General features: G+C 67.0%; 99 protein-coding genes and 1 pseudogene (2 of these 100 cut by a window edge). 68 read left to right on the forward strand and 32 right to left on the reverse strand.

Features of this window, described 5'->3' with window-relative positions; translation table 11 throughout:
- Window positions 1–3,178: the 5' portion of an indolepyruvate ferredoxin oxidoreductase family protein gene (locus IM738_RS20070; protein WP_236962801.1), read on the reverse strand. The gene continues 407 nt to the left of window position 1, outside the view; the window shows 3,178 of its 3,585 coding nt (coding positions 1–3,178); it begins with the start codon at window positions 3,176–3,178; the stop codon falls past the left edge of the window.
- A 177-nt stretch (window positions 3,179–3,355) separates the two neighbouring features.
- Between IM738_RS20070 and IM738_RS20075 the strand changes: the two genes are divergently transcribed.
- The 27 genes from IM738_RS20075 to IM738_RS20205 all read left to right on the forward strand — a co-directional run bounded on the left by IM738_RS20075 (window position 3,356) and on the right by IM738_RS20205 (window position 35,048).
- Window positions 3,356–3,865, forward strand: coding sequence for an Lrp/AsnC family transcriptional regulator (locus IM738_RS20075; RefSeq protein ID WP_236962802.1), 510 nt, complete (start codon window positions 3,356–3,358; stop codon window positions 3,863–3,865).
- 199 nt (window positions 3,866–4,064) lie between these two features.
- The gene (locus IM738_RS20080) at window positions 4,065–4,667 is read left to right on the forward strand and encodes a hypothetical protein (protein WP_236962803.1); all 603 of its coding nucleotides are present in this window, start codon (window positions 4,065–4,067) and stop codon (window positions 4,665–4,667) included.
- A gap of 141 nt (window positions 4,668–4,808) precedes the next feature.
- A complete protein-coding gene (locus IM738_RS20085) occupies window positions 4,809–5,468 on the forward strand; it encodes a hypothetical protein (protein ID WP_236962804.1) in 660 nt (219 codons plus the stop codon).
- Window positions 5,465–5,923 (forward strand): hypothetical protein, encoded by a 459-nt coding sequence (locus tag IM738_RS20090; RefSeq protein ID WP_236962805.1) that lies wholly within the window; start codon window positions 5,465–5,467, stop codon window positions 5,921–5,923. Before IM738_RS20085 ends, IM738_RS20090 begins: the two co-directional genes overlap by 4 nt.
- Before the next feature lie 7 nt (window positions 5,924–5,930).
- Window positions 5,931–6,761: a hypothetical protein gene (locus IM738_RS20095; RefSeq protein WP_236962806.1), complete on the forward strand. Its 831-nt coding sequence runs from the start codon at window positions 5,931–5,933 to the stop codon at window positions 6,759–6,761.
- Window positions 6,758–8,731 (forward strand): SdrD B-like domain-containing protein, encoded by a 1,974-nt coding sequence (locus tag IM738_RS20100; RefSeq protein ID WP_236962807.1) that lies wholly within the window; start codon window positions 6,758–6,760, stop codon window positions 8,729–8,731. The genes IM738_RS20095 and IM738_RS20100 overlap by 4 nt, the downstream gene beginning before the upstream one ends.
- A gap of 75 nt (window positions 8,732–8,806) precedes the next feature.
- Window positions 8,807–9,289: a hypothetical protein gene (locus IM738_RS20105; RefSeq protein ID WP_236962808.1), complete on the forward strand. Its 483-nt coding sequence runs from the start codon at window positions 8,807–8,809 to the stop codon at window positions 9,287–9,289.
- A 333-nt stretch (window positions 9,290–9,622) separates the two neighbouring features.
- Entirely contained in the window at window positions 9,623–10,471 is an 849-nt protein-coding gene (locus IM738_RS20110) for a polysaccharide biosynthesis/export family protein (protein WP_236962809.1), read from the forward strand.
- A gap of 25 nt (window positions 10,472–10,496) precedes the next feature.
- Window positions 10,497–11,321, forward strand: coding sequence for a tyrosine-protein phosphatase (locus IM738_RS20115; RefSeq protein WP_236962810.1), 825 nt, complete (start codon window positions 10,497–10,499; stop codon window positions 11,319–11,321).
- Window positions 11,322–11,602: 281 nt separating this feature from the next.
- A complete protein-coding gene (gene wbaP, locus IM738_RS20120; protein WP_236962811.1) occupies window positions 11,603–13,231 on the forward strand; it encodes an undecaprenyl-phosphate galactose phosphotransferase WbaP in 1,629 nt (542 codons plus the stop codon).
- A 78-nt stretch (window positions 13,232–13,309) separates the two neighbouring features.
- Window positions 13,310–14,794 (forward strand): mannose-1-phosphate guanylyltransferase/mannose-6-phosphate isomerase, encoded by a 1,485-nt coding sequence (locus tag IM738_RS20125; RefSeq protein WP_236962812.1) that lies wholly within the window; start codon window positions 13,310–13,312, stop codon window positions 14,792–14,794.
- Window positions 14,791–15,927 (forward strand): glycosyltransferase, encoded by a 1,137-nt coding sequence (locus IM738_RS20130; RefSeq protein ID WP_236962813.1) that lies wholly within the window; start codon window positions 14,791–14,793, stop codon window positions 15,925–15,927. Before IM738_RS20125 ends, IM738_RS20130 begins: the two co-directional genes overlap by 4 nt.
- A gap of 3 nt (window positions 15,928–15,930) precedes the next feature.
- A complete protein-coding gene (locus IM738_RS20135; protein ID WP_236962814.1) occupies window positions 15,931–17,349 on the forward strand; it encodes a hypothetical protein in 1,419 nt (472 codons plus the stop codon).
- 127 nt (window positions 17,350–17,476) lie between these two features.
- Entirely contained in the window at window positions 17,477–18,733 is a 1,257-nt protein-coding gene (locus tag IM738_RS20140; protein WP_236962815.1) for an oligosaccharide flippase family protein, read from the forward strand.
- A 52-nt stretch (window positions 18,734–18,785) separates the two neighbouring features.
- The gene (locus tag IM738_RS20145) at window positions 18,786–19,700 is read left to right on the forward strand and encodes a glycosyltransferase family 2 protein (RefSeq protein ID WP_236962816.1); all 915 of its coding nucleotides are present in this window, start codon (window positions 18,786–18,788) and stop codon (window positions 19,698–19,700) included.
- Between the two features lie 26 nt (window positions 19,701–19,726).
- Entirely contained in the window at window positions 19,727–20,989 is a 1,263-nt protein-coding gene (locus tag IM738_RS20150; RefSeq protein ID WP_236962817.1) for a glycosyltransferase family 4 protein, read from the forward strand.
- Window positions 20,990–22,228 (forward strand): polysaccharide pyruvyl transferase family protein, encoded by a 1,239-nt coding sequence (locus IM738_RS20155; protein WP_236962818.1) that lies wholly within the window; start codon window positions 20,990–20,992, stop codon window positions 22,226–22,228.
- 7 nt (window positions 22,229–22,235) lie between these two features.
- Window positions 22,236–22,565, forward strand: a complete 330-nt coding sequence (locus IM738_RS20160; protein WP_236962819.1) for a hypothetical protein — start codon at window positions 22,236–22,238, stop codon at window positions 22,563–22,565.
- On the forward strand, window positions 22,562–24,229 hold the full coding sequence (locus IM738_RS20165) for a hypothetical protein (RefSeq protein ID WP_236962820.1): 1,668 nt from the start codon (window positions 22,562–22,564) through the stop codon (window positions 24,227–24,229). The genes IM738_RS20160 and IM738_RS20165 overlap by 4 nt, the downstream gene beginning before the upstream one ends.
- A 168-nt stretch (window positions 24,230–24,397) precedes the next feature.
- Window positions 24,398–26,746, forward strand: coding sequence for a GumC family protein (locus tag IM738_RS20170; protein ID WP_236962821.1), 2,349 nt, complete (start codon window positions 24,398–24,400; stop codon window positions 26,744–26,746).
- Between the two features lie 31 nt (window positions 26,747–26,777).
- The gene (locus tag IM738_RS20175) at window positions 26,778–27,911 is read left to right on the forward strand and encodes a J domain-containing protein (protein ID WP_236962822.1); all 1,134 of its coding nucleotides are present in this window, start codon (window positions 26,778–26,780) and stop codon (window positions 27,909–27,911) included.
- Between the two features lie 35 nt (window positions 27,912–27,946).
- The gene (locus IM738_RS20180) at window positions 27,947–29,152 is read left to right on the forward strand and encodes an acyltransferase family protein (protein WP_236962823.1); all 1,206 of its coding nucleotides are present in this window, start codon (window positions 27,947–27,949) and stop codon (window positions 29,150–29,152) included.
- On the forward strand, window positions 29,149–30,138 hold the full coding sequence (galE, locus tag IM738_RS20185; protein WP_236962824.1) for a UDP-glucose 4-epimerase GalE: 990 nt from the start codon (window positions 29,149–29,151) through the stop codon (window positions 30,136–30,138). Before IM738_RS20180 ends, galE begins: the two co-directional genes overlap by 4 nt.
- A gap of 12 nt (window positions 30,139–30,150) precedes the next feature.
- Entirely contained in the window at window positions 30,151–31,329 is a 1,179-nt protein-coding gene (locus tag IM738_RS20190; RefSeq protein ID WP_236962825.1) for an aminotransferase class V-fold PLP-dependent enzyme, read from the forward strand.
- Between the two features lies 1 nt (window position 31,330).
- On the forward strand, window positions 31,331–33,094 hold the full coding sequence (locus tag IM738_RS20195) for a GMC oxidoreductase (RefSeq protein WP_236962826.1): 1,764 nt from the start codon (window positions 31,331–31,333) through the stop codon (window positions 33,092–33,094).
- The gene (locus IM738_RS20200; protein ID WP_236962827.1) at window positions 33,091–33,966 is read left to right on the forward strand and encodes a glycosyltransferase family 2 protein; all 876 of its coding nucleotides are present in this window, start codon (window positions 33,091–33,093) and stop codon (window positions 33,964–33,966) included. The genes IM738_RS20195 and IM738_RS20200 overlap by 4 nt, the downstream gene beginning before the upstream one ends.
- On the forward strand, window positions 33,963–35,048 hold the full coding sequence (locus IM738_RS20205; RefSeq protein ID WP_236962828.1) for a glycosyltransferase family 4 protein: 1,086 nt from the start codon (window positions 33,963–33,965) through the stop codon (window positions 35,046–35,048). Before IM738_RS20200 ends, IM738_RS20205 begins: the two co-directional genes overlap by 4 nt.
- Before the next feature lie 58 nt (window positions 35,049–35,106).
- Here the strand turns inward: IM738_RS20205 and mltA are convergent, their stop codons facing one another.
- The gene (mltA, locus tag IM738_RS20210) at window positions 35,107–36,303 is read right to left on the reverse strand and encodes a murein transglycosylase A (RefSeq protein WP_236962829.1); all 1,197 of its coding nucleotides are present in this window, start codon (window positions 36,301–36,303) and stop codon (window positions 35,107–35,109) included.
- Here mltA and IM738_RS20215 point away from each other — a divergent pair.
- Window positions 36,251–36,388, forward strand: a complete 138-nt coding sequence (locus IM738_RS20215) for a hypothetical protein (protein WP_171984857.1) — start codon at window positions 36,251–36,253, stop codon at window positions 36,386–36,388. The genes mltA and IM738_RS20215 overlap by 53 nt on opposite strands.
- 3 nt (window positions 36,389–36,391) lie before the next feature.
- On the opposite strand, the gene IM738_RS20220 is transcribed toward IM738_RS20215, so the two are convergent.
- Window positions 36,392–37,030: a response regulator transcription factor gene (locus IM738_RS20220; RefSeq protein ID WP_236962830.1), complete on the reverse strand. Its 639-nt coding sequence runs from the start codon at window positions 37,028–37,030 to the stop codon at window positions 36,392–36,394.
- A 110-nt stretch (window positions 37,031–37,140) separates the two neighbouring features.
- Here IM738_RS20220 and IM738_RS20225 point away from each other — a divergent pair, with 110 nt between their 5' ends.
- The gene (locus IM738_RS20225; protein WP_236962831.1) at window positions 37,141–37,830 is read left to right on the forward strand and encodes a hypothetical protein; all 690 of its coding nucleotides are present in this window, start codon (window positions 37,141–37,143) and stop codon (window positions 37,828–37,830) included.
- 54 nt (window positions 37,831–37,884) lie between these two features.
- Here the strand turns inward: IM738_RS20225 and IM738_RS20230 are convergent, their stop codons facing one another.
- The 3 genes from IM738_RS20230 to IM738_RS20240 all read right to left on the reverse strand — a co-directional run bounded on the left by IM738_RS20230 (window position 37,885) and on the right by IM738_RS20240 (window position 45,234).
- Complete coding sequence (locus IM738_RS20230) at window positions 37,885–39,954, reverse strand: two-component system sensor histidine kinase NtrB (RefSeq protein ID WP_236962832.1); 2,070 nt, start codon at window positions 39,952–39,954, stop codon at window positions 37,885–37,887.
- Window positions 39,955–40,181: 227 nt separating this feature from the next.
- The gene (locus tag IM738_RS20235) at window positions 40,182–40,988 is read right to left on the reverse strand and encodes a carbon-nitrogen hydrolase family protein (protein WP_236962833.1); all 807 of its coding nucleotides are present in this window, start codon (window positions 40,986–40,988) and stop codon (window positions 40,182–40,184) included.
- A 151-nt stretch (window positions 40,989–41,139) separates the two neighbouring features.
- Window positions 41,140–45,234, reverse strand: a complete 4,095-nt coding sequence (locus IM738_RS20240) for a YhdP family protein (RefSeq protein WP_236962834.1) — start codon at window positions 45,232–45,234, stop codon at window positions 41,140–41,142.
- A gap of 71 nt (window positions 45,235–45,305) precedes the next feature.
- On the opposite strand from IM738_RS20240, the gene glnE reads away from it, so the two are divergent.
- The 10 genes from glnE (at window position 45,306) to IM738_RS20290 (ending at window position 56,747) form a co-directional block, all read left to right on the forward strand.
- A complete protein-coding gene (gene glnE / locus IM738_RS20245; protein ID WP_442908450.1) occupies window positions 45,306–48,212 on the forward strand; it encodes a bifunctional [glutamate--ammonia ligase]-adenylyl-L-tyrosine phosphorylase/[glutamate--ammonia-ligase] adenylyltransferase in 2,907 nt (968 codons plus the stop codon).
- The gene (locus IM738_RS20250; RefSeq protein ID WP_236962836.1) at window positions 48,209–49,036 is read left to right on the forward strand and encodes a hypothetical protein; all 828 of its coding nucleotides are present in this window, start codon (window positions 48,209–48,211) and stop codon (window positions 49,034–49,036) included. Before glnE ends, IM738_RS20250 begins: the two co-directional genes overlap by 4 nt.
- A gap of 301 nt (window positions 49,037–49,337) precedes the next feature.
- Window positions 49,338–50,729 carry an NAD(P)/FAD-dependent oxidoreductase gene (locus IM738_RS20255; RefSeq protein ID WP_236962837.1) on the forward strand — a complete coding sequence of 464 codons (1,392 nt, stop codon included), beginning with the start codon at window positions 49,338–49,340 and terminating at the stop codon, window positions 50,727–50,729.
- Window positions 50,726–51,514, forward strand: a complete 789-nt coding sequence (locus tag IM738_RS20260; RefSeq protein WP_236962838.1) for a DUF1365 domain-containing protein — start codon at window positions 50,726–50,728, stop codon at window positions 51,512–51,514. The genes IM738_RS20255 and IM738_RS20260 overlap by 4 nt, the downstream gene beginning before the upstream one ends.
- A 17-nt stretch (window positions 51,515–51,531) precedes the next feature.
- Complete coding sequence (locus IM738_RS20265; protein WP_236962839.1) at window positions 51,532–52,761, forward strand: SAM-dependent methyltransferase; 1,230 nt, start codon at window positions 51,532–51,534, stop codon at window positions 52,759–52,761.
- Between the two features lie 10 nt (window positions 52,762–52,771).
- Window positions 52,772–53,323: a chalcone isomerase family protein gene (locus tag IM738_RS20270; RefSeq protein ID WP_236962840.1), complete on the forward strand. Its 552-nt coding sequence runs from the start codon at window positions 52,772–52,774 to the stop codon at window positions 53,321–53,323.
- Window positions 53,320–54,708, forward strand: a complete 1,389-nt coding sequence (locus IM738_RS20275; protein WP_236962841.1) for an MFS transporter — start codon at window positions 53,320–53,322, stop codon at window positions 54,706–54,708. Before IM738_RS20270 ends, IM738_RS20275 begins: the two co-directional genes overlap by 4 nt.
- Window positions 54,705–55,241 carry a DUF3833 domain-containing protein gene (locus tag IM738_RS20280; RefSeq protein WP_236962842.1) on the forward strand — a complete coding sequence of 179 codons (537 nt, stop codon included), beginning with the start codon at window positions 54,705–54,707 and terminating at the stop codon, window positions 55,239–55,241. Before IM738_RS20275 ends, IM738_RS20280 begins: the two co-directional genes overlap by 4 nt.
- Before the next feature lie 183 nt (window positions 55,242–55,424).
- Window positions 55,425–56,297, forward strand: coding sequence for an SDR family NAD(P)-dependent oxidoreductase (locus tag IM738_RS20285; RefSeq protein WP_236962843.1), 873 nt, complete (start codon window positions 55,425–55,427; stop codon window positions 56,295–56,297).
- Between the two features lie 6 nt (window positions 56,298–56,303).
- Window positions 56,304–56,747, forward strand: a complete 444-nt coding sequence (locus IM738_RS20290; protein WP_236962844.1) for a nuclear transport factor 2 family protein — start codon at window positions 56,304–56,306, stop codon at window positions 56,745–56,747.
- 93 nt (window positions 56,748–56,840) lie between these two features.
- Here IM738_RS20290 and argC read toward each other — a convergent pair whose 3' ends face one another.
- Window positions 56,841–57,764 (reverse strand): N-acetyl-gamma-glutamyl-phosphate reductase, encoded by a 924-nt coding sequence (gene argC / locus IM738_RS20295; protein ID WP_236962845.1) that lies wholly within the window; start codon window positions 57,762–57,764, stop codon window positions 56,841–56,843.
- 184 nt (window positions 57,765–57,948) lie between these two features.
- Between argC and sucC the strand changes: the two genes are divergently transcribed.
- From sucC to IM738_RS20390, 18 genes are all read left to right on the forward strand, one after another.
- The gene (gene sucC, locus IM738_RS20300) at window positions 57,949–59,109 is read left to right on the forward strand and encodes an ADP-forming succinate--CoA ligase subunit beta (protein ID WP_236962846.1); all 1,161 of its coding nucleotides are present in this window, start codon (window positions 57,949–57,951) and stop codon (window positions 59,107–59,109) included.
- A gap of 18 nt (window positions 59,110–59,127) precedes the next feature.
- A complete protein-coding gene (gene sucD, locus IM738_RS20305) occupies window positions 59,128–60,021 on the forward strand; it encodes a succinate--CoA ligase subunit alpha (protein WP_236962847.1) in 894 nt (297 codons plus the stop codon).
- A 258-nt stretch (window positions 60,022–60,279) separates the two neighbouring features.
- A complete protein-coding gene (locus IM738_RS20310; RefSeq protein WP_236962848.1) occupies window positions 60,280–62,886 on the forward strand; it encodes a CHASE2 domain-containing serine/threonine-protein kinase in 2,607 nt (868 codons plus the stop codon).
- 91 nt (window positions 62,887–62,977) lie between these two features.
- Window positions 62,978–63,766 (forward strand): Stp1/IreP family PP2C-type Ser/Thr phosphatase, encoded by a 789-nt coding sequence (locus tag IM738_RS20315; RefSeq protein WP_236962849.1) that lies wholly within the window; start codon window positions 62,978–62,980, stop codon window positions 63,764–63,766.
- A 40-nt stretch (window positions 63,767–63,806) separates the two neighbouring features.
- A complete protein-coding gene (locus tag IM738_RS20320) occupies window positions 63,807–64,430 on the forward strand; it encodes an FHA domain-containing protein (RefSeq protein ID WP_236962850.1) in 624 nt (207 codons plus the stop codon).
- A gap of 58 nt (window positions 64,431–64,488) precedes the next feature.
- The gene (locus tag IM738_RS20325) at window positions 64,489–66,741 is read left to right on the forward strand and encodes a CHASE2 domain-containing protein (RefSeq protein ID WP_236962851.1); all 2,253 of its coding nucleotides are present in this window, start codon (window positions 64,489–64,491) and stop codon (window positions 66,739–66,741) included.
- Between the two features lie 34 nt (window positions 66,742–66,775).
- Entirely contained in the window at window positions 66,776–67,579 is an 804-nt protein-coding gene (locus IM738_RS20330; RefSeq protein WP_236962852.1) for a 3',5'-cyclic-nucleotide phosphodiesterase, read from the forward strand.
- 188 nt (window positions 67,580–67,767) lie between these two features.
- Entirely contained in the window at window positions 67,768–68,319 is a 552-nt protein-coding gene (locus IM738_RS20335) for a pilin (protein WP_236962853.1), read from the forward strand.
- Window positions 68,320–68,466: 147 nt separating this feature from the next.
- The gene (locus IM738_RS25945; protein ID WP_272907695.1) at window positions 68,467–69,141 is read left to right on the forward strand and encodes a pilin; all 675 of its coding nucleotides are present in this window, start codon (window positions 68,467–68,469) and stop codon (window positions 69,139–69,141) included.
- A gap of 79 nt (window positions 69,142–69,220) precedes the next feature.
- The gene (tfpZ, locus tag IM738_RS20350; protein WP_236962854.1) at window positions 69,221–70,012 is read left to right on the forward strand and encodes a TfpX/TfpZ family type IV pilin accessory protein; all 792 of its coding nucleotides are present in this window, start codon (window positions 69,221–69,223) and stop codon (window positions 70,010–70,012) included.
- Window positions 70,012–71,430: a sulfatase-like hydrolase/transferase gene (locus tag IM738_RS20355; RefSeq protein ID WP_236962855.1), complete on the forward strand. Its 1,419-nt coding sequence runs from the start codon at window positions 70,012–70,014 to the stop codon at window positions 71,428–71,430. The genes tfpZ and IM738_RS20355 overlap by 1 nt, the downstream gene beginning before the upstream one ends.
- Window positions 71,427–72,836: a sulfatase-like hydrolase/transferase gene (locus IM738_RS20360; RefSeq protein WP_236962856.1), complete on the forward strand. Its 1,410-nt coding sequence runs from the start codon at window positions 71,427–71,429 to the stop codon at window positions 72,834–72,836. The genes IM738_RS20355 and IM738_RS20360 overlap by 4 nt, the downstream gene beginning before the upstream one ends.
- A 37-nt stretch (window positions 72,837–72,873) precedes the next feature.
- Window positions 72,874–73,647, forward strand: coding sequence for an NTP transferase domain-containing protein (locus tag IM738_RS20365; RefSeq protein ID WP_236966373.1), 774 nt, complete (start codon window positions 72,874–72,876; stop codon window positions 73,645–73,647).
- On the forward strand, window positions 73,648–74,034 hold the full coding sequence (locus IM738_RS20370; protein ID WP_236962857.1) for a hypothetical protein: 387 nt from the start codon (window positions 73,648–73,650) through the stop codon (window positions 74,032–74,034).
- Window positions 74,031–74,705 (forward strand): NTP transferase domain-containing protein, encoded by a 675-nt coding sequence (locus IM738_RS20375; protein WP_236962858.1) that lies wholly within the window; start codon window positions 74,031–74,033, stop codon window positions 74,703–74,705. The genes IM738_RS20370 and IM738_RS20375 overlap by 4 nt, the downstream gene beginning before the upstream one ends.
- Entirely contained in the window at window positions 74,702–75,964 is a 1,263-nt protein-coding gene (locus tag IM738_RS20380; RefSeq protein ID WP_236962859.1) for a DUF711 family protein, read from the forward strand. Before IM738_RS20375 ends, IM738_RS20380 begins: the two co-directional genes overlap by 4 nt.
- Window positions 75,961–76,674 carry a class I SAM-dependent methyltransferase gene (locus IM738_RS20385; protein WP_236962860.1) on the forward strand — a complete coding sequence of 238 codons (714 nt, stop codon included), beginning with the start codon at window positions 75,961–75,963 and terminating at the stop codon, window positions 76,672–76,674. The genes IM738_RS20380 and IM738_RS20385 overlap by 4 nt, the downstream gene beginning before the upstream one ends.
- Window positions 76,662–77,405 carry an aspartate/glutamate racemase family protein gene (locus IM738_RS20390; RefSeq protein ID WP_272907696.1) on the forward strand — a complete coding sequence of 248 codons (744 nt, stop codon included), beginning with the start codon at window positions 76,662–76,664 and terminating at the stop codon, window positions 77,403–77,405. Before IM738_RS20385 ends, IM738_RS20390 begins: the two co-directional genes overlap by 13 nt.
- 9 nt (window positions 77,406–77,414) lie before the next feature.
- On the opposite strand, the gene IM738_RS20395 is transcribed toward IM738_RS20390, so the two are convergent.
- The 4 genes from IM738_RS20395 to moaC are packed head-to-tail and all read right to left on the reverse strand — an operon-like array spanning window position 77,415 to window position 82,009.
- Window positions 77,415–79,481, reverse strand: coding sequence for a hypothetical protein (locus IM738_RS20395; protein ID WP_236962862.1), 2,067 nt, complete (start codon window positions 79,479–79,481; stop codon window positions 77,415–77,417).
- Between the two features lie 16 nt (window positions 79,482–79,497).
- Window positions 79,498–80,139: a YidC/Oxa1 family membrane protein insertase gene (locus IM738_RS20400; protein ID WP_236962863.1), complete on the reverse strand. Its 642-nt coding sequence runs from the start codon at window positions 80,137–80,139 to the stop codon at window positions 79,498–79,500.
- Between the two features lie 2 nt (window positions 80,140–80,141).
- Window positions 80,142–81,401: a CDP-glycerol glycerophosphotransferase family protein gene (locus IM738_RS20405; protein ID WP_236962864.1), complete on the reverse strand. Its 1,260-nt coding sequence runs from the start codon at window positions 81,399–81,401 to the stop codon at window positions 80,142–80,144.
- 56 nt (window positions 81,402–81,457) lie between these two features.
- Window positions 81,458–82,009 (reverse strand): cyclic pyranopterin monophosphate synthase MoaC, encoded by a 552-nt coding sequence (gene moaC, locus IM738_RS20410; protein WP_236962865.1) that lies wholly within the window; start codon window positions 82,007–82,009, stop codon window positions 81,458–81,460.
- Between the two features lie 61 nt (window positions 82,010–82,070).
- On the opposite strand from moaC, the gene IM738_RS20415 reads away from it, so the two are divergent.
- Entirely contained in the window at window positions 82,071–83,633 is a 1,563-nt protein-coding gene (locus tag IM738_RS20415; protein WP_236962866.1) for a M48 family metalloprotease, read from the forward strand.
- Here IM738_RS20415 and IM738_RS20420 read toward each other — a convergent pair.
- Window positions 83,616–83,966, reverse strand: a complete 351-nt coding sequence (locus IM738_RS20420; protein WP_236962867.1) for a phage holin family protein — start codon at window positions 83,964–83,966, stop codon at window positions 83,616–83,618. The genes IM738_RS20415 and IM738_RS20420 overlap by 18 nt on opposite strands.
- A 111-nt stretch (window positions 83,967–84,077) precedes the next feature.
- Window positions 84,078–84,836: a TerC family protein gene (locus IM738_RS20425; protein WP_236962868.1), complete on the reverse strand. Its 759-nt coding sequence runs from the start codon at window positions 84,834–84,836 to the stop codon at window positions 84,078–84,080.
- A 418-nt stretch (window positions 84,837–85,254) separates the two neighbouring features.
- On the opposite strand from IM738_RS20425, the gene IM738_RS20430 reads away from it, so the two are divergent.
- Window positions 85,255–85,656, forward strand: a complete 402-nt coding sequence (locus tag IM738_RS20430; protein WP_236962869.1) for a DUF3717 domain-containing protein — start codon at window positions 85,255–85,257, stop codon at window positions 85,654–85,656.
- A gap of 205 nt (window positions 85,657–85,861) precedes the next feature.
- On the opposite strand, the gene IM738_RS20435 is transcribed toward IM738_RS20430, so the two are convergent.
- On the reverse strand, window positions 85,862–86,629 hold the full coding sequence (locus tag IM738_RS20435; protein WP_236966374.1) for an MBL fold metallo-hydrolase: 768 nt from the start codon (window positions 86,627–86,629) through the stop codon (window positions 85,862–85,864).
- A gap of 225 nt (window positions 86,630–86,854) precedes the next feature.
- Window positions 86,855–88,276: an adenylosuccinate lyase gene (gene purB / locus IM738_RS20440; protein ID WP_236962870.1), complete on the reverse strand. Its 1,422-nt coding sequence runs from the start codon at window positions 88,274–88,276 to the stop codon at window positions 86,855–86,857.
- Window positions 88,277–88,390: 114 nt separating this feature from the next.
- Between purB and IM738_RS20445 the strand changes: the two genes are divergently transcribed.
- Window positions 88,391–89,005 (forward strand): glutathione S-transferase N-terminal domain-containing protein, encoded by a 615-nt coding sequence (locus tag IM738_RS20445; RefSeq protein WP_236962871.1) that lies wholly within the window; start codon window positions 88,391–88,393, stop codon window positions 89,003–89,005.
- A gap of 86 nt (window positions 89,006–89,091) precedes the next feature.
- On the opposite strand, the gene IM738_RS20450 is transcribed toward IM738_RS20445, so the two are convergent.
- Together IM738_RS20450 and IM738_RS20455 are read right to left on the reverse strand one after the other, a co-directional pair.
- Entirely contained in the window at window positions 89,092–89,811 is a 720-nt protein-coding gene (locus tag IM738_RS20450; RefSeq protein ID WP_236962872.1) for a 16S rRNA (uracil(1498)-N(3))-methyltransferase, read from the reverse strand.
- 10 nt (window positions 89,812–89,821) lie between these two features.
- Complete coding sequence (locus IM738_RS20455) at window positions 89,822–90,913, reverse strand: aminoglycoside phosphotransferase family protein (RefSeq protein WP_236962873.1); 1,092 nt, start codon at window positions 90,911–90,913, stop codon at window positions 89,822–89,824.
- A 190-nt stretch (window positions 90,914–91,103) separates the two neighbouring features.
- On the opposite strand from IM738_RS20455, the gene IM738_RS20460 reads away from it, so the two are divergent.
- Genes IM738_RS20460 through rsmA form a run of 3 tightly spaced genes read left to right on the forward strand, consistent with a single transcriptional unit; the run spans window position 91,104 to window position 95,734 of the window.
- On the forward strand, window positions 91,104–93,575 hold the full coding sequence (locus tag IM738_RS20460; RefSeq protein ID WP_236962874.1) for an LPS-assembly protein LptD: 2,472 nt from the start codon (window positions 91,104–91,106) through the stop codon (window positions 93,573–93,575).
- 7 nt (window positions 93,576–93,582) lie between these two features.
- Entirely contained in the window at window positions 93,583–94,950 is a 1,368-nt protein-coding gene (locus IM738_RS20465) for a peptidylprolyl isomerase (protein ID WP_236962875.1), read from the forward strand.
- Window positions 94,951–94,972: 22 nt separating this feature from the next.
- Window positions 94,973–95,734, forward strand: a complete 762-nt coding sequence (gene rsmA / locus IM738_RS20470) for a 16S rRNA (adenine(1518)-N(6)/adenine(1519)-N(6))-dimethyltransferase RsmA (protein WP_236962876.1) — start codon at window positions 94,973–94,975, stop codon at window positions 95,732–95,734.
- Window positions 95,735–96,004: 270 nt separating this feature from the next.
- Here the strand turns inward: rsmA and IM738_RS20475 are convergent.
- The 5 genes and pseudogenes from IM738_RS20475 to bfr form a co-directional block, all read right to left on the reverse strand.
- Window positions 96,005–96,400: pseudogene (locus IM738_RS20475) on the reverse strand (barstar family protein); the annotation flags it as partial.
- Between the two features lie 53 nt (window positions 96,401–96,453).
- The gene (locus IM738_RS20480) at window positions 96,454–96,888 is read right to left on the reverse strand and encodes a ribonuclease (RefSeq protein WP_236962877.1); all 435 of its coding nucleotides are present in this window, start codon (window positions 96,886–96,888) and stop codon (window positions 96,454–96,456) included.
- Window positions 96,889–97,097: 209 nt separating this feature from the next.
- Entirely contained in the window at window positions 97,098–99,401 is a 2,304-nt protein-coding gene (locus IM738_RS20485; RefSeq protein WP_236962878.1) for an NADP-dependent malic enzyme, read from the reverse strand.
- A 204-nt stretch (window positions 99,402–99,605) separates the two neighbouring features.
- Entirely contained in the window at window positions 99,606–99,878 is a 273-nt protein-coding gene (locus IM738_RS20490) for a (2Fe-2S)-binding protein (protein WP_442908451.1), read from the reverse strand.
- Window positions 99,879–99,929: 51 nt separating this feature from the next.
- Entirely contained in the window at window positions 99,930–100,406 is a 477-nt protein-coding gene (gene bfr / locus IM738_RS20495) for a bacterioferritin (protein ID WP_236962879.1), read from the reverse strand.
- A 150-nt stretch (window positions 100,407–100,556) separates the two neighbouring features.
- Between bfr and IM738_RS20500 the strand changes: the two genes are divergently transcribed.
- The 5 genes from IM738_RS20500 (at window position 100,557) to IM738_RS20520 (ending at window position 102,626) form a co-directional block, all read left to right on the forward strand.
- Window positions 100,557–100,883 (forward strand): hypothetical protein, encoded by a 327-nt coding sequence (locus IM738_RS20500; RefSeq protein WP_236962880.1) that lies wholly within the window; start codon window positions 100,557–100,559, stop codon window positions 100,881–100,883.
- A gap of 50 nt (window positions 100,884–100,933) precedes the next feature.
- A complete protein-coding gene (locus IM738_RS20505) occupies window positions 100,934–101,350 on the forward strand; it encodes a VOC family protein (RefSeq protein ID WP_236962881.1) in 417 nt (138 codons plus the stop codon).
- A complete protein-coding gene (locus IM738_RS20510; RefSeq protein WP_236962882.1) occupies window positions 101,347–101,556 on the forward strand; it encodes a hypothetical protein in 210 nt (69 codons plus the stop codon). Before IM738_RS20505 ends, IM738_RS20510 begins: the two co-directional genes overlap by 4 nt.
- Before the next feature lie 48 nt (window positions 101,557–101,604).
- Window positions 101,605–102,084: a hypothetical protein gene (locus tag IM738_RS20515; RefSeq protein WP_236962883.1), complete on the forward strand. Its 480-nt coding sequence runs from the start codon at window positions 101,605–101,607 to the stop codon at window positions 102,082–102,084.
- Between the two features lie 62 nt (window positions 102,085–102,146).
- Entirely contained in the window at window positions 102,147–102,626 is a 480-nt protein-coding gene (locus IM738_RS20520) for a hypothetical protein (RefSeq protein ID WP_236962884.1), read from the forward strand.
- Between the two features lie 30 nt (window positions 102,627–102,656).
- Here IM738_RS20520 and IM738_RS20525 read toward each other — a convergent pair whose 3' ends face one another.
- From IM738_RS20525 to IM738_RS20570, 10 genes are all read right to left on the reverse strand, one after another.
- Entirely contained in the window at window positions 102,657–103,727 is a 1,071-nt protein-coding gene (locus tag IM738_RS20525; RefSeq protein ID WP_236962885.1) for a DUF1513 domain-containing protein, read from the reverse strand.
- Window positions 103,728–103,986: 259 nt separating this feature from the next.
- Window positions 103,987–105,090, reverse strand: a complete 1,104-nt coding sequence (locus tag IM738_RS20530) for an imelysin family protein (RefSeq protein ID WP_236962886.1) — start codon at window positions 105,088–105,090, stop codon at window positions 103,987–103,989.
- Window positions 105,090–106,595 carry a di-heme oxidoreductase family protein gene (locus tag IM738_RS20535; protein WP_442908453.1) on the reverse strand — a complete coding sequence of 502 codons (1,506 nt, stop codon included), beginning with the start codon at window positions 106,593–106,595 and terminating at the stop codon, window positions 105,090–105,092. The genes IM738_RS20530 and IM738_RS20535 overlap by 1 nt, the downstream gene beginning before the upstream one ends.
- Window positions 106,596–106,729: 134 nt before the next feature.
- A complete protein-coding gene (locus IM738_RS20540; protein WP_236962887.1) occupies window positions 106,730–107,923 on the reverse strand; it encodes an imelysin family protein in 1,194 nt (397 codons plus the stop codon).
- Between the two features lie 68 nt (window positions 107,924–107,991).
- Entirely contained in the window at window positions 107,992–108,288 is a 297-nt protein-coding gene (locus IM738_RS20545; RefSeq protein WP_236962888.1) for a transcriptional repressor, read from the reverse strand.
- 5 nt (window positions 108,289–108,293) lie between these two features.
- A complete protein-coding gene (locus IM738_RS20550) occupies window positions 108,294–110,816 on the reverse strand; it encodes a TonB-dependent siderophore receptor (RefSeq protein WP_236962889.1) in 2,523 nt (840 codons plus the stop codon).
- A 131-nt stretch (window positions 110,817–110,947) separates the two neighbouring features.
- Window positions 110,948–111,946, reverse strand: coding sequence for a FecR domain-containing protein (locus IM738_RS20555; RefSeq protein WP_236962890.1), 999 nt, complete (start codon window positions 111,944–111,946; stop codon window positions 110,948–110,950).
- Between the two features lie 3 nt (window positions 111,947–111,949).
- On the reverse strand, window positions 111,950–112,492 hold the full coding sequence (locus IM738_RS20560) for a sigma-70 family RNA polymerase sigma factor (RefSeq protein WP_272907876.1): 543 nt from the start codon (window positions 112,490–112,492) through the stop codon (window positions 111,950–111,952).
- A 26-nt stretch (window positions 112,493–112,518) separates the two neighbouring features.
- Window positions 112,519–112,854, reverse strand: a complete 336-nt coding sequence (locus IM738_RS20565) for a DUF3325 domain-containing protein (protein ID WP_236962891.1) — start codon at window positions 112,852–112,854, stop codon at window positions 112,519–112,521.
- Window positions 112,847–114,455, reverse strand: partial view of a PepSY-associated TM helix domain-containing protein gene (locus tag IM738_RS20570; protein WP_236962892.1) — the 3' portion only. The gene runs 107 nt beyond the window's last position; 1,609 of the gene's 1,716 nt are visible here — the last part of the coding sequence; its start codon lies off the right edge, out of view — the gene reads right to left on this strand; the stop codon is at window positions 112,847–112,849. The genes IM738_RS20565 and IM738_RS20570 overlap by 8 nt, the downstream gene beginning before the upstream one ends.

The following is a 114,455-nucleotide window of genomic DNA, read 5'->3' on the forward strand; positions in this document are numbered from 1 at the left end:
CGAACTGCGCGGCCAGCTTCGCGTGGAAGGCCGGGTCGCTGTGCAGGCGGGCCACCTCGTACTCGTCCTTGTAGGCCATGAGCTTGAACAGGTTCCGCGCCACGGCTTCGGTCAGCGTGGTCTTGCCGAGCTTCGCCTCGGCGTCCTGCACACGGCGCACCAGCACCTCGTACTCGCCAGCGTATGCGGCGTTCTGGTAAGCCGTCAGGAACTCGACGCGGCGCGCCACCAGGCTGTCCACCGTCTCGCGCTTCTTGAACTGGATCACCTGCTGGCCCAGCGGGCTGACCACAGCGGCCATGGCCTTGGGGTCGTGCGCGGCGCGGCGGCCCCACTCGAAGGCCTGCTTGTTTTTGTCGACCTGCACCGCGTTCAGCTCGATCGCGCGCATCAGCGCCGTCAGACCCAGCGGCACCCAACCGCGCTGCCAGGCGTAGCCCAGCATCATGGGGTTGGTGTAGATCGAATCGCCCATCAGCTTCGACGAGGCGGCCTCGGCATCGAAGGTGCCCACCGCGTTGACACCCAGGCTGGCGGTCAGCGCGTCCACGCAGGCCTGCGCGGGGTTCTGCCAGTCGGGGTTCTTCACGAAGGCGGCCGTGGGCGTGGCGCTGGCGTTGAGCGCCACGTGGCTGCGGCCGGCGCGCAGGCGCTGCCAGCTTTCCTTGTGCGCCGCCACGATCGGGTCACAACCGATGATCAGGTCGGCCGACGCGGCCGACACGCGGGTGGTGCGTATGACATCCTGGTGCGAGCCGATCAGCACGTGGCTCCAGGTGGCGCCGCCCTTCTGCGCCAGGCCCGCCGCGTCCTGCGTGACGATGCCCTTGCCTTCGATGTGCGCCGCCATGCCCAGCAGCTGGCCGATGGTGATGACGCCGGTGCCGCCGACGCCCGCGACGATGATGCCCCAGGCCTCGTGGGCCAGCGTGGGCAGCGTCGGCTCGGGCAACGCGCCGCCGGTCCATTCGGCCTTGGCGCCGCCCTTGTCCTTTTTGCGCAGCTGGCCGCCGTCCACCGTGACGAAGCTCGGGCAGAAGCCTTTGACGCAGGAGAAGTCCTTGTTGCAGCTGCTCTGGTTGATGGTGCGCTTGCGGCCGAACTCGGTCTCCAGCGGCTCCACGCTCAGGCAGTTGCTCTGCACGCTGCAGTCACCACAACCTTCACACACCAGCTCGTTGATCACCACGCGCTCAGTCGGCTCGACCATCGTGCCGCGCTTGCGGCGGCGGCGCTTTTCGGTGGCGCAGGTCTGGTCGTAGATGATGACCGTGGTGCCCTTGATCTCGCGGAACTCGCGCTGCACCGCGTCCAGCGTGTCGCGGTGCTGGATGGCGATGCCACTCGGCAGCCCACCCACGCTGGCGTACTTCTCGGGCTCGTCGGTCACGATGGTGATCTTCACCGCGCCCTCGGCGCGCATGCTCTGCGCGATCTGCACGACCGAATGGCCCTCGGGCCGCTCACCGACCTGCTGGCCGCCCGTCATGGCCACGGCGTCGTTGTACAGAATCTTGTAGGTGATGTTCACGCCGGCGGCGATGCTCTGGCGCACCGCCAGGATGCCGCTGTGGAAGTAGGTGCCGTCGCCCAGGTTGGCGAACATGTGCTGGTCATTCACGAACGGTTGCTGACCGACCCAGGGCACACCCTCGCCGCCCATCTGGGTGAAGCCCACGGTGGCGCGGTCCATCCAGATGGTCATGAAGTGGCAGCCGATGCCGGCCATGGCACGCGAGCCCTCGGGCACCTTGGTGCTGGTATTGTGCGGGCAGCCCGAGCAGAACCAAGGCTGGCGCTCGGCGCCTTCCACGCCCTTGGTCAGCAGGGTCTGCATGGACTGCTCCTGCGCCGTGAGGATGGCGAGCTGCGCGTCGATGCGCGCCTGCACGTCCTCGGGCAGGCCCATCTTGCGCAGGCGCTTGGCGACGGCGCGGGCGATGATGCTCGGCGTCAGGTCGGCGTTGGCGCGCAGCAGGGTATGGGCGCTCGGGTTGGGCATGGACCACTCGCCGCCGGTGAAGTCGCCTTCGACCTCGTCGAACTTGCCCAGCACGTGCGGGCGCACGTCCGAGCGCCAGTTGTAGAGCTCTTCCTTCAGCTGGTATTCGATGACCTGGCGCTTCTCTTCGACCACCAGGATCTCGCGCAGGCCGGTGGCGAACTCGCGCGTGGTCTGCGCTTCCAGCGGCCACACCACGTTGACCTTGTGCAGGCGCAGGCCGATGCGGCGGCAGGTGTCGTCGTCCAGGCCCAGGTCCAGCAGGGCCTGGCGCGTGTCGTTGAAGGCCTTGCCGCTGGCGATGATGCCGAAGCGGTCGTTCGGGCCGGCGACCACGTTGTGGTTGAGCTTGTTGGCGCGGATGTAGGACAGCGCGGCGTACCACTTGAAGTCAAAGAGGCGCGCCTCCTGCTCCAGCGCCGCGTCGGGCCAGCGGATGTGCAGGCCGCCGGGTGGCATGTCGAACTCGGGGATCACGATGTTGACCCGCTCCGGGTCGATCATCGCCGTCGCGCTCGATTCCACGATCTCCTGGATCGTCTTCATGCCGGCCCAGACGCCGCTGAAACGGCTCATGGCGATGGCGTGGATGCCCAGGTCCAGGATGTCCTGCACCGTGGACGGAAAGAACACCGGCAGGCCGCAGGCCTTGAAGATGTGGTCGCTCTGGTGCGCGGCGGTGCTGCTCTTGGCCACGTGGTCGTCGCCGGCCACCGCGATCACGCCGCCCCAGGGCGTGGTGCCGGCCATGTTGGCGTGTTTGAACACGTCGCTGCAGCGGTCCACGCCCGGGCCCTTGCCGTACCAGATGCCGAACACACCATCAAATTTGTTGGAGCCTTGAGGCGCAAAGCCCAGCTGCTGCGTGCCCCAGAGCGCGGTGGCCGCCAGCTCCTCGTTCACGCCGGGCTGGAACACGATGTTCTGCGCCTTCAGGTAGGGCGCGGCCTTCTGCAGCGCCTGGTCGTAGCCGCCCAGCGGCGAGCCGCGGTAACCGCTGATGAAGCCCGCCGTGTTCTTGCCCTGCAGGGCGTCGCGCTGGCGCTGCAGCATGGGCAGCTTGACCAGCGCCTGCACGCCGCTCATGAAGGCGCGGCCGTGGTCCAGCGAATATTTGTCGTCGAGCGTGACGGTCTCTAGGGCCTTGCGGATGTGCTCGGGCAATGGGGCGTTCATCTTGTTGTCTCCTGCGTGGGTGGGAACGCCTCGTGGGCGTCTTTTTGAACCGCCATCCGGCCGGATCGGCCAGCGTCGGTGTGACGCACAGTGTAGGGCGCGACGGTGGACAGGTGTTTGCTTTTCATGCCCGGTTTCGCGACACTTGAGAAAGCTTCTTTCTATAAACAGCCGATCATGGAAACACTCGACAAGTTTGACCTCGCCATCCTGAACGAACTGCAAAACGACGGCCGGCTGACCAACGCCGAGCTGGCCAGCCGCGTGGGCCTGTCGGCCGCGCCGTGCTGGCGCCGCGTGCGTGCGCTGGAAGAGGCCGGCTTCATCACCGGCTACCGCGCCGAGCTCAACCGCGACAAGATCGGCCTGGGCGTGCTGGCCTTCGTGCGGCTGGACGCCGAGCGCAACAGCGGCGACGTGCTGCGCCAGATGGAGGCCGCGATCCAGAAGATCCCCGAAATCGTGTCCTGCCACTACATCAGTGGCTCGGGCACCTTCGAGCTGCAGGTGGTCTGCCCCGACCTGGGTGAGTTCAGCCGTTTTGCGCGCGAGGTGCTGATCAACCTGCCCAACGTGAAAGACCTGCACACCAGCTTTTCGCTGGGCGAGGTGAAGGCGGCGAGTGCCCTGCCGCTGGGGCACCTGTTGTCCAAAAGCGTTAACACGGCAGCCGCTCGCAAAACTTGAGGTTTTTTGCCAATACCGGCCCCAAAAGCTCGACCGCCTGGGTAGAAAAACGCTGCAAGTGCTTGAAAGTGTGCGTTTTTACCGCTTTCATGGCTTGCAGCCTTTGGCCGCTCACCGTAACATTCCGACACCAAAAACACATCTTGAGTACCTCGAAGGTCTTCAGTTGTCCGAAAAATCCCATCCTGAAAGAATCGTTGTGAACAAGTCCCTGATCCTGAAATCTGCCGTCGCTCTGGCCCTTGCCGCTCCCCTTCTGGCCTCAGCCGAAGCCAACCTGGTCGCCACCGGCAACGCCGTGGCCCGCCTGGACTTCCGGGTCATCATCCCGCGCGTGCTCTTCCTGGGTGTGGGTTCCGGTGCCACGACCGTCCCGATGGCCAACAACACGAACGTTGACATGGTGACCTTCGACTACACCACCAACCCGGCCGCCGTGGGCGCCGGCACAGCCGCTGGCAACATCACCGGCGCCGTGGTGCCGGTGCGGGTGGTGGGCAACAACGGGCAGATCGTGCTCACGGCCGCCACCACCGGCGCCCTGTCCAACGGCTCCGGCGACAGCATTGCCTGGACCGAGATCTCGGCCACCTCCAGCCTGGCCGCCCTGCCCAGCCCTGCCATTCCCCTGACCGGCACGGGCGCAGGCAGCAACGTGACGCTGTCCTCCGGCACCAAGGTCACCGACCGCTCGGCCAACTGGACCTTCGGCTACGCCAACTCGACCGTGGTGCCAGCCGGCACCTACGGCGCCACCGTCGCCAACAACGGCCGGGTGACCTACACCGCCGCCATGCCCTGAGCATGTGCCGAGGTGGCGGCAACGCCGCCACCATCGAGGTCGCGGAGGGCTTGACCCTCCGCCGTCATTTGAGGCCCTGCAAAGCCGTGTGATGCAATGCCCCGCAGCAACCCTTCCTGACCGTCCCGTCACCACGACCCCATGAAACGCATGAACCACCGCACCACTGCCCGCAAAGCGGCCGGCGCCTGTCTGGCCCTGCTGTGCGTGGCAGAGATGGCCGCGGCCCATGCCTGGTCGTTGAGCGTCACGGCGGGCCCCCGCCGGCTGTTTCTGCACGTGGGCAATGGCGCGCTCAGCGGCAGCAGCGCGGGCACCCTCAACGGGACCTTGGGGACCAGCGGCATCGTCAACACGGTGCGGGTCGACGTGCCCTTTGCCCAGCTGGGCAACGGCACGGCGCTGCCCATGACCAGCGACAGCACCCAGAACGTCAGCCTGTACGACGACGGCTACAACACCTGCCCCAACCCCGCCAGCCAGGTCATGGTCGGCGCCGGGTTCCGCCGCAACAGTGGCAACGCCAACGCCACACTGACCGTGGCATCGCCGGCCAACCTGTCCAACGCCAGCAGCGACACCATCCCGTTCAACCAGATCAGCTGGACCGTTTCAGCCCCTGGCAGCGGTGTGCCCAACGTGATTTCCGCCGGCACGTTCAACGGTGGCTCCCTGACCCTGGCCACCGTGCCGGGCAACACCTACCTCGAAAACTGCCACACCTTCCGGTTCGCCAATGGCGCGGTTCGGGCGGCCGGCACGTACACCGGCCGGGTGACCTACACCCTGGCGGCCCCATGAGGGTCTTCAAACGCCTTCTCCAGGTTGCCCTGGGCGTGCTGGTGGCTGGCTCCGCGCTGGCCAACCCGCACCGGCTGGACGATTCGCAGAGCCACACCGTGCCGCCCAACGTGCAGATGCAATGGCTGCCCATGGTGCGGGGACAGTCGGCGAGCGGCATGGAGGCCTGGGTGCGCGTCAACATCCGCATCGACACCCGCGAGTGGGTCGGCCGCAGCGGCCGCATCTACATGGTGCTGCCGCGTGACCAGACATCCAACATCGAAGCCGTCTGGACCACCCAGGGGCGCCTGCTGGCCGGCAGCCTGGTGTCGGGCGAACGCAGCCTGGTCTTCGCTGGCACGATCCCCGGCGCCACGCTGGAAGACCAGCTGCAGGTGCGGCTGCGATCCAACGCCGACTGGTCCTCCAACAGCCGGCGCCTGAATTTCCACTTCGAACTTGATGTCGACTGAATCCGCCATGCCGATTGCACGCCCTGAATCGATGCCCCGCCCCTCGCACCTGCTGCTGGGTTGGGCCTGTGCCGTCGGCCTGTTGTCGGCGCCCCTGCCCGGGCAGGCCCAGGGCTTCGCCGCCTACATCACACCCCCGCGGTTCGAGGTGAAGGTCTCACCCGGACAGTCGCTGCGCCAGGTGCTGGAAATCCAGCACGCCGGGCAACAAAAAGGCAACTACCGCATCTACACCAGCGACTGGACACTCAATGCCGACAACTCGGTGAACTTCACCGACGAACTGGCCGCCGACAGCTGCCGGCCCTGGGTCGCCATCGAGCGGCGCGAACTGGTGATCGAGCCGGCCGCGCGTTACCGCTACCGGTTCGAGATCACACCGCCCCCCGGCACGCCAGCGCGTGAATGCCGCTTTGCGCTGATGGTGGAAGGCCTGGAGCCGGCCCTGGTGCAAGGCAGTTTGAACTTCCCGGTGGGGGGCCGCATCGGCGTGATCGTCTACGTCGCCATCGGCGACGCAGCGCCGCAACTGGAGATCGCCAGCACCCGGGTCGTGACGGCGGGGGGCAAGGCGACCGCCGTGGTCGATGTGCGCAACCTTGGCAACGCACACGGTCGGCTGGAGGGCTTCGTCAACGGCACCGACGCCACCGGCGCCCGCTTCGAGATGGCACCTTCTGACCTGCCGATCCTGCCGGGCGAGACACGCGCCGTGACCCTCATCCCGGTGGTCGAAGATGGCCAACCTGCGCCCGAGGTGCGATTCCCGCTGGTGGTCAAGGGCAAGCTTGAATGGGGCAAGAACAGCGTGCCGCTGGATACGCGCTTCGCTCCATGATCAAACGGGTGACCCGCCAGACACGTTGTGTGCTGGCCATTGTGGGCGCGTCTGCCCCCCTGCTGGCGGCCTGGTCACAGACAGCGCCACCCCCACCCGCTGCGCCGGCCTATGTGGACCGGGTGATCGACAACCTGCCGCCCGAAGCGCCCTCCGACAACGAAGGCTACGACTACAACCGGGAAGGCTGGCCACGTTTCCTGCGGCTGGAAACCCGGCTGGGCACGCAGCCCTTCGATCAGACCCGCAGCACGCGCCTGGGCTTTGGCGTCTATGGTCTGCTGGAAACACCCAACCACGGCACGCTGTCGGTGGACGGCACCTACGCGCCACGCGACAGCAACGGCACGCTCACGCTGCGCCAGCGGGGCATGCCGCTCGATGGCGGCTGGCTCACCAGCAACGAGCTCGGCCTCATCAACGCGGCAGCACCCGACATCATGCGTCTGCCCGCGCGAATCTACCTGCCTTCGGCCATCCTTCAGGGACTGAGCAGCGAGTGGGAAAACGCCGGGCACGGCCTGCAGCTGCAGGCCACCGCGGGTGAGCCCGGGCGGCTGGACTTCCTGCCCGCGAGCGGATTTCGGCAACTGCCGGGGCGGCGCACCACGCTCGGCGGCCAATGGCGCATCACCTCCCCGGATGACGACCCCCTCTCACGCCAGGGCTGGACGGCGGCCCTGGCGCACGAAGACGCGCGCGGCGTCACCGAGCTGGACCAGCCACAGCAGCCCAGCGACTACGTCAATGCCAGTTCCACCGTGCTGGCCCTGCGGCAAGAGGGCGCAGAGCACCACGTCCAGGCGCAAGTGGTCAGCACGCAGAACAGCCACCTGAGCGACGCTCGCCACGGGTTCTGGATCGACGGCGAGTGGAAAGAGGGTCCACGCCGGCACGGCGTGGGCGCCTACCGGCTGGAGCCCGGCCTCACCTGGGCCAACCTGCCCTTGGCCAACGACATCCTGGGTGCCTACGTGCGGTCGAACTGGCGCACCCGCCAGTGGTCGGCCGAAGGTTCGGTGGACGTGCTGGATTCGATCAGCGGACGCAGCGCCAGCGGCTTCTTCGCCACCGGGTCCGGCCGCTGGCGCATCAACCGCGACCACACCCTGGGCGCCGGCGCCTCGGTGCGCCGCTTCAGCGGCGACGCATGGAGCACCTATGGTGACTGGCGCTTCCAGAACATCTGGGGCACCAGCGGCCTGCGGCTGGAACTCGCCGGAGGGGAGGCCCAGTCCAGCTCCCGCGCCCTGATCTGGGATCAGGAGTGGGTGGTACCGCAGGGCTTTGCCTTCTCCACCAGCCTGGGCACCACCGCCTACAGCGCCACCGAGAGCCTGCCGGCCGAAAACACCTGGAACGGGGCGCTGAGCGTGACGGCCCCGCTCACCAGCAAGGCGAGCCTGCGCGCCAACCTCAACACCGAGCGCAGCGACAGCGGACAGACACGGGTGGGCCTGACCCTGGGCGCCAACTGGCGCATCGATGCACGCTGGAGCCTGGAAGGCAACTACAACCGCTCCAGTGGCCGCAGCCGCTTCACGCCATCGCTCGACCCGCTGGCGCCGGTGGGGCAGACGACGGCAGAGAGCGACCGCTCGTTCTACGCCGTGCTGCGCTACGAGTTCGACGCGGGCAGTCGCAACGTGCCTTTGGGCGGCAAGGCGACCGACGGCGGCGGCCGCATCGAAGGCACCGTCTTCTTCGACGCCAACCGCAGCGGCACCCAGGACGCCAGCGAAACCGGCGCGCCCGGCGTCACCGTCTCCCTCGACAACCGATACGCCGTGCGCACCGACGCGCAAGGCCGCTTCAGTTTCCCCTTCGTCGCCAGCGGCCCGCGCACCGTCACCGTGCGCAACGAAACCCTGCCCCTGCCCTGGGGCGTGGTCGACGAAGGTCAGACCAAGGTCGACGTGCGCCTGCGCGAAACCACCCGGCTCAGCCTGCCGGTGCAGCGCCCCGATTGAAGGGCCCCGCCCGGACGCGGCCGGGCCTCGTGAAAATTACCTTCAAGTTGACGCCGGGAGTGCCGAAGATGGAGCATGACCCCGTTGTGTCGTCACCTTCCCGCCCTGATCGCCAGCCTGGCCCTGGTGGCCGTGCCGACGCCCAGCCTGGCGGAAAGCATGCTGATCACGGGCGGAGAAACGGCCGGCGCCAGCGCTTCGCTGAACTTCCGCATCATCATTCCGCCGATGATGAAGGTCATGGAAAACAGCCACCCGGTGCAGCTCACCGCAGGCGCCAATGGCGACCTGAGCGCCGAGCAGCGGCTGGTGGTGCTGTCCACCATGAAGCGGGGTTTCTGCGTGACCCTGCGGCTGGCCACCCCCGGCGTGGACCGCTGGCAACTCCACAGCCCACCGGCCCACGGCGTCAGCCTCACCCCCGTGGAAGATGGCTACCGAATCTGCAGCGCCCGCGCCGGGCGCTACAACCTCGTGCTGCAACACCGGTTCGGCGTCAACGCGCCAGCCCAGCAGGCCATGCACTGGCCGGTGCAGACCGACATCTCGGCGATCTGACGCGGCCAACGGCGCGCTGCACCCTCCTGCCGACCCCACCACGGCAGGCGTGCCGGGGTGATGCGCCCCACCGTCAAACGCCTGTCGCAACGCCCCTTCAAGATGCAGGGCCACGGGCCGAAGCCGCGGGTTTCTTGTTTTGAATGGAAACAGCGCGCCCCACACGGTGACGCCGTGTGCCATGATGCATGTAGCCAAAAGACCACAGGTCGCCACCGTGGCCTTGGTCTTGCTTCTCCTGCCGTGGTCGCTTTCACCCGGGTCCCGGCACACGGGAACACCCGCACATTCACCCACCGGCTTGCGCGCAGGAGTTCAGGGAAACAGGAACACATGGACATCAAACCAACGCACCTCCGTGGGCTCGGCCCCCGTGCCAGCCGCCCGCACCCGCGGACCTCCAGGCTGTGGGCGCTGCTGGGCCCGTTTGTCGTGGGCGCGGCGTTCGCCCAGGCGCCCCTGCAGCCGCTGCTGCAGGAGCCGCTGCAGACCTCCGTGGACAGCAGCCGCCAGCCGACCCACCCCGTGAACGCCGACAGCCCGCCGGCCGCCGGCACCACCGCGGGGGCGAGGCCAGCGCCGGCCCCGGGCGAAGCCGCCCCCCTGAACTCGCTCGCCGTGGTCAGCCCGGACTACCGCATCGGCGCCAACGACCTGCTGGAGTTCGACGTGTTCGGCGTGCCCGACATGCGGCGCTCGGTGCGGGTGAACGCCACCGGCGCCGTGTCGCTTCCACTGATCGGCACGGTGCAGCTGGCCGGGCTCACGGCCCAGCAGGCCGAAGCCCACCTGGCCAAGAAGTACAGCGAAAACTACCTGCAGAATCCGCAGGTCTCGCTCTTCATCAAAGAGTTCACCACGCAGCGCATCACCATCGAGGGCGCGGTCGCCAAGCCGGGCATCTACCCCGTGACGGGGCAGCTCACGCTGCTGCGCGCGCTGGCGCTGGCTGGCGGGGGCGCCCAGTACGCCCAGCTGAACGAGATCATGCTGTTCCGCAACACCCAGGGCCAGCCTTCCGAACCCAAGGTGTTCGACCTCGACAAGATCCGCGCGGGCGAGGTGACCGACCCTACCATCCAGTCCGACGACGTGATCGTGGTCAAGCGCAATCCGCAGCGCACCGCGCTGCGGGACTCGCTGTTCCGCGACATCCTCGACACGCTCAACCCCTTCAAGTGAGACGGCCCGGGCCCGACCGGCGGCCATGATCGACCTGCACAGCCACATCCTCCCGGGCATCGATGACGGTGCCGGGACCCTCGATGTCTCGCTGGAGATGGCGCGCATGGCGGTGGCCGACGGTGTGCACACCATGGCGTGCACACCGCACATCTACCCGGGCATGTACCTGAACGACGGCCCCGGCATCGCGCGCCGCCGCGATGCGCTGCAGGCCGAGCTCGACCACGCGGGCATTCCCCTGCAGCTGGTGGTCGGCGCTGACGTGCACCTCGTGCCGGGCCTGCTGGAGGGCCTGCGAAGCGGCCGCGTGCCCACGCTGAACGGCTCGCGCTACCTGCTGCTCGAACCGTCCCACACCACGCCGCCGCCCCGGTTCGAAGCGGTCGTCGGCGAGCTGATCGCCGCGGGCTACACGCCCCTCATCACCCACCCCGAACGCCTGACCTGGATCGCCCAGCACCACGCCGTGTTCCTGCGCCTCGTGCAGCAAGGCGCCTGGATGCAGATCACCGCCGGCGCGCTCACGGGTGTCTTTGGCCCCCGCGCCCGGTACTGGGGTGAACGCCTGATCGGCGAGGGCCACGCCCATGTGCTCGCCAGCGACGCCCACTCCACCGGGCGCCGTTGCCCCGGCCTCAGCGAGGCGCTGCACATCGCCCAGCGGTTGCTGGGCCCGGCCGAGGCCCGGCGCCTCGTGCTCGACCGCCCGCTAGCGGTGATCCAGGACGCGCCGCCGCAGCGCTTCCCGCTGCCCGACATCTTCACCCCACCCGAAGGCACCGTGGGTCGCTGGCTCGCCCGGTTTGGGCTGGGGCGGCACAAGCTGCCCGACGCCAGCCCCCGCTGACGCACCAATTGACGGACCGGCGCCCGCAATCGGGGCCCGAACGTGCAATTTTTCACGACCTTTTGGTGCAGCAGGCCGGCAGCGCGCCCGCTGGCCGAGGGTCTTTTTGACCGTCTGTCGGCCCGCAGGCCGTTTCAAGCACGGCCACAGAAGTGTCACAGTCGGTAAATACCCTGTCAGAACGATGTGTTACTTAAGTTTGGTGCTGCAACGCAACAAATGCACCCTTTCGGACTAATACTCGCCCCTCCCTTGCAGCACTCTGGCCTGAAGTTTGCTGAATGCTGGTTCAAATCCCACCGTCCACCGGACCGTTGGTCAACGAGGTGCCCATGAACGCCCTTCCCTCGCCTTTGTCGCAGGTACCGTCGCCCCAGCCCTCCCCGGAGGGCAGCGGTGACACCGTCGTCTCGATGTACAACGAACACGACCTGGCCCGCAGCCTCGCCCCCTGGGCGAAACACAGCTCACGCCAGCGGTGGGTCATGGCCCGGCTCATGCTCACCGACCTCAGCGTGCTGTGGTGCTGTTTCGTCGCGGGCCGCCTGCCGGTCTGGCTGCGTGGCGAGGCGACCTTGCCGAAAGCCATGAACATCTGGTGGGCCGACAACGGCCAGCTCCGCCTCACGCTCTTCATGGCCATCGCGTTGGGCATGATCGGCTGGATGGGGGCCGTGCAGGGCCACTACACCGCGTACCGCCGCAAGCCCTGGTGGGACGAAGCGCGCCAGATCATCCAGGTGGTGCTGGCCGCCGCGCTCATCGACGCGATGATCATGTACAGCGCCCAGTGGTCGCTGTCGCGCCTCTGGACCGGTGCCACCTGGGCACTCGTCCTGGTGAGCCTGCCGCTGGCGCGCCTGGCCATCCGCAAACGCCTGCTGGCCCAGGGCATGCTGACCCAGCCCTATGTGCTGATCGGTCACCCCGATGACGTCGAGAAGGCCGCCACCGCCCTCGCCAGCGAGCCCTTGCTGGGCTACAAGCCCGTCGCGGTGGTCTGCCCCCATCCGGGCGAGCGCCTGGTGGCGTTCAAGGGCGGGCCGGTGGTGGCGCCCACCGCGCTCACGCCGGCCGTGAGGGAGTTTCTGGCCCAGCCCGGCGCCTACCACCTGGTGGGGGTGCTCGGCATCCGGGACAACAACTGGCTGCGCGAACTCTCGCAGGAACTCATGCTCACCCGCGACGACTTCGTGATGGTGCCCGCCCTGGGCGACCTGCCGATGTATGGCATGGAGGCGTCCCACCTCTTCAGCCACGACGTGCTGTTTCTGCGCGCCCGCAACAACCTCAACCGCGTGGGCCCCCAGATCCTCAAGCGGGCGCTGGACATCGTCGGTTCGGCCGCGGCCCTGCTCGTGCTGTCGCCCCTGTTCGCCTACTTTGCCTGGAAGATCTCCCGCGATGGCGGCAGCCCCTTCTTTGGCCATGTGCGCGTCGGGCAGAAGGGCCGGCCCTTCAAGTGCTACAAGTTCAGGTCCATGGTGGTCAACGCCCAGGAAGAGCTGAAAAAGCTGCTGGCCAACGACCCCGAAGCCCGAACCGAGTGGGAGCGGGACTTCAAACTCAGGAACGACCCCCGCATCAGCAAGATCGGCGGCTTCCTCCGCCGCACCAGCTTGGACGAACTGCCCCAACTCTGGAACGTGCTGACCGGCGAAATGAGCCTGGTCGGCCCCCGCCCCCTGATCCAGGACGAGCTGGCGCGCTACGGCAAGAACGTCACTTACTACCTGATGTCCCGGCCCGGGATGACCGGGCTCTGGCAGGTGAGCGGGCGCAGCGACGCCACCTACGTTTCCCGCATCCGTTTCGACGCCTGGTACGTGCGCAACTGGTCGCTCTGGTACGACCTCGTGATCATGCTGCGCACGGTGCGGGTGGTGCTCAAGCAAGAAGGCGCCGTCTAAGCCCGATGCCACCGCCCGCCCGGCCGCGAGGCCCTGCGGGCGACATCGTTTTCAATCCACCCTATGCTGCACTGCAACATGATCACTCCCGTCATCCTCTGCGGCGGCTCCGGCACCCGCCTGTGGCCGCTGAGCCGCAAAAGCTTTCCCAAGCAGTTCGTGCCGCTGATCGAGGGCAAGAGCCTGCTGCAGCTGACCCTGCAGCGGGTGGCTTCGCTCGGGCCCCAGCTCATGGTGGTCGCGTCCGAGGGCCACCGCTTCATGGTCGCCGACGCGCTGCAGGGGGTGCCTGCGGGCACCCAGGCCATCCTGGAGCCGGCCAGCCGCAACACGGCCGCGGCCATGGCCCTGGCCGCGCTGCAGGCCACCGACAACGGCCAGCCCGACGCGCTGCTGCTGTTCTGCCCGGCCGACCAGCACATCCCCGACACCGCCGCCTTCGCCCGCGCGGTGAAGGAAGGCGTGCCCTCGGCCGAGGGCGGCGCCATCGTCACCTTCGGCATCGTGCCGAGCTTCCCCAGCACCGCCTACGGCTACATCCAGCAAGGCCCGCTGCGCCCGGACGGCACGCTGCAGGTGCAGCGCTTCATCGAGAAGCCGCAAGCCGAGGCCGCGCAGGCGCTGCTGCTGGGCGGTGGTGTGCTCTGGAACGCCGGCATCTTCCTCTGCCGCGCCAGCGTGCTGCTGCAGGCGCTGGAGCGCCACGCCCCCGACATCGTGGCCAGCTGCCGCAAGGCCCTGCCCGCGCCCCCGGCGGCGATGTCGCCACCGGCCCCGGGCGCCGCGCCGCAGTGGATCACCCCCACCGCCCCCGAGTTCGCCGCCTGCCGTTCGCAGAGCATCGACTACGCCGTCATGGAGCACCACGACAACGTGGCCGTGGTGCCCTTTCCGGGCGCCTGGAGCGACGTGGGCAGCTGGAACGCCGTGGCCGACCTGACCCACGCCGACGCCGACGGCAACCGCGTGCAGGGCCAGGGGATGACCCACCTGGCGCGCAACACCTTCATCCACGCGCCCCACCGCCCCGTGGTCGCGCTCGGCACGCACGACCTGCTGATCATCGACACACCCGACGCGCTGCTCGTGGCCCACAAGGACTGTGTCGAGCAGGTCAAGGACATCGTGACGCGGCTGCAGGACCAGCAGTGCGCCGAGGCCCTCACCCACCGCAAGGTGGCGCGTCCCTGGGGCTGGTACGACAGCATCGACCTGGGCGAGCGTTTCCAGGTCAAGCGCATCGGCGTGAAGCCCGGCGCGAGCCTCAGCCTGCAGATGCACCACCACCGCGCCGAACACTGGATCGTCGTCAAGGGCACGGCCGAGGTCACGCGCGGCAAGGACACGTTCCTGCTTTCGGAAAACCAGTCCACCTACATCCCGGTGGGCGAACTGCACCGCCTGCACAACCCCGGCAAGATGGAGCTCGAAATGATCGAGGTGCAGTCGGGCAGCTACCTGGGCGAAGACGACATCGTGCGCTTCGAAGACACCTACGGGCGCGCCACCGCGACCCGGGCCACACCGCCCGACACCCCGGTGCGGGCCGCCCTCAGCCGATGAAAGTCGCCATCGTTCACTACTGGTGGCTCAGCAACCGCGGCGGCGAAGCCGTGGTGGCCGCCATCGCCGAGCTCTACCCCGAGGCCGATCTGTATGTGCACGTCTGCGACGAGCCGCTGGTGCGCAAGACCCTGGGGGCGGGCTTCAAGGGCCGGGTCATCACCACCTTCATCGCCCGCCTGCCGGGTGCGGCGAAGCACTACCAGAAGTACCTGCCGCTGATGCCGGTGGCGCTGGAGCAGCTGGACCTGTCCGCCTACGACCTGGTGATCAGCAGCGAGTCGGGGCCGGCCAAGGGCGTCATCACCCGGCCGGACGCGCTGCACGTCTGCTACTGCCACTCGCCCATGCGCTACGTGTGGGACATGTACCCCGCCTACCTCCAGGGCGCGGGCCGGGTCGTGCGCGCGCTGTTCCCGTGGGTGGCGCACTGGCTGCGCGTGTGGGACCGGGCCTCGGCCGACCGCGTGGACCATTTCGTCGCCAACTCCAGCTTCGTGGCCTCGCGCATCCGCAAGTTCTACCGGCGCGACGCCGAGGTGGTCTACCCGCCGGTGAACGTGACGGCCTTCGACCACCGCCGCGAGCGCGGCGACTTCTACCTCTGCCTGGGACAGCTCGTGCCGTACAAGCGGGCCGACATGGTGGTGGAGGTGTTCAACCGGCTCGGGCTGCCCCTGGTGGTGATCGGCGAGGGCGAGCTGCTCGACCGCCTCAAGGCCATCGCCGCGCCCAACGTGCAGCTGATGGGGCGCCAGGCCTTCAGCGTGGTCAAAGAAAAGCTCGAAACCTGCAAGGCGCTGGTGTTCCCGGGCCTGGAGGATTTCGGCATCGTGCCCGTGGAGGCCATGGCCAGCGGCGCCCCCGTGATCGCCTACGGCAAGGGCGGTGCGCTCGACACCATCGTGCACGGCAAGACCGGCATCCTGTTCGACGAGCAGAGCAACAGCGCCCTGGAAGCCGCGATCCGCGCCTGTGAAGCCGGCCAGCACCGGTTCGACGTGGAGGCGCTGCGCGAACACGCGGCGGGCTTCGACAAGGCCATCTTCCAGCGCCGGTTCCTCCAGGCCGTGGAGCGTGCGATGGCGGCCCAGAAGGCCCCTCCACCGCAGCACGCCGAGGGATGGAGCTAGGCCATGGAGACCCTGGTCATCGGTCTGTTCTGGGTGCTGGCGGCGCAAGTGCTGATCGGCAAACCCCGCACGGGCCTCTGCATCTTCTTCGGGTCGCTCCCGTTCGGCGCGCTGGCGGTCATCCCCACCGCCCTGACCGGCGGCCTCACCCTGACGCCGACCCCGATCATCGCCCTGCTCATCGGCGCCCGGCTGCTGCTGAACCGGCAGGACCGCAGCTCGCTGGCGGGCATCGCCCTGTCGAAAAACGGCACCGTGTACCTCACGGTCTTCTGGATGATCGCCTGCGCGGCCACGCTGCTGATGCCCCGGATCTTCGAAAGCGAAGTGACGATCTTCCCCATCCGGTCGTCGGACATGATCGTCGAGGAGCTGCTGCACCCGACCACCCAGAATTTCTCCCAGCTGACCTACCTCTCGATCTCGGTGTTCGCGGTGTTCTGCTTCGTCCGGCTGACGCACAAGAATTTCAACGTCGCCGACCTGCTCGGGCCGATCCGGCTGGGCGCGCTCATCACCGTGGCCACGGGGGCCATCGACTACGCCAGCAACTTCGTCAACCTGAGCGCCCTCCTCGATCCGTTCAGGACCGCCTCGTACGCGCTGCTCACCTCCAACGAGGTGTTCGGCAACAAGCGCACCGTCGGGCTGATGCCGGAGGCCTCGTCCTACGGTTCGGTGTGCGTGTTCTTCCTGTCCCTGCTCTATTTCCTGCGCCTGACCGTTCACAAGGACCCGCTGGGCTACGCCAAGAACATCGGCCTGGTGTTCGCGCTGGTGCTGATGGCGCTGCTCTCCACGTCGTCGGCCGCCATCGTCTGCGTGGGCGTCTTCCTGGTGCTGGTGGTCGTGGACTGGCTCTGGACCGACGTGAGCATCCGCAAGACCCCGCTCACGAAAACCGCGCTGCTGTGGTGCTGCGTGCTGTCGTTCGTGGCGCTGTTCCTGTCGTTCCAGCCCAGGCTGCTGAGTGAGCTGTCCGACATCTTCAGCCACATGATTCTCTACAAGAAAGAGTCCCACTCGTACGAAGAACGGACGCTGTGGACCACCGTCAGCCTGCAGGCCCTGCAAGACACCTACGGGCTGGGCGTGGGCGTGGGGGGCACCCGCACCTCCAGCTTCCTGGCGGCCCTGTTCAGCAACACTGGCGTGCTGGGCGGACTCTTTTTCATGGCCTTCCTGCTGAAGGCCCTGCTGGGCCGCTGGAGCTACTACCGTTCGCCGAGGTTCAGGTCGGTTCAGCGCGGGCTGTTCTTCGCCTTCATCCCGCCCTTTGTCAACCTGCTGCTGGTGGGCACGACGGCCGACTTCGGGCTGGCCCTGGCCTACCTGCTCGGGATCAAGCTGGGCCTGGTCTCCCGGTACCCGGCGCGCTCCAGCGAGCTGAAGCTGGAACCCCAGCCGCAGGGGGCGAGATGAGCGCCGCGCCGGGCCGTTCCCAAGCAAGCTCGCACCGCAGCCCGCAGGGCGAAGGTACCCCAGTGAGCGCCGCCCGGCCGTTCCGAAGGCGCTCAGCCCCGCAGTGCGCAGCACGGAGGGTAGTCCAGTGAGCGCCAACCCGGTCGCCACCCGGTCGTCGCTGGACTTCGCGTTCGTCTACGCGGCCTACTCCCTGCGCTACGTCTACCTGCTGGTGCTGATCCCCTTCTACGGGCGGGTCCTGGGCATGGAGGGGTACGCCGTGATGCTGTCGGCGCTGTCCCTGATGAACCTCGCCTGGATCTTCAACAGCTGGGGGCTGCCGCCGGCCGGCACCCGCGCCATCGCGTCGTCGTCCGGCCACGCCGACATCTTTGGCGCGCAGTTCACCGCCCGGCTGTGGCTCGCCCTGCTGGTGATCCCGGGGGCCCTGATCGCCATCCACCTATCGCCGATCCTGCTGGCCAACCGCTGGGCCGCCTACGCGGCCCTGGCCATGGGCGTGGTCTCGGCGTTCAACCTGGGCTGGTACTACACCGGCACCCACCGCCCCCGCACCACCGTCCGCCTGGAGGTGATCGGGTTCGTGTTCAACCTGTCGCTCATCCTGACGCTGGTGCGCTCGCCGACGGACGCCGATCTGGCGATCTTCCTGATGCTGCTGTCCGCGCTCATGGTGACGGCCATCGCCTACGGGTCGTGCCGGGGTGAGTTCAGCCTGGACCGGCTCATTCAATGGCGCGCGGGCCTGCAGCTGATCCGGTCCTCGGGTTACCTGTTCCTGTACATCAGCAACGCGATTTTTGTCGGGGCGGCCCTGACCTATCTGCTGGGCCTGTACGCCAGCGCGGACATGGTGGGGGCCTACGGCGCGGCGGACCGGCTGGTGGCGGCGGGCATCAGCATCATGACGCCCATGGGCCACATCTTCATCCCGAAGATCACCGCCCTGTTCAAGACCAGCCCCGAGGGTGCGTACCGCCTGTCCCGAAAGATCGGTGCCCTGCTGCTGCTGGTGGCCACCCTGGGCGCCGCCATCAGCCACGGGTTCGCCGCGCCCATCGTGTCTCTGATCTTCGGCCCCGGGTTCGGGGAAACCGCTGAACTGCTGAAGCTGCTGTCGGTGGTGTTCCCGATCAACGCCGCCATCATCGTGCTGGGCGCCTACCTGTTCATCCCCCAGCACCAGGAGCGCACGCTGGCCGCCGTCGTCATTGCCGGCTCGGCGATCGGCATCGGCTCGCTGGTGTTCATGGGCAACAGCCACCAGGCCATGGGAGCCGCCTACGCCCGGATCCTCGGGGACTCGATCACCCTGGCGCTGCTGCTGGTGTTGGCATGGAAGAACGGCATCCTGCAGCGGTTCCTGTCTTTCCGCCGATGAGCCCCTCCACCGGCACCGTTTTCATTTGATACACAGACCTTCAGGAACCACCATGAATGCCTATGTCGTCATTGCCACCAAGGGGCGCGCTGCCATTGCCCGGGGGGTGCTGAACTCGCTCCAGGAGCAGACCTGCCCGATCGAACACATCCTCTTTGTCGGCAGCGAACCCGCCGACGTGGCCGGGCTGGACACCCACCCGCGGTACAGCGCCGCCACGGTGTCGGTGCTGCTGTCGGAGGCGGGCCTGACCAAACAGCGCAACGCCGGGCTGGAGCGGCTCGCCACCCTGACCCGGGGCGACGACCCGGGCAACTGGTTCGTGGCGTTTTTCGACGACGACTTCCGCCTCGCCCCCGACTGGCTGGCCCACTGCAGGGACGCGTTCCTGAACGACCCGCAACTGGTCGGCGTGGGCGGCACGGTGGTCGCCGATGGCATCACGGGCGAGCCGATCACCGAATCACAGGCCCAGGACTTCATCGGGTCCCGCCTGCCGCCCATGAAACACACCTGGTCCGGCCCCCGCCGGGACGTGCCCGACCTCTACGGCTGCAACATGGCGTACCGCGGCACCGTGGCCGGCACCGACCGGTTCGACCCCGACCTCCCTTACTACGGCTGGCTCGAAGACGTCGACTACTCGGTCAAGGCCAGCCAGAAGGGGGCCCTGCGGCTCATCCCCGAATGCCGGGGGGTGCACATGGGCACCTCGTCGGGCCGCACCAGCGGCGTGCGCTTCGGCTACTCCCAGATCGCCAACCCGCTGTACCTGATCAAGAAAAAGACCATCCCCCTCCAGAAGGGCTGCCGGACCCTGCTGCGCAACCTGCTGTCCAACGGCAAGAACTCGCTGTTCCGCAACCAGTCCCGCGACTACACCGGGCGGCTGAGGGGCAACTTCATGGCCATCAAGGACCTGTTGCAGGGCCATTGCCACCCGACCCGGGTCAAGGGCATCCAGTGACCCACCCGCCCGCAACCCCGGACACCATGAGCGCCCCCGCCATGCCGCCCCCGCTCCGCCTGGTCGTGCTCAACGACTTTTCGTCGGCCAAGGGCGGTGCGTCGTCGCTGGCCATCGCGAACGCCAACCTCATGGCGTCGATGGGCGTGCCCGTCACCTTCCTCTGCGGGGACCACCGCCCCGACGACGGCGCGCTGAATGCGGACGTCTCGCGCCTGGGCCTCGATGGCGCGGCCATCGATCCGGCCCGGCCGCTGAACAACGCCATCAACGGCCTGTACAACGCCGCCGCCCAGCGCTTCCTGGCGGACTGGATCAGCGCCCACGACACGCCCCACACCGTCTACCACCTGCACGGCTGGAGCAAGATCTTTTCGCCCTCGATCTTCAAGGCGCTCTCCGGGGTCTCCAGCCGCACCCTGGTGCACGCCCACGACTATTTCCCGGCCTGCCCCAATGGCGCCTTCATCAACTACCCGCAGATGAAGGAGTGCGAACTCCTGCCCACCCAGGTGGGCTGCCTGCTGTCCCAATGCGACCAGCGCAGCTACCCCCAGAAGCTGTGGCGCGTGGCGCGGCACCAGGTCAAGAACCGCTGGTTCAACCTGAAGGACTCGAGCTTCAGGATCGCGCTGCCGCACGAGGCCATGCGCCCGTATTTCCTGCGCAGCGGCAGCCTGGACCACACGGTGTACACCATCCCCAACCCGGTGGTGCCGTTCACCACCGACCGCATCCCGGCCGAAGCCAACGCCGAGTTCCTGTTCATCGGCCGGCTGGTGCCCGAGAAGGGCGTCGACACCTTCCTCGCGGCCGCCCAGCGCGCCCGGGTGAAGGCCAAGGTCATTGGCGCCGGCCCCCTGCTCGAACCCCTGAAGGCGCAGTACCCCGACGTCGAATTCACCGGCTGGCAGGACCGGGACACCATCGGCGCGCACCTGCGCCACGCGCGCGCGGTCATCATGCCGTCGCGGCTGCGGGAAACCTTCGGGCTGGTGGCGATCGAGTCCATCGCCAGCGGCATCCCGGTGGTGGTCTCGACCAGTTCGGCGGTGGCGGCTGACCTGGTCCGGATGAACGCCGGCATGACGGTTTCGCCAGACCATGTGGAACAGCTGGCCCAGCTCATGGGCCAGCTCAACACCGCCGACGCGCTCGTGCGGACCATGAGCGACAACGGCCATGCCCACTGGCGGCAGGTGGCCAACACCACGGACAGCTGGGCCGGCGCCCTGCGGTCCCTCTATGGCGCGATGGCGGGTGAACCCAGCCACATCCGGACGCACTGAATGAACCAGCTCAAGGTCGGCATCCTGAACGTGGCGTACAGCCCCAACCTGGGCGACGGACTGATCGCGGAGTGCCTGCGCCACGGTCTGGCGTCGTCACCGGCCCAGCTCGATCCGCACTTCATCGACCTGGCGGGGCGGGAGAGTTTTTCGCAGGGCCTGCAATCGAAGAAGCGCCTCAACGCCGTGCGGTCGATGCTGCCGGCGTTCGCCCTGGGCGTGGCCTCGCGGCTGTACCTGGCGCTGCTGGTGCGCTTTCGCCTGCGGCCGTTCTACCGCCGCAAGATGGCCGGGCTGGACGCCGTCATCCTGGGTGGCGGCAACCTGCTGGCGGACCAGGACCTGAATTTCCCGAAGAAGATCCACGGCGCGCTCATGGAGGCGGCCCGGCTGCGGCTGCCGGTGTACCTCTACGGCGTGGGGGTCTCCGACGACTGGTCACCCACCGGCCGCCAGCTGTTTCTGGAGGCCCTCGGCGCCTGCGACCTGCGCTTCATTTCCGTGCGGGACGCCCGCTCCGCCACGCTGCTGGCGCGCGCGCTCGGCCCGGCGCAGCGCGACATCGTCACCGTGCTCGACCCCGGGGTGTTCGCCGCGCTCGCCCTGCCGCCGGTCGCCCAGGAGCCCCCCCCGCCCGACGGGGTGGCGCGCATCGGTGTGGGCGTGATGAGCCCGGGCGAGCTGCAGTACCACGGGCTCTCGTCGCTGGAAGACCATGTGCTCTTCACCTTCTACCTCGACCTGCTGGCCGACCTGGGCGCCCGCGGGGCCCAGGTCCGGGTCTTCACCAACGGCAGCCCCGAAGACCGCGCGTTCGCGCAGCGGCTGAGCAGCGCGTTCAGCGAGGTCGGCCCGGCCCGCGCGTGGCTGGCCGATGTGTCCGAGCGCATCCAGACGCCCACCGACCTCGTCAACGTCATCGCCGGCTGCACCGGCATCGTGGCCTTCCGCCTGCACGCCATCATCGCCGCGCTGGCCTGTGACAAGCCGTTCGTGGCGCTCGCCTGGGACAAGAAGGTCGGCGCCTTCCTGGACGAGGTGCAGCGCCCGGGGGCCCTGGCCGACGTGTCCCGATCGTCCGCTGCGTCGATCGTCGACCGGCTGCTGGCGACCCCGGCCGCGCCGCCTCCCCTGTCGTCAGCGGCGTGCGCCCAGCGGTCTTTGCGCTCGGTGCACCGGCTGGCCGCCCTGATCGCCCCACCAAGGGAACCCCATGACCCCCAAGAAGCCGCCGTCTAAAGCCTGGATGGGCCCCCCCCTGCTGGCCGCCGGCGTGTCGGTGCTGGTGTTCGTCGTGGCCCAGGTGGACCTCATCCGGCCCGCCTACGCGCAATGGGACAAGGCCGCCCACTTCCTCTGCTTCCTGGCCACCTGGTGGGTGTTCCACCGGGTGCTGGGCATGGGCCGGGTGGCGGCGCTCCTGCTCGCGGCCGCGCTGGGCGCGTTCATCGAGGTGCACCAGATCGGGCAGCCCTCGTTCGATCCGTCGTGGTCCGATTTTTTCGCCGATCTGGCGGGCATCGCGGGCGCCTGGGCCCTGGCGCTGGCGTTCCCGGCGCGGAAGGGCCCACCATGAAACCCCTGATGACGGCACTCGCGGTCGGCGCCCTGGCGCTGATGTCCATGGCGGCGCTTCACGCGGCCGGGCCATCCCTCGGCGTGGGCGCGGCCTTGCAGCAGCAAAACCCGCCCCCCACCGCGGAGCAGGCCGCCGCCAACCCCTTCGGCGTCGCGTCCTCCGCCTCGTCCTCCCGGCGCCTGGCCAGCTGGATCGGGCCGGTGGCCGAGGCGGGCGTGGGCTGGGTGCGGGGCTTCAGCCCCACGCTGAACCCGTCCCAGGTGGCCCAGAGCGTGCCCGCGTCCATCCGCTTCAGCGGCATCCTGGAGTACCGGGACCCGGCCGACCCGGCGGCGTGGCAGCAGTACGTCCGGGACCGGGTCCAGACCTTCAAGCCCGTGACCCGCCACTGGGAAATCTGGAACGAGCCGCCCAACTTCACCCCGAACACCCCGCCCGAGGTCTACGGGCAGATGGTGGCCCTGGCCCACGACGCGGCCAAGGGCGTGGACCCGACGGTGCAGGTGGGCCTGGCGGCCCAGAGCGTCAACCTCAACTACCTGGACCGCGCGCTGCTCTCCGGCGCCAAGGACAAGTTCGACTTCATCACCGTGCACCCCTACGAGACGGCCGGCCTGATTCCCCGGGGTTTCGAGGCCCAGTACATGGCCATCGTGCCGACCATCCGCAAGATGCTGCGGGCGCGCAACCCCGAGCGCGCCCAGGTGCCGGTGTACTTCACCGAGGTGGGCCAGCCCATCGACGCCCGGAACGACGAGACGGCGCAGGCGAGCCAGCTGCTGAAGGTCTACACCATGGGCCTGGCCCAGGGTGCGGCCCGGGTCCACTGGTTCGAGCCCCTGGACGGCGACTCCGGCCCCTTCGGCCTGATCGGCCCACAGGGCCGGCCGCGCCCCGCCCACACGGCGCTGCGCGCGCTGATCACCCACCTCGGCCCGCAGCCGCGGTATGTCGGCTGGCTGCTGCTCGCCGACCGGCACCACGGGTTTCTCTTCGACGGCCCGCAGGGCCCGGTGCTGGTGGCCTGGAGCCAGCCCGGCACCACCGCGGCGGTGGCGCTCCCGGCCGGCAGCCGCGTGGTCGAGCCGCTGTCGGGCGGGGTGCAGCCCGCCCCCTCGCTGGCGCTGAACAACGTGCCCAGCCTGGCCCTGCTGCCCAGGGGCGCGGTCGGGTGGACCCAGCTGGCGAGCGCCAACCAGGCCAGGCCCTTCCCCTGGAACGGCGACCACAGCGGCGCGAAGCGCATCGAATTCACCGCCCCCGGCGGCCCGGCCGGCGAGCGCGGCCTGCACCTGGTGCAGGCGCCGGTGTGGCGCGACGTGGGCACCGAGCGGGTGCTCGACGCGGCGCCACGGGCGATCACCGCGTTCACGGTGGACCCCAACTTCCTGTCCTACAGCCCGCAGCCGCTGCGCATCACCGCCGTGGTGCGGCGCAACTCGGCGACCGCGGCCGGCTTCAACCTGAAGTACGAAAGCCGCAGCGGCACCCGAAGCCTGGGCTGGAACGCGGTGCCGGCGCAAGGCGAATGGAGCACCCTGAGCTGGCCCATCACCGACGCCCAGTTCGTGGGCAAGTTCGGGTACCACTTTTCTTTCGACTCGGACAGCACCCGGCACAGCAACTACAGCATCCGCAGCGTGTCGGTGAGCAAGGAGTGACGGCCATGCACCCACGACACACCACCGCTTTCCCACCCCCAGGCCTCCGGTCGGCTCCCGCCTGGCCCGGTGCATCCAGCCCGGTCCGGGGCCAACATCGTCCAGCCCGGCAGCCCACCCGCTGCCGCCCTGATCCTTCCTGCTGCCGCTCTTAGAGCCCCCACCGCCATGCTGCCCAACACCCTCCCTCCCCACGGTCCGCCGCACTCCACGGCACTGGCCTTGCAGCAGGCGCGCATGCTGCAATCCGCCCAGCGCGCGCGCGAAGAGACCGATGCCGCGCCCAACGACGACATCGACCTCAAGGAAATTTTCCGGGCCATCGCCAGACACAAATGGATGATCGCTGGCATCACCCTGCTGTGCCTCGCGGCTGCGGCGGTCTACACCCTGCGCATCACGCCGCTGTACCGCGCCACCACGCTGATCCAGATCGACCGCAGCGCCCAGAAGGTCGTGGGGTTCAACACCGAGGTGGAGCTCGACCAGGGCACCGCGTCCGACCAGCTGCAGCTGCGCACGCAGATCGAGCTGCTCAAGAGCCGTTCCCTGGCCCTGCGCGTGATCGACGAGATGGGCCTGTACAAACCCGGTGAGGGCGAGGTGCCGGCGGACCCGGCGGCGCCCGCCGCGCCGGTGGCCACGCCCGCCCCGCCGCCCGCCAACGACACCGGCTTCGTCGCGACGCTGACCCGGAACTTCCGCCAGCTGTTCACCCCGGCCGTGAAGGACGGGGAACGCCTCAGCCGCAACGAGACCATCAGCGCCTTCAACGACTCGGTCAACATCGAACCCCTGCGCAGCTCGCGGCTGGTGGAGGTGCAGGTCATGAACAAGGACGGCGAGCTGGCGGCGCGCATCGCCAACCAGATCGCCCAGACCTTCATCGCGATGAACCTGGAGCGCAAGCTGGAGACCTCGGTCTATGCCCGGCAGTTTCTCGAAGAACAGATCCAGCAGACCAAGGCCAAGCTGGAACAGAGCGAGCGGGTGATCAACCAGTACGCCAAACGCAACGAGATCCTGAACCTGGGCGACAAGACCAGCGCCACGACGCAGAACTACGTCGATTTCTCCGCCGCGCTGGCCAAGGCCGAGCAGGACCGGATGAAGGCCGAGGCGCAGTACGAAGAGGTGCGCGCAAGGCCCGAGAGCGCCCCCCGCGTGCTGGACAACCTGGCGGTCCAGGCCTACAAGGAGCAGCGCGCCCGGCTGGAGGCCGAGTACGCGAAAAACCTGGCGGTGTTCAAGCCGAACTTCCCGGCGATGCTGCAGGCCAAGTCGCAGATCGACGAGCTGCAAAAGCGCATCGACACCGAGGTGGAGGTCATCCTGGCCTCGATCAAGGGCCAGTACGACGCCGCCAGAAAGCAGGAAGCGCTGTTGCGCACGCGCGTCGGCGCCTCGCGCGACGAGGTGCTGATGGTGCAGGACCGCAGCGTGGACCTGAACCTGCTCAAGCGCGAGCTCGACACCAACCGGCAGGTCTACGACAGCCTGTTGCAGCGCCTCAAGGAGGTCAGCGTCACGGGCGGCCTGAACACCAACAACATCTCGGTGGTGGACGCGGCGGAGTCCGCGCTGTTCCCCTTCCGGCCGCGCCCGACGATCAACCTGGCCGTGGGGCTGATGCTGGGCCTGCTGGCCGGCGTGCTGGCGGCCATCCTGCGCGAGCAGATGGACGACTCCATCAAACACGAAGACGAGGTGGAGCGCCTGTTTGCCCTGCCGCTGCTGGGCTGGATTCCGGCGACCCGCAAGCCCCGGGGCATGTCCATCGAGTCGCTGGGCCTGCTGGCCCACTCGGAGCCCCGCAGCGGGTTCTCGGAGGCCTACCGCTCCATGCGGACCGCGCTGCAGTTCTCCACCGCCGACGGCGCGCCGCGGCACCTCATGGTCACGAGCTGCGGCAAGAACGAAGGCAAGACCACCTCCGCCCTGGCGCTGGCCATCAACTTCGCGCAACTGGGCCAGCGGGTCCTGCTGATCGACGCCGACATGCGCCTGGCGTCGGTGCACAAGGCGCTGGGCCTGCCCAACGAGCGCGGTCTGTCCAACCTGCTCGCGGGCGAAGCGCCCGCCGAAGAACTGATCCTCAAGACCATGGTGCCGAACCTGGGCGTGCTGCTGGCCGGGCCCACGCCCCCCGACCCGGTGGAGCTGCTGATGGGCCCGGGGCTGCGCATGCTGCTCGACCGCGCCCAGGCGCTCGGCTTCACCCAGCTGATCATCGACGGGCCACCGCTGCTGGGCATCGCGGACGCCATCGTGCTGGGCAACCAGATCCAGCACATCGTGTTCGCCGTGAAGGCCTCCAGCACCAAGAAGAAAAGCATCAAGGACGCGCTGCGCCGCCTGCGCAACGCCGGGCTGGCGCCGATGGGCATGGTGCTGACCCACGCCCGCACCGAGCACACCAACGACGACGCCTTCGAGTCGTACTACGGCTACGGCCATCCGCCCAAGACGGCGCCCGGCCTGCTGGGCACCGCGAACGGCGCGCGTGCGCCGTCCTGAGCACCACGTCCTGACACCCGCAGCACACCCCATGGCACACGCCCCGGCCCCCTTCGCGGCGAACCCGCGCCCCGGCGGCGTGCTGGCGCTCCTGCTCGATTACGAGCGGGCACCGGGCCGCTACCCGGTGGCGCGGCGCGAGCCCGCCCTGCTGTTCGACCGGGTGGGCACGGTGCTGCGGCTGGCCACCGACCGGGCGGTCGACGGGTTGCCACCAGGGGAGACTGTCCCGGCGCCGCGCGCGCGGCAGGCGGCGCGGTTTTTCGTGCGCACCGTGATGCTGCGCCCCGGCGCGGACCACTACACCCTGCTGGGGCTGACACCGGACTCGGCCCCCGAGCTGCAGCGCGATCACTACCGGATGATGATCCGGCTGGCCCACCCGGACTTCGCTTCGGCGGACGAAGCCTGGCCGGCCGACGCGGCCTCCCGCATCAACTTCGCAAACGACGTGCTGTCCTCGCCGGTGCGGCGTGAGCGGTACAACGCCACCCTGGCGCCGGCACCGGCGGCGCCGGCGCCCGTCAAGGCCCTCCCGGCCCCCCAGGGCACGCCCCGGGAACGTGGCGGGGAGGTCCGCCTGTCCCGCCTGCTGAACCGGCGCGGCACGCACGCGATGTTCACGGTGCTGCTGCTGGCGGGCGCCGGGTGGTTGTTCAGCGGCACCGAACACCCGGGCGCGTCGCTGACGGTCAAACGGGCGGCACTGCCCACGCCGGCGTTGTCCCCGGCCGAAGTCCACACCCCCCAGGGCATGAAGCTGCTGCTCGACGCCGCCATCCATCCAGCCCAGCGGGGCATCGCGCCCACGGTGATGCGCCTGGAAGATGTGCAGCCCACGATGGACCAGGTGCTGGGTGCCCTGCGCTCGGGTCGGGGCGAAACGGTGCTGCAGGTGCTGCACCCCGAATGGCGCAACCACCCGGCGGCCACGCGGTTTGTGGGCGACTTCAACCAGCGGCTGGCGGGACGCACGGTGAGGGGCCTGGACGAAGTGACAAGCAGCGCCTCCAGCGCGGCCGGCCTGTTCGTGGTGGACAGCGCCATCGACGTCCGATTGCAGAACGCCTCGCAGCAGAACGAGACCCTGAGGCTGAACCTCAAAGCGGTCTTCCTGGCGCAAGCGGGCGCACCGGTGCTGACCCGGCTGGTGGCACAGCCATGACGGCGCATCACCCTGGTGCCCGTGGGCCCACCCGTTTGAACGCGCCTTCAGCGGCGCCATCCACCGCCATGGGCCATGTCTACGGCATCGACCTGCTGCGTTTCCTGGCCTCCATCGCGGTGGTGCTGTTTCATTTCAAGTATTTTGGTCTGGGGGCACCGGAGCACCGGGCCACCGGACCCGATGTCGCCTTTGATTTTTTGCCCGACTGGGCGTCCAGCGGCTGGATCGGTGTGCAGATCTTTTTCGTGCTGTCGGGCTATGTGATCGCCCAGTCCGCGATCGGGGCCTCCTGGCACGGCTTCTTCATGAAGCGGGCCATTCGCATTCTCCCGGCGCTCTGGATCTACGCCACCATCGCCTTGCTCGTCCGGATTGCCTCGGGCGAGTCCACCTGGGAAAGGCTGCTGGACTGGTTTCGCAGCATGGTGCTCTCACCCAAAGGTCCCTACATCGATGGCGTGGTCTGGACCCTGGTGATCGAGGCCGTTTTCTACGCGGTCATCTGCGTGTGGATGGTGGTGCAACAGCGCCGTGGTGGCCAACAGCTTGTCTCGCTAGACCGCCTGGCTGGGCTGCTGGGTTTGGCCAGCGGGCTGTTCCTGGTGTTCGCCAGTGTGGCGGCCGCCATGGGCCTGGCGTTTGCCACGCCGCTGGACTGGTTCGGGTACAAGCTGCTGTTGCTCCATCACGGCGTCTACTTTGCCCTGGGCATGACCCTCTTTTCCGTGACGCAACGCCCCCCAACGGTGGCAACGCGGGCCGCCATCGTTCTCCTGATCCTGCTGTGTCTGCTGGAAATACGGCTCAAGACGAACACCGGCGGTGACGTGGTGATCGCCTCGGCCCTCTGGCTGTTCATGCTGGCCTGGCTGATCCTGTCCATCGCCCTCCGCCCGCCGATCACACAGGCCCGCCTCCGGGGCGTTTTCACCATCCTGGGCAAACTCTCGTACCCCATCTATCTCGGGCACTTTGTGCTGGGGATGTACCTGGTCCCCCATCTGGCCCTGGTCATCGAGGATCGAACGCTGCTGTTTGCGGCCAGCATGCTGTTCATCACCACGCTGGCCCTGCTGATTGCCCACGGCCCGGAGCCCTGGGGACAACAGAAGTTGAGATCCCTGTTTCAACGCATGGTGCCGGCCCAGGCATCGACCCCCCGGCCAACCGGCCCGGTTTCAACAACGCCGCCCATTGAACGCAATGGGCAACTGATCCACCCATGGGAGAACACATGAACATCCTGGTCGTCGGCGGCGCCGGCTACATCGGCTCGCACATGGTCAAGCACCTGGCCCTGGCGGGCTGCGAGGTGACCACCCTCGACAACCTGGTCGGGGGCTTTCGCGACGCGGTGCTGCACGGCGCGTTCGTCGAAGGGGACCTCGCCGACCGGGCGCTGCTGGACCGGCTGTTGCAGGCCCGGCGTTTCGACGCCGTGATGCACTTTGCCTCGCACATCCAGGTCGGCGAGTCGGTGCAGGACCCCGGCAAGTACTACCAGAACAACGTGGTGAACACGCTGAACCTGCTCGACGCCATGCGGCACGCGGGGGTGATGCATTTCATCTTTTCCTCGACCGCGGCGATCTTCGGCGAGCCGCAGAGCGAACGCATCGGCGAAGACCACCGCCAGCAGCCGATCAACCCCTACGGCCGCAGCAAGCTGATGGTGGAGCAGGCGCTGGCCGACTACGACCGCGCGTACGGATTGCGATCGGTGTGCCTGCGCTACTTCAACGCCGCGGGCGCGGACCCCGAAGGCCAGCTGGGCGAGCGGCACGAGCCCGAGACGCACCTGATCCCGCTGGTGCTGCAGGCCGCCTCGGGCCGCCGCACCCACATCTCGGTGTTCGGGCAGGACTACGACACGCCGGACGGCACCTGCATCCGCGACTACGTGCACATCCACGACCTGTGCCAGGCGCACGGCCTGGCCTTGCAGAGCCTGATGGCCGGCGACCCCAGCCAGGCCTACAACCTGGGCAACGGCCACGGCTTCTCGGTGAACGAGGTCATCGAGGCCGCGCGGCGGGTGACCGGGCGCGACATCGCGGTGCAGTACGCGCCGCGCCGCCCGGGCGATCCGGCCCGCCTCGTGGCCGACTCGACGCTGGCCCAGCGGCGCCTGGACTGGCGGCCCCAGTACGCGGCGCTGGACACGCTGGTGGAGCACGCCTGGCAATGGGAGCTCCAGCGCCTGCCCATCGACAACCTGTCCTGAAATGTGACCTGAATGCCTGCTGTTGGAATCCGGGAACTGGCGAACCTGAGCATGGTCATCGCCCGCGGTGAGTTGCTGCGTTATGCGCGCGGCAAGGACGGCTACACCGCGCGCTTTGAAGACAGGCTGGCCCGCCTGATCGGCGTGCGGCACGTGCTCACGGTCAACAGCGGCTCCAACGCGCTGATCGCCGCCATGGCGGCCGCGGGCATCGGACCCGGCGACGAGGTGCTGGTGCCCGCCTACACCTGGGTGGCCACGGCGCTGGCCCCGCTGGCCGTCGGCGCCGTGCCGGTGCTGGTCAACATCGACGCGTCGCTGACCATCGACCCGCAGGACATCGAACGCCAGATCACGCCGTTCACCAAGGCCATCGTTCCGGTCCACATGCAGAACGTGGTGTGCGACATGGACGCGATCATGGCGATCGCCCGGCGGCACCAGCTGCTGGTGATCGAAGACGCCTGTCAGGCCGTCGGCCTGCAGTACAAGGGGCGCCGGGTCGGGGGCATCGGTGATCTGGGGGCCTTCAGCTTCAACCACCACAAGAACATCACGGCCGGCGAGGGCGGCGCCGTGCTGACGAACGACGACCGCTACTTTGAGCGCGCCCGGATGTTCCACGATCCCGGCGCCTTCATCCGCCAGCACGCGCCGACCAGCGAGCCCCTGTTCTCAGGCTTGAACTGCCGCGTGTCCGAGCTGACCGGCGCGGTGCTGCACGCGCAGCTGGGCCGGCTGGAGCCGCTGCTGAAGACCTTGCAAGCCCGGTACCCCGGCGTCGCGGACATCTTCTCCGGTCGTCCCCGTTGCCGGCCGTCGCCGCACCACAGCCCTGAAGACGCCGTGGCGCTGAGCGTGCTCTTCGACGACCCGGAGGAGGCGCGGATCTTCGGCCAGACCCGGGGCGCCGGGCGGCTGATCGACACCGGCCGGCATGTGTTCACGAACTGGGAAGCGGTGCTGTGCAAACGGTCGTTTCACCCGCGGATGAACCCGCACCAGTGGGCCCACCGGGAGATCACCTACAACGTCGACGACTATCAGGCCACGTTGGACATTCTCAGCCGGACCTGCAGGGTGTCGCTGGGCGCGCAGTACCCGGCGCCGGTGATGCTGCTGCAGAAGCGGACGCTGCGGGCGGCGATCGACCGGTTGTCCGCCCAGAGCAGGCCGAACGGCGGTGGCTGACATGCCGAGTCCATTGCCCGTCGAAGACCTCGCCAGCCTCGGCGACGCCCGGATCGAGCGCTGCGACGTCCTGATCGTCGGCGGCGGCCCGGCGGGCCTGGCCGTCGCGCGCGGGCTGGCGGAGGCCGGCCGCAGGGCCCTGATCCTGGAAAGCGGCGGGCTGGCGGAGCAGGACAGCACGGAAGCGCTCAACGAGACGCTGAGCGAAGCCGGCCTCTGGTCGCCGCGCCAGGCGGCCAAGCGGCAACTGTTCCACGCCCACCAGACCCGGATGTGGGCGCACGACCGGCAAGGCTTCGGCGTGCGTTGCCGCGCGCTGGGCGGCTCGACGGTCGCCTGGGCGGGCAAATCGGCCGCGTTCAGCGACCAGGACTACGCGGTGCGCCCCTGGGTGCCGGACAGCGGCTGGCCCGTGACGGCGGCCGAGCTGGTACCCCACCTGGACAGGGCCGCGCGTGCGCTCAACCTCGGCCTCAACTGTTACGACGGCCGGCTCTGGGCACACCTCCGCCGGTCGCCCCCCCAGCCGCGCCCGGACCCGGCCGTGCTGGACTCCTTTTTCTGGCAGTTCGCCCGCTCGTCCATCGACCCGACGGACGTCCTGCGGGCCGGCGCCGAGTTCCTCCAGGCCGCCCCGAGGGGGTGCCGTGTCCTCACCGGCGCCACCGTGCTGGAGGTCCTGACCGATGCGTCGGGCGAACGCGCCTGCGCGGTGCTGGTCGCGGACGCCTCGGGCGCGCGAAGGACGATCGAGGCGCAGACCATCGTGCTGGCGGCCAGTGCGATCGAGAATGCGCGGCTGCTGCTGAATTCGCGCTCCCGACACGCCGCCGGACTGGGCAATGACCGGGACCTGGTCGGCCGTTACCTGCTGGACCACCCCAGCGCGAGGCTCGCCAGCTTCAGCCCGGGCGCGATCCCGGCCATGTCCCGGCTCTACGGCTTCTACGGCCTGCGGGGCCCCAGGGGCGTCAGCATGTACATGCACGGCCTGGCCCCGACGGCCCGCGTGCAGGAAGCGGAGGGGCTGCTGAACTGCGCGGCCTACACCATGGGCGAACGCGCGCCGGACGACCCGTGGAGCGCGGTCAGGCGGATCGCCAAACGCCAGAGCGGGGACTACCTGTCGGACGCCCGCGCCATCCTCAAATCCCCCGGGATCATGGCCAAGGGGCTGGCGCGCCTGGCCTTTCAGAGCAACCGGTTTCCGAAGGCCTGGTCGCGCTTCGCGGTCCACCAGGTGCTGCGGTTCCGGCCGGGTCTGGCCGTCGAGGAATACCTGACGCGGGGCGTGCCGCACAAGCTGGTGGGCCTGTCCATCGACGCCATCTGCGAGCAGGCGCCGGACCGGGACAACCGCATCCAGCTGTCGCCCAAGCAAGACCGTTTCGGCATGCCGCTGCCGGTGGCACGCTGGCGCATCGGCGAGCTGGAGATCCGCACCCTGACCCGGCTCGCCGACATCCTGCTGCGCGAGTTCGGCAAGGCGGGCCTGCCATTGCCGGTGATCGCGGACTGGGTGTCGGCTCGCGACGCCCGCGGTGCCGACATCATCGACATGGGCCATTCGGCCGGGACCACGCGCATGGCGTCCGATCCCGGCCGGGGCGTGGTGGACGCCGATGGCAAGGTGCATGGCGTCGAAGGCCTGTACATCGCGGGAGCGTCCATCTTCCCGACCTGCGGGCACGCCAATCCGACGCTCATGATCATGGCGTTTGCCTACCGGCTGGCCGACCACCTGACGCAACGGCGATCACCATGAACGTGGGCGTCATCATTGCTTCCCTGGGCCGCCCCGACAGCGTCGGTGTGCTGCTGGACCGGCTGGCCGGGCAGACGCAACGGCCCTCGCAGGTGATCCTGTCGATGGAAAGCCCGGCCGATGCGCCGCCGGCGAAGGACTACCCGTTTGAGGTCGAGTGCATCTTCGGGCCGCGCGGCTCCTGCGTGCAACGCAACCGGGGCCTCGACCGGCTGCGCCCGGACCATGGGGCCGTGGTCTTCTACGACGACGACTTCATCCCCTCCCGCTTCGCCATCGCCGGCATCGCGCGGTTCTTTGCGCGCCATCCCGACGTGGCCGGCGCGCACGGCCTGCTGCTGGCCGACGGGATCAACGGCCCCGGGATTGCTCCCGAGGAGGCGGGGCGCCTGGTGGACGCCGCCGACGCGGCGGGCGACACCGAAGCGGCCACCATCCTCGCGCGCACCCACGGGCTCTACGGCTGCAACATGGCCTACCGGGTGTCGGCGATCGCGGGGGTGCGGTTTGACGAAAACCTGCCGCTCTACGCCTGGCTGGAGGACCTGGATTTTGGCGGCCGCGTCGCGGGCCCGCTGGTGCACACGGACGCCTTTCGGGGCGTGCATTGCGGGGAGAAACGGGGGCGCGAAAAGAGCGGGCGGCGGCTGGGCTACAGCCAGGTCTGCAACCCGGTGTACCTGCTGCGCAAGGCCACGCTGCCGCGACGGATCGCCGTCCGCATGATCCTGCGCAACCTGCTCGCCAACCACGCCAGGCTGTTCCGCCCGGAGCCCTGGATCGACCGCCAGGGGCGCGCCGCCGGGAACTGGCTGGCCATCCGGGACGTCCTGCGGGGGCGCGTCGATCCCCGCCGGATCCTTGAGCTGTGAACACGGGCGCCCCGTGCGGGGTCGTGATCAACGGCAAGTTCCTGTCGGCCGCGCCGACCGCCGTGCACCGCGTGGCCTACGAACTGACGCGGGCCCTGGGCGAGCTGCCGCACCACCCGGACATCTCGATCGCCGTGCCCCCGCGGACGCGGCTGGCGTGGCCGGCCCCGAACCTGCCGATCAGGGCGGTGGGCCACCTGCACGGCATCGCCTGGGAACAGCTGTGCCTGCCCGGGGCCGCGCGCGGGCAGCTCCTGGTCAGCTTCTGCAACATGACCCCGTTCAGGGTGCGCTCGGGCCTGACCATGGTGCACGACGCACAGGTGTTCACCACGCCGCGCTCGTACGGGCAGGTGCGCAGCGCCTGGGCAAGGCTGCACATCCGTCTGGCGGGCTCCGCTCAGCTGGGCCTGCTCACGGTGTCCGAGTTCGCGAAGCGTGAACTGGTGTCGCTGGGCATCGCCCCGGCCGAGCGCATCCATGTCATCCACAACGGGGTCGATCACGTGCTGCGCATTCCCCGCGACGACGCGGTCCTGACCCGTCTCGGCCTGACCCCGCGGCGTTATGCGCTGTCGCTGGCCAACCTGCAGCCGCACAAGAACATCGGCCTGCTGCTGCAGGCCTTTGCCCGCCCGGGGCTGGCGGGATTGCCGCTGGTGCTGACCGGCCGCGCCACGGCCGCGGATTTTGCGGCGGCGGGGTATCCCCTGCCCGCCAACACCGTGTTCGCCGGCTACGTGAGCGAGGGCGAGATGGGCAGCCTGCAGGCCCATGCGCTGGCCGTCTGCACGCCCTCGCTGACCGAGGGTTTCGGCCTGCCGCCGGTCGAGGGCTTGCGGCTGGGCACGCCCGCCCTGATCGCGCCCTGCGGCGCGCTGCCCGAGGTCTGCGGGCCGGGCGCGCTGAAGGTCGATCCGCACAACCCGGCGGCCTGGGAAGCCGCGCTGCTGCGCTTGCAGAACGACCCGGCGCTGTGGCAGGGGCTGTCGGACGCGGGGCGCGCCTTTGCCGAGCGCTTCACCTGGGACGCGGCCGCCCGCAAACTGCTCAGCGTGATCGCGCAGGTGACGGCCGGATGAACATGAGCATGCAACCGGCCAGGTTCACGGGGGCGGGTGGCCCGGCCCGGCCACCGCTTCAGCGCGGCCAGAGCACCCACATCTGCAGCGGCTGCTTGAGCCGCGAGGCGAGCTGGTAGGGCGCGTCGCCCCAGCCGCCCCAGCCGGTGAACAGGTCGGCCCGCACCGCGCCGACGATGGCGCCCCCGGTGTCCTGCGCCATCACCAGCCGCTGCTGGTTGTAGACCACACCGCGCGAGGCGATCCAGACCGGCGTGCCGTAGGGAATGCTCAGCGGATCGACCGCGATGGAGCGCCCGGGCGTGAGCGGCACACCTTGGGCACCGCGCGGGCCGAAGCGCGCGTCCAGCTCGGTGAGCTGCACTTCCTTGAAAAAGACGGTGCGCGGGTTGCTCCAGAGCATCTCGTTGAGCCGGCCCGGGTTGTTGGCGGCCCAGGCCTTGATGCCGTCCCAGCTGGCTTCGCGGATGGCGCGCTGGTCGAGCAACCACTTGCCCACGCTCTGGTAAGGGTGGCCGTTGTGCGCTGCGAAGGCCACGCGCACGGTGCGGATGCTGCCGTCCGGTTCTCTGAACTGCAGGCGCCCCGAGCCCTGGATCTGCAGGATCAGCGCGTCGATCGGATCGGCGAGCCAGGCAATCACGCGACCCCTGAGCGCGGCCTGCGCGGCGGGCAGGGTGTCGATCTCCTGGCGGCTGTACCAGGGCTGCCCGGCCGGCAGGCCGGGCGGCGGCGCGTACAGCGGCGTGCGGTGGATGAAGGTGGGCTGACGGCTCGCGGCCATGATGGGCTCGTAATACCCTGTGATCAGGCCCTGGGCTGTGGTGCCGTCGGGCTCGACCACGCGGTAGGGCTGAAAGCGGCTTTCGATCCAGGCCTGCTGTTCGGCGGTGCCGGCCATGGTGAGCGGGCGCATCTCGGCGCACAGCGCCGCGTGCATGGGCGCAGGGCGTTCGCAGCCGCGCGCCCAGGCGCCCCAGACCTCGTGCAGGCTGTCCAGCCCCCAGCCCGGCAGCGCGGCCCAGCGCACCGGCAACCAGCGGCTGCCTTGGCGCTGGATGGGCGGCAGCGGCACCTCGTCGGCCGAAGAAGCCACTGGCGCGGGTGTGGAACCGGTGGGTGGCACGCTGGAGCACGCGGCCAGGCTGCCTACAATCAGGGCCGCCATCCACCGCCAAACCACCCCACGGCCGAAACCACCCATGACCTTGTTGCTGCTCGAAGCGCTGGCTGCGCTGGTGTTGTTGATCTTCATCGTGTGGTGGACCATGTTTTCAGGCCGGAAAAACGGGGAACTGCCCGAGGAAAAAAAGGCCGAACGGCCCGAGCGCAAGGACTGATGCTCAACGCCCGCCCACCTCGCGCAGCGCGTTCGCCAGCTCCACCGCCGACTTCACACCCATCTTGTCGAACACGCGCGAGCGGTGCACCTCGACCGTGCGCACGCTGATGTTGAGCCGGTCGGCGACCAGCTTGTTGGGCAGGCCTTCGATCACCAGGTGCATCACGTCGCGCTCGCGCTCGGTGAGCCCGTCGAGCCGCTGCTGGACCCCGAGCCGCTGCCTGCGGCTGGCCAGCACCTGCGCCGACAACTGCAGCGCCTGCTCGACCCGATCGACCAGCGCGTTGTCGGAGAACGGCTTCTCGCAAAAATCAAAGGCACCGCGCTTGACGGCATCGACCGCGGTCGGCACGTCGGCGTGGCCGGAGAGAAAGATGACCGGCAGCGCCGATTGCCAGGGCAGCGTGAGCAGGTGCTCGAACAGCGCGAGGCCGCTGGTGCCGGGCATGCGCACGTCGAGCAGCAGGCAGCAGGGCACGCCGGGCTCGGCGCTCCAGCGCGAGATCTCGGTGAGGAAGTCGTCGGCGCTCTCGTAGCCTTCGCTGAGCAGGCGGCGCGTGCGCAGCAACCAGGCCAGCGCCTCGCGCACGCCCTTGTCGTCGTCCACGATGAACACCTTGGCGTCGGGGTGTTGGGTCATGGGCGGGATGATAGTTCAGGCCTTAGAATCCCGACGGCTCAGCGGGCAGCCTTTGGCGAACCGCGCGGGTTTGACCCTCGTTCGCCAACAAAAATCCTCAGGGAAGTCCCATGAAACATCGCATTTTTCTCTGGCTGACGGCAGCCATCACCGCAGCGCTGACCGGCTGCGCGACCCAACTGCCCATGGCCTTGTCCGACACCAGCGCGCCCAAGGCCGACAAGGTCACGCTGCTGATGAGCGCCACCATCGACAACCGCTACAAGGCCTCGTACCAACCCGAACTGCTGGTGGTCAACGTCGAAAAAGGCGGCGCCAAAGAGAAGGCGGATCGCTTCAACTTCCAGCCGGACGACAAGGCCCGGCGGCCCTCCGAGGGGAAAAATGCGCCCAACAGCTACCTCCTGAGCTACGAACTGGCGCCAGGCGACTACGTGATGCCCGCCATGTTGTCGATGGCCCGGTCCTTCCCGTTCATCGGGAGTTTCCAAACCGTGCTGATGCAGGACCTGTCCTTCCCCAAGGCGGGCGTTTATTACATCGGACATGTCCAAGCCGTGGTGCGCGAGCGCAAGGACGATGAGGAGCGTGCCGGTCCCGTCATTCCACTGATCGATCAAGCCGTGGTCGGCGCCAGCGGAGGCACCTTTGACGTCACCATCTCCGATCAATGGGCCGGCGACGAAGCACTGTTCAAAACGGCCTACCCTTCACTGGCCAAGGTCGGCATCGAAAAGAAGCTGCTCGCGCCGCACGACCAGGCCAAAGTGAAGTCCCGCTGGGAAGCGCTCAAACAATAGACGCCGCCGGAGCGCGGGTTCCCTGCGCAGCGCAGCTGCGCAACGATGGCTTCTCTAGGCTCCCGGCAGCGTGAACCGGAACACCGTGCCGCGCGGCTGCGCCGGCTCGTGGGTCAGTGCGCCGCCGTGCTGCTCGATCACCGTGCGGCACAGCGAGAGGCCCAGGCCCATGCCCTCGGCCTTGGTGGTGAAGAAGGGGGTGAAGAGCTTGTCGCGCACCTCGTCGCTCAGGCCACGGCCGTGGTCGGTGACGGCGAACTCGACCCAGACCTTGCGCGGCGGGTCTTCCTCGCCCGAGTGCAGGCGCGACTGCCCGACCGACAGCGTGAGCACGCGCCGCCCCGAGGCGGTCGGCGGGTCGCCCTCGGGCATGGCCTGCATGCCGTTGCGCGCCAGGTTGAGCAGCACCTGCTCGACCATGGTGCGGTCGCACAGCACGGGCGGGCAGCCCGGGGACACCGAGGTCTGCACCCGGATGCCGAGCTTCTTGGACTGCAGCGTGAGCAGCGGCATGATGGCCTCGATCAGGCTCTCGGGCGCCACCGCCTCGCGCACCTGCTCGCGCCGGCGCACGAAGTCGGCCACGCTCTTGATCACGCGACCGGCGCGATCGGCCTGTTCGCTGATGCGCTGCATGGCCTGGCGCAGGTCGCTGGTGGGCAGGCCTTGACCCATGTCGGCGGGCTCGTCGAGCAGGTTGAGCGTGCCGCTGGCGTAGCTGGCGATGGCCGCGAGCGGCTGGTTGAGTTCGTGGCTGAGCAGCGAGGCCATCTCGCCCACCGTGGCCAGGCGCGCCGTGGCCTGCAGGCGCTCCTGAGAAGCGCGGTTGAGCTCTTCGACGCGGCGCTGCTCGCTCAGGTCGAGGATGGCGCTCATGAAACCGGTCTGGGTGCCCTGGGCGTCGATCAGCGGCGCCTCGATGATGAGCACCGGGAAACGCGTGCCGTCCTTGCGCTGGAACACCGACTCGTAGCCCTCGCGCGGCAGCGTCTGCCCCGCCAGGCGGATGGCCAGGCGCTGCTGGTACTCGTCGATCAGTTCGGGCGGCCACCACGGTGCGGGCAGGCCGGTGCCGATCAGCTCATCGGCCTCGAAGCCCACCATCTGGCAGAAGGCCGGGTTGACGTAGGACACGCGCCCGTCCATGCCGCGAGCGCGCAGGCCGGTGACCAGCGAGTTCTCCATCGCCTTGCGGAACGCCAGCGCCTCGGCCACCTCGGTCTCGGCGCGCTGGCGCCGGCGCATGTCGCGGCCGAACAGGGCCATCACAGCGAGCAGCGCCAGCGAAAGCGCACCGACCACGGCGGTGAGCACGTTGGGGAACAGCCCGGCCACCCGGCGCGGGCTCTCCAGCCGCAGCATCAGCGTGTGGCCGGGCAGGTCGAGCAGGGTGTTGGCGACCTGGGTGCGGCGGCTGCCGGGCGCGCTGCTGTGCAGCGCCAGGCGCGTGCCATCGACCTCGGTGAAGGCCAGGCCGCGGCCGCGCAGCAGCTCCTTGTTGCTGAATTCGGAGAGCAGGCCCGGCAGCGAGTAGGTGGCGATGAGGAACCCGTCGTTGACCCCGGCCCGCACCACCGGCAGGCACATCTCGATGATCTCCATGCCCAGCCCGCTGGCCATCGGCCAGAAGAAGCTGGGCGAAAACGAGGGCCCCGAGACCCGCTGCGCACTCTCGCAGGCCTGGCGCACATCGGGCAGGGCCTGCTCGCGCGGGAGGTAGCTGAACAGGTCGGCCACGTAGACCGAGTCGCGGTGTGCCAGCAGGCGCAGGGCGCTGTCGCGCCACTCCAGGCGCACGAGTTCACGCTGCGCCGACAGCACCTCCGCCGCAGGGTCGAGCCACGAGTCGGGGGTGGGCGCCACGCTGTGCAGCGACTGCAGGGTCTGCACATTGCGCACCAGCCCGCTGCGGATGTCGCTGGCCACGGTGGCGGCGTCGCGATCCAGCGCCGCCTGATCGCGCCCCTCTTCGTACTCCCCCGCCAGGAACACCAGCACCCCCAGCAGCGCCGCCACCAGCAGCAGCAGCGCGCCCCACAGCAGCCAGCGTCGCGAGCGCAGGCCGGAGCGGACGGGCGGCGTGGCGTGAGCGGGTGTTGGCGTTCCGTCTGGATGCGCGGGCATGTGTGAAAGAACCTCAGCCTCTCAGGACTTGGACGGAGCGCGATGTCCCACCCAGCAAACACCGTGGAACCGGCTTCGCCGGGCCACTGGTGTTGCCCCCCAGTGGGGGGCTGAGGACCGCGGCTCCGAGCCTGCCTGCGCAGGCTGGGACGGGACGAAGAGGCATCGACTCTGTCGATGACGCGGCCTGCAAGGCACGCGCCCCTGGGCGCGGCGCGGGGGGCGTCTCATAATCTGCGGTGCTGGAGCGAAGGCAGCTGCTCTCGCACGTTGCGCAGGCGCTCCAGGTCGATGTCGGCCAGCACCACGCCGGGGCCTTCGGCCTGCATGGCCATGACCTGGCCCCAGGGGTCGATGACCATGCTGTGGCCCCAGGTGCGGCGGCCGTTTTCATGCAGGCCACCCTGGGCGCTGGCGATCACATAGGCCTGGTTCTCGATGGCACGGGCCCGCAGCAGGATCTCCCAGTGCGCCTGGCCGGTGGTGTAGGTGAAGGCGGCGGGCACCAGCAGCAGATCAGCCGCCAGCATGCGGTAGAGCTCACCAAAACGCAGGTCGTAACACACGCTCATGCCCACGCGCCAGGGCTCGCCCTGGTGCGGCGTGAAGTCGAACACCGTGGGTGTTTCGCCCGCGCGCAGCACCGCCGATTCGTCGTAGGCCTCTTTGCCGTTGTCGTAGCGGAACAGGTGGATCTTGTCGTAGCGGCTGACGCAGTGGCCTTTGTGGTCGTAGACCAGCGAGGCGTTGGCAGCGTGGGCCGGATCGTCGGTGGCCATGGGCAGGGTGCCGCCCACGATCCACATCTTCAGCTCGCGCGCGGCGTCGGACAGAAAGTCCTGCACCGTGCCCAGCCCCGGCGTTTCAGCCAGCAGCAGCTTGTCGGCGTCCTGCTGGCCCATGAAGCAGAAATACTCCGGCAACACGGCCAGCTCCGCGCCACTGCGGGCGGCCTGGGTGAGCAAGGCGCGCGCGGCGCTGAGGTTGGCGTCCAGGCTGATGCCCGAGACCATTTGAATCGCAGCGACTTTCATGAGAACTCCTTAACGAACCCGACAACAAACCGTTTGTACCCCAGCAACGCGACCCGGCGCGATCGGGGCCCACCCAGAACGCGGTGGAACCGGCTTCGCCGGGCCACTCGCGTTGCCCCCTGGGGGGTGACGCCGAAGGCGGCGCGGGGGGTCATTTTTTTTCTACTTTCGGGTCCGCCCAGCTCCCACTGATGTGGAACTGCTGTGTGGCCGCGCTCTGCAGCGGCTCGCGCAGCAGGAACTGGGCGAGGAAAGTGCCCAGGCCCACGGCGGGGTTGATGGCGGTGGCGATCAGCGAGGCGGTGCCGGCGTTGATCTCGGGCACCACCACGACCTTGAGGTCCTGCTGCTCGCGCGCGATGTCGGCGCTGCCCTCCATCAGCACGGCGGCGTTGATGCCCTTCATCTGCAGGTTGTTGGTCTGCGCCACGCCCTGGGCGATGCGCACGTCGCCGCGCACGAAGTCGAAGGCAAAACCTTCGGAGAACACGTCACGGAAATCCAGCGTCAGCCGGCGCGGCAGGGCCTGCAGGCTGAGCACGCCCAGCAGTTTGGCGGCGCCGGGATCGACCTTCAGGAACTGGCCGGACGCGATGTCGGCCTTGAGCGCGCCCGAGAGGCTGGGGTAATCGAGCGAGAAGGGCGATCCCTGCCAGCCGATCTCGCCCTCGAAGCTGCCGCTGCCGCCGCGCACCACGCCGGCCCGGCCAAAACGCGAGAGCAACTGACCCGAATCGTCGATGTCGAGGCGGAAGTCGAGGCGGGTGCGCCGCGCCGCGTCGCCCTCGGCGACCCAGTTGCCGCTGGCGATCAGGCGCGCCTCGGGCACGCGGATGTTGAGTTTGTTCAGGCGCCATTCGCGCGTGCGCCCCGAGCCCCGGTTGACCGCCTGGATGTCCACCAGCCCCAGTTGCCGCCCCGCGAGCACCAGGTTCTCGACCGTGATGTCGAGCGCGGGCACGCTGCTGGGCTGCTGCAGCAGCTGCTCCACCTCGGCCGCCGCCGAGGGCGCGAGGTTGAGCCGGGCCAGGCGAGCGTAGATGCTGCCGGCGCTGGTGGCGCCGGGCTGGCGGTACTCGACATAGCCGTTGGCCTCGTCGGCGTCGATGTTGGCGCGCCAATGCGTGCCCTCGCGCGAGCCGCCGAGCACCACGTTGTTGAAGGTGCGGCCATCGACCGCGACCTGTTCGGCCCGCACCGCCAGCACCGTGGGCAGGTAGGCCAGGCTGGCACTGGATGGCGCGGGCGTGGCTGGCGCCGTGGCGGTGCTGCGCACATCGACGCCGCTCGCGGCACTGAAGACCCGCTCCCAGGCGTCCACGTCGATGCGGCTGAAACGCAGGTTGGCGGCCACCCCCTGCGGAGGCAGCGGCGCCGACTCACCCGCCAGCAGCCCCACGCCCAGACTGCCTCGCAGCACCCTGGGCTCGGCCTCGGTGATGTCGCGCTCGAACACCGCCGACAGCAGCGGCTGCTGGGCCGGGCCCATCTCGACCGTGAGCCGGTCGCTGCGCGCGACATCGCCGCTCGGGTCGCTGACCACGCCCAGCACCGCGTTGTCGTAGCGCAAGGGCAGGATTTCTTCGGCCTTCTTCGCCAGCGGCGCCGGCAGGTGGATGGCCATGCCCTGCAGGTTGGTGTTGATCAGCAGCTCGGGCACGCCGCCGCGAAACCCGAGCCGCGCCTGGTAGGCGGCACTGCCGCTGGCGTGGTCGAAGAGGCCCGAGACAAAACCCAGTCCGCCGTCGCGCACACCCTCGGCGCTGGCCGTGCCCTGGCCCCGGAACTCGACCCGGGCCGACCCACCCCTGGCGTCGGGCACCATGCCGCCCTCCAGCGCGATCTCGCCGCCATAGACCCGCGCCCGGGCATCGCTCAGCTTGAAGCCGCGTTCGGTGAAGGCGATGGTGCCGACGCTGCGTTCCAGCAGCGGCGAGTCGGGGGTGATCTTGAGGTCGTTGCCGGCGAGCTGCACCTGGCCTTGCAGCGTGAGCTGGTCCACCTTCTCCAGCGGCAGCTGCAGCTTGATGCCCACGCCGGCCGCGCCGGTCCCGGTGGTGCGCGCCAGCGCCCCGCCGAGGAGCGCGTTGACCGGCGAGCCCTGCACGAAGGCCAGCACCTCGCTGGCCGGCCCCTGGGCACGCGCACTGAGCACCAGCGTCGGCGAGACCATGAGGTCGGACACGGTGACCTCGCCCTCGCTCAGCCGCACCTTGGGCAGACCGTCCACGCCCGCGGTCAGGCCCTTGAGCTGCAGGGACGCGCGCTCCAGCACCATCTGTCCGGTCACCCCCTTGAGCGCCGGCCAGGCGGGCTCGCCGGTCGACTGCAGGTAGGCCGGCAGGTAGGCGAAATCGACGCCGCCCAGGTTGGCGGCCACGCGGAACTCGCCGTCGGCGCCGGGCAGGTGGTAGGGCAGGTCCCAGAGGTCGCCCCGGACCCGGAAATCGACCTTGTCGGACGACCCGCCACGAACCGCCTCGCGCACGTAACGCCGCACCTCGGGACCCAGGCTCAGCGGCAGGTAACGGTGCGTCTGCAGGGCGTTGGCGCGGCTCAGGCTGGCGTTGAGATCGAGCACGCCGGGGAAGCGGGACTTGGAGGTGCTGCGGACCGGGTCGCTGGTCTGCCAGTAGACCCGCGCGGTGCCGGCGGCGTCGGCGTTGGCCATGCGCACGTTGTCCACCCAGGCCTCGACGCGCTCGCCGCTGAGCTTCCAGCGCGCATCGGCCTGCAGGCTGGTCAGCGGGATCACCGACGCCTCGAACATGCCGGGCAGGTCGATCGATCCGTTGGTGATCGAGAGGCGCGCCTGGCCGCCGTCCTGGTTCAGCTCGAAGTCGCCGCTGGCGCCGGTCACGCCCGGCCGGCCTGGCACGGGATAGGGTCCGTAACTCGACACCTGGCCACTGGGCTGGCCGGCGAGCGCGAGACCGACAGCGCGGCCTTTGGCCTGATAGGCCGTGATCGGCGGGGCGGGTGGCGCCGGCTGCCCCGCGACCGCCGCGGGCGCCACCGGACCCTGCCAGCGCGCGCTCAGGCCCTCGACGCTGCCGGCCGGCTTGAGACTGGTCAGCAGCGTGCGACTGCCCTCGGGCAAGGGCAGGCGGGTCGCGAGCGCGGCCAGCGCGGCCAGGTCCACGCGATCGGCGCTGACCGCGGTCGAGACCGTGCGGCTGGACAGGCCGTTGTCGTGCTTCACCCTGAGCTTGCCGCCGGGCCAGGCCTGGCCCTCGCGGGTGCGGAAGCTGAGGTTGTCGGTGGTGATCTCGAAGCCCTGGTCGTTCCAGGTGGCCGCGAGGCGACCCTGCACCTGCTCCAGCGCCAGTTCCGGCAGCTGCTGCCCCAGACGGGTGGCGACGTTGCGCAGGCCGAGGTCGGCGGTCACGCCCGCGAGCTGACCCCGGGTCACATCGCCCCAGGCGCGCAGCAGCCCCTGGCCTGTGCGCACCTCGGCACCCCACTCGGACAGGTCCACGTGCGCGCGCAGCCGGGACACATCGACGCTGGGGAAATCGGCGTAGAGCTCACCGCTCCAGTTGTGCCAGGGGGCCTGCCCGGCGCGCGGCGGGGCCAGGTCGATCAGCGGCTCGCGCAGGTTGGCCAGCAGGCTGAACGGCTGGCCCCACTCGGCCGGCGGCGTGGCGTCGAGCCGCATCAGGTGACTGCGCGCACTGTTGCGGGACACGAAGCTGAGCGCGTTCAGGGCCAGCGGCGGCTGGCGGCGCAGGTCGTCGGTCCAGCGCACGGTGCCGTCCCGGATCACGAACTCGGTCTGCGAGAAGAACCAGTCGGTGGCGCGGTGGTCCTGCCCCTGCGGGCTGGAGACGTTGAGGCCCGCCACCTCGATCTGGCCCTGAGCGGTGCGGCGCACGTCGAGCACCGGGCTCTCGATCAGCAGCTGCTCGAAGCCCAGGCGCCAGAGCGAGCTGACCGTGACCGCCGCGCGCACCTTGGGCAGCAGCAGGGCTTCACGGCCGGCGGGGTCGAACAGGCGCACGTCGCTGAGTTCGAACGCGGGCACCAGACGGAACAGGAAGCCGGCGTCGGCGCTGGCGCTGCCCTGCGCCTCGGCGCGCAAGGCACCGACCGTGACCGGTACCCCCACAGCGACGCTGGCCCAGCGTTCCAGGTCGGGACGCCATTCGCCGATTCGCGGCACAATCCAGAGATGCAAGGCGCCCCATGTCAGGGCAAACACGGTCCAGGCGGCCAGCACCATCCACAACAGCAGCCGCGTGAACACGGAATAGGTCTTATGGGTTCGCGAGGTGAGGGCGACTGGGGCCGGGCTTTGATTCATATCCACTGCAAATTATGACGGTCAGCCCTCACAACGGTTCCGCAGCGGCGGTTTCAGCTTTGTCATCAAATGTGAATCCTCCCCTCGCACCCTGGCCGTCGTTCACTGCGGCCGACCGGCAGGCCGACCATTCGCGGTTCGTGCAGCGTGTGCGCCGCCGCTACGAGAGCGAGATGCCCTGCCTGCCGCCTGGCGCCCCGACCCACGCCACGATGGCCGACGGCCTGGCGCAACTGCGCGAACGGGGCCTGCCCTTGCCCGCGGCCTTGCGCGCGCTGCGCCAGCTGGTGATGGAGCGCCTGGTGGTGCTCGACTGCGAGCAGGGCGCACCACTCGCCGATGTCACGCGCGCCGTGACCGAGCTGGCCGAGCTGGCGCTCGACCACGCCTGCCAGATGGCCTTTGCCGAGCTGGACGAGCTGCACGGTGCGCCGTTGGTTTCACCTTTCGAAGGACAGGGGCAGCCGCCGGGCCGCCCCAAGGCTGACCAAGCCCCCTCGGGGGGCAGCGAACCACACACCGTGGGGAGCGTGGGGGCCAGCGGCCTTCAACGCGCCCAGCTGTGGGTGATCGGCATGGGCAAGCTGGGTGCGCGCGAGCTCAACGTGTCCAGCGACATCGACCTGATCTACGTGTACGACGCCGACGGCGAGACCGCCGGCAACGCGCAGGGCCGCCACCGCATCAGCAACCACGAGTACTTCGGCAAGGCGGTCAAGCACATCTACAACACGGTGGGCGAGGCCACCGAACACGGCAACGTGTTCCGCGTCGACCTGGCGCTGCGGCCCAACGGCAACTCAGGGCCGAGCGCGGTCTCGCTGGGTGCGCTCGAAGAGTATTTCCAGGTGCAGGGCCGCGAGTGGGAGCGTTTTGCCTGGCTCAAGAGCCGCGTGATCGCGCCGGCCGCCTGCATCGCCGACAAGAGCGCGGGCGCGCTGCGCGGCGCGGTGCTGCCCTTCGTGTTCCGCAAGTACCTGGACTACAACGTCTTCGACTCGCTGCGCACCCTGCACCGCCAGATCCGCGAGCACGCGGCCAAGCGCGCCGCCGGCAACCCGGGCCGCGCGAACGACGTGAAGCTCTCGCGCGGCGGCATCCGCGAGATCGAGTTCACCGTGCAGCTGCTGCAGGTGGTGCGCGGCGGCCAGTTCCCCGAGCTGCGCACGCGCCCCACCCTGGACGCGCTGCAGCGGGTCGCCAAGGCCAACCTGATGCCACGCGCCACCGCCGAGGCGCTGGCGCAGGCCTACGAGTTCCTGCGCAAGGTCGAGCACCGCATCCAGTACCTCGACGATCAGCAGACCCACCTGATCCCCACGCGCGACGACGACCTGGCCTGGATCGCCGCGACCATGGACTTCCCCGATGTCTGCGCCTTTCTCTGTGCGCTGGACACCCACCGCGAGGTGGTGGCGAGCGAGTTCGACATCCTGCTCGGCGGCGCGCCCGGTGGCGGCTGCAACGGCAAGGGCTGCAACGGCAAGGCCGGCGCGCGCAGCTCGGTCGAAGACCTGCAGGGCGTGATGGCCCAGCTGCCCGAGGCCTTCGCGGCCAAGGTGGCCCAGTGGTGCGAGCACCCGCGCGTGCTGGCGCTGCGCGAAGACGCCCGCGCAAGGCTGGTGCGGCTGGTCGAGCGCACCGGCGCCTGGCTCGACGAAGGGCGTGTCTCCGAGGTGGCGGCGCTGCGCCTGGCCGACTGGATCGAGCCGCTGCTGCGCCGCGAGAGTTACCTGGCCCTGCTGCAGGAGCGCCCCTCGGTGCACGAGCGGCTGCTGCGCCTGCTGGGCGCGGCCAAGTGGCCCGCGCGTTACCTGCTCCAGCACCCCGGCGTGATCGACGAGCTGGCGAGCCAGCAGCTGCTGACCGACCGCTTCGAGGCGGTCCAGTTCGAGGCCGACCTCGAAGACCGCCGCGCCTCGCTCAAGCGCACCCAGGAAGACGACGAGGAGGCCCTGCTCAACCTGCTGCGCCGCGCCCACCACGCCGAGGTGTTCCGCACCCTGGCGCGCGACGTCGAAGGCGTGCTCACGGTCGAGCAGGTGGCCGACGACCTGAGCGCGCTGGCCGACGCAGTGCTGCGCGTGACGGCGCGCTGGTGCTGGAGCCGCCTGAAGAACCGCCACCGCGAGGAGCCGGCCTTCGCCATCATTGGCTACGGCAAGCTCGGTGGCAAGGAGCTGGGCTACGGCAGCGACCTCGACATCGTGTTCGTCTACGAGGACGAGCACGAGAACGCCAGCGAGATCTACGCCGCCTTCGTGCGCAAGATGATCAACTGGCTGACCGTGAAAACCGGCGAGGGCGACCTGTTCGAGATCGACACCGCGCTGCGCCCCAACGGCAACTCCGGCATGCTGGTCACCAGCTTCACCGCCTACGCCAACTACCAGCAGCAGCGCGGCAGCAACACGGCCTGGACCTGGGAGCACCAGGCCATGACACGCGCCCGCTTCGTGCTGGGGCAGCCGGAACTGGCGCCACGCTTCGACGCTGTGCGCGAGAGCGTGATCAGCGCCGAGCGCGACCGCGTGGCCCTGGCGCAGGAGATCCGCAGCATGCGCGAGAAGGTGCGCGCGGCGCACCCGGTGCGCGGCGAAAAGTTCGACGTGAAGCACAGCGTGGGCGCCATGGTGGACGCGGAGTTCGTGGTCCAGTACCTGGTGCTCGCGCACTCGGGCGAACACCCCGAGCTGCTCGGCAACGTGGGCAACATCGCCCTGCTGCAACGCGCCGAAACGGTGGGGCTGCTGCCCCCGGGCATGGGTCTTGAAGCGGCCGACGCCTACCGCGAGCTGCGCCACATCCAGCACCGCGCGCGGCTGGACGAAGCCCCCACCCAGATCGACGCGGTGACCGCTCAGACCCTGGCCCCTGCCGTGCAGACCCTCTGGCAACACGTGCTCGGCACCCGGCCGTGAGAGCCTCGCGCGCCTGGCTGCTGCTGTGCGCCCTGCACGGGGTGGCCAGCATGTTGCTGTGGTGGGGCCAGACCAGCGCGGTGGACGCACTGATCTGGCGCGCCGACACCTGGACCGAGCGGCCCTGGACGCTGTGGACCAGCGCCTGGGTGCACGTGAACACCCCGCACCTGATCATGAACCAGATCGCGCTGGGCGCGCTCACCGCGTTCGCCTGGGTGATCCGTCCCACACTGCCCAGCGCCCTGGCCTGGTGGCTCTGCTGGCCGCTGATCCAGGTGTCGATGGTGCTCTGGCCCCAGGTGGGCTACGCGGTGGGGCTCTCGGGTCTGCTGCACGCGGGGGCCATGGTGCTCGCGGTGCAGCTGCTGCTGCGCTGCATCGTGATCCGCAAGGCACGGCGCTGGGGGGGGGCTGCTGATGCTGGCGCTGCTGATCGAGGTGCTGCTGGAGCGCAGCTGGTCCCATCCCGTGGTGTGGGACGACGGCAATGGGACCTCGGTGGTGCAGGCCGCCCACCTGGCTGGCGCGTTCTGGGGTCTGTGCCTGGGCCTGCTGGCGGCCTGGTGGCTCAGGCGGCGCCAGGCGCCCGCCACGAACACCCACCCCACGACCGGCGCCCCACACCGCGCCTGACCGGCTGCCCGGCCCCGGACGGTGCCACCCGGCACCGGGCCTCCCCTTCGCCCGCTCGTTCGTCGCGGCACCGCCTTGGCCGCCTGAATCCATCCGCCAGCCCGCTGCGTATCCAGTGCACCGGGCCCCCGACCAATAACCCCATTGATCGCATGGACGAAAAAGATATCCATCAGGACAAATTGTGACCAATCAGTCACAATAAAACCAGACGGTTCAAATGCAATCCCACCCACAACCCACATCCGGAGAATCCATGGCCACGACAACGCGGAACTTTTCCACCGGGTGGTTGCTCGAAACCCGCACGACCCCGCCTTTGGTGGCGGTGTCGGGTATTCCGGTTTTTGCACTGCGAAGCCTTCCGGCCCCTGGTGGGTCGGTTGAAATCCCGAGGCGCTTCTCCTCCTCCTCCCTCCCTCCCTCCTTCGCGTCGGGGCGCTTCGCAGGCTTTTGTTCAACAGGCCACCAGGCCGCCGGGTTCTGAAGATGTATTCAGAACCCGCCCCCCAACCCATCGGCGGCGCCTCGCGCCGTCCCCGTGTCGCCATCGTCGGTTCGGGCATCTCGGGCCTGGGCGCTGCCCACACCCTCGGCGGTCTCGCCGATCTCACGCTGTTTGAAGCCGGCGCTTACTTCGGCGGCCACACCCACACGGTGGATGTCACGCTGCCCGACGCCCAGGGCCGGGCCACCACCTTCGGCGTGGACACTGGCTTTCTGGTGCTCAACGAACGCACCTACCCCCAGCTGCTGGCGCTGTTCGCCCAGCTCGGTGTGCCGGTCGCGAAGTCGGACATGTCGTTTTCGGTGCAGGCGCCCGGCGCCGGCCCGAAAGGCGCGGCGCTGGAATGGAGCGGCTCGGACCTCTCCAGCGTGTTCGCCCAGCGCGCCAACCTCGCCAACCCGCGCTTCTGGCGCATGTTGTCCGACATCGTGCGCTTCAACCGCCTCACGACGCGGCTGGCCGAGCGCGGTGAAGACCTCGCGCCCGACAGCCCGCTGCTGCAGCCGCTGGGCGACTTCCTGAAGGCCCAGAACTTCTCGGCCGAGTTCCGCGACTGGTACTTCCTGCCGATGATGGGCTGCATCTGGAGCTGTCCGACCGACCAGATGCTGGCCTTCCCGGTCGCGACCATGGTGCGCTTCTGCCACAACCACGGCCTGATCCAGATCATCAACCGGCCACAGTGGTACACGGTGGCCGGCGGCGCGCGGCAGTACGTGGACAAGATCCTCGCCGGCATCCCCGACCGCCGCCTGAACACCCCGGTGCAGCAGGTGCTGCGCGACGGGCAGGGCGTGCGCGTGGTGAGCGAAGGACGGGTCGAGCACTTCGACGCCATCGTCATGGCCTGCCACAGCGACCAGGCGCTGGCGATCCTCGGCGATGGCGCGAGCCATGCGGAACGCCAGGCGCTGGGGGCCGTGCGCTACCAGCCCAACCGCGCCGTGCTGCACACCGACACCTCGGTGCTGCCCGACAGCCAACGCGCCTGGGCCGCCTGGAACTACGAGGCCGCGAGCGCCCACGCACAAGGCGAACCCCAGGTCTGCCTGCACTACCTGATCAACCGCCTGCAACCGCTGCCGGTGGCTCAGCCGGTGGTGGTCTCGCTCAACCCGCAGCGGGCCATAGCTCCCGCCACCGTGATCGGCGAATACGACTACGCCCACCCGGTGTTCGACCTCGCCGCGATCCGCGCCCAGGGCCAGATGCCCGCACTGCAGGGCCAGCAACACACCTGGTTTGCCGGCGCCTGGATGGGCTACGGCTTCCATGAAGACGGCCTGAAAGCCGGTCTGAACGCCGCGCGCCTGCTGATCGAGACGCACGGCCTCGTGCCGGGCAAGGCCTCGTTGCCCGGAGTGGCGGCGTGAACGAAGCGTCGGCCCTGATCGGCTTCGGCCAGGTGCGCCACAGCCGCACCCGGCCCAGCGAGCACGCCTTTGCCTACCCGACCTATTTCCTGATGCTGCCGATGCGCAGCCTTCGCGCGAACGGCAACGGCGCGCTGGCGCGCAACCGCCGCGCGGCGCTGGCCTTCCACGACAAGGACCACGGCGACGGTCGCGACGACGCGCTGGCCTGGATCGACGAATTGCTCGCGCAACACGGCATCACCGACGCCCAGGGCGAGGTCTGGCTGCACACCTACCCGCGCGTGCTCGGCTACAGCTTCAAGCCGGTGAGCTTCTGGTACTGCCACCGGGCCGACGGCTCGCTGCGCGCGGTGCTGGCCGAGGTCAACAACACCTTCGGCGAGCGCCACTGTTACCTGCTCGACGCACCGCACTACGGCGTGCCGGTGGCGGCCGACAAGGTGTTCCATGTCTCGCCGTTCTGCCCGGTGCGTGGCCACTACCGCTTCGTCTTCATGCGCACGACGCACGGCGGCCAGGACCGCACGGTGGCGCGCATCGATTTCCACGACGAGGCCGGTGCGCCCGCGCTGATCCGCACCAGCGTGAGCGGCGAGCTGCAGGCCCTGGACGCCGCAAGCACCCGCCGCGCGCTCTGGCGCCACCCGGCCATGACCTTCGGCGTGATCGGTCGCATCCACCTGCAGGCGCTGCGGCTGTGGCTCAAGCGCGCCCCGTTTTTCCGCCAGCCCGAGCCCCCGCGCGACTTCGTGACCGCCGGCGACACGCCTTCCTCTCCCTGAACCGCTGCAGCCCCACCATGAACAGCACCACCGCCTCCCGACAGAGCGTCGGCCTGAACCTGCCCGGCAACGCACCCGCCGCCGCGCGCACCGTGATGCACCTGCTGCACCGCCTGCAACACGGCAGCCTCTCGCTGCAGCTGCCCGACGGCACGGTGCAGCGCTTCGGCAGCGCCGACGGCCCGCACGCGAGCCTGCGCCTGCACAACTGGAACGTGTGCGGCGCGGCGCTGAAATCGGGCGACATCGGCTTCGCCGAGAGCTACATCGCGGGCGACTGGCATTCACCCAACCTCACCGATCTGCTGCGCCTGTTCGTCGCCAACCGGCGCGAGATCGAGGACGTGATCTATGGCTCATGGTTCGGCCGACTGGCCTACTGGGTCAAGCACCGCCTCAACCGCAACAGCAAGGCCAACAGCCGCAAGAACATCCACGCCCACTACGACCTGGGCAACGCCTTCTACAGCCTCTGGCTGGACCAGACGATGAACTACTCGTCGGCCCTGTTCGAGTCGCCGGAACAGCCCATGGTCGAGGCGCAGCACGCCAAGGTGCGGCGCGCCCTGACCATGGTGAACACCCAGCCCGGCGACCGCGTGCTGGAGATCGGCTGCGGCTGGGGCGCGCTGGCCGAGATGGCGACCACCGAGTTCGGCGCCTCGGTCACCGGCGTCACGCTCTCCACCGAACAACTCGCGTTTGCTCAGGCGCGCATGGAACGGCTGGGTGTGCAGGACCGGGCCGACTTGCGTCTGCAGGACTACCGCGACATCAACGACGCGCCTTTCGACGCCATCTGCTCCATCGAGATGGTCGAGGCCGTGGGTCGCGACTACTGGCCCACCTATTTCAGCGCCCTGCAGCGCCTGCTCAAGCCGGGCGGCCGCGCCTGCATCCAGAGCATCGTGATTCACGACGCGCTGTTCGACCGCTACATCGCCGGCACCGACTTCATCCAGCAGTACATCTTTCCCGGCGGCTGCCTGCCCTGCCCGCGCGAGCTGCGCGCGCAGGCCGCGCTCGCGGGCCTGGAGGTGGAAGACAACTTCTGCTTCGGCCTGGACTACGCGCGCACGCTGCGGCTCTGGCGCGAGGACTTCCTGGCCAAGCAGGAACAGGTGACGGCCCTCGGTTTCGACCAGCGCTTCCTGCGCATCTGGGAGTTCTACCTCGCCTACTGCGAAGCCGCGTTCGAAGAGCGCAACACCGACGTGGTGCAGCTGACGCTGCGCAAGCCGGGCTGATCGGTCCGCCATGCCCCAACGCCGCCGCCTCTGCCTTGCCGCGCTCGCCGCCACGCTGCCGCTCGCCACGCGGGCCAACACGCCCGAGAGCGCACTGGACAGCGCGCTGGAGAACACCCAGCCCGTGGGCGCGGCGCGGCTGAAGGTCTGGGGCTTCGACGTGTACGACGCCAAGCTCCGGGCCGACCCCGGCTTCAGCGCGGCGGCGTTTGACCGCCACCGCTTCGCGCTGGAGCTGGCGTACCTGCGCACGTTCAAGGGCGCCGACATCGCCGAGCGCTCCATCGGTGAAATGCGCGGCATCGAACCACTCAGCGCCGAACAAGCCACGCGCTGGCAGGAGGCCATGGCCCGCCTGTTCCCCGACGTGCAGAAAGGCGACCGCATCACCGGCCTGCACCAGCCCGGCCAGGCGGCGCGCTTCTACCTCAACGGCCGCCTGCTCGGCGACATCAGCGACCCCGCGTTCTCACGCCGCTTCTTCGGCATCTGGCTCTCGCCCCAGACCTCACAGCCGCGCATGCGTGAGCAGTTGCTGGGCCTGGCCGGCCGCACGCCATGAACACTCTGTCCGACGCCAGCCCGCGCAGCCGCACACCCAGCGAAGCCGCGCGGGATGGCACCGACCCCGCGGCCCGCTTCATCGGGCACGGCGCCTGGCGCGCGGGCCTGGGCTACGGCCTGCTCGGACTGCCGCTCGCCTTCGTGGCGCTGCCGCTTTACGTCGTGCTGCCCAACCACTACGCGCGCAGCTTCGCCGCACCGCTGGCCGCGCTGGGCGCGGTGCTGCTGGCCGCGCGCCTGTTTGACGCGGTGCTCGATCCCTGGATCGGGCGCTGGGTGGACCGCCTGTTCGCGCGCTCGCACCGCGCCGTGCTGGGCGCGGGCGCCGTGGCCGCCGCCGTGCTGGCGCTGGGCCTGTGGGGCCTGATGTTCCCGCCCGAGGCGGTGCACGCCGCCGGTACCGTGGTCCTGCTCAGCTGGGCCGGCTTGCTGATGGCGCTGACCTACACCGCCTACAGCATCGCCAGCGTGGCGCACCAGGCCTGGGGCGCACGGCTGGGCGGCAGCGAGCCGCAGCGCAGCCGCGTCGTCGCGTGGCGCGAAGGCCTGGCGCTGGTCGGTGTGCTGATCGCGGCGGTGTTGCCCGGCACGCTGGGCCTGGGCGCCACGGTCGGCGCCTTCGCCGTGCTGCTGGCGCTGGGCTGGTGGGCCTGGAGCCGCTCGGTGGTGCCGCTCGCGGGGGACTCCGTCCACCGCGAGGTGATCGATGGCCGCTCGCCACTGCGACAGCCCGCGTTCGTGCGGCTGCTGCTGGTGTTCGTGGTCAACGGCACCGCCAGCGCCGTGCCGGCGACGCTGGTGCTGTTTTTCGTGCAGGACCGGCTGCAGGCGCCCGCCGCGCTGGAGCCGGCGTTCCTCGGTCTGTATTTCCTGTTTGCCGCGCTGTCGCTGCCGCTGTGGCTGCGCCTGGTGGGCCGCATCGGGCTGGCGCGCAGCTGGCTGGTGGGCATGGCGCTGTCCATCGCGGCCTTTGTCTGGACCACCACGCTGGGCACCGGCGACAGCACCGCCTTTCTGATCATCTGCGCGCTCTCCGGCATCGCGCTGGGCACCGACCTGGCGCTGCCGGGAGCGCTGCTCACGGGCCTGCTCGGTGAGCTGGGCGAACGCGGCCGCCGAGAGGGCGCCTACCTCGGCTGGTGGAACTTCGCCGCCAAGCTCAACCTCGCGCTCGCCGCCGGCCTGGCGCTGCCTTTGCTCGCGCTGTTCGGCTACGCGCCGGGCGCGCGAGACGAAGCCGCGCTGCAGAGCCTGTCCATCGCCTACGGCCTGCTGCCCTGCGCGCTCAAGCTGCTGGCCGCCGCCGGCCTGTACCTGCTGGTGATCCGCCGCCCGGCGGCATCACCGCTCACCGCACCCACCCCTTTGAAAGCCCACCCATGAAACGACGTCTCTTGCTCTCCGCCGGGGCCGCCGCCAGCGCGCTGGTGCTCACCGGCTGCGCCGGCCCCCAGATCAGCGATTTCGCCGGCCAGAAACCTGCGCTCGACCTGCGCGAGTACTTCAACGGCACGCTCGACGCCTACGGCGTGTTCACCGACCGCTCGGGTGCGGTGGTCAAGCGCTTCACCGTGGTCATGCGCTGCACCTGGACCGGCGAAGACGGCGTGCTCGACGAAGACTTCACCTACTCGGACGGCACGACGCAGAAGCGCATCTGGCGCCTGAAGCACCTGGGCAACGGCCGCTACAGCGGCACGGCGGACGATGTGGTCGGCAGCGCGCTGGGCGAGACGCAGGGCAACACCTTCCGCTGGGGCTACACGCTGGCGCTGCCGGTCGACGGGAGCGTCTGGAACGTCGAGTTCGACGACTGGATGTACCTGATGGATCAGCGCGTGATGCTCAACAAGGCCACGATGAGCAAGTTCGGCATCCGACTGGGCGAGGTCACGCTGAGCTTCGTCAAGAGATGACCCCCCGGACATGAAGCACCCCCCGCGCCGCTTCGCGTCACCCCCCTCAAGGGGGGCGGCACTGGCCGTCCGGCAAAGCCGGCCCGGCGGTGCCCTTGGGCTGGCACCGTTTCGCCCGATGCGGGTCGCGCTCCGGCGTCTTGAAAACACCTATTTCCCCCCCCTGTCCTACCGGCCACACCCATGAGCACCCGCAGCAGTTTCGTTGAACCCAGCCTCGCGCGCACGGACCACCCTGCGCAGCAGCGGCGCGGCTGGTCGCTGCTGCGCCCCTTCAACCCACCGATCACCGACTGGCGCGGCCAGCGGGTCTGGGTGGTGGGCGCTTCCAGCGGCATCGGGCTGGCCACGGCCGAGGCGCTGATCGCGCGCGGCGCCAGTGTGCAGGTCTCGGCGCGCGGCGCGGCGGCGCTGGAGCGGCTGGTGGCGCAGCACACGCGCACCGGCGAGCCGCCCGCCGTGCAGGCCTGGCCGCTGGACGTGACCGACGCCAGCGCCGTGGCCGCCACCGCGCGCGCCATGCTGGCGCAAGGCCCGCTGGACCTGGTCGTCTACTGCGCGGGCCACTACCGCGAGATGCGCGCCACCGAGTTCGACCTCGCCGAGATGCGGCAGCACCTGGCGATCAACTACACCGGCGCGCTCAACGTACTCGACGCGGTGCTGCCCGCCTTCATCGCGCGCGGCGCCGGCCACCTCAGCCTCATCAGCAGCGTGGCGGGTTTCCGCGGCCTGCCCAAGAGCCTGGCCTACGGCCCCACCAAGGCCGCGCTCACCAACCTGGCCGAGACGCTGTACCTCGACCTGGAACCGCTGGGGCTGGGCGTGAGCGTGGTGCACCCGGGCTTCGTGCAGACGCCACTGACCGCACAGAACAACTTCACCATGCCCGCGCTGATCACGCCCGAGCAGGCCGCCACAGCCATGCTCGACGGCTGGGCCGCGGGCGACTTCGACATCCACTACCCCAAGCGTTTCACCCGCTGGATGAAGCTGCTGCGCCTGCTGCCCTACCGCGCCTACTTCCCGGCCGTGCGGCGATTCACCGGGCTATAAACGGCCATGCACACCGAAGACAGCCGCGCCGCCGTCGCGCGCCTCACCGCCTGGTTCGAATCGCTGACGCCACAAAGCCTGGGACAACTGGGCCGCTTCTACACCGCCGACGCGCGCTTCAAGGACCCCTTCAACGAGGTCCGGGGCGTGCCCTCGATCACCCTGATCTTCAAACACATGTTCGTGGCCCTGCACGAACCGCGCTTTGTCGTGACCCACCAGATCGTGGATGGCCCGCAGGCATTCCTGGTGTGGGAGTTCCGCTTCCGCTTCAAACGCTTCGACACCGTGACCGAACAGGTGATCCGCGGCGGCTCCCACCTCACCCTCGCTGCCGACGGTCGCGTCAGCGACCACCGCGACTACTGGGACGCGGCCGAAGAGCTGTACGAAAAACTGCCGGGCCTGGGCGCGCTCATGCGGTGGCTGAAACGCATGGCGAACCGCTGAACCGTCAGACCAGAGGCCGTTGGACCCCGGGAGGGTGCTGGTGACCTGCCGGGCCAATCACCCGTGCAGCCCCGAGGGCGGCGCAGGGGGGCTTCACACGTTCAGCATCAACTGCAGGTTCTGCACCGCAGCGCCGCTGGCGCCCTTGCCCAGGTTGTCCAGCCGCGCGATCAGCACCGCCTGACGGTGGGCCTCGTTGGCGAACACGCGCAGTTCCAGCTTGTTGGTGTCGTTGAGCGCGGTGGCGTCGAGCTTGCCACTCTCGGGCGCGGCCTCCACGCTGACCCAGCCACCCGCCGCCACGCTGGCGGCGTAGTGCGCCACCAGTGCGTCGTGCAGGTCGCTGGCCTTCGGTGCACCGGGCAGGTCGTCCAGGTGCAGCGGCAACTGCACCAGCATGCCCTGGCGGAAATTGCCCACGGCGGGGATGAACACGGGCCGACGGGTCAGACCGGTGTAACGCAGGATTTCAGGGATGTGCTTGTGCGTCAGACCCAGCGCGTAGGCCTCGTGCAGCGGCGCTTCGCCCTTCTCATAGGCCTCGATCATGGTGCGGCCGCCACCCGAGTAGCCGCTCACCGACGGCAGGGCGACCGGAAAGTCTTTGGGCAACAGGCCCGCGTCCACCAGCGGGCGCAACAACGCGATGGCACCGGTGGCGTAGCAGCCCGGGTTGGCCACGCGATCGGCTTTTTGCACCGCAGCTTGCTGGCCCGCGCTCAGCTCGGGGAAGCCATACACCCAGCCGTCGTGGCAACGGTGCGCGGTGGATGCGTCGATGATGCGGGGTTTTTTGCCGGGCAGCGCGTCCACCATCGCCACCGATTCGATGGCCGCGTCGTCGTGCAGGCACAGAATCACCAGGTCGGCCTGCGCCATGAGTTCGCGCTTGGCTTCGGGGTCTTTGCGCCGCTCGGGCGCGATGCTCAGCAGCTGGATCTGCGGCATCTGCTGCAGCCGTTCGCGGATCTGCAGGCCGGTGGTGCCGGCTTCGCCGTCGATGAAGATCTGGGCCATGGCGTCTCCTGTGTGTGTCAGTCAGGGTTCAGCGTCGGCTTCTATAATTATGCATTACGTAAGCCGCTGCTTATAGTTTGGTGCGTTGCACCATGATACAGTCGCCGGCTGTCGTGTTCACTGCCCGCGCCCCCGGCCGTGCCCTTTGGCCGGATCGCACAACCTCCAGTCTGAGAGAGACCTCATGAAAATCCACGAGTACCAAGGCAAGGAAATCTTGCGTCAATTTGGTGTGCCGGTGCCCCGCGGCATCGCAGCGTTCACGGTGCAGGAGGCGGTGGAAGCCGCCCAGAAACTCGGTGGTCCGGTCTGGGTGGTGAAAGCCCAGATCCACGCCGGTGGCCGCGGCAAGGGTGGTGGTGTCAAGGTCGCCAAGACCATCGACGACGTGAAGGCACGCGCCACCGACATCCTGGGCATGCAGCTCAAGACCCACCAGACCGGCCCCGAAGGCCAGAAGGTGCGTCGCCTCTACATTGAAGACGGTGCCGACATCAAGAACGAACTGTATGTGTCGCTGGTCACCGATCGCGCGACCCAGAAGGTGGCGCTGATCGCATCGAGCGAAGGCGGCATGGACATCGAGGAAGTGGCCCACTCCACGCCGGAGAAGATCATCACCGAGATGATTGATCCCTTGACTGGCATCACCGAAGCGCAATCGCGCAAGGTGGCGGCCGCCATCGGCCTGACCGGCGCTTCCGTGGATCAGGCGGTCGACATCTTCGCCAAGATCTACAAGTGCTACATGGACACCGATGCGTCCCTGGTGGAGATCAACCCGCTGAACTGCGACTCCAAGGGCAACCTGATGGCCCTGGACGCGAAGTTCAACTTCGACGCGAACGCGCTGTTCCGCCACCCCGAGATCGTGGCCTACCGCGATCTGGACGAAGAAGATCCGGCCGAAATCGAAGCCTCGAAGTTTGACCTGGCCTACATCAGCCTCGACGGCAACATCGGCTGCCTGGTGAACGGCGCCGGTCTGGCCATGGCCACCATGGACACCATCAAGCTGTTCGGCGGCGAGCCGGCCAACTTCCTGGACGTGGGCGGTGGCGCCACCGCCGAGAAGGTCACCGAAGCCTTCAAGATCATGCTCAAGAACACCAAGGTCAAGGGCATCCTGGTCAACATCTTCGGCGGCATCATGAAGTGCGACACCATCGCCACCGGCGTGATCACCGCCTGCAAGGCGACCAACCTCAGCGTGCCGCTGGTGGTGCGCATGAAGGGCACCAACGAAGAGCTGGGCAAGAAGCTGCTGGCCGAGTCCGGCCTGCCGATCATCGCTGCCGACACCATGGCCGAAGCGGCGACCAAGATCGTTGCTGCCGTCAAATAAGCCCGGAGAAGAAACACCATGTCGATCTACATCAACAAAGACACCAAGGTCATCACCCAGGGCATCACGGGCAAGACGGGCCAGTTCCACACCGAGAAGTGCCAGGAATACGCGAACGGCAAGAACGCCTTCGTGGCGGGCGTGAACCCCAAAAAGGCCGGTGAGTCGATCTTCAACATCCCGATCTACGCCTCCGTCAAGGAAGCCGCCCAGCAGACCGGCGCCACCGTTTCGGTGATCTACGTGCCGCCCGCCGGCGCCGCTGCCGCGATCTGGGAAGCCGTCGAGGCCGACCTCGATCTGGCGGTCTGCATCACCGAAGGCATCCCGGTCAAGGACATGCTGGAGGTGCGCAACCGCATGAAGGCCAAGGAAGCCGCCGGCGGCAAGAAGACCCTGCTGCTGGGCCCCAACTGCCCCGGTCTGATCACGCCCGACGAAATCAAGATCGGCATCATGCCTGGTCACATCCACCGCAAGGGCCGCATCGGCGTCGTGTCCCGCTCGGGCACGCTGACCTATGAAGCCGTGGCCATGCTGACCGAAGTGGGTCTGGGCCAGTCCAGCGCCGTCGGCATCGGTGGCGATCCGATCAACGGTCTGAAGCACATCGACGTGATGAAGGCCTTCAACGACGATCCCGACACCGACGCCGTGATCATGATCGGCGAGATCGGTGGCCCGGACGAAGCCGAAGCCGCCATGTGGTGCAAGGCCAACATGAAGAAGCCCATCGTCGGCTTCATCGCCGGCGTGACCGCCCCTCCCGGCAAGCGCATGGGCCACGCCGGTGCGCTGATCTCCGGTGGCGCCGACACGGCCGATGCCAAGCTCGCCATCATGGAAGAGTCGGGTTTCATCATCACGCGCAACCCGTCCGAGCTGGGCAAGCTGCTCAAGGCGCAGCTGTGAAGCGGCCCTGAGGCTGACGTGACAAAGGCAACGCTTGCGTTGCCTTTTTTCTTGTGCGCTTCTCAAATGAACCCTGAAGTCGGCCCCCGGGCTTGATGTGGCACGGTAGTTGAAACAGAATGCAACACTCATGCACCCGGCGCTCCTGTCGATGCCGTGAGATGCCATCCAGGCGTTGCCCCAGCCTTGTCGGCCGCAACGGCCCCCTCACGCCCACAAGGTTGGAAATTGCCCCGCTCTCCTGAACGCCGCCAAGCCATGCCCCCGAGCGCCCGCCGCAGGGGCTGGCGTTCGGACGCGCTGATTGCCTTGGCCGTGGTGGCGGGCGTGCTGGCCCTGCACGCCGCCACCGATCTCTTCAGCGGTCTGGAGCGACGCTTCTACGATTTCGCGAGTGTTCACAACACCCGAGCACCCAGCGACCGCATCGCCATCATCGCCATCGACGACCAGAGCATCGCCAACATCGGTCGCTGGCCCTGGCCGCGCGAGGTGCACGCGCAGCTGATCGACCAGCTCAAGGCCGCAGGCGCCAAGACGGTGGCGCACACGGCGTTGTTCTTTGAACCCCAGACCGAGCGAGGCCTGGACAGCCTGCGCGCCTTGCGCACGCAGATCGAGGGTGGCACGCTGACCGACCTGGGACCGCTGTCCCGCGACAGCCTGGTCCGGACCATCACCGAGGCAGAGCGGCAACTCGATTCCGACGGCCGCCTGGTGGCCAGCATGGCGCGGGCGGGCAACGTGATCGTGCCCTCGGTGTTTGAACTCGGTGAACCCCTGGGTCGGCCCGACCAGCCACTGCCGGCCTTTGCACAGAAGGGCGCGCTGGTGGATGGCTCCGGTTTCGGCTTTCCGGCCGCTCAGTCGCAGCAGCCCATCGCCGCCATTGGCGAGGCCGCTGTGGGCGTGGCCCATCTCAACCAGCTTCAGGACATCGATGGCGCGGTGCGGCAGGAGCCGCTGTTGCTGAGCTTCGATGGTCACGCCGTGCCCAGCATGGGTCTGGCGGTGGCGGCCCACAGCCTGAACCTGGGTCCGCAGGACCTGCGCTTGCTGCCCGGCGAGGCGGTGCTGCTCGGGCGCCAGCGCATCGACACCGATGAGCTGGCGCGCGTGCTGCCGCAGTTCTACCCGGACCGAGCCGGTCGTCCCGCGTTTGCGGTGGACAGCTTCTACGACGTGGTCTCGGGCAAGATCCCGGCCACCAAGTACGCCGGCAAGATCGTGATCGTGGGTGCCACCGCAGCCGGCGTGGGCACGGTGTTCACCACGCCCGTGGCGGCGGCCATGTCGCCGGCGGTGATCCTGGCGCACATCAGCTCCAGCATCCTGCAGGGCCACTTCATCGCCCAGCCGGTGTGGGGCGGCATCGCCGAGGTGGCGCTGGTGCTGGTGGTGGCGGCTTACCTGTTGTTCGCGCTGCCGCGGCTGTCGGCCGCACGTGGCGCCTGGGTGTCGGGGGCGCTGTTCGTGGCCATGCTGGGCATGGAATACGGCCTGCTGGCGTCGTCGGCCCTGTGGCTGCCGCTGGTCTTCCCGGCGGCGCTGCTGCTGACCGGCCACCTGGCACTGGTCACGCGGCGTTTCGGCGTGACGGAAGCGCGCAAGGTGGCCACCGATGCCGAGTCGGCCGAGACCAACCGCATGATGGGCCTCGCCCTGCAAAGCCAGGGCCAGCTCGACATGGCCTTTGACCGCCTGAAGCGCGTGTCGCACAGCGAAGCACTGATGGACAACCTCAAGCAGCTGGCGCTGGACTTTGAACGCAAGCGACAGTTCAACAAGGCGCAGGCGGTGTACGAGCACATGGCCGGTCTGGACCGTGCCGACACCGATGTGCAGCGGCGACTGAAGCGGGCGAAAAACCTGTCGGAAACCGTGGTGCTGGGCGGTGCGGCATCGCACCCGGGCGGCACCTTGCTGCTTTCGGGCGGCGACATCGAGAAACCCATGCTCGGACGCTACCAGGTGGAGAAAGAGCTGGGCAAGGGCGCCATGGGGGTGGTGTATCTGGGGCGAGATCCGAAGATCGGCCGTCAGGTGGCAATCAAGACCCTGGCGCTGAGCAGCGAGTTTGAAGGCGGCGAGTTGACGGACGTCCGCGAGCGCTTTTTCCGCGAAGCCGAGACTGCGGGACGCCTGCAACATCCCCACATCGTGACCATTTTTGACGCCGGCGAAGAGCACGACCTGGCCTACATCGCGATGGAGTTCCTGCGTGGCCAGGACCTGGTGCCACACACACAGGCCGGCCAGTTGCTGCCGGTGCCCGTGGTGCTGCGCATCGGGCTGCAGGTGGCTCAGGCGCTGGACTACGCTCACCAGCAGAGCGTGGTGCACCGTGACATCAAGCCCGGCAACATCATGTACGACCCGGTGTCCGGCGCGGTGAAGGTGACGGATTTCGGCATCGCTCGCATCACCGACGCCAGCCGCACCCGGACCGGCCTGGTGCTGGGCACGCCCAGCTTCATGTCACCCGAACAGCTCGCTGGACAGCACATCGATGGCCGCTCAGACCTCTATTCCCTGGGGGTGACCTTGTTCCAGCTGTTGACGGGCACCCTGCCCCTGAGGGCCGATTCGATGGCGGCGCTGATGTACCAGATCGCGAACGAGGCCCCACCCGACGTGCGCAGCCTGCGGCCGGAGCTGCCGGCGGCCCTCACCGATATACTGGGAAAAGCCATGGCCAAGGCACCAGAAGACCGCTTCCAGACCGGTGCCGAATTCGCCAGCAGCCTGGCGCACATGTCGGCGGACCTTCCCCCGGCAGTCCCCCAAAAATCTGCCACCCGCAACAGGGACAGCACGCACGCTTTTGAGAAAACGCTGATCGCGCCCCGCTCTCCGGAAGTATGAGAAAAAAGTCTCATGACCGCCCGGCGTCCGTGACAAATGTCACCGACAACACCCAAGTAGCGCGCCGTTTCAAGTTATAAAACCGATCAGCATGATCTTTGAGTACTACAGCCAGACGGATCCCGGCCTCGTTCGTGAAAACAACGAAGACTCGGTCGCGCTCGACACCGTCAACCAGGTGGTGGTGCTGGCGGACGGCATGGGTGGCTACAACGCTGGCGAGGTGGCCAGCGCGATGGCCACGAGCTTCATCCACACCGAGCTCGGGCGCTGGATGAGCGAAGGCGGCCTGGACGCCAATGTGCGGGAGATCAAGCGCGCCATGGAAATCTGCGTCGACAACGCCAACCGTTCGATTTTCAACGCCGCCAATTCCAACTCGCTGTACGCCGGCATGGGAACCACCCTGGTCATGGCCGTGTTTCAGGGCGCCCGCGCGATGGTCGGTCATGTGGGTGATTCCCGTTGCTACCGCCTGCGGAGCGGTACCCTGCAGCAGATCACCCGCGACCACTCGCTGCTGCAGGAGCAGATCGACGCGGGCCTGATTTCTGTCGAGCAGGCGCAATACGCGACGCACAAAAACCTGGTCACGCGTGCGCTCGGCGTGGAAGACACGGTGTTGCTGGAAGTCAACGAATACCGGGTGGACGACGGTGACCTGTACCTCTTTTGCTCCGACGGACTCAGCGACATGGTGTCTGACGAACGCATCACGGCGCTGCTGATGGAAGAGGCGCCGCTGGATCACATCGGGCGCGCTTTGATCGATGCAGCCAATGGAAGCGGCGGTCGCGACAATATTTCGGTGATACTGGCGACGGCACGGGCCAAACCGGTGCGCAGGGGGTTGTTGTCCCGTATGCTGGGGCAGCAGTAGATACATAGAATTATTTCTTCAGGTTCCACAGGAGTCGGCCATGCCGAAAATGATCGTTTCCATCGATGGCGTGGTCATCAAGGAAGTGCAGCTCACCAAAGACCGCACCACCCTCGGTCGCCGGCCTTACAACGACATCGTGATCGACAACCTCGCGGTCAGCGGCGAGCACGCGGTGATGCAGATGTCAGGCCTTGAGGTGTTCCTTGAAGACCTCAACAGCACCAATGGCACCTACGTCAACGGCAAGGCGATCAAGAAGCAGCAGCTGCAAAACGGTGACACGGTCGAAATCGGCAAATACAAGATCAAGTTCGTGCACGACGGCGCTTCCGACAACCACGAAAAAACCATGGTCATCAACGCCGGTGCCGTGGTCGGGGCGCAGGAAGTGCCCACCGTGGGCAACGCCGCGATCAAGGTGATGTCGGGTGCGGCGGCCGGACGCGAAGTGCCCTTGGTCAAGGTGGTCACCACCATCGGCAAGCCGGGTGTGGCTGTCGCGGCCATCACCCGCCGTCCGCATGGCTACGTCGTGGCGCTGGTGGAAGGGGCGGTCAAACCCACCGTGAACGGCGTCGAGCTCAACGCCGAAGCCGTCAATTTGCGGCATGGCGACATGATCGAGCTGGCCGGCACCCAGATGCAGTTCGTGCAACTGTGACGAACGCTCGCGTGCGGGCGCCGTCGCCGGACTGACCGCACGCTTTTCCCGCTCCTTCATGCAGGCCTTGAGCAGACACGGCCCGCGCATCGCCGTCACCCTGCTCCCGCTGATCCTGGCGATCCTGCACGCCGTGGGCGTGGTGCCCATGGGGGTGTTGCAGCGTCTCGACGACATCATCTACGACACCCGCCTGCGGGCCACCATGCCGGGCACGCTCGACGAGCGCATCGTGATCGTGGACATCGACGAGAAGAGCCTGGCCGAGGTCGGTCGCTGGCCATGGTCGCGCCACCACATGGCGAACTTGGTGGACACGCTCTTTGAGCAGCAACACATTGCGATGCTCGGGTTCGACACCGTGTTCGCCGAGGCCGACGACAGCTCCGGTTTGCGGCAACTGCAGCAACTGGCGCGCGGAGAGCTGGCCGATCAACCAGGGTTTGTCGAGCAGGTGAACGCGCTGCAACCCCGGCTGGACTTCGACAGCCGCTTCGCCCAATCCCTGCGGGGTCGGCCGGTGGTGCTGGGCTATTACTTCACCAGCGACCGTGATGGCCGCAGCCATGGCGTGCTGCCTGCGCCGGTCATGAACACGGAGGCCCTGGGCGGCCGCTCCATCCGCAGCACACGATGGAACGGCCATGGTGCCAACATCGCTCCGCTGGCCCAGGCCGCGCCGCTGGCGGGCTTCTTCAACGCCATCCCCAGCAGCAGCGACGGCGTGGTCCGGACCCTGCCCATGCTGGCCGAGTACCAGGGTGCGTATTACGAGTCCCTGGCGCTCGCCATGTTTCGCCTGCTGACCGGGCGCCCGCAGGTCGAGCCCGGGTTTCCGGCTCAGGGGTGGCTGGGCCACGACTACGGGGCGCTTGAAAGCATCCGGCTGAGCCAGGGTGGCACATCGATGCAGATCCCGGTCGACGACCGCCTGACCGTGCTCGTGCCCTTTCGCGGCCCCGGGGGGCCTCGCGGGGGCTCGTTCCGCTACGTGTCCGCGAGCGACCTGCTGACGGGGCGCGTGGCGGCGGGTGAGCTCAAGGACAAGATCGTGCTCGTGGGCACCACGGCGCCCGGCCTGCAGGACCTGCGCGTCACGCCGCTGAGCGAAACCTACCCCGGCGTCGAAACCCACGCCAACCTCATCGCCGGCCTGCTCGACGGCCGCCTGCCAAACCGGCCGGACTACGCTGTCGGCTACGAACTCGTGGTGCTGGTGCTGGCCGGGCTGGTGCTCGCGCTGGTGCTGCCCCTGCTCAGCGCCACGCGCGCTGTGGTTCTGAGCGTGCTGGTGGTGACGGTGGTGCTCGGGCTCAACACCTGGCTCTACCTCGCCCACGCGCTGGTGCTGCCGGTGGCCAGCACGCTGGTCATGGCTGGGCTCGCGTTCGCGCTCAACATGAGCTACGGCTACCTGGTCGAGAGCCGAGCCAAGCGCGAGCTGGCCCAGCTGTTTGGCACCTACGTGCCGCCCGAGCTGGTCGACGAAATGGTCAAGGACCCCGACAGCTACAGCATGGACGCGTCCACGCGCGAACTCACCGTGATGTTCTGCGACATGCGCGGCTTCACGCAAATCTCCGAAACCATGCCGCCCACCGAGCTGCAGGGCCTGCTCAACACCGTGTTCAGCCGCCTGACCCGCATCATCCGCGGCCACCGCGGCACCATCGACAAATACATGGGCGACTGCGTCATGGCCTTCTGGGGCGCGCCGGTCGCCACCCCCGACCACGCCAGCCTCGCGGTCCAGACCGCGCTCGACATGTCCGACGCCATCCGGACGTTCAACCAGGAGCGCCACCAGGCGGGCCTGCCCGCCATCGGGGTGGGAGTGGGCCTGAACACTGGCGAAATGTGCGTGGGCGACATGGGCTCCGATGTGCGCCGCAGCTACACCGTGGTGGGTGACGCGGTGAACCTGGGCGCCCGCCTGGAAGGCCTCTCGAAGCTCTACGGGGTGGACATCGTGGCCAGCGAATTCACCCGCCGGCAGGCGCCGGGGTTTGTCTGGCAGGAGCTGGACCGGGTCCGCGTGAAAGGCAAGGCCCAGGCCGTGACGATCCACACGCCGCTGTGCACCCGCGAGCAGACCTCCGCCGCGCTGGAGGACGAGCTGCGCGAGTGGCAAAAAGCCCTGCTGGCCTGGCGCGCACAAGACTGGGATGCCTGCGACGTGCATCTGCTCAACGTGCAGCGCCAGAATGCCAAAAAAGTCCTTTACCGCCTTTATGCCGAGCGGGTAGTCTCGATGCGACTTTCGCCGCCGCCTGCGGGCTGGGACGGCTCCACCACCTTTGACACCAAATAGGCCGCTCCCGAGGCCCCATTCACCTGGAAAACCAATGAGGGTACGTGTACTGGGGTGTTCCGGCGCCATTGCCCAAGGGTGCCGAACCACCTCGTTCTTGCTGGACGACGACGTGCTGATCGACGCCGGCACCGGCGTGGGCGACCTCAGCCTGAACGAAATGGCTGCGGTCAACCACGTCCTGCTCACCCACTCCCACCTCGACCACGTGGCCAGCCTGCCCTTGATGCTCGATGCCGTGGCCGCGTTGCGGCTGGCCGCCGGCGCCCCGCCGCTGCAGGTGCACGCGCTGCCGGGCACCATCGACGCGCTCAAGGTGCACATCTTCAACAACCTGATCTGGCCGGACTTCTCGGCCATCCCCAGCGCCGACACGCCGCTGATGCGCTTCAACCCCATCGCCGTGGGTGAAACGCTGCAGGTGGGCGGCAAACGCATCGAAGCGCTGCCCGCCGTGCACACCGTGCCCGCCGTCGGCTACGCGGTGGACAGCGCCAGCGGTCACTGGGTCTTCAGCGGCGACACCGAGCGCAACCCCGCCTTCTGGCAGCGCGTCAACCAGCTCAAGGTGGCCCTGCTCATCATCGAAACCGCCTTCAGCGACCGCGAAAAAGAGCTGGCCAAGCGCAGCCTGCACCTCGCGCCCAGCACCCTCGCCGAAGAGCTCGACCAGATCCAGTGCGACCGCCGCTTCCCGATCTACATCACCCACACCAAGCCGGCCGAGACCGGGCTGATCATGGAAGAAATCCGCCGCTTCGACCAGACGCCGAACCGCGAAGCCGACGTGCGCCACGACATCCGCTGGCTCAGCGCCGGGCAGACCTTCGAGCTGTGACAAAAATTGTTCCCCCAGCCCAGACCGACAAAAATTGTCAGCGATGCGAGGTGACAGGGGACACAAATCGTCACACGCAGGGGGGCAGGCGTGAAAAAGCACTCAAAACCACCGGCATTTCCGCCTGGCACGCTCTCTGCTGAGAAGTACCCGTCCCCAACCCACAAACCCCTCTAGGAGTTGTCTCAATGAAGCGTTCCATGCAAAAAGGTTTCACCCTGATCGAATTGATGATCGTGGTGGCCATCATCGGTATCCTGGCTGCTGTCGCTCTGCCGGCTTATCAGGACTACACGATTCGCGCTCGCATCACCGAAGGTCTGTCGGTGGCTGCCGATGCGAAGACGCAGATTGGCACGAGCGCCACGACGGCGCCAGAGCTGCTCGCCTTGGCAACATCCTGGAATGCCCAGGGAGGCAGCACAGGTGCGACCAGCAAGTACGTGTCCAGCGTGTTTATCAACGAAACCACCGGTGAGATTGAGGTGACTTACAACAGGGCCAACGTGGGCGCCATTCCTGATGCCGCGACGCTGTATCTGAAGCCGTTCATGTCGGTTGGTACCAGCAACTTCGTGGCGCTCGATACTGCATTGGCTGCCGGGTATTCCGGTGAAACCGGCGCCATCGATTGGGCTTGCGGTTCTGAAGTCCATAGTGTTGCTACTTCGCGCGGCATGGGCACCGGCGTCTCTACTGGATCTCTGCCGGCCAAGTTCGCGCCCAGCGAGTGCCGATAATAGATGCTTGAAGAGCTGACAGGGTTCTTCTGGTAGGGAAAAAGGACGCTATCCAGCGTCCTTTTTTTTGACACAGAGATATCAATCTGGACGCGTCTGAGCATTTTTCGCCGCTTGCCATATGGCAATAATTGTTTCATCTCTCGTGTGAAGTTGACAAAAATTTACAACGCGCCAGAAATCCGTGAAAAAAATCACGATAAATGGTGCATTGCTATTGGCATGACATCTGCTCCTGTTATTGGGTCGAAAAAAGCATTCCAAGGGGCTTGCATGAAATCTGAAAGCATTCGAGGCTTCACCCTCATTGAACTGATGATCGTAGTGGCGATCATCGGCATCTTGGCGGCGGTGGCACTGCCGGCCTATCAGGACTACACCATCCGCGCGCGCATTACTGAGGGGCTGTCGTTGGCCACTGATGCCAAACAGATTGTTTCTACTGCAGCTCTGACGCAGGCCGAGTTGGCCGCACTTGCGACTGCATTCAATGAGGGGCACGGCAGCACAGGGTTGGTGAGCAAATATGTCCAGAGGGTTCAGATAGATACGACAACAGGTGAAATTGCAGTCACCTTCAATCAGGAAAATATCGGTGCCATTCCTGATGCTGCAGTTTTGGCGTTAAAGCCATTCCTGTCAGTAGGTAGCAACTTCGTTCCATTGGACACGGCACTTTCTGCCGCTTACTCGGGAGAGACCGGAGCTCTGGACTGGGCCTGTGCATCCTCTGCCAACACGTTGGCATCGGCCCGAGGCATGGCGATCACGGCGCCATCGAATCCGCTGCCCGCTCGATTCGCACCCAGCGAGTGCCGCTGATTGATAATCCAGAGTTTTTAGGCAGTCCTCATGCACGCTAGAAGTTGAAGGACCGGCGTGGCAGGCCGAGAAAACAGAAGTGCACGCGACAACCCCCGGATTTTTCAAGACCTTTGGCACGCGAGCGCGTGCAGCAGGGCTCCATCTGCTGGCGTCCGGCTCCATTGCAGCGGTGGTGGCCGTACTGGTTTTTGGGTACTGGTATCCAGGCGACCTTCGGCTTGTGGCAGGCGGAACAGCCCTGTTCACACTTGTCATGGTGGTTGACGTTGTCATGGGCCCGATGCTGACCTTCGTGGTCTTTGATCGTTCCAAGGGGGTGTCTCATCTTCGGCGAGATATTGCCGTCATTGCTCTCTTGCAGATGCTGGCGCTGTCATACGGGCTGCACACCATGTACATGGGGCGCCCAGTCGGGCTGGCATTTGAATTTGATCGTTTTCGTGTGGTGTCCATGGCGGAAGTCGTCGTCGCGGAACTGGATCAGGCACCACCCATGTTTCGTCGCTTGCCATTGGACGGACCGATGCTGTTCGCCGTGCGGAAGTCCAGCACCACGGAAGAGCGTGCGGATGCCCTGAACGCCTCGATTTTCCAGGGGGTCGACAACGGACAGCGCCCCAAGTTCTGGATCCCGTATGACGAACAGGCGCGAGCCCAAGCGGCAGCGGCGGGGCGCCCATTGGACGCTCTTATTTCAAAGTACCCTTCCTCCAAGGCCGCAGTCGACCGGATACGGACTGCTATGGCGACGCAGGATGATCGCGACGGACTGCGATTTTTACCTGTTCGTGCCAAGCACGATGCGGTCGTTGTATTGACACACAATGGCGGGATTGTCGAGTTTCTTCTTTACGACGGCTTTTTCTGATGCGACAGACGCTATTGGCTGATCAAACTTATCAATCTCACGCGGGTTGGATAAAAGTTGGGCTGGGGCTGATCACCTTCATACTGTTGAACGCAATTTTTCAGTATGTTGCCATCCGTTTTGGATACAAGCGGTATTTTATAAGTGCCGAAATTCTGGTTGCAGTGATCGCGTTCAGCTTGAGGTACCGATTGATTGGTCTGATAGCTTTTCTTGCCGCTGTCGGATTGGAAATAGTGCTGGGTCTCACTGGCGTTTTTCATTTCATGGATGTGCGGGAGGCGTTGGACATGGCAGAGTTCGCCTTTCTCGCCCGAACGGAATACCTGATCAGCTTCGTTGCCATGATTGCGTTGGCGATCGCTTGCTTCTGGACCACGGGCAGGTTTGTTGGCAAATTTCGACCCAGGCAAGTAGTATTGGTGCTGTCATCTCTGGGAGTTGGGCTGACGTACTCCCAATGGTCTCTGTCCGAGGACGGTGGGAACTTCTTTACGCCTGTTCATGCCAGCCGAAGCTCGCTGGCGTTTGGTAGTTCGGCCTTCATCTTGAAGGATTCTCTTGAATTGAACAGGGTGAAGCAAGCTGCCAGTGGTGATCCAGATATTGAGTACCACCGTGTTCGGCATCCGTCGGCGGCAAATATCGCCATTCAAGAAACTCCATCATCCCGTAGAATACTTTTTGTGATCAGTGAGGCGTGGGGGTTACCAAAAAATTCCAAAGTACTGGAAGAGAATATTCAAGCGCTTCGCAACAGCCCGAATGTCAAAGATCTTGAGGTGCAAGGTGTTCACGCTCGCGGCGCGACCGCCGCAGGCGAGTTACGTGAGCTTTGCGGCCTGATACCCAGCCGAATGAACCTAGGGAAAATGACGCCCGAATTGATTGGCGAGTGTCTGCCGCTAAAGCTGAACAAACAAGGCTACAAGACGGTGGCTGTCCACGGGGCAGAAAGCTCCATGTACCGAAGAAGCCGGTGGTACCCGTTGCTTGGGTTTGAACAGATGATTTTTAAAGGCGACATGCCTCCGGTCGACACAGATTGTTATTCCTTCCCCGGGTACTGTGACAAAAACATCTTCCCGGTGGTGAGTGATCAACTGAAACAAAACAAGGTGTTTGTTTATTGGTTGACACTCAACAGCCATATTCCCTACGACCGGCGAGACATTGTGAATTACCGTGAGGATCTTTGCAGGGAGTTCTCAACTGCAAATAATGCTGAGTTGCTCTGCAACTATCAGAACTTGCATGTCCAGTTTTTTGAGGGGCTGGCCAAGCTCATTGAGGACGAAGCCTTGCGGGGTGTGACGGTGGTGGTGGTCGGGGACCACCCGCCCATCTTCTACGACGACGAGGCACGTGGGGGCTTTGAGGCTGAGCAAGTGCCCATGCTGCACTTCACCGTGAAATGATCGAACCGACTCCCAAGGTTGAGGGTTTAACCGGCGACCGTCATGGCCATTGGGTGTTTGCGCTGATTGGTTTCGTCGTCTTCAGTCTGGTGTTTCAGTGGGCTTCGCTCCACTTCGGCTTCAAGCGCTATCTCCTCAGTGCGGAGATGCTGATGGCCATGCTGCTTTTTGTGATGGGGCTGCGGTGGTTGGGAGTCGCATTGTTCTTGGTCACGGCTGGCCTTGAGATGGCACTGGGAGCCATCACGGTGTTTCGCCTGATCGACATCGGTCAGGTCCTGGACATTGCGGAATACCTATTCGAAGCAAGGGTGTCCTATCTCATGATGCTGGTTCTGCTGCTGGTATTTGCAGCGACCAGCTTCTGGATAGCAGCCAACCGCCTGAAGGGCGCGCGCTGGGCGTGGCTTCCGCTTATTGCGTCTGTTCTGATGCTGGCTCAGTGGCAACTGTCGTTTGCGAAGGCAACCTTCTTTTCCCCTCCGTTTGCCGAGAGAAATGAGTTGTTGTTTGGCAGTTCCGCCCTTTTTGTACACGCGGTGCTTGAGGAGAATCGAAGACGGCACGTTCACATTGGAGCCAACTCGGAGGACGCCGAATACATGCCGGTCGCGCATCCTTCGGCGGCCAGTTTGACGTTGGGCGAGCAGCCGACCTCGCCGCGCATCCTGTTCATCATTGCTGAGTCTTGGGGGGTGTCCAAGGAGCAGGCGGTGATCAAGCAGCAGATATCTGCTCTGAGCGCCAGTGTGCATGTGCAGAACTTGAGACTGGGCAGCATCGACGCTGTTGGCACGACTGCGGCGGGTGAGTTGCGTGAACTTTGCGGACGGATTCCGACGCGCCTGAATTTTCGTCAGATGACGGCGGAAGCCATTGGGGAATGCATGCCCGCCAAGCTCGCAAAACAAGGCTACAAGACGGTTGCGCTGCATGGAGCGTTTGGCGCGATGTACCGTCGAAAGCTTTGGTACCCGGTCATCGGCTTTAGCGACCTGGTGTTCAGGGAAACCCTGCCGTTCACAGGCACGCAGTGTCATTCCTTCCCTGGCTACTGCGACCGCGATCTGCTCGGTGTCGTGCGACAGAAGCTCAACCAGGACAAGGTGCTCCTCTACTGGTTGACCTTGAATTCGCACATACCCTACGATCGACGCGATGCTGTGAACTACCGAGAGGACTTGTGCCGTGCGGTGTTCGGGGCGACTTACAGTGAACAACTGTGCGGCTATCAAAACCTGCATGTGCAGTTTTTTGAGCACTTGGCCAAGCTCGCCGAAGATGAAACCATGAGGGGCGTGGAAGTGGTCGTCGTGGGCGACCATGCGCCCATCTTCAACGATTCAGCAGCTCGCGCGCGGTTCGAGCAGGAACAGGTGCCCACGCTTCATTTCGTGGTGCAATGATGGCCCCGTTCCATTCAAGATTCCTGTTGTGAAACGCATGGCGCAGCAAGCACCCAAGAATGTCGTTCTCCTGGCCGCCGGTCGAGGCTCGCGCATGTCGCCGTTGACCGACCATTGCCACAAGTCCTTGCTTCCGGTGGCTGGCAAACCTGCGCTGCAAATCATTCTCGACGAAGTGCTGAAGGGTGGCGCGGAAGATGTCGTCGTCGTGGTCGGGCACAGGCGTGCAGACATCGAGGCCTTCGTGCAAGGCAGGTATGGTGACGCAGTCCGTTGTGTGGCCAACGAGCGGTATGACGAAGACGTCAACATCCTGTCAGTCCAGACCGGGGTGGACGCTTTGCGCCAGCCCGAGCAAGGCTACCTGATCATCGAAACCGATCTGGTCATGGAGCCCCGGGGCTGGCGTTCCGTGCTGTGCATTGAAGACCTTGGCACGTCGTTCTGGGTGACGCGTGGCCGCTATTCACAGGCACTGACCGGTGGTGCCCTGGATGCCGATGCGCAGGGTGGGGTTGTGCAGTTGGTCTACCGGCCGCACTACGATCCGGCCTGCGAGGGTTGGAGCAAGCTGCTGGGCATTCTTTATGTCGGTAGCGACGCCGTCGGGCAGGACATCTTGCTCAGGCAGCAAGCCATCGGCAAGAGCATCGCCCAGTACTACATGATGCCCTGGGTGGAGCATCTGGCCGAACTGCCGTGCTGCGCGCGCGACCTTGAAGATGTTTACGCGGTTTCATACAACGATGAGGCTGCCTATCGCCGCGCGGACGAGGCGTACGCGCACATACTGAGTCATGAAGGACGATAAATGGGCATCGAGATGGTGGATGTGACTTTCCTGAAGCACATCGAGGGCTTTAGCAAGAAGCGGGTGCAATGGCTCAAGGACAAGATCGTTCGCGAAGGGGTGTGGAACAAGCCAGTGGCTCTGGATGTTTCGCATGGGCTTGTGCTGGATGGGCAGCACCGCATGGAGGTGGCCAAGGCCCTGGGGCTCAAGCGCATTCCAGCGATCAAGTACGACTACTCCGCCGTGAAGGTCTGGAGCCTCAGGCCGGGCAAGCATGAGTTCACCTGGGAGACCGTGGTGGCGCGGGCATTGGCTGGCGACATCTATCCGTACAAGACAGTGAAACACGAGTTCCCTGTACCTCTGCCGGCCTGTCATTTCAGTATCGACGAGTTGATGGCATGAGCAAGGTAGGCAAAGCGATCATTCTGGCCGCAGGTCGAGGCAATCAAGCCGACGGGATTGCCAAGGCGCTCATCCGCCATCCGGTGACGGGAAAGTCCATTCTGAGTCATGCGATAGAGGCGTTTGCAGGCAAGAAGATCGTCGTGGTGGCCGGCTTCCGTGCCATCCAGATGATGGAAACCCATCCGGAGGTGGACTATGTGCTCAACCACGACTGGGCGATCACCAACAACGCCATGAGCCTGGCCTTGGCGTTGGCGTTGGACGACGAACCCAGTTACGTGGTGTCCGGCGACATTTTCTTTGAACGTGGGCTGATCGAGCGCCTGGACGCTGAGCCGGCCGACCTGGTTCTGACGGAGAACCGGGAGAACCGCGCACTGAGTGCCGTTCATTGCAAACTGCGAGCGGACGGGACGGTAGCGGCCACGTATCAGGGACCCGTTCAGGACATGGCCCACCCTGAGGCGATAGGGCTTTTCAAGGTCTCCAGCCCGAAAATCCTCAATGCTTGGAAACGACTTTGCACCAAGCACGGCAATCTGTTTGTCGGGCAGGTCCTGCCGTGCGGCGAAGATCCGGTTCACGCGGTGGATCGCGCTCAGGCCATGTTTGACGAGATCAACACACCGGTCGACTACTTGCAACTCATAGAGCGCACACGCAAATGATTCGCTCCCTGACCCTTGGGTTGCCGATGGGTATGCAGGCACCGAACGAGGTGGGTGCGCAGGCAAAGGCGTTTCTCGATCTGGCCCGTCAACGTCTGAACGCGGCCGATCTGGCACCGCGAACCACCCGTTTTACGCTGCCTCCTATGGGGCAGGAGGGTGAAACCGCGGGCGTATTGCTTTCAACCCTGCGCTGGGTTGACGACCTGGCTCAGGAAACCGGGGTGCGCTGGGTCTGTCTGCCGCTGGATTGGGTGGCGGAGGGTCCGCGTCGGGAGCGCAAGTTGTCCGCCATGGACGCGTTGACCCGGTTTCCGAGGGCCTTCGTTAATCTCATGATCGCGCATGAGGGGCGCATTGCCGTCGAAGCCATCAACGATGCGGCGTCGTTCGTGCTCAACCTCTCCAAAAAGTCCAACAACGGCTTTGACAACTTCCGGGTAGGCGCGTCTGCCAACTGTCCGGCCAATGCCCCTTTCTTTCCCTTCTCACGCCATGAAGGAGAAAACATGGCGTTCAGCTTCGCCCTGGAAACGATTGGGCCAGCGCTGGAAGTCATGCGTTTGCCCGAGGTGCGGGCGCACCGCGACATTGCGCTGATCCGCGACAGAATGGTCCAGGCCTTGGTGCCTATGCTGCGGCGCATCGACGCCATTGGTCACAAGCTGGCCGAGCAGGGGCACGTGATCTACAGCGGGCTGGACGCATCGCTGGCCCCGTTTCCGGATGGCCAGATGTCGGTTGGGCTGCTGATCGAGCAGATATTGGGCGCCCCCGTTGGCAGTCAGGGCAGCGTATTCGTGACCACGGTGCTGACCGATGTACTGCGCACGGCGATTCGCGAAAGCGGGGCGAAGGCCGTCGGATTCAACGGCGTCATGTTCTCCGTCCTGGAGGACGAGTACCTGGCCTCGGCGAGCAGCCGGCGGCAGGTGAGCATTGATGGGCTGACAGCCCTGGCCGCCGTGTGCGGTTGCGGCATCGACATGGTTCCCGTACCGGGCACCAGCTTTCAGGAAGAGATCGCAGCCGTCATGTTCGATATTGCCGCCCTGTCGTCGACCCTGGGGAAACCGCTGGGCGTGCGGCTGTTGCCCATTCCCAATCGAAGCGTCAATGAGTTCACCCAGTTCAACCTGGACTTCCTGTGTGATGGCCGGGTGTTGGCGCTGACCTCGAACGACCATAAATTTACTTCCGCCAGTGCCCTGCTGGACATTCAGAGCCCCTTGCGTTCATTGAAAGGAAAGCCGTCGTGATCGATCAGGACAAGGTGAAATCATTCTGGGATGCTCGGGCGAAGACCTACGAGAACCTTGCCTTCGAGAGCATCGCCAATCTGGAGCAGGATTCCGAAAACCTCCAGCTCAAGATTCAACTGGAAACCGAGAAGGTGGGCCAATTCCTGGGCAACGTGGCGAGAATGTCTGTTCTCGACCTGGGTGCGGGCGTCGGCCAGTGGGCATTCCGGTTTACCGAAGCGGGCGCGCGCAGTGTCACGGCTGTGGAGTATTCGGAGCCCTTGGCCGAAATCGGCCGAGCCGAGGCTGAGCGACGCAGCTTTGGCAACGTCAGTTTCGTGGTGTCCTCTGCGGAAAACTATTCTTCGCCGGTGGCTTACGACCTGGTCTTCATCTCCGGTCTCTTCGTTTACATGAACGATGATCAGGCAGAGCGTCTGGTGAGCAATCTCAAGGGGTTCTGCCACGACCAGACCCTGATCCTCCTGCGCGACGGTACGGCCTTGGCCTCGCGACATGAAATCAATGATCGTATGTCGGACCACCTGCAGTCTCGTTATTCGGCGACCTATCGCACGCGCCAGGAGTACATGGACTTGTTTGGCCAACATGGCTTCGTTCTTCAAAAGGACGAGAACATGTTTGACGAAGGATGCCCGTTGAACAAATATCCAGAAACGCGGCTGCGGATTTACCGCTTTGCGCGTGGCGTGGCATGCCAACGCTAGCCCCGGCCGGGGGTGAGGTTTCATGGCCCCTGGATGAGGGGGTGCTCGGTGTGGTCGGTGTGGCGCCTTGGGCCACACTGGAGTTCTGCCGCTGTTTCTATGGTCTGGTGAGCGCCCAGAAGGATTGGCACTTCCCCCGTGTGCTGCTGGATATCAACACCAAGCTTCCGAGCAGGGGCAGGCACCTGCAGCTGGGTGAGCGCGACCCGTCTCCCTACATTGCCGAGACCATTGCCGAGTTGGCGCAGGCCGGTGCAACGGTGGCGGTTGTCGCCTGCAACACGGCTCACATCCTTTTTGACCGGTGGTCCTACGGAGCACCTATTCCCGTGCTCAACATTGTTCGGGAGTCGGTTAGCAGTGCCCAGCGTTCGGGTGCGCGACGGCTGCTGGTGCTGGCGTCGGCTTCATTGGCTCAACACAATCTCTATGCCCAACAGGCCGAGTGGGCCGGTCTGGCCTGTTTGCCGCTGGCACCGGACCTTCAGTGCATCGTCAATGGGTTGATCGAGACCATCAAGACAAGCGGCAGCTTCTCGGCAAGCGATGGCGGGGCAATCGCAGAGCTTGTCGAATACGCCCACAAGGGTCAGGCCGATACGGTCCTGCTGGGTTGCACCGAGCTGTCGACGTTGAGGCAACATGTTGAAAGCGCAGGGCTTCAGGTCGTCGACTCGAACGAAGCGCTGGCCCGAGCCGCTTACATGTCCATCTGCCCAACAGCATCCTGACCCTGGCATCTACTTGCCCTCCACGCTCCAACCCTTTGCGTCAAAAGGGTCCTTCCCCCTGAGGATGAACTGCCTGTTGATCACAAAGGTGTTGGGCTTCTGTGCGCTGAACTGCCAAGGCACCATGGACGCCACAAAAGGGTCGTTTCTTCCCTGGGCCTCTATCGGTCGCATCCCCAGGTAGGGATTGACGCAGCCGCCGATGTCCTGGCAAAGCAGGCGGGGTACTTCCGCGTTGGGCATGTATTCTTCAGAGACAGTGACTGGACCGGTCGCACCGGCCGGCTTGAACAGAACCAAGGGGCGCAGACGGACAAAGTTGTTTTCCGTGGTTCCGCCGCCCTTCGCCCTGCGCGATTCGTCCTTCACATCCCCGACAATGCCGTGGTCTGACGCTAGGACAATCGTTGTGTTGTCGTAGACGCCCCGGGCCTTGAGCACATCCATGTACTTGGCTACGGACAGCAGAACACAGCGCGCCGTATTGGCGTGCTGCCAAGAAAACTGGCTCTTGTGGCCCAGGCGTGCAAGTTCATCGCTGTCGGCCGTCACGCGCTCGGGCTGAGGCAGGCAATCCTTGCCCATGAAGTAGGGCTCGTGGGGCAAGATATTGGCGATGTAGTTGAAGCTGGGACCTCCATCGTCGACCGCCGTCATCTGGTCCAGTGCTTCCAGCTCGGCCCATTCCCGAAAAGTGGTGCCGGCTGAGTGGTCCAGAAACGGCTTCCACGGTCCTTTGACCTGGATGGCCTCCTTCATGGAGTAGGGCGCAATGCGCATGGTGCCCAGAATGTTCAGGAGATCCGCGTAGTTGGCCTCCGCCAGGTCATTGACGGGAAAACCCATGGCTTTGGCCTTTTGCAGGGAAATGCTCGAGGGCGTATGGGTGCAGGAGACCCCCTTTACATCCAGGAAGCTGCAGTCTCCCATCATGGTGAAGCCCAGTCCACGTGGATTGACGACGTTGACCCGGTATCCCTTGCCGGCGAAGTTGTAGGGAAGAATCGAAAACGCCTCGACCGACAGGTCTTGCAGCAGTCTGTTTCGCCCGTTCATCTCGACGGGCAGGTAGTCGTAACCCCCCCACATGGGGTGAACGCCGGCGATCGAGTTTTCGCCGGCTGACACGGAGCCCGGGTACCAGGTGAAACCGCTCAAGCGGGTTGCCAGGGCGGGGTCATCTTCCAGTATCGCCTCCACGTACGACCCCATGAAGCGGTCGAGAAAGATGAACAACGTGTTCGACTGTGATCGGGAGAATTTCAGCGGCCTCTCAACCATGGCCTTCGCACCGCCTGACCCGCCCGCTTCACCCACCTGATCCTTGCTGGCACTGACAGTCGCCGCGACGACGATGGACACGTTGGCAATGACCAAGGCCACCACGAGAGGAGCCGTACCGAAGTGACGCCAAACGTGGCGCAAGACCAGTCCGACCGTTACGGCGATGGCCGCATCTGCCAAAGCTCGCATACCCACGGTGGGCAGAGGGATCGGCATCTGCTCGAACGCCAAACCTGAAAGCATGGGATATCCGAAAGGCAGTACGAAGGCATACAGCCAGCAGAGAAAGAAGCCGCCAACGGACAACACGGTCATGGCCGACCGCATGCCAGGGGAATGGATCACGCCATACAGTATGGCCGCCAGATAGACGACCACCATTGCATCACGTGCGTTCACTCTCAACAATCGGTCCAGGTGAATGCCGATTTCACCGGGCGAAGTAAGAAACGTGGTGATCGGAATGGCCACGAGTGCCAATGTCGATATGCCCAGCACCGACAAGAGATACATCGGCAGGCGATAGCGGCCCAGCACGCTGGCAAGCTGCACCAGTTGAGGTTCTGCGTGCAGCCGATATGCCACCACCGATGCCATCGCCGATGCGGCCACCGACCAGGGCGAACATTCCAGCCACAGGGCAACGCAAAGCAGCGCGTAAGCCAGGCTGAGCTTCAGCGCGAAAGCAGCCATTTCCCCGAACCGGGACACTGCAAAATCCGATGCCTTCAACGCCAACAAGGCAACCGGAACGGTCACCAGAAACACGACAAGGGTGAGTAGGGCATTCATTCCTGTACGCCTCTGTTCAGGCGCCTCGCGCCAACATGTTGCGAAGCAGTGACCAGAAGTTGTTCATCGTCCAATACAGGACCAGACCTGCGGGACTGGCGTACAACAACACCAGAAAAACCAGCGCCAGCGCGATGGCTTGAAGTCGCTTGGCGGGGTCTTTCACATAGTAGAAAACCGAAATGGCATTGATCCCTGTCATGAGCAGCGGAAGCAGGTTGATTCCGACGAGCAGTCCATCGGGTTTGCCAAGATCGTCGATCTGGCCGAAAGACATTCCTGCGAGGAGACCCGGTTGCGAAAGGAAATGGTAAACGGTGAAAAAGACGAGCAATTGCAGAAACAGCTCGTTTGAAGACACCAGCGACTGGATCGGGTGATAGTGAAACTGCCTATGCACAGCGCGCACATAAAAATAGCGCTCGCGCCCTTTGAAGTGGGTCTTCATGCGGGTCACTTCCCGGTCCATGCGCTCACGCTGAGCCCGCCCGGCCCGTGCTCTCTTCTCCATTTCGCGGTAAAGCGGATGAAGCAGCAGATTGATCGTGATACTGAATGCCACGATTTTTCCGCCCATGTCCAGCCATGAAGGGAAATCGAGCAGGGCCTGATAAATCACCATCAGAGGCTGCAGCAGGATGATGTCGAGAATGGCCATCATCATCGGTCAACGCGCTTGACGGTTTTCATTGCCGCCGAATCCTGAATGCGATGGTAGATGTGCTCTATTTGCGCTGCGGCTGCTTCAGCTGCGTGCCCGAAGTTGTAAATGAGCCTTTCACGAAACTGTTCGATCTTTTCCGCAGAGTGTTGGCTCAAGGCGTTGCCCAAGTGGGCCACGATGTTGCCCATTTCCGAGGGAGGAATCGGAATGATGAATTCCTTGCACAGTTGTTTCAGATCGCTGTCCCCACCCAGCAACTCCCCCTCCAGTCCTCCCATCTTCTGCTCTTGATCGATCACGATCACCGGGCGCTGAAACACGAAGGCGCACTCATGGGCGATACCCGAAATATCGCTCAGCAAGATATGGGCTCTTGACAGCGATTCCGAAGGTGTCCGTGCGGTATCAATTTCTACATGGGCCAGGGCTGCCACCTCAGCAAACAGCTCCGGTTGTGAAATCCTCATCTGGGGATGCGGCCTCACGATCACGCGGTATCGCTTGGCAATGTCGGCGACAAATCCGGTACCCAGGCTGGTGAACATGCTCAAGGGCCCCCAGCTCGGGGCCACCAATACCACGGTTTCCGTTGAGGGTGAGGGGGGGGTAATGCGCGCAGCCTTGATCATTTCGTTGTAATAGGGAACACCCGTTTCAAGGAGTTCCTTGGCCCAGCCTCCCCGAATGGCTTCCATTTTCCGGATATTGGTCTTCAAAAACGGCCCGCAGCACAATACCGAATCAAAGTGATCGTAGGCATAGGGTCGAACAAATCTGGACTCACCCAAGGCATGCTGCACCACGGTGTAATGCTTTACGCGCGGTGATCGCCTGAATGTCATGACATCCAGCTGGGGTGTCGTGGTCACCAGCAACGTGGCCTCAAGGTGATTCAGGATGGAATAGCCGATCATTCCTGCTGGAATGGGGGAATGAGATATGCCTTCTGGCAGAGGTTCGAAGGAGTCGTCGCGCTGGTACATGGTGAAAAGCGTGACGTCGATATTCCGAGCATTCATGGCCCGCAGGATGGGTAGAAACGTTGTTTCGTAACGCGGGTCTTCACAGTGAATCGCAACGTCGCACTTCTGATCCTGATGCCGAACGCGAAACAGCAGTTCGATGGCTCTGTAATAGAGGCCACGCACCGCAAAGTAGACCGAGACCACAATGCCTGTGACGATATAAAACAGTGCACTGCCCGTGCCCGGATCGATGTAGGCGGCGGCCGGGGCGGTATGCAGCAACAGGCCCAACGCAAAAAGTCTGCGCCTCTGGTGGGTTCGGCCGCGACCGCTGGTCAGCTTGTGTCTCATGCGTCAGACACGCCGACGTCGTTCACATCCTGGTGGCGTTGGCCAGACGGTTCAGCCACAAAATGTCCACTCTTCCCCCCCCGCTTCTCCAACACCCTCAACCCGCTGACCGTCATCCCCCGGTCCACCGCCTTGCACATGTCGTAGATCGTGAGCAGGGCCACGCTGCAGGCGGTCAGGGCTTCCATTTCCACGCCGGTCTGGCCGGTGCATTCGGCCGTGGCTCGGCACAACACGCTGTGGTTTGACGCATTCACCTCGAATTCCACCGCCACGCGCGTGAGCGCAATCGGGTGGCAGAGCGGGATCAGGTCGCTGGTGCGTTTGGCGCCCTGGATGCCAGCGATGCGGGCGATGCCGAGCACGTCGCCCTTTTTGGCGTTGCCGCTCTGGATCAGCGCCAGGGTGGCCGGTTCCATGGTGATGTGACCTTCGGCCACGGCCACCCGGTGGGTGCTGGCTTTGGCGGACACGTCCACCATGTGTGCCTGCCCCTGGGCGTCGAAGTGGGTGAGCGGGCTGCTGCTGGCGGGGGTGGTGTCTGGCATGGTGGGTTTTCTTTGCGCGGTCTTTACAGAAACCTCTGGGGCTTGGCGGCATCATACGGGGATGCACTCGAGTACCTTTTCCCTTCGCCCGCTGGGCTCGCGGCTGGTGTCGGCGGGCGTGCTGCTCGCTGCGCTGGCAGCGGTGCCGGCGTCTTTGTCCCATGCCCAGAGCACGGCGCTACCCACCCTGGGTGACGGTTCGGGCATGTCGATCGCGGCGGAGCGGCGGCTGGGCGACAGCATCGCTCGCGACATCTACCGAGACCCCGACTACCTCGATGACCCGGTGCTGGTCGACTACCTGCAGTCGCTCTGGCAGCCGTTGCTGGGCGCGGCGCGCACGCGTGGCGATGTGCCCCCCGAGCTGTCGGAGCGACTGGCCTGGCAGCTGGTGATTTCGCGCGACAAGCGGGTCAATGCGTTTGCGCTGCCGGGCGGTTACCTGGGTGTGCACCTGGGTCTGGTGGCGGTGACCGAGAGCTCGCAGGAGCTCGCCAGCGTGCTCGCGCACGAACTGAGCCACGTCTCGCAGCGCCACATCGCGCGCATGCTCTCGCGCCAGGAGCAGCAGGCACCCTGGCTGCTGGGGGCCATGATCCTGGGCGTGCTGGCGGCGCGGGCCAATGCCGACGTGGCCAACGCTGCGATCGCGGGCAGTCAGGCAGTGTCGATGCAGTCGCAGCTCAATTTCTCGCGCGACATGGAGCGCGAGGCCGACCGGGTGGGTTTTGGCGTGCTGACCACGGCCGGGTTCGAGGGGCGCGGCTTTGTCACCATGTTCGACAAGCTGCAACAGGCCGCGCGCCTGAACGACGACGGTTCGTTCCCCTACCTGCGCAGCCACCCGCTGACCAGTGAGCGCATGGCCGACATGCGCTCGCGGCTGCCGCTGGCCGACGCGCCCCCGGTCACCGGCCCTCGTGTGGGCGCCGCGCCATTGCTGGCCGCAGCGCCGCCACCGGCTGTGCACGCGCTCATGGCGGCGCGGGCCCGCGTGCTTGCGGAAAACGCGACCGAGCGCCAGCGCGCTTGGTTGCGGGTCGGGCAGGCAGCGCAGGCCAGCCCGGCCGATCTGTATGCGGCCGCGTTGTCGGCCCACCGGCTCGGCCAGGCACCGCAGGCCTTGGCGCTCGCACAACGTTTGCGCGACGGCGCGCCGGCCGCCACCCAGGGTGTGGTGGACCGGTTGCAGATGGAGATCTTGCTGGCGCCCAAAGCCCAGGGGCTGAACGACGGCCTGCTGGCGTCGCTGCGCGACCGGGCGCTGACCGGCAGCACCCGCGCCGACCTGTTGCTGGGCGCCCAGGCGGCACTGTCCACGCCCGCCGCACCGCATGCGATGGCCCGGCTGCAACAGTGGCTGGTGGTGAACCCGAAAGACGCTCAGGCCTGGCTGACCTTGTCGCGTCTTCAAGCGGCGCAGGGCCAGCGTTTGCGTTCGGTGCGCTCGGAGGCGGAGGCACGCGCCGCGCAGTTTGATTTTGCGGGGGCCGCCGACCGTTTCAAGGCCGCGCAGTCCCTGCCGGCGGCGGAGCGCAGCGCCGATGCGATGGAACTGGCCATCGTCGACGTGCGCCGGCGCGAGGTGGAAGAACAGTTCCGCGAATCAGCGCGAGAGAACTGACTTGAGCGCCATGTCCACCAGCAGCATCAGCGCCGAGTAGATCAGCGAACCCAGCAGCGCGGCGCCAAAGCCGTTGACATGGAAGCCGTCGAGCACGCTGGCGGCGGCCCAGAACAGCAGCGCGTTGATCACGAACAGGAACAATCCCAGCGTGATCACGGTCACGGGCAAGGTCAGCACCACCAGCACCGGGCGCAACAGGGCGTTGAACAGGCCGACCACGGCGGCTGCGATCAGGGCCGACGTGAAGCTCTGCACCTGCACGCCGGGGTAGAGGTAAGCGACCAGCAGCAGGGCGCAGGCCGACAACAACCATTTCAGTAGGAGTTTCATGCGGTCAGCATAGCACCGTGACCCACGGACAGCACAAAAAAAGGCGGCCACCCGGAGGTGCCGCCCAGTGTCTCGGAACCGCTGCGCCGCAGCGGTCCTGTGCATGCGCCCTCAGGCGCTGGCTTCTTCGTCGACCGGTTTCTGGCGCGAAGCAATGGCCTTGCCGATGGCCAGCACCAGCAACGCGCCGGCAATGTGGGCGGTCCAGTACAGCGTGTCGGAAATGACCGCCATGCCCTGCGTGTCCACCGTGCCCAGCTTGGGCATCCAGGTCCACTTGTCGGGGGTCACGAAGGCGGGGTCCGTGACCAGCATGCCACCCGCGATCCAGCCCAGCAGCATGCCGCCCAGCGTGATGATGAAGGGGAAACGCGCCATCAGCTTGATGACGACGGTGCTGCCCCAGACAATGATGGGGATGGAGATCAGCAGGCCCAGCACCACCAGCAGCGTCGAGTGCTCTCCGGCGTTCTGCGCGGCGCCGGCGATGGCGATCACGTTGTCCACGCTCATCACCAGGTCGGCCACGATGATGGTCTTGATGGCGGCGAGCAGCTTGTCGCTGCCCTGGATGTCGCCGTGGCCGTCTTCGTCGGGCGCCAGCAGTTTCACGCCGATCCAGACCAGCAGGATCGCCCCCACCAGCTTGATGAACGGCACGCTGAGCAGCGTCATCGCGAACATGATCAGCACCACGCGCAGGACGATGGCGCCCGCTGTGCCGTAAATGATGCCCTTGGTGCGTTGCGCGGGCGGCAGCTTGCGGCAGGCCAGCGCGATCACGACCGCGTTGTCGCCGCCGAGCAGGATGTCGATGATGATGATCTGTCCCAGGGCGACCCAGAACTCGGGTGATGTCAGGAATTCCATGTGGTCCTCGTGTGGTTGTTGTCCGGTCCTGACCAGGGCCGCGCAGCAGTCGCTGGCGGCTCGCTTCGCGCACGGTGCCCTTGCAACAGCAAACACCAACGCAAGGGCAGGCAGGCCTTGATCGGCCCGGGTGGGCCTATCAAAGGTCTTGCTCAGTCGGGTGACGGATCACCTGACTCGAACCGCCGGAAGCTTGGGGCTTCGTGTTGACGACGGTTCGAACGGCTGGATGGGACGGCCCGCGCTGGCCCGCCACCCCCGCCGGAGAGCTACTCCCCTTCGAGTCCGGCGATTGTAAGGGCCCCCACCTGTCCATGGCTGTCGTTGGAGATAAGCACTTTCCACAGCACCGTCGGGGCTCTCGTGGCGAATCCCTGTGCGCCTCAGGGGTGGGCACGCTGGCTATGATCGCCCTCCCATGGCCGGCATCCACATCACCGACATCGAAGCCGCGATCAATTTCTGGCGTGAGCGCTCACCCTCGCCCGAGGGTATGGCTTTGGGGCCTGAGCTGCGAGCCCTGGCTCAGGTGTACGCGCTGATGGTGTATCTCCGCGAAAGCGAGGCCGACGAAGGCACCCTGCCAGACCCGGCGCGCGAGGCCTGGCTGGCGTGGTTTCAGAGCACACCCGACACGCCCTGCATCGCCATCTGCTCGACCAGCCAGGGCGACGACACCTGCAAGGGTTGCGGCCGCAGTTTCGACGAGGTGCAGCACTGGACCGTGATGAGCCCGAGCGAAAAACGCGTCGTCTGGCGCCGCATCACGCAAGAGGCCAGCGCCTGGCGCTTCAACCGCTACGCCGAGCGGGCTCGGTAGCTGGGCTCCCCCCGCGCCGCCTGCGGCGTCACCCCCCAGGGGGCGATGCGAGTGGCCCGGCAAAGCCGGTTCCACCGCATCCTGGGTGAAGTCACTTTGCGCCGGAAGGGGAGTTTGCCCCAGGGCACCGCCGGGCCGGCTTTGCCGGACGGCCAGTGCCGCCCCCCTCGGGGGGTGACGCCGCAGGCGGCGCGGGGGGAGCCTATCAAGCCGGCACGGCGTAGTTGGCCTGGGTCAGGTGGTCCACACCGCAGGACAGGTCGCCGATCCAGGCCAGGAACTCGGGAATGGCGTCACCCACCAGGGGCGCGCCGTGCTGGGGCACGATCATTTCGATCGGCAACGTGCGCGCCATGTTCACCCAGAGGCGCAGCACCTTCTGCGAGACCATGTAGCGCCGGTGAAAGGCTTCCATGCGGGGCAGGTGGGGCGCCAGGCTGGTGATCCGCTGTCCCGCTTCGGCCGACGTGCCCAGAGAGACGCCCAGGTCACCCGAAAACAGGATGCGGCTGACCGGGTCCCAGAACTGGAAGTTGCCCTCCGAGTGCATGAAATGCGCGGGCAGCGCCACGATTTCGCTGCGCCCCAGCGGAATGCGCATGCCGGGGTCGGGAATGCCCACGATGCGCCCGGCCGTCTTGCCCGGTTTGCAGAAATGCGGCGCAAACCGTTCCCAGAGGCGCGAGATGAAGAGGGTGGCCTGGGTGCTGGTCATCCAGCGGTCGAGCGAGGCGATGATGTCCGGATCGGCGTGCGAGGCCAGGATCTCGGTGAGCTTGCTGGGCGGAAAGTAGCGACCGATGGTGAGCAGCAGCTCGTTGTAGGCCATGTTGCCGCCCGGGTCGATGATCGCGCCCTGCTGCTCGTCGATCACGAGAAACTGGTTGGCTTGAACCGCTTCGCCGCCCTCGTCGCTCAGGTGGGCGAACATCAGGCACACATGGCCATTCTTGTTGTACAGCTCGATGGCCATGAATATTTTCTCCAACGATGAAATCAACCGGTGGTGCGGCGCGGCATCGCCACTGACGGACGACTTCAGGGGGTCAATGTAGGTGTCCGACACCTGCACCGACTTGAGCCATGTCAAGTCACGGTGCACTGCGCCCTGAAAAACGCTGGAAACGAGCGAAAAATGACAAAAACGAGCAAAAAAAGCCGGCCGCAAAGGGCCGGCTGCTGGTTGAGCTGCGCGAACTCAGGTGCGGCGTGCCAGCTCGGCGGCTTTGCCGGTGTAGCTGCCTGGAGTGAGCGCCAGCAAGCGGTCTTTCTCCGCCTGGGGAATCTCCAGGCTGTGGATCAGCGCGTGCAGCGCCTCGGCCGTCACGGTCTTGCCGCGCGTGACTTCCTTCAGCTTTTCGTAGGCACCTGCCACGCCGAACCGGCGCATCACGGTCTGGATCGGCTCGGCCAGCACTTCCCACGACGCGTCCAGATCGGCGGCCAGCGCTTCTTCGTTCAGCTCCAGCTTGCCCAAGCCGACGCCCATCGAGTGGTAGGCCAGCACCGCGTAGCCCAGCGCAACACCCATGTTGCGCAGCACTGTGGAGTCTGTCAGGTCGCGCTGCCAGCGGCTGATCGGCAGCTTTTCGGACAGGTGCCTGAGCAACGCGTTGGCCAGGCCCAGGTTGCCTTCGGCGTTTTCAAAGTCGATCGGGTTGACCTTGTGCGGCATGGTCGAGGAACCGATCTCGCCCGCCTTCAGGCGCTGCTTGAAATAGCCCACGCTCACATAGCCCCAGATGTCGCGCGCCAGGTCGATCAGGATGGTGTTGGTGCGAGCCACGGCGTCGAACAGCTCGGCCATGTAGTCGTGCGGCTCGATCTGGATGGAATAGGGCTGGAAGGTCAGGCCCAGGCCCAGCGGTTCGGGCGATTCAATCACCTTGCGGCTGAAGGCTTCCCAGTCGAAATCGGGCCAGGCCGAGAGGTGGGCGTTGTAGTTGCCCACGGCGCCGTTCATCTTGCCCATGAGCTTGACGCTGGCGATCTTCTCGCGCGCGGCGGTCAGGCGCACCACCACGTTGGCGATCTCCTTGCCCACGGTGGTGGGGCTGGCGGTCTGGCCGTGGGTGCGGCTGAGCATGGGCACATCCGCATGGCTGTGCGCCATGTCGCGCAGCTTGGCGATCACGGCGTCCAGCGCGGGCAGCAGCACCGCGTCGCGACCGCCCTTGAGTTGCAGGGCATGGCTGGTGTTGTTGATGTCTTCGCTGGTGCAGGCGAAGTGCACGAACTCGGCGGCTTTCTCCAGCTCGGGCCGGGCGTCAAATTTCGATTTGATCCAGTACTCCACGGCCTTCACGTCGTGGTTGGTGACCTTTTCGATGTCCTTGATCGCCAGCCCGTCGGCTTCGCTGAAGTTCTTCACCAGGCCCATCAGGTAGGTGCGGGCGCCGGGCGAGAGTGGCTTGAATTCATCGAAACCGGCGTCGGACAAGGCGATGAACCAGGCGATTTCCACCTGCAAGCGGCGGTGCATGTAGCCCTGCTCGCTCATGAACGGGCGCAGCGGCGCCAGTCGGCCGGCGTAGCGGCCGTCCAGCGGCGACAGGGCGGAAATGGGGGACAGGGTGCCTGGGGTGGGCGAAGCGGCGGGGGCGGGGGTGTTGGGGCGCATCCCCGGATTGTAGAAGGCGGGTCGGGCGCGCCCGCCACTTCGGGCCTGTCAGCGCAAGCCAAGCGACGGCTGGCTAAAATGGCCGGCCCAGGGACCCCCACTCACACGCAACCCATGAAACTCATCGGCGCCATCACCAGCCCTTACGTGCGCAAAGTGCGCATCGTCATGGCCGAGAAGAAGCTGGACTACCAGTTCCTGCCGGAAGACGTGTGGTCGGCAGACACCAAGATCGCCACTTCCAACCCGCTCGGCAAGGTGCCCTGTCTGGTGATGGAGGGCGGCGAAGCGGTGTTCGACTCGCGCGTGATCGTGGAATACCTCGACACGCTGTCGCCGGTGGGCAAACTGATCCCGGTGCAGGGCCGCGAGCGCGCCGAGGTCAAGACCTGGGAAGCGCTGGCCGACGGGGTGCTCGACGCGGCCATCCTGGCGCGGCTCGAATCGACCTGGGCCGGGCGCAGCGCCGAGCAGCGCTCGCAGGCCTGGATCGACCGCCAGATGGCCAAGATCGATGCCGCCCTGAAAGCCATGGGACAGGGCCTGGGCGACAAGCCTTTCTGTTCGGGCATTCACCTGAGCCTGTCCGACATCGCGGTGGGCTGCGCCCTGGGTTACCTCGACTTCCGCTTCCCGGACATCGACTGGCGCACCGCACACCCCAACCTGGTCAAGCTCAGCGACAAGCTGGCGCTGCGCCAGAGCTTTGCGGACACCAGGCCGGATTGACCTCCAGCGCCACGCCCCACGCCTGAGCAGAGGGCTCGCCACCACACTCTGGCGGCCTGGCAGAACCGGTCGGGCGGTGCCCTCGGTTAGACCGACAAGGCCAGCGCGAGCAAGGCGGCGGTTTCAGCACGAAGCACACGCGGCCCCAGCGTCACCGGCAGGAACCCCGCAGCCCTTGCCTGGGCATCTTCGCTGGGTGACAGTCCACCTTCAGGACCACTGAGAAAACACACCGACACGTCGGCGGGCACGCCCGCCAGCACCTCGGCAAGGGGTTTTGAACCTTCGGCGAGGGACAACACGCAGCGCAGGGAGGCGACACCGTGGGAGCGACCGATCCACGCAGCGAGATCGCTCACCGGCAGCACCTCAGGCACGCGGTTGCCGCCGCATTGCTCACACGCTGCCACAGCCACCTGTTGCCAGTGGCCCTGCTTCTTCGTTGCACGTTCGCCTGAGAGGCGCAGCACGCTGTGCGCGGTGTGCAGCGGCTGCACGCTGGCCACGCCAAGCTCGGCGGCTTTCTCCACCAGCCAGTCCATGCGGTCGTTGGCGGGCATGCCGAGCGCCAGGTGCACTCGGCGGCGGGTTTCGCGTTCCAGCGGCTGGTGGCTGTCCACATGCACGGCCACATCAGCGCGGCCCATGCGCAGGATGGTGGCGCTGTGTTCGCCACCCTCGCCGTTGAACAGCGTGATCACGCCGCCGGGCTGCAGGCGCAGCACCTGCACATGTCGCGCCGCCGCAGCGGGCAACTCCAGTTCGGCGCCAACGGTCAGCGGGACGGGGCAGTGAAAGCGCGCCATGCGTTCGCACTCAGACCCGACCGAAGGCGTAGCCCGAAGCGGCCTCGAAGCCTTCGACTTTGTCGATCAGTTGCAGAAACGGACCCAGCTCGCGGTAGCGGTGCGTGGTGTGGCGGATGTAGTCGATGAAGCGCGGCGCGTCGGCCAGGTATCTGGGTTTGCCGTCGCGCAGCGTCAGCCGCGCGAAGATGCCGGCCACCTTCAGGTGCCGCTGCAGGCCCATCCATTCCACCGCACGGTAGAAGGCACCGAAGTCGCTGTGCCAGTCCTCAAAGTCCATCAGCCCGGCCTTGCGGGCCTTTTCCCAGTAGCGGATGGTGATGTCGATGACGAAATCCTCTTCCCAGGTCAGGAAGGCGTCGCGCATCAGGCTGGCGATGTCGTAGGTGATGGGGCCGTAGACCGCGTCCTGGAAATCGAGCACGCCGAGCTGCTGGGCCGGAGAGCTGCCGGGCTGGGTGGGGATCATCAGGTTGCGAGGCATGAAGTCGCGGTGCACGTAGACGCTGGGCGCTGCGAGGGTGCGTTTCACGATGCTGTCGAAGGCTTTGCTCAGCGTCTCGGCGTCCTTGCCTTGCAGCGCGGTCTGGCGGTGTTGCACCAGGTACCAGTCGGGGAAGAGTTGCAGCTCACGGCGCAGCAAGGGCTCATCGTAGGCCGGCAGCACGCCAGGCCTGGAAGCCAGCTGCCAGGCCAGCAGCGTGTCCAGCGCCTGCAGGTAGCGCGCGTGGTTGGCCGCGGAGCTCTCGGGCTGGATCTGCTCCATCATGGTCTGCGTGCCCAGGTCCTGCAGCAGCATGAAACCCTGGGGTTCGTCCCAGTCCAGAATTTTCGGCACCAGCAGGCCGGCGTCCTGCATCAGGCCGGCCACGTGCACGAAGGGCTGACAATTTTCTTTGTCCGGGGGCGCGTCCATGACGATGCGGCTGCCGCCGCCCACCGCGTCCACACGCAGGTAGCGCCGAAAACTGGCGTCGGCCGAGGCCGGTCGCAGGGATGCGGGCATCAGCCCCTGGGCACTCGCGATGCCCCCCAGCCAGGCGTTGAAAGCGGCCTCGCGCTGCGGATCGGTCCAGGCGACGGCGGGTGAGGATGGTGTCATGAAGCGGGGTGGTTGGTGCGCGCGGATGCGAGGTGGCGTGCCGGATGACAGGCATAGGATAATGACCGGAGATTCTACAAATCCACTGTCGGCGGTATTCCTCCGCGCGCAGTCTGTGGCTCCTCCGTTACCGTGCGGTCGGGCTGTGTGTCACCAGCATTGAGAGACGGCCGTTTTGCCATACACCGCCTTGAAACCTGCTTCCTCCCTACCGAACATCTCTTCGCGCACGCTGCGCGGTGCCCACCGCATTCGGGTCACGCGACGCGCGTCCTTTGAGCCCACGTCCCTGTCGCGTGCCGTTCAGGGTGCCATGGCGGTGCTGGCGCTGGGGGCCGGCTGTGTGCCGGTCTGGGCTCAGGCCGACGCTGCCGCCATGGCGGATGCACCCGGCATCAAGCTCAAGCAAGGCACCTCACTGCTGCAACAGGTGCCCAACGAAGTCCGCAAGGACCTGCCAGTCTTTGGCTGGGGTGAAAACATCGAAGGCGAGATGGACGGCGTCTCGGTGTTCGAAGGCGGCGCCGAGCTTCGCCGGCACGACACCGTGATCAAGGCGGATCGCGTCGAACACGACAAGCGCACCGGCGACACCAAGGCCACCGGCAACGTGCTGCTCAACCGCAACGGCGACCGCGTGACCGGTCCCGACCTGCAGATCAACGTCAACACCTACGAAGGCTATTTCAATCAGCCCGATTACTCGCTGCTGAAGAACGAGGCCAAAGGTGATGCACGTCGCATCGACTTTCTGGGCGAAGACAAGATGCTGGTGCACGACGGCCGCTACTCCACTTGTCCGCGCCAGCCGGGCGTGGCCTGGATGCCCGACTGGCTCGTGCGCGCTTCGAGCATCGAACTCGATAAGGCCGAGGACGTCGGCATCGCCAAGTCGGGCGTGATCGAGTTCATGGGTGTGCCGATTCTCGCGGCGCCCATTCTCAGTTTCCCGCTCTCGGACCAACGCAAGACGGGCGCGCTGCCGCCCAGCATCAGCGTGAGCACGCAGAGTGGTGTTGAGCTGTCGACGCCCTACTACTTCAACATCGCGCCCAACTACGACGCCACGGTCACGCCGACGGTGATGACCAAACGGGGGCTGGACCTCTCGGGCGAGTTCCGTTACCTGCAGCCGCGCTACACGGGACGCCTGCGCGCTTCTTACATGCCGTCGGACCAGTTGCGCGACATGGACCGCTGGGCCTATTCCTTTCAGCATGGCCAGTCGCTGATCCCGTCGCTGGGTGGCGGCAGCGCCCTGGGGCTGCGCGTGAACCTCAACAAGGTGAGCGACGACAACTACTGGCGCGACTTCCCGCGCACGATCACCTCGCTGACCTCGCGCCTGCTGTACAACGATGTGGCGCTGGGCTGGAGCAAGGGGCCGTGGACGGTCAGTGGCGGCATGTACCGCTACCAGACCCTGCAGGACGTGAACGCTCCGATCACGCCGCCGTTTGACCGCTTGCCTTCAATGGGTTTCAGCTACCAGCAGGTCAACCAGACACTGCTGGGCACGCCCGGCTGGGACTTGTCGCTGAACACCAACGTGACCCGATTCCAGCGCTCGGTACTGAGGTCATCGACGCAGCAGAAAACGGGTGGCGACCGCTCGCTGGTGGTGGCCAATCTGGCCCGCCGTTTCCAGGCACCTGGCTGGTACGTGGAGCCCACCGCGCGCCTGCACATGGCGCAGTACCGCAACGACAACACCACGGGTTCCAACGTGTCCGCCTCGCGCAGCGTGCCCACACTCAGTCTTGACAGCGGGCTGGTGTTCGAGCGTCCGGCCAACTTCTTCGGCACCGATTACATCCAGACCCTGGAGCCACGTGCCTTCGCCACCTGGACACCGTTCCGAGACCAAAGCAAGCTGCCCAACTACGACTCCGGTGCGCGCGACTTCAACCTCTCGAGCATGTTTGCCGAGAACGCGTTCAGTGGCAACGACCGCATCAGCGACACCCGCGCGGTGACCTTGGGCGTGAGCTCCCGCCTGCTGGACATGGGCACCGGTGCTGAAGTCATCCGTCTGGGTGTGGCGCAGCGTGCCCTGCTCGCGGACCAGAGCGTGACCCTGCCCGGTGGAACGCCCGTCACCGAACGCCTGAGCGATACGCTGGTGGCGGCCCGCGTGCAATGGGATCCGCTGTGGTCGCTGGACACCAACATCCAGTACAACACCAAGAGCCGCGAATCCAAGCGCAGCACCATCGGAGGTCGCTACACGCCGGGGCCGTTCAAGGTGCTCAGCGCCGCCTACCGAATCCAGCGGGGCACCAGCGAACAGATCGATCTGGGCTGGCAGTGGCCGTTGTCGGGCCTGTGGGGCAAGTCGCCCGAGGCGATCCCCGGCCGCGCTCTGGGTCCCGGCCAGTGGTACAGCGTGGGCCGCATGAACTACAGCCTGCCGGATCGCAAGATGATCGATCTGGTTGCAGGTTTCGAATATGACGCCGGATGCTGGCTGGGCCGCGTGGTGCTGGAGCGTTTGCAGCTCAGCTCCACCACCAACGACCAGCGCATCCTGTTCCAGCTGGAGTTCAATGGCTTCTCGCGCGTGGGTGCCAGTTCGTTGCAGAGCATCCAGGCCAATGTGCCTAAGTACCAGTACCTGCGCGAAGAGGTCGTCCAGCCCAACCGTTTCCAGCAATATGACTGATCACCGAATGAGCCGCCGCCGGGGCGGCCTGTCCATCGTCGTGGCTGTGGGCCTGCAACTGGGGGTGCTCTCTCTGGCGCAAGCGCAGGCCTTGCGTCCGTCTGCCCAGCTGCAGCGCCCTGCCACGGCGGCAGCGCCTGCAACCGGTACCGTGGACTACATCGTGGTGCTGGTCAACTCCGAGCCTGTGACCAATTTCGATGTGCGCCAGCGCCTGCTGCGCGTGGAGCAACAACTGGCCTCACAAGGTCAGTCTCTGCCGCCTCGCGAACAGCTGCTGCCTCAAGTCCTTGAGCAACTGGTGGTTGAACGTGCGCAGCTGCAACAGGCCAGTGAGTTGGGCATGCGCGTGGACGAGGCGACCCTGTTGCAGGCCGAACAAGCCATCGCGGCGCAGAACCAGCTGGATCTGGAGGCTTTTCGTCGGCGCGTGGTGTCGGAAGGGATGGACCTCAACCGCCTGCGCAACGAGTTGCGCAACCAGGTTTTGCTGCAGCGTTTGCGTGAACGCGAAGTGGAATCGCGTGTGCGCGTGAGCGAAGCCGACATCGACAGTTTCATCCGGGAGCGCCAAAGCGCCAACCCGGAGGCCCTGGAGATCAATCTGGGCCACGTGTTGATCCAGGTGCCCGAAGGGGCCAGTGCAGCGCGCGTCAGCGAGTTGCAGGCCCGTGCCCAGGGGGTCGCGGACCGCTTGCGTGCGGGGGCGGACTTTGCGGAGCAGGCCCGCGAGCATTCCGAGTCGCCAGAGGCGGCCAGCGGGGGTCAGATGGGCTTGCGGTCGATCGGACGGTTGCCGGAGCTCTTTGTGGAAGCGACGCGTTCGCTGCCCACCGGCGGGGTCGCGGGTCCGTTGCGCAGCGCCGCCGGATTTCACGTGCTGAAGGTGATCGAACGTCGCCAGTCGGCGGCGCCCGATTTCAGCGTCACACAAAGCCGAGCACGTCACATCCTTCTGCGTCCCGGGCCCCAGCTCAACCAGGCCGATGCCGTGGCCCGTCTGGCGCAGTTCCGGCAGAAGATCGCGAGTGGACAGGCGAATTTTGAAACCCTTGCCCGTCAGCACAGCCAAGACGGTTCGGCCCGCGAAGGCGGTGACCTGGGCTGGGTCAGTCCCGGTCAGTTCGTGCCCGAATTCGAGCAAGCCATGAATGCCTTGCGCCCCGGGGAGATGTCGCAGCCCGTGGTGTCCCGTTTCGGTGTGCACCTGATCCGGCTGGACGAACGGCGTCAGACCGAGCTCAGCGAGCGTGAACAGCGTGACCTTGCGCGCGACCTGGTACGTGAGCAGAAATCGGAGGAGGCGTTGAGGGCCTGGAGCGAGGACGTTCGCGGGCGCGCTTTCGTCGAGCAGCGCGAAGCACCCCAGCTGTGAGCATTTTTCTGCGGTTCGGCGCATGAAGCACGTTGCGCGCAAGCGGTTTGGCCAGCATTTCCTGACCGATGCCGCCGTGATCGACGGGATCGTCGAGGCCATTGCACCCTTGCCGGACGATGCCATGGTCGAAATCGGCCCGGGTCTGGCCGCGCTGACGCAGCCGCTGGTCGAGCGCCTGGGTCGACTCACCGTCATTGAACTCGACCGTGATCTTGCGGTGCGCCTGCGTGCGCATCCGCAGTTGAGTGTGATCGAGTCCGATGTGCTCAAGGTGGACTTCTCTGCATTGGCTGCGAACATGGGCGTCGCAAAGATCCGGGTGGTCGGCAACCTGCCGTACAACATTTCCACCCCCATCCTTTTTCACCTGCTGGACCATGTGCATGTGGTCCAGGACCAGCATTTCATGCTGCAGAAGGAGGTGATCGATCGCATGGTGGCAGCGCCCGCGACGGCCGATTACAGCCGCCTCTCGGTGATGTTGCAGTGGCGCTATGCGATGACCAACGTGCTCTTCGTGCCGCCTGAGAGCTTTGACCCGCCGCCGCGCGTGGACAGCGCCATCGTGCGCATGGTCCCGCTGGCCGAACCACCGGCCATCGACATCAAGCTGTACGGCGAGCTGGTGCAAGTCGCTTTCAGCCAGCGCCGCAAGATCCTGCGCAACACACTGGGCAAGTGGCTGGACGCGCGCGAATTTGCAGGCCCCTTCGACTTGCAGCGCCGGGCTGAAGAAGTGCCGGTGGCCGAGTACGTGGCCCTCGCGCAAGCCGTGCGGTAGCAAAGCAAAAGGCGCAGAAGTGACAAAGCCGCTGCGATGCAGCGGCTTTGACTTTGTCGGACTGCTGGGCCGCCCCCGGTGGGTGGTGGACGCGCCCTTAGGCGCGGCGCGGGGGTTGGCCTGTCAAGCGGCCGCCAGCCAATACCCGGCGTTGAACGGGCTGCTCATGCGCAGCGCCATGGGGCTCACATCGAGCAGCTTGTCGGTCGGCATCGGCTCCTCGTTTTCGACCTCGATCGGCTCTTCCCCCTTGGGTGCGCGGGCCACAGAGAACGAATAGAAACAGCGGAACGGGATCTTGCGGTCGCTCCAGTAGTCGGCCGTGTCACGGAAGATGTCGAGCAGCTGCTCGCGCGCTTCCTTGTCGAACTTGGCGTGCGCCGGGATGTGCTCCAGCACGACGATGAAACCGGTCTGCGGACCCGACTTGTGGACCAGATCGGTCATGCAGTCGTAGAGCGCGTCAAAGTTTTTGCCGAAGTGCGAGGGCAGGGTGTACTGGGCCGCGATCAGTTCGAGCACGTCCTGCTTGCTCTGGGCTTTGGCCAGGTTGGCGTACAGGAAGTGGTGGCCCAGCTGGTCGGCTGCGGCCTGCAGTTCTTTCACGCCATAGGCGCGAATCGACTGGACGATGTTGGTGCGTACGTTACGAAGTGGCGTGTCCATCTCCGCGTCTCTTTCAAAGGTCAAAGTTAAAAATCCATTTGCTTCACCCGGGGTCACTGCACGATCAGCCGAAAGCTGCTGTAGTGGTCCTCGGTGTAAAAACACGCATCCGGTGCACGGGGCTTTGGCCCTCCACACACAATTCGCCTTGCTCCCCGATGGCTCAACCCCGGGGACGGCACGGTGTACTCTCTGTAATATCCTCGCTTCTGGCTGGGCAACAGTCGCTCTCGGTTGCCGAAAACCGTTCCGTCTTTTTCATAACGGAAGGGTCCGCCTTGACGGATCTGCTCCATCACTTCCTGGCCCTGCAACGGCAAGCCCGACAGGGCCACTGAGGCCACCGAAGAACCGGGAAACTGGGAGGAAGATGGGGCTCTGGCCTGCACCAAGACAGTGCCGAGCGTGATCAACAGTGCACCCGTCAGCACCCGTCCACCCACCAGACTGGCGCGCCATTTCTTGGCCAGGATCGGTTGGAGCCCCATCACATTCCCTGTTTCTCTGATGCCGTCAACCCACCTTCAACGCCCGGCAAAGTCACTCCAAGCAGCCGTTTCGGGGTGGGTTAACCCTGAAATTCAAGCTGCGTAGTGTGCCTGATGCGTTACAGAAAAGCAAGCCGATGCTGAATATTTAGGCAGGGAAAGTGGGTGATTTTGTGTGAAAAAGTTAGTGCTTGCTTTTTCCCTGGAGCTTATCGGGCCACGTTGGCTTCGGCGACGGTCAGTGCCGTCATGTTGACGATGCGTCTCACGGTGGCGCTGGCCGTGAGAATGTGCACGGGCTTGGCCACGCCCAGCAGCATCGGGCCGATCGCAATGCCCCCGCCGGAGGCCGTCTTGAGCAGGTTGTAGGCGATGTTGGCGGCGTCGATGTTGGGGCAGACCAGCAGGTTGGCGTCGCCCTTGAGGGTCGAGCGCGGCATGATCGTCTGGCGTGCATCGGCGTCCAGTGCCACATCGCCGTGCATTTCGCCGTCCACCTCCAGCCATGGTGCATTCGTTTGCAGGATGGCGAGTGTTTCGCGCATCTTGATGGCGCTGGGCTGGTTGCTGGAGCCGAAGTTGGAGTGTGAGAGCAGGGCGACTTTGGGCGTGATACCAAAACGCAGCATCTTTCGTGCCGCCATCTTGGTGATTTCCGCGAGTTGCACGGCGGTCGGGTCGTAGTTGATGTGGGTGTCGACCAGGAACACCTGGCGGCCCGGCAGCATGAGCGCGTTCATGGCCGCGTAGCAGTTCGCGCCCTCGCGTTTGCCGATCACCTGGTCGATGTAGTCCAGGTGCAGCGCGGTGTTGCCCCAGGTGCCGCAGATCACGCCGTCCACGTCGCCGCGGCGCAGCAGCATGGAGCTGATGAGGGTCAGGCGGCGGCGCATCTCGATCTTGGCCAACTGCTCGGTGACGCCACGGCGCTCCATGAGCTGGTGGTAGGTCTGCCACAGGTCGCGGTAGCGGTGGTCTTGCTCGACGTTGACGACGTCGTAGTCGAGGTCTTCTTTCAGGCGCAGGCCGAATTTTTCGATGCGCTCGGCGATGATGGCTGGGCGTCCGATCAGTGTGGGGCGGGCCAGGCCCTCGTCCACCACGATCTGGCAGGCGCGCAGCACGCGCTCTTCCTCGCCCTCGGCGTAGGCCACGCGCTTCTTCAGCGCCGTCTTGGCCGCCGCGTAGATCGGCTTCATGATCGTGCCCGAGGCGAACACGAAGCTCTGCAGGCGCTGCTTGTAGGCCTCCATGTCGGTGATCGGGCGCAGGGCCACACCGCTGTCGGCGGCTGCCTGCGCCACGGCCGGCGCGATCTTCATCATCAGGCGCGGATCAAACGGCTTGGGGATCAGGTACTCGGGGCCGAAGGCCAGCTTCTCGCCCGCGTAGGCTGCGGCCACCACCTCGCTCTGCTCGGCCTGCGCCAGCTCGGCGATGGCGTGCACCGCCGCGATCTCCATCTCGTCGGTGATCGTCGAGGCGCCGGCGTCCAGCGCGCCACGGAAGATGTACGGGAAGCACAGGACGTTGTTGACCTGGTTCGGGTAGTCGGTGCGGCCGGTGGCCATGATGGCGTCGTCGCGCACCGCCTTCACGTCTTCGGGTGCGATCTCGGGGTTGGGGTTGGCCAGCGCGAAGATCAGCGGATTGGCCGCCATCTTGGCGACCATGTCTTTCTTGAGCACACCGCCGGCCGAGAGACCTAGGAACACGTCGGCACCCGCGATGGCCTCGGAGAGCGTGCGCTGGTCGGTCTTCTGGGCGAAGACGATCTTGTCTTCGTCCATCAGTTCGGTGCGGCCCTCGTACACCACACCCGCCAGGTCGGTGACCCAGATGTTCTCGCGCGGGATGCCGAGCTTGACCAGCAGGCCCAGGCAGGCCAGTGCCGCAGCGCCGGCGCCCGAGGTCACGAGCTTGATCTGTTTCGGGTCCTTGCCCACGACCTTCAGGCCGTTCATCAGGGCCGCGCCCACCACGATGGCGGTGCCGTGCTGGTCGTCGTGGAAGACCGGGATCTTCATGCGCTCGCGCAGCTTGCGCTCCACATAGAAGCAGTCGGGCGCCTTGATGTCTTCGAGGTTGATGCCGCCGAAGGTGGGCTCCAGCGACGCGATGATGTCGACCAGCTTGTCCGGGTCTTTCTCGTTGATCTCGATGTCGAAGACGTCGATGCCCGAGAACTTCTTGAACAGCACGCCCTTGCCTTCCATCACCGGCTTGGCGGCCAGCGGGCCGATGTCGCCCAGTCCGAGCACGGCGGTGCCGTTGGTGATGACGGCGACCAGGTTGCCGCGGCTGGTGTACTTGAAGGCGTTGTTGGGGTCGGCGACGATTTCTTCGCAGGGCGCGGCAACACCGGGTGAGTAGGCCAGGGCCAGGTCGCGCTGGTTGGTCAGCTGCTTGGTGGCGGCGATCGCCACTTTGCCGGGGGTCGGGAACTCGTGGTATTCGAGGGCGGCGCGGCGCAGTTCGGCGCGTTTGGTGTCCTGGACGTTGTCGTTGCTCATGCGGTTGTCTCCGGTCGGGTCATTCTGTAATGTGAAAGACGGTTGCGCATTCTAAATCCGCGTCCGGAAAAACCCCGCAGGGTTTTGCTGAAGCTGGGTCTGTCTGCTTTTGACATTCTCGACAGGAATCCCGATCTGGCAACCTCGGTTTTCCACAGCAAAAGGCCGCCTCGAGGGCGGCCTTGGGGGCAGGGCGGTGAATCGTCAAGCGGGCGTATGGGCCGTGAGCTCGGCGGGCTGCTGCCGGCTGAGGTGGGCCGTCGGCTGGGACGGGCGGCACTGCATCCACACCGCGCGGGCACTGGACTCGCACTGGCCGCACTGGGTGGCCACGCCCATGTCGATCTGGATGTCATCAAAGCTCATGCCGCAGCGCGCGGCCTGGGCGATGGTTTTGTCGTTCACACGGCGGCAGACACAGACGATCATGGTGCGGGTGGTCGGGAGATTGAGTTCACGAATGATAATTGATCTCATTCGTTTCAACTCAAACCCGCACCCTCCACGCGGTCTTGGGCCGACGAAAGGTCAGCTCGGCTCGCCCATCTGGCTTTGCAGGTAGTTGGGCAGGCCGACCTTCTCGATCAGTTCCAGCTGGGTCTCCAGGAAGTCGATGTGCTCTTCCGTGTCGTCCAGGATCTTCATCAGCAGGTCGCGGGAGACAAAGTCGCGGGCCGACTCGCAGTACGCCACGCCGTCCTTGATGGTGGCCTGCGCGCCGCGCTCCAGCGCGAGGTCGCTGCCCAGCATCTCCGGCACGGTCTCGCCGATGTTGAGCTTGCCCAGGTCCTGCAGGTTGGGCAGGCCGTCGAGCATGAAGATGCGGTCCATCAGCCAGTCGGCGTGTTTCATCTCGCCGATGGATTCGCTGTATTCCTTCTTGGCCAGCTTGTCCAGGCCCCAGTGCTTGAGCATGCGGTAGTGGACAAAGTACTGGTTGATGGCGGTGAGCTCGTTCTTGAGCTGGGCCTGCAGGTGGCCGATGGCCTGGGTGTCGCCTTTCATGGAGCGTCCTTTTCTGTGTGTGGAGGGGAAGACAGCGCTCCATTGTCCTCATTCTCCGGGTCTCTGACATGGTGGATTCGCACAGCTATTCAAATGCGAATCATTCGCATACAATGGCCTGAGCCCACCCTGCACCTCACGGAGAAACCCATGCACGACACCGCCTGCGAAGCCTGCGCAATGGACGACGAAGCGCACACCTTGCCCAGCGTGGAGGCCCTGACGGCGGGCACGCTGGCGCTGATGACGGGTTACGCCCAGTCCGCCACCGAGTGCCCGCACCGCGGCCTCTTGGCCCGCAAGCTGCTGTCCAACCTGTTCTTCCTGTCCGAGCACCCCCATGTCTCACCGCCGATGCGGGCCATGCTGGTCAATCTGCGCGCGCGCTGGCAGCCGGCCGCAGAGGCCGCGCCCGCGGCGGGGTCGGAACGCCAGCCCTCGCCGCTGTGGCACGCCGCACCGGAGCACGTGCAATGAGCGCCGCGCCAGGCCCTTCCCAAGCCAGCTCGCAGGGCGAAGGTCCCCCCGTGAGCACCGCCCCCGCCCTGCGGGCCATCGAGATCAAGGCCTTCGTGCCGGCCAAGGACTTTGAGCTGTCCAAGCGCTTCTTCACCGACCTGGGTTTCACCCAGCGCTCCGAAGGTGGCGGTGTCGCCTATTTCAATGTCGATGGCTGCGCCTTCCTGCTGCAGGACTTTCACGAGCCGGCGCTGGCCGACAACCTGGTCATGCATGTGCTGGTGCCGGACGTGGCGGCATGGCGTGCGCACGTGGAGGCGCAGGACCTGGCCGGGCGCTACGGCGCGCGCCTCACGCCGGTGGTGGAGCAGCCCTGGGGCATCACAGAATTCGTGCTCATCGACCCGTCCGGCGTGTGCTGGCACATCGGCCAGAACACGCCGGGTTTCCAGCCGGTGGGCCGCCTGCCCGACCCGCTCCCATGACACCGAACCCCGCCCATGAGTCCCATGGGGTCACCCTCACCGTGCGCGAGCGCCTGGTGCAGATCCGGGCCGAAAAGGCCCTCGGTTCCGCGCCGGCCTGGCTCGGGGCCGGCAAGCGCTGGATGGCGTTCGCGGCGGGGGGCTGCGCCTGCGGATGCGGGCAGGCCACCGAGCAGCCCACTGGCCGCCGCGCGGCCCGCCGCTGACACCGTGCCAGGCCATCCCAAGCCAGCCCGCAGCAAGAAGGTGTGTCCATGAGCCTGGTCCTGCGCACCCCCGATCTGCCGCGCGCCGTGGCCGACTACACCGGCGTGCTGGGCTTCGAGTGCCGGCAGCACATCCCGGGTGTGCTGGCGGTCGTGGTGCACGGGCCTTTGCAGCTGCAGCTCTGGGCCTGCGGCGCCCGGCCCGGCCGCTGGGAACACGCCGATCCGCGCGACACAGGCTTTGCGCCGGGGCACCACAGCGTGGTGGTCACCCACATCCACGCGCTGCACGCCAGCCTGCGCCGCGCCAGCTTGCGCGGTGTGCGCACCCATGTCGCCGGCACGCAGCCGCTGCACGCCAGCCGGCTGGACGCCGAAGGCCCGCGGCTTCAGCCCTGGGGCGCCTGGGAATTTGCGTTCCACGACATCAATGGCCACGTGCTGCACTGCGTGGACTGGGGCCTGCCCCAACACCGCCCGGCCGGCCAGATGCTGCTGGACGGCGACCCGCTGGAGGACGGCGCGTGAGGCGCACCCCGGTGGCGTGTCGCCGCCGATCCTGCTTTTCACCACCCCAGGGAGTCCACACCATGAACATGTCTCCGTCCCCCGAACATCCGCTGTCGCTCGCGGGCCTGGTGGTCCGCCACGACAGCACCGCGGTGCGCGAACTCCTGCGTGAGCACGGCGCGCTGCTGCGCCAGCTGGGCGGCCTGCAGCGGCGCATGGGAGAGGTGCAGCGGGCCGAGCGCGAGCGCGCACGCGAGCTGGAGGCGCAGAACCTGCGCCTGCGCGCCGAGCTGGTGGTGCTGCGCACCGGGCTGCTCTGGGGCCTGGGGACGGGCGCCGTGGGGCGTCGGGCGCGGCCACCGGCGCGCGACAACCACGCGTTCGACCCGGCCTTGCGCGCGGCACAGGCCGTGATCTGCCAGACCGGCTGCGTGGGCCACGCGCACCCCTGGCTGGAGGCCGATGGCCAGTGCCGGCGCAGCGGCCAGGCCTGCGAGCGCCCGGTGGACGAAGCATACGAAGCACACGCGCTGGGCGCGAGCGATCCGGCACCGCGCTGACGCCCTGGCGGCACTCGCGGGCCCAGCCGCTCAGCCAGTCCAGCGTTGCCAGTGGTTGTCGAACTGCAGCCGCGGCGGCGCCTGGGGCGCGGCGGGGGCCAAGCGCGGGGGTTGGTCGCCCTCGCCCGCCACGAGCACACCCTCGTCGCCGCTGGCCCACCAGGGGGTGGCCGCCGCGGACGGTGCCGAGGCCAGGGCATAGGCCGTCTTGTGCACCAGGCTGTTGGTCCAGCCTGCGTCGGCGCCGAACAAGGCCAGCGCATCGGCGCGCGGGCAGCTCACCACAAAGCCGCCGCCGGGGCGGGCGCAGATGTCGCCGCCGTAGCCGGCCAGCGCGGGCTGTGCCGTTGCGGCGTGCAGGCCCTGCCCGTCCCACACCGCCAGCACCGGCGCAGCGACGCGGGCGGCCTTGTCCGGGTGCTCGGCCTGCAGCGCGATGCCCACCGTGCGCGTCACCGGGTCCCAGGCGAGGTGCCGGATGCTGAGCCAGGGGTCGTCGAGCCGCCACTGGCCGAGCAACGCGCCGGTCTGCGGGCTCAGGGCCACCAGCGACGCGTCCATGCGGTCCAGCGCGCGCTTGGCGCGGCCGGTTTCGGGCAGGGTGGGAATGCCGCCGTTGGCCACCACCAGCGTGCCGGCCGGCCAGTCGCCCACGGCCTGCGGCAGCGCCAGCAGCGCGTGTGGGTCCATGCCGTGCGTGGGCCATTCGGCGGTCTTCTCCAGGCTCTTCGGGTCGCGCAGGCCCAGGCAACCCGACGCGGTGTCGAGGTCGGTTTCGGTGGTCCAGAGCTGACGGCCGTCGGCGCTGGCGAGCACGTGGCCGTTGAAGCGGCGGTCGTCCGCCGCCCAGTGCCACTGGGTCTTGCCGCTCGCCGGGTGCCAGCGCAGCAGCCAGTCGCCGGGACGGCGCGCCACCGCCAGCACGCTGGCGCCCCGCTCCACCAGCAGGCCATGGGCGCGCGTGGGCACCGGCAGCGACCGCTGCACCGACCACTGCCGAGCCGCCACCTCCACCAGCCCGACACGGTGCTCGTCCGGCGTCTGCCACGCCGCCAGCAAGGTGGTCGAAACCGAAGGCGCCGCCCAGGCTGAGGGCAGCATGGCACTGCCCGCAGCGAGGAGCATCAACTGACGACGAGAAAGGCCGGCAACAGACGAGAGCGATGAGGAACTGTGTTCCGAAAGGCGCTGGGTCCGGCGAGCAATACCCTCGACCGAAAGCGCCGCAGCACCGACCTCGGACAACAAGTCCAGCGACCGGCGAGCAATGCCCCCAACCCAGGGCACCGCCGGGCCGGCTTCGCCGGACGGCCAGTGCCGCCCCCTTGGGGGGGTGACGCCGAAGGCGGCGCGGGGGGGCTCAATCTCCATCCGCATCCGAGAAGCCCAGCGGCACGTCCAGCGCCGCCGCCACCTCGTTCTGGTACAGCACCGTCACGGCTTTCATGCGCTGGGTCAGGGCCAGCAGCTCGCGCGGGCTGGCCTGGGGCTTGAGCGCGTCCATGCCGGCGTTCACCGCGTCCAGCGCCTGGGCCCAGCGCTGGGCCAGGGCCAGCTGGCCCTTGCCCATGAGCAGCGCCTCGATGGGCACCAGCGACTGCCCGGGCTGGGGCGGCTGGGCCAGCTGCGCGGGCGTCAGGCGCGCCTGCGCGCGCAGGCTCTGCCACTGGGCACGCCAGTCGGCCAGGTTGGTCTCGCGCGTGTGGCGGGGGAACTCGACGGCGCCGCGCCGGCCGGCGGTGCGGTGGCTTTGCAGCGGCTTCTCGATGTGCGCCCAGCGCAGGCGCTCCAGGCCGCCCAGCCACTGGTTGATCCACTCGGCAAAGGCGGTGGCGGTGTCCTCGGGCGACTCGCTCCAGTCTTTGCGGGCCAGCGCGTCGAGCGCGGCCTGCAGCTCGCGCGCCTCGACGGCGATGGCCTGTGCTGCCAGGGTGATAAAGCGGCACTGGGTGGGCGTCAGCGCGGTGTCCTGCGCCAGCAGCTGCTCCAGCGCCGGGAAACCCTTGGCGGGCGTGCCCACGCGGTCCATGTCGGCCAGGGTCTGCGGCGCGCGGGCCAGCGCCTGCTGCAACAACTGCGGGCGGGACGGCCAGAAGTCGATCTGCCGCTGCGAACGGCGCGCCACCAGCGGCCCCACCGCCGGGCTGGACAGTGCCTGCCAGCGCAGCAGCGCCTGCTGCCACGCCGTGCGCAGCTCGGCCAGCGGGGCCTGGCCGCTGCAATGCCGCTCGCTGGTGGCGGCGAGGCCGTCGGCGGCGGTCACGAAGGCCTGCGCCAGCGGCGGCAGGTGGTGCGTGTAGATGCCTTGCAGCGCCTGCTCGCCGGTGTAGTAGGGCATGGCCAGCACCGGCGTCTGCACCGCCGGCGGCGCGGCGGCCGGCGCGCGGGGGCCCTGGGCGTGGGCGGCTCCGGTGGCCAGCAGCAGGCCGGCCGCGATGGCCAGGGCGAGGGTGGTGGGTTTCATCAGAGCGACTCCACGAATTTCACCAGCGCATCGCGGTCACGTTTCGAGAATTTGAGCACCTGCTCCTTGGCGCCCAACGCTTCGCCACCGTGCCAGAGCACGGCTTCGAGCACGCCGTTGGCGCGGCCGTCGTGCAGCAGGCGCTGGTGGCCGTTCACGTCGCGGAACAGGCCCACGCCCCACAGCGGCGGCGTCTTCCACTGGCTGCCGCTGGCGCGGAAATCGGGGCGGCCGTCGGCCAGCTGCGGCCCCATGTCGTGCAGCAGCAGGTCGGTGTAGGGCCAGATGCGTTGGCCGCTCACCTTGGGGCTGGTCAGGCGCGGGAAGGGCGCCTCGGCCGTCACGTAGCTCGGGCGGTGGCAGGTGGCGCACTGCGCCTGCGCAAACAGCGCCTGCCCGCGCAACACCTGCGGGTCGTCGGGCTGGCGGCGGGCGGCCGGCGCCAGGGTGGCGGTGTAGAAGACCACGTGGCCGAGCGTCTCGTCGTCGATCTCGGGCACCTGCGCGGTGGCTTGCGAAGAAGGCATCAGGCCGTCGCGGCCGCTGCGCTTGCCGCCGCCGTGCGGCGCGGCCAGGCAGTCGGTTTGCGCGGGTGTGCAGGCCTCGCGCCAGTTGACGCTGCTGGTGATGCCCATGTCGCCGTTGAAGGCGCCCGCGCTCTGGTGCGCGATGCTGCCGGTGTTGGCCTTCCAGCCGAAGCGGCCGATGACTTCTTTCTGGGCGAAGGCGTCCCACACGCGGTTGGGCTGGCCCTTGATCGCTCCGGGCGCGGCGGCCTGGTCGCTGGCGTTGCGCAGGATCTCGCTTTCGGGAATGGCCTCGATCAGGCCCAGCCCGGCCATGTGCGGCGCGATGCGGGGGCTGACCATCACGTCCCTGGCCATGGGGCCGTAGCCGAGGTCGCTGAACGTGTAGACCGGCTGGCGCAGCGTGTAGCGCGTGCCGTCGGCAAAACGCCCGTGAATGGGCCGGCTGCGGACGCGCACCGTGCCCTCGGGCTTCACGCCCTGGATGCCGGCGTTGTTGAACTGGTCGCCGTAGGTCGGCTCGGGCACCACGCCGTCGTGCGGCGCGGGCGTGCCGGGCACCGAGAGGCGGAACAGCAGGGCCACGGTGTTGTCGGGCTCGGGGCCGAGCGTCTTGTTCCAGTCCGGCGGCGCGCCGCGCCCGTCCATCACGTGGCAGCCGGCGCAGGAGCGCGCGATGAAGTGCGGACCCAGGCCGTCGCGCGCGGTGGTCGAGGCCGGTGCCTCGACCCAGTTGCGCTTGAAGAAGGAGTTGCCGATGGCAAACCGCGTGCGCTCGGCGTCGTCGAGGTTGGCCAGCGGGAAAGAAAACGCGTTTTTGCCGGTGGCGTAGACCGTGGCGCTGCCCGCGGTCTTCTCACCCAGCGGATCGGGGTCGGTGTCGGCGCTGACGCGCCCATGCAGGGCGAACACCGCCGCCCCGATGGCGATGGCCCCCATGGCTAGCGTGACCCGCGTGGCTTTGGGCAATGTGGACATGGGCAAAGAATCTCAAAGTGCAGACCAGCTGCGAACGAAGGGAAGTCAACCAGAGCGCGGTGGAACCGGCTTCGCCGGGCCACTCGCGCTGCCCCCCTTCAGGGGGGTGACGCCGCAGGCGGCGCGGGGGGTGTTCAGGGTTCCACGAGCGTCAGCTTGGCAATGCCCACCGCCGAGGCCGATTCGACCAGCAGCTTGGACTGCGCCACCAGGCTGGCGACCGTCTTCTCGATGGCCGGGCGGCCGGCCGAGCCTTTCGCGATGGCGCGGTCGAACGGGGCCGGAATGGCCTCGGCACCCGCGACCGACGCGGCCAGCTGGGCGGTGGTCTTCTCGGCCAGGGCCGGGTTCTTGGCGGCCACCAGGTCGCGCACGCCGGGGCCTTGCAGGGTGCTGCCGTCCAGGCGCTTGAACTGGCCCAGCCACACGTTCTGGATGCCCTTGGCGTTGTTCACCACGTCGCGGTGCGTGTTGTCGGAGAAGCACGAGTGTTCGTCTTCCTGGTCCTGCGAGTTCAGCGCCACTTCCATGCGCTCACCCGAGAGTTCACCGCGCGAGAGCGAGCCCAGGCCGACGATGATCTTGCGCACCGATTCCTTGCCGCCCTTCTCGAATTTGGCGCGGTAGTTCTTGGCGTTGGGTTCCCAGGCCTTGACCATGCCGGCCAGGTCCTCGACCAGCAACTCGGTGGCCACCGTCAGGTACTGCGCGCGGCGCTCGGCGTTCTCGCCCTTGCCTTTGACGTAGTCCTCGAACGGGCGGTTGCCCGGGCCGGTTTCGCTCAGGTCCTGGCCCCAGAGCAGGAACTCGACCGCGTGCCAGCCGGCGCTGATGTTCTCTTCACCGCCGCGCTCGTTGGCCTTGATCAGCGCCGCCTTGGTGATCTTGAACTTGGTGTTGTTCACGATGCCGGCCTTGGGTTTGCCCTGCACGTAATCCACATAGGCCTCGTCCAGCGGCCAGGCGTTGATCTGGCCCTCGGGGCCCTTGTCGTCGTCGATCGGGCCGCCGTAGAAACGGAAGGCCTCGGTCTGGCCGTAGAACTCGCGCGCACCCAGCCAGGCCTTGCGGGCCTTGTCCAGCCCCTCGGCCGACGGCGCGGCCACGAAGGCGGCGATGGCGGCCTGCATGTCCTTGGCGCTGGTCAGGGTGTCGGCGTAGGTGGCGTGCACCATGGCGGCGTGGTGGGTGACCACGGCCTTGTGGTCCACGGCGCTGGCGGCCACCGCGGCGGCGGGGGTGGCGGTCTGGGCGTGGGCCGACAGGGTGGTCAGCGCGGTGCTGGCGGTCAGGGCGGCGATCGCCAGGGTCAGGGCTCGCAGTTGCATGGGAATTCCTTGTTGAAAGTAAATGAGAACGATTCTAGTTTACGACATACGGTGCCGGTTGAGGTGGATCAAGGGTCCGGACGGCACAGGTGCGGGATCAGATCGGCGCTCAGGTGGTACGCCGGGCCGCCGGGGTCGGTGGCCACCGCCACGACCAGGCCCTGGTCGGCAAAGCGCTGCAGCACGCGATGGGTCGTGCTGAACGGCAGCGACACCCGGCCCTGCCGCAGCACGGCGTGGATGTCGCGCGCGGTCCTCGGCACCGGCCCTGTCCGGGCCAGCTCGGTCAGGACCAGCATCCGGGTCTGGGTGCGCGACAGGCGGGCGGCCTGCAGGGTCGCCGCCAGCGCCAGCGGGTTCACCATGGGGGTCAGAACTGGGTCCTCAGTGCGAGCGAGACGTTGCGCGCTTCGCCCAGATTGCCCGCTCCCCACCCGCCGCCCGCCCAGTATTGGGCGTTGAACAGGTTGTAGACGTTGCCGATCAGCGTCCAGTCGTGGCCGCCCAGCTTCAGGTCGTGGCTGAAACCGACGCCCACCACCGTGCGGTCGGGCACGGTCAGGTGGTTGGCTTCGCTGGTGAACGACTGGCCGAAATAGCGCACATTGCCGTGCAGCTTCAGGCCCCTGACGCCGGGCACCTGGTACTGCGCGTGGAAGGCGAACTGCCACTCGGGCGCGTAGGCCGGGCGATGGCCTTCGACGGCCGCGTTGTCGGCCGACACCTTGTTGATGGCCCCGTCCAGGTAGATGCCGCTCAGCCCCAGGTTCAGGTGCTTGGTGAACTGGTGGGCGGCCGACAGCTCAAGGCCCTGGTAGGTCACCTGGCCGTCCTGGTTGAGGTAGCGGGCGCCGCCGCGCAGCACGTCCATCTGGTTCGCCTCTTGAATACGGAACAGCGCGGCGGAGTAGTCGAACCCGCCCGAGGCGTGCTTGACGCCGATCTCGTGCTGCTTCGACACGGTGGCGTCCAGCACCTCGCCCGCGTTCGCGTAAAGCGTGCCGACGCGTTGGCCCGGCTCCAGGCCTTCCACGTAGCTGCCGTACACGCTGGTTGCCGCGTCCGGCTTGTAGATCAGCGCCAGCGTGGGGCTGGTGTTTCGCGTGGCGTAGCCGGAATCGACCGAGGCGTCGCCGTCCAGGTCTTTCAGTTGGTAGTCGGTGAACCGCAGGCCGGCGATGGCCTGCCACCGTTCGTTGATGTGCAGCGTGTCGCTGGCGAAGGCGTACAGCTGGCGGTTGTCGGCGCTCACGGGCGTCAATTTGAAGTCCGCGACCCTGCTCGTGCGGAAGGTCTGCGGCTGGTGGATGTTGCCGCTGAAGTCGTTTGACCAATAGAACTCGCTGGCCCAGGCGTCCTTGCTGCTTTGCAGGCCCAGGCCGGCCACGACCTCGTGTTTCAGCGTGCCGGTGCTCAGCTGGCCCTGCAGCATGGCCTGGGTGAACGCCGTGTCCAGCCGGCCGGCGAAGTTGTACGCGGTGCCGGTGTAGTCGCCCTGCAGGTTCAGCAGGTCGGCGAAGGCCTTGTTCGACTGGTGGTCCTTGCGCGAGAAACCGAGCTGGTACTTCAAGTCCCACTGGTCATCGATCTTCCATTGCAGGCCGGTGGACGCCAGCAGGGTCTTGGTGCGGTAGTAGGCGTTGTCGATGTTGAAGTCGTCGTAGCGGTAGGTGACGCTGGGCAAGCGGCCACCGCTGCCCTGGACGTCGTAGCCGCTGAGGTAGAACTGGATGGGTTCGGCCTTGTTGGTGCTGTCCTCGTGGAGCAGCGTGGTGGACCACTTCACCGACGCCCCGAACTGCTGGTCGATGGCCAGGGCGGCCACCGTGCGATCAATGCGGCTCTCGTTGTACGCCGTGCCTTGTTCGGTCGCCACGTTGGCGCGAACCCCAAGCTGGTTGCCGAGCTGCCGGCTCATGTCCACCTGGGCAGACACCAGGCGCGGGTTGCGGTAGCCCAGCTCCACCGTGGTTTCGTTGTCGGGCTTGGGACGTTTCAGCTGGTGGCTCAGGGCGCCGCCCGGCTCGCCAAAGCCGTACATGAAACCCGAGAGGCCCTTGAGGGCCGTCACGCTCTCGACCGCCTCGGTGGGGAAGTCGCCGCCCCAGTACAGCAGCATCGGGATGTCGTCGATGTAGTTGTTGCGCACCGGCAGCCCGCGGATCTGCGTGCCCCACCAGTCGGTGGTGAACGACGAGGTCGGGGTGTAGACCGAGGCGTCGTTGACAAAGATCTGGCCGATGGATTTCGCGCCCCGCTCAGTGATCTCCTGGCTGTCCACGACGGTGACGGAGAACGGGGTGTCGAGCAGGGACTTGTGGCCCAGCGCGCCCGTGGTCGCGTCTTTCAAAAGGTAGGTCAGGCGCGAGCTGGGCGCTGCGGCGGTGGCCGTGACGGTGACCGTCGGCAGGGTGGCGTCGGGTCCTGGCCTCGCCGCCGCTGGGCGACCGGCCACCGGGGCCGCCGCCACGGCGGCCTGGCGCAGCGAGTAACCGCCGCCCGGCTGGGCCAGCGCCTCGATGCCGGTGCCGGCCAGCAGCGCCGACAGACCGGCGGCGATGGTGTGGCGGCCGGTCAGGCCGCTGGAGGTCTGGCCCTCCAGCAGGGCGGCGTCGTGCGACAGGTTCACCCTGGCGGTGCGGGCAAAACGGTCCAGCGCCGCCGCGAGCGGCCCGGCCGGCACGTTGAAGACCAGCACCTCGCCGCCGGCGGGCAGCGCGGTGGGCGCGGACTGGGCGTGTGCGGCCGGGGGCAGCGCAACCGAGCCCACGGCCAGCGTGAGCAGGGCGCCGTGCAGGGCGAGCGCCAGGGCGCTGGGGCGCGGGTGGGCCGCGTTGCAGGCGGTCGTGACGGGCCTCGGGGACGGTGCGATGCGGTGGTGGGGATGGGGCATGGAAGGCCTTGGGTGGGTAGGGGTTGAAAAAATGCGCCTACAAAAATGCGCCTATCTGTAGGCCGGTCGAAACGCCCAATCCCCTCACCTGCCGATCAAAAAAAAGTTTCTGCGATCGCCGGGCCGCTGCCTCAGGCACCGCTGTCCGGGCCCACCGACACCCAGAAGCGCGTGGTGTAGACCACGCTGACCGGCTGCGTCTGCAGCAGGAACTGCAGGGCCTGGTCGGTGTCCTTGACGTGGTACAGGCCGGACACCCGCAGCCCGGCCACGCGCGGATCGCAGGTGATGTGGCCCGGGCGGTAGCGGGCCAGCTCGGCCAGCAGGTCGGCCAGCCGCATGTCCTTGCCGGCGATCACCCCGTCGGTCCAGGCGTCGGCCTCGATGCCCCGCAGATCGGCCGGCGCGGTGCCGTCGGCGCTCATCCAGCGGCTTTCGCCGGGGCGCACGATCGCGGTGGCGCCGCCGCGCGCCGGGTGCAGCTTCACCGCCCCTTCCTGCACGCTGATGCGCGCGCGCGGCCCGTCGAGCCGCACGGTGAAGCGGGTGCCCAGCGCGCGCATTTCGCCAAAGGGCGTGGCCACCCAGAACGGGCGGCCGTGGCCCCGGCTCGCCACGGCCTGCGCGTCGCTGCCCGTGGTGACCTGGATCTCGCCGCGCCGCAGCACCACCATCCGCCGGTCGCCGCCCAGGTCGGTGTGCACGGCGGTGTCGGTGTTGAGCACGATCACGCTGCCGTCGGCGAGCGGCAGCGTCTGTTGTTCGCCGGTGGCCGTCGCGGCGTCGGCCAGCCAGCGCTGCCAGGGCGCGTGCTCGCGCGCCACCCAGCCCGCGCCCAGCAGCACACCGGCCAGCGAGAGCCGCTCGATCGCACCCCGCCGCGTCACCCGGCGCCGCTGGCGCAAGCCGTCGGCGGTCTGCAGCGTGTCGCGCACCAGCTGCGGCGGCACGGCGCGGAAGGTGCGGCCCAGCGAGCCCACGCGCTGCCAGGCCACGGCGTGCTGCGGGTCGGCCCGCAGCCAGCGCTCGAAGTCGGCGCGGGCCTGGGGCGTGGGCAGGTGGTGGTCCAGCCGGATCGACCAGGCGATGGCCGTGTCGATCAGGTGCTCGGGCAGCGCGCGCTCACCCATGCTTCAGTGCCCGTAGCGCAGCGCGTAGCAGGCGCGCAGCGCCTTGGCGATGTGGCGCTCCACCGTGGCCAGCGACACGCCCAGTTGCTGCGCGATCTGCGGGCAGGTCAGGCCGTCCAGCTGGGCCAGCAGGAAAGCGGTGCGCACCGCCGGCCTGAGCCCGTCGAGCATGCGGTCGATCTCGGTGAGGGTCTCCAGAAAGACCAGACGGCTCTCGGTCGAGGGCGCGTCGGCCTCGGGCAGCGCGGCCAGGGTCTCCAGCCAGGCCCGCTCCAGCTCGCGCCGGCGCCAGTGCTCGATGACCAGGCCGCGCGCGACGGTGGACAGAAAGGCCCGGGGCTCGCGGGGTTCGACCGGGTGCTGCCGCGCCAGCAGGCGCATGAACACGTCTTGCGCGATGTCCGCCGCGTCGTGCGAACACCCGAGCTGGCGCCGCAGCCAGCCCTGCAGCCACCCATGGTGCAGGTGGTACAGGGCGTGCACGGTCTGGTGCGGGGTGGCGAGCGCAGCGGGCGGTTGGCCGACGCCGGTGGAGAGCCGCTGCACGGTGTGCACGGTGGGCGGCGCCGTGTTCAGCGCGCGGCGGGTGCAGCGGCCGGGGTCAGGCACCAGGGGCGCAGCCAGTGCGCCCGCCGGCTCAGCACCATGGCGACCGCGACGGCGCTGCCGGCCAGCAACATGATCCACACCAGCGCGGCCATGGACGGCCGGTCGGCCATCAGGCAGGCCAGCAGCGACAGGGGCAGGGCCGTCGCGCCCAGACGGCGCAACCAGCCGCGCGCGTGCGTGGCGTCTTCGGCGTGCTGGTGCATCACCTGGCCCCAGTGCACCTCCATCGCCAGGGCGAGCCAGGCCATGCCGCTGAAGCTCAGCGCGGCCGCCGTGATCAACCACAACACCTCAGACATGGGCCACCCCCGTTCCGTTGCCGTCGGCCGAGGCGTTAGCAGCGTCCGGTGAGGCGGCGGGCCGTTCCCGCTGCGCGAGCCGGCGCGCCACCCCCACCGCGATGCCCGCGCTGACCAGCAGGCTCAGGTCCACGCCGGCCACGGCCCAGTAGGTCTCGGTGAACACGGTCTTGACCAGGTGGTCGCCGGTGGTCGCCCAGTTCAGGCCCACCGCTGCCACGGCCAACGCGGCCACGGCCCAGCACTGCTCGCGCCAGGCCGGGTTCATGCGGCCCTGCGCCACCGGCGCGCTGCGCACGAAGGCGTGCGCCATGGCCAGCAGCCAGCAACCCCAGAAGGCCCATTTTTCCCAGTCGCCCTTGCCGCCCAGGTCGGCTGGCAGCAGGCGGTTGACCACCAGCATGCCGATGGCGGCGATGAGCATGCCCGTCATGGTGGTCACGGCGAGCGCATCGACCACGCGGCTGCCCTGCGTGCCGGCCCTGGCGTGCTGCTTCTTGCGCTTCTCGACGAAGAAGACGAAGCCGGTGGCGATGCACACCGCGCCCAGCAGGCCGCCCAGCACGTAGAGCCAGCGCAGGAACCAGTGTTCGAAGTGCTGCAGGTGCAGGCCGGTGAGGAATTCGTTGACGTTGGCCACGGGGGTGCGCGGCGGGTCTTCATGCAGCAGCTCGCCGGTGCTGGCCTTGAAGTGGATGCCCTCGCCCACCAGGGCCACGCGGTCGCTGCCGGCGCGGTAGAGGCTGACGTAGCCGTTGGCGTCGCCCACGTGGTGCACCATGAGAAAGCCCACCTCGCCCGCCATGTCGCGCTCGGCCCAGCGCTGCTTCGCCTGCGCCACCATGGCGTCCACAGAGGCCAGCGGCGCGGGCACACCAGCGGGTTTGTGGGGCAGGCCGGTGTCCTGCGCCTCCATCACCTCGTGCTGGTCGTGCAGGCCCTTGAGCTGGAACTGCGAGACCGGCAGGAAGTAGGCCGACGCGAAGATCACCAGCGCGGTGAAGGCGAAGAAGAAGTGAAACGGCAGCGCCACGACACCGGTGAGGTTGTGCAGGTCCAGCGCGCTGCGCTGGGTGTGCTTCTTGGGCCGGAAGGTGAAGAACTCGCGGAAGAACTTGCGGTGCATCACCACGCCCGAGACCAGCGCGGCCAGCATCACCAGCGCGGCCAGGCCGACGATGAAGATGCCCAGGTTCTTCCACTGCCAGTTCAGGCTGTAGTGCATGGGGTAGAACCACTCGCTGCCGATCTTGAGCTGGTCGGCGCGCACGAAGGCGCCGCTGCGCGGGTCGATGGTGGCGTTGCCGTGGATGTGGTTGTGGCCGTCCGGGTCTTTGGCCTGCGGCACACCGAAGCCCACGCCCATGCTCAGCACCGGGTCGCGGTGCGTGGTGTAGGCCCAGTACTCGTCGGCCGGCAGTTCGAGGCGCGGTGTCATCGGCCCCTGGGCCGTGTCGTGCAGCAGCGGCATGTTGGCCGCGTAGTCGGCGGCGTCGGGCTGAATCTGCTTCAAGGCCGGCAGCAGCACCTGGTCAAACGACGGCATGGGCTGCGGGTCGAAGCGCGTCTGCGGAATGGCCCAACGGTCGAACTCGCGGTCG

The organism is Hydrogenophaga sp. SL48, assembly GCF_021729865.1.
Classification (GTDB): Bacteria; Pseudomonadota; Gammaproteobacteria; order Burkholderiales; family Burkholderiaceae_C; genus Hydrogenophaga.

What these genes read in the sequence shown, in the direction of transcription:
- IM738_RS20075 (WP_236962802.1), top strand. Translation starts at nt 3,356, where the DNA reads ATGGAAACACTCGACAAGTTTGACCTCGCCATCCTGAACGAACTGCAA.
- IM738_RS20085 (WP_236962804.1), top strand. Translation starts at nt 4,809, where the DNA reads ATGAAACGCATGAACCACCGCACCACTGCCCGCAAAGCGGCCGGCGCC.
- IM738_RS20090 (WP_236962805.1), top strand. Translation starts at nt 5,465, where the DNA reads ATGAGGGTCTTCAAACGCCTTCTCCAGGTTGCCCTGGGCGTGCTGGTG.
- IM738_RS20095 (WP_236962806.1), top strand. Translation starts at nt 5,931, where the DNA reads ATGCCGATTGCACGCCCTGAATCGATGCCCCGCCCCTCGCACCTGCTG.
- IM738_RS20100 (WP_236962807.1), top strand. Translation starts at nt 6,758, where the DNA reads ATGATCAAACGGGTGACCCGCCAGACACGTTGTGTGCTGGCCATTGTG.
- IM738_RS20105 (WP_236962808.1), top strand. Translation starts at nt 8,807, where the DNA reads ATGACCCCGTTGTGTCGTCACCTTCCCGCCCTGATCGCCAGCCTGGCC.
- IM738_RS20110 (WP_236962809.1), top strand. Translation starts at nt 9,623, where the DNA reads ATGGACATCAAACCAACGCACCTCCGTGGGCTCGGCCCCCGTGCCAGC.
- IM738_RS20115 (WP_236962810.1), top strand. Translation starts at nt 10,497, where the DNA reads ATGATCGACCTGCACAGCCACATCCTCCCGGGCATCGATGACGGTGCC.
- wbaP (WP_236962811.1), top strand. Translation starts at nt 11,603, where the DNA reads ATGCTGGTTCAAATCCCACCGTCCACCGGACCGTTGGTCAACGAGGTG.
- IM738_RS20125 (WP_236962812.1), top strand. Translation starts at nt 13,310, where the DNA reads ATGATCACTCCCGTCATCCTCTGCGGCGGCTCCGGCACCCGCCTGTGG.
- IM738_RS20130 (WP_236962813.1), top strand. Translation starts at nt 14,791, where the DNA reads ATGAAAGTCGCCATCGTTCACTACTGGTGGCTCAGCAACCGCGGCGGC.
- IM738_RS20135 (WP_236962814.1), top strand. Translation starts at nt 15,931, where the DNA reads ATGGAGACCCTGGTCATCGGTCTGTTCTGGGTGCTGGCGGCGCAAGTG.
- IM738_RS20145 (WP_236962816.1), top strand. Translation starts at nt 18,786, where the DNA reads ATGAATGCCTATGTCGTCATTGCCACCAAGGGGCGCGCTGCCATTGCC.
- IM738_RS20150 (WP_236962817.1), top strand. Translation starts at nt 19,727, where the DNA reads ATGAGCGCCCCCGCCATGCCGCCCCCGCTCCGCCTGGTCGTGCTCAAC.
- IM738_RS20155 (WP_236962818.1), top strand. Translation starts at nt 20,990, where the DNA reads ATGAACCAGCTCAAGGTCGGCATCCTGAACGTGGCGTACAGCCCCAAC.
- IM738_RS20160 (WP_236962819.1), top strand. Translation starts at nt 22,236, where the DNA reads ATGGGCCCCCCCCTGCTGGCCGCCGGCGTGTCGGTGCTGGTGTTCGTC.
- IM738_RS20165 (WP_236962820.1), top strand. Translation starts at nt 22,562, where the DNA reads ATGAAACCCCTGATGACGGCACTCGCGGTCGGCGCCCTGGCGCTGATG.
- IM738_RS20170 (WP_236962821.1), top strand. Translation starts at nt 24,398, where the DNA reads ATGCTGCCCAACACCCTCCCTCCCCACGGTCCGCCGCACTCCACGGCA.
- IM738_RS20175 (WP_236962822.1), top strand. Translation starts at nt 26,778, where the DNA reads ATGGCACACGCCCCGGCCCCCTTCGCGGCGAACCCGCGCCCCGGCGGC.
- galE (WP_236962824.1), top strand. Translation starts at nt 29,149, where the DNA reads ATGAACATCCTGGTCGTCGGCGGCGCCGGCTACATCGGCTCGCACATG.
- IM738_RS20190 (WP_236962825.1), top strand. Translation starts at nt 30,151, where the DNA reads ATGCCTGCTGTTGGAATCCGGGAACTGGCGAACCTGAGCATGGTCATC.
- IM738_RS20195 (WP_236962826.1), top strand. Translation starts at nt 31,331, where the DNA reads ATGCCGAGTCCATTGCCCGTCGAAGACCTCGCCAGCCTCGGCGACGCC.
- IM738_RS20200 (WP_236962827.1), top strand. Translation starts at nt 33,091, where the DNA reads ATGAACGTGGGCGTCATCATTGCTTCCCTGGGCCGCCCCGACAGCGTC.
- IM738_RS20215 (WP_171984857.1), top strand. Translation starts at nt 36,251, where the DNA reads ATGACCTTGTTGCTGCTCGAAGCGCTGGCTGCGCTGGTGTTGTTGATC.
- mltA (WP_236962829.1), bottom strand. Translation starts at nt 36,303, where the DNA reads ATGAAGATCAACAACACCAGCGCAGCCAGCGCTTCGAGCAGCAACAAG.
- IM738_RS20220 (WP_236962830.1), bottom strand. Translation starts at nt 37,030, where the DNA reads ATGACCCAACACCCCGACGCCAAGGTGTTCATCGTGGACGACGACAAG.
- IM738_RS20225 (WP_236962831.1), top strand. Translation starts at nt 37,141, where the DNA reads ATGAAACATCGCATTTTTCTCTGGCTGACGGCAGCCATCACCGCAGCG.
- IM738_RS20230 (WP_236962832.1), bottom strand. Translation starts at nt 39,954, where the DNA reads ATGCCCGCGCATCCAGACGGAACGCCAACACCCGCTCACGCCACGCCG.
- IM738_RS20235 (WP_236962833.1), bottom strand. Translation starts at nt 40,988, where the DNA reads ATGAAAGTCGCTGCGATTCAAATGGTCTCGGGCATCAGCCTGGACGCC.
- glnE (WP_442908450.1), top strand. Translation starts at nt 45,306, where the DNA reads ATGACGGTCAGCCCTCACAACGGTTCCGCAGCGGCGGTTTCAGCTTTG.
- IM738_RS20255 (WP_236962837.1), top strand. Translation starts at nt 49,338, where the DNA reads ATGTATTCAGAACCCGCCCCCCAACCCATCGGCGGCGCCTCGCGCCGT.
- IM738_RS20265 (WP_236962839.1), top strand. Translation starts at nt 51,532, where the DNA reads ATGAACAGCACCACCGCCTCCCGACAGAGCGTCGGCCTGAACCTGCCC.
- IM738_RS20270 (WP_236962840.1), top strand. Translation starts at nt 52,772, where the DNA reads ATGCCCCAACGCCGCCGCCTCTGCCTTGCCGCGCTCGCCGCCACGCTG.
- IM738_RS20275 (WP_236962841.1), top strand. Translation starts at nt 53,320, where the DNA reads ATGAACACTCTGTCCGACGCCAGCCCGCGCAGCCGCACACCCAGCGAA.
- IM738_RS20280 (WP_236962842.1), top strand. Translation starts at nt 54,705, where the DNA reads ATGAAACGACGTCTCTTGCTCTCCGCCGGGGCCGCCGCCAGCGCGCTG.
- IM738_RS20285 (WP_236962843.1), top strand. Translation starts at nt 55,425, where the DNA reads ATGAGCACCCGCAGCAGTTTCGTTGAACCCAGCCTCGCGCGCACGGAC.
- IM738_RS20290 (WP_236962844.1), top strand. Translation starts at nt 56,304, where the DNA reads ATGCACACCGAAGACAGCCGCGCCGCCGTCGCGCGCCTCACCGCCTGG.
- argC (WP_236962845.1), bottom strand. Translation starts at nt 57,764, where the DNA reads ATGGCCCAGATCTTCATCGACGGCGAAGCCGGCACCACCGGCCTGCAG.
- sucC (WP_236962846.1), top strand. Translation starts at nt 57,949, where the DNA reads ATGAAAATCCACGAGTACCAAGGCAAGGAAATCTTGCGTCAATTTGGT.
- sucD (WP_236962847.1), top strand. Translation starts at nt 59,128, where the DNA reads ATGTCGATCTACATCAACAAAGACACCAAGGTCATCACCCAGGGCATC.
- IM738_RS20310 (WP_236962848.1), top strand. Translation starts at nt 60,280, where the DNA reads ATGCCCCCGAGCGCCCGCCGCAGGGGCTGGCGTTCGGACGCGCTGATT.
- IM738_RS20315 (WP_236962849.1), top strand. Translation starts at nt 62,978, where the DNA reads ATGATCTTTGAGTACTACAGCCAGACGGATCCCGGCCTCGTTCGTGAA.
- IM738_RS20320 (WP_236962850.1), top strand. Translation starts at nt 63,807, where the DNA reads ATGCCGAAAATGATCGTTTCCATCGATGGCGTGGTCATCAAGGAAGTG.
- IM738_RS20325 (WP_236962851.1), top strand. Translation starts at nt 64,489, where the DNA reads ATGCAGGCCTTGAGCAGACACGGCCCGCGCATCGCCGTCACCCTGCTC.
- IM738_RS20330 (WP_236962852.1), top strand. Translation starts at nt 66,776, where the DNA reads ATGAGGGTACGTGTACTGGGGTGTTCCGGCGCCATTGCCCAAGGGTGC.
- IM738_RS20335 (WP_236962853.1), top strand. Translation starts at nt 67,768, where the DNA reads ATGAAGCGTTCCATGCAAAAAGGTTTCACCCTGATCGAATTGATGATC.
- IM738_RS20355 (WP_236962855.1), top strand. Translation starts at nt 70,012, where the DNA reads ATGCGACAGACGCTATTGGCTGATCAAACTTATCAATCTCACGCGGGT.
- IM738_RS20360 (WP_236962856.1), top strand. Translation starts at nt 71,427, where the DNA reads ATGATCGAACCGACTCCCAAGGTTGAGGGTTTAACCGGCGACCGTCAT.
- IM738_RS20365 (WP_236966373.1), top strand. Translation starts at nt 72,874, where the DNA reads ATGGCGCAGCAAGCACCCAAGAATGTCGTTCTCCTGGCCGCCGGTCGA.
- IM738_RS20370 (WP_236962857.1), top strand. Translation starts at nt 73,648, where the DNA reads ATGGGCATCGAGATGGTGGATGTGACTTTCCTGAAGCACATCGAGGGC.
- IM738_RS20375 (WP_236962858.1), top strand. Translation starts at nt 74,031, where the DNA reads ATGAGCAAGGTAGGCAAAGCGATCATTCTGGCCGCAGGTCGAGGCAAT.
- IM738_RS20380 (WP_236962859.1), top strand. Translation starts at nt 74,702, where the DNA reads ATGATTCGCTCCCTGACCCTTGGGTTGCCGATGGGTATGCAGGCACCG.
- IM738_RS20390 (WP_272907696.1), top strand. Translation starts at nt 76,662, where the DNA reads ATGCCAACGCTAGCCCCGGCCGGGGGTGAGGTTTCATGGCCCCTGGAT.
- IM738_RS20395 (WP_236962862.1), bottom strand. Translation starts at nt 79,481, where the DNA reads ATGAATGCCCTACTCACCCTTGTCGTGTTTCTGGTGACCGTTCCGGTT.
- IM738_RS20400 (WP_236962863.1), bottom strand. Translation starts at nt 80,139, where the DNA reads ATGGCCATTCTCGACATCATCCTGCTGCAGCCTCTGATGGTGATTTAT.
- moaC (WP_236962865.1), bottom strand. Translation starts at nt 82,009, where the DNA reads ATGCCAGACACCACCCCCGCCAGCAGCAGCCCGCTCACCCACTTCGAC.
- IM738_RS20415 (WP_236962866.1), top strand. Translation starts at nt 82,071, where the DNA reads ATGCACTCGAGTACCTTTTCCCTTCGCCCGCTGGGCTCGCGGCTGGTG.
- IM738_RS20420 (WP_236962867.1), bottom strand. Translation starts at nt 83,966, where the DNA reads ATGAAACTCCTACTGAAATGGTTGTTGTCGGCCTGCGCCCTGCTGCTG.
- IM738_RS20425 (WP_236962868.1), bottom strand. Translation starts at nt 84,836, where the DNA reads ATGGAATTCCTGACATCACCCGAGTTCTGGGTCGCCCTGGGACAGATC.
- IM738_RS20430 (WP_236962869.1), top strand. Translation starts at nt 85,255, where the DNA reads ATGGCCGGCATCCACATCACCGACATCGAAGCCGCGATCAATTTCTGG.
- IM738_RS20435 (WP_236966374.1), bottom strand. Translation starts at nt 86,629, where the DNA reads ATGGCCATCGAGCTGTACAACAAGAATGGCCATGTGTGCCTGATGTTC.
- purB (WP_236962870.1), bottom strand. Translation starts at nt 88,276, where the DNA reads ATGCGCCCCAACACCCCCGCCCCCGCCGCTTCGCCCACCCCAGGCACC.
- IM738_RS20445 (WP_236962871.1), top strand. Translation starts at nt 88,391, where the DNA reads ATGAAACTCATCGGCGCCATCACCAGCCCTTACGTGCGCAAAGTGCGC.
- IM738_RS20450 (WP_236962872.1), bottom strand. Translation starts at nt 89,811, where the DNA reads ATGGCGCGCTTTCACTGCCCCGTCCCGCTGACCGTTGGCGCCGAACTG.
- IM738_RS20455 (WP_236962873.1), bottom strand. Translation starts at nt 90,913, where the DNA reads ATGACACCATCCTCACCCGCCGTCGCCTGGACCGATCCGCAGCGCGAG.
- IM738_RS20465 (WP_236962875.1), top strand. Translation starts at nt 93,583, where the DNA reads ATGAGCCGCCGCCGGGGCGGCCTGTCCATCGTCGTGGCTGTGGGCCTG.
- rsmA (WP_236962876.1), top strand. Translation starts at nt 94,973, where the DNA reads ATGAAGCACGTTGCGCGCAAGCGGTTTGGCCAGCATTTCCTGACCGAT.
- IM738_RS20480 (WP_236962877.1), bottom strand. Translation starts at nt 96,888, where the DNA reads ATGGGGCTCCAACCGATCCTGGCCAAGAAATGGCGCGCCAGTCTGGTG.
- IM738_RS20485 (WP_236962878.1), bottom strand. Translation starts at nt 99,401, where the DNA reads ATGAGCAACGACAACGTCCAGGACACCAAACGCGCCGAACTGCGCCGC.
- IM738_RS20490 (WP_442908451.1), bottom strand. Translation starts at nt 99,878, where the DNA reads ATGAGATCAATTATCATTCGTGAACTCAATCTCCCGACCACCCGCACC.
- bfr (WP_236962879.1), bottom strand. Translation starts at nt 100,406, where the DNA reads ATGAAAGGCGACACCCAGGCCATCGGCCACCTGCAGGCCCAGCTCAAG.
- IM738_RS20500 (WP_236962880.1), top strand. Translation starts at nt 100,557, where the DNA reads ATGCACGACACCGCCTGCGAAGCCTGCGCAATGGACGACGAAGCGCAC.
- IM738_RS20510 (WP_236962882.1), top strand. Translation starts at nt 101,347, where the DNA reads ATGACACCGAACCCCGCCCATGAGTCCCATGGGGTCACCCTCACCGTG.
- IM738_RS20515 (WP_236962883.1), top strand. Translation starts at nt 101,605, where the DNA reads ATGAGCCTGGTCCTGCGCACCCCCGATCTGCCGCGCGCCGTGGCCGAC.
- IM738_RS20520 (WP_236962884.1), top strand. Translation starts at nt 102,147, where the DNA reads ATGAACATGTCTCCGTCCCCCGAACATCCGCTGTCGCTCGCGGGCCTG.
- IM738_RS20525 (WP_236962885.1), bottom strand. Translation starts at nt 103,727, where the DNA reads ATGCTGCCCTCAGCCTGGGCGGCGCCTTCGGTTTCGACCACCTTGCTG.
- IM738_RS20530 (WP_236962886.1), bottom strand. Translation starts at nt 105,090, where the DNA reads ATGAAACCCACCACCCTCGCCCTGGCCATCGCGGCCGGCCTGCTGCTG.
- IM738_RS20535 (WP_442908453.1), bottom strand. Translation starts at nt 106,595, where the DNA reads ATGTCCACATTGCCCAAAGCCACGCGGGTCACGCTAGCCATGGGGGCC.
- IM738_RS20540 (WP_236962887.1), bottom strand. Translation starts at nt 107,923, where the DNA reads ATGCAACTGCGAGCCCTGACCCTGGCGATCGCCGCCCTGACCGCCAGC.
- IM738_RS20545 (WP_236962888.1), bottom strand. Translation starts at nt 108,288, where the DNA reads ATGGTGAACCCGCTGGCGCTGGCGGCGACCCTGCAGGCCGCCCGCCTG.
- IM738_RS20550 (WP_236962889.1), bottom strand. Translation starts at nt 110,816, where the DNA reads ATGCCCCATCCCCACCACCGCATCGCACCGTCCCCGAGGCCCGTCACG.
- IM738_RS20555 (WP_236962890.1), bottom strand. Translation starts at nt 111,946, where the DNA reads ATGGGTGAGCGCGCGCTGCCCGAGCACCTGATCGACACGGCCATCGCC.
- IM738_RS20565 (WP_236962891.1), bottom strand. Translation starts at nt 112,854, where the DNA reads ATGTCTGAGGTGTTGTGGTTGATCACGGCGGCCGCGCTGAGCTTCAGC.